We start from the raw sequence: 111,543 nt of genomic DNA, 5'->3' as shown, positions 1-111,543 counted from the left end.
ACGGCCGTTAGTGAATGCCTTGATCTTCCAGTGCTTTGCGCAACGCATGGACGCCCACCGCAACGATTAATCCAGTCATTACGATGCCAGCCATTCCGATCACAACAGCCAGGCTACGAGCCAACCCATCTTTAGGTACCAAGTCACCATACCCAATCGTCAAACCTGTCACGAAGGAAAAATACAGGCCATCTCCCAAGGGCCAGCCTTCCCGCATCCCAACAACCCAGCCGAGCAGGGCCATGAATATCAGTAACAGCGAGACGATTGGCCAGACGATGGCCAGTCCGCGCCAGAACTCATGGACGAAGTTGCGCCTAAGGTCCTTCATTGCTCGCATGGCATAAGTTCCTTGGAGAGTGCAGGCGGATGCTTGACAGGGAGTTTGGCACAACTTTCATCGCGCACTGGAGCAAACAGGTCGGGCAGGCGCTTTACAATCCTCCCTCAGCCCCTTTTTATAACTACACTAAATGAATATTTAGTGTAGTTATAACTTTAAAGAATATTCGTAAAGGGTAGGCGACGTGCAAATCAGGCCTGGCCACCACCTGATTAAGGTCAATCAGTTGGGCGATCTACTCCGACTATGCAATGATTGATGGTTATCACACACCCAAGGTAATTGAAACAACGCCCATTAGGTAAATGGAAGTTGATGGCCCGGGAAAGCGGCCACCTTATGGAGATCAAGGAATGAGCACCACCGCACATCGATTAACACACCTCGGGCAGCGTTGCCTGCTGGTGGCCGCAGGGATAGCTATCTGGTTGCCGCTCGGTGTAGCCAGCTTATTTACTATTTTGCTGGGCCACGAAAAATCGTTATCAGCGGGTATGGCGTTTGCGAATGTATGGTTCATGACTGCGCAAGCTGAACTGATCGCGATCGTCCTTTTGCTGGTTTATGCCGGATGGGCCAGGCCGTGGAAATCCAAGGGGCCTACATACGACACCTTCATTGTGCATAGCTGCGCTGCGGGGCTGATTGTGTTGGGCGGATCTACGTTCTTTCTATCATTGATTGGTGGTGGTAGATAACGCCGTGACGTGCACGATCAGTTGAAGCGATTCATGCCGTGCCGCACGGATGTTGCAAACATTGGTCGTGGATTTCGTCCAGGTTTACGGGAATTTGGTTACCAGCGGCGAGCCGGGGCCGTGCACCTGGCTACAATTCTGGCCACCACGGGCCCGGAAGCTCCATACGAAGATGCGCATAATGCATATTATGTTAAATTGTGTACTGTTTGGCGGTCTCGACCTGCGCATTTCGCTTGCCCCCTAAACCCGGACGTTACGATGTGACCCCCCACTGATTAATATGCGCACCAGCCAGTTCGAAGTTGACCAAGCTCTCGCCCTGTTGTGGCCTAGACGGCTAATCGACAAGCTTGGCAAGTGAGTGAGCCTGCTGATCTAGCCTGCTCAGTATCATACTGGAGCCCCTCGCGTATGCAGCACTGCATTTCCCGGCTGTCCGTCGGCTAGTGGAAATAAAAAAAGGCCGACAATTCCTTGCAGGCCTTACCGCCAATGATTAGCGGTCACTCCTCGCACATGACTAGGACGTCTAGAACAATGGCAGCGTGTACGTCAGGATCAATCTGTTCTCATCGATATCGCGCTGGTAATTGGAGCGCAGCGAGGCGTTGCGCCAGAGCATGCTGACATTTTTGAGTGGGCCAGACTGAATGGTGTAGCCCAGATCGGTGTCACGTTCCCACTCTCGCCCTTCCCCTACATAGGTAGCCGGATTGGCATGGTCGCCTCGGTTGTAGCGTGTGGAGAAGGTTAACCCCGGAATACCTAGCGCAACGAAGTCGTAGGCATACCGCAGCTGCCAAGTGCGCTCTTCGGCCTCCATGAAGTCAGCGGCCATCATGTAGTTAGTAAGGTAGGCATCAGTGCCTATGAGATAAGGCATGGCAGTCGAACCAGACAACCCTTGGTAAGCGACGCCAATGCTGTGGCCATCCAGGCTGTAAGTAAGCATCACGTTGACGGTGCGATTATCGACCTTGCCCGCCCGTGCCTGCCCCGTGTCGTTACTGACGAAATAGCGTCCGTCCAAGGCTAATTTTCCTGGGCCCATGGCGGTACTGCCGTTCACACCGAAATAGTGCTGGCCATAGATGCCGTCGAGCACGCCGTATTGATAGCTCAGGCTTAGGTTGGGATTGAACACGTAGTCGAGACCGCCCATGCGAAAGTCGTCGGTTTGCGGCGTGCCGCTGAAGCGTCGATTCTTGTTGACTAGACTCATTGCCTCGCTGTGGGAGTAATCGCGTTTCGTGGTGCGATCTATTTGGGCATAGGTAATTGTTAGACGGTCTAGCTCTTTAGAGGTCAGTACGCCGCCTTGGAAGGTCTGGGGCAGAATCCGCCCGGTGCTGGATGCGATAGTCGGATATTTGAGCAATTGCGTACCGATCTTGAACTCTGTCTTGGACAGTCGCGCTTTAGCAGTGAGACCGAATTTACTGTATTCGTCGGGGGCACGACCCTCTGTACCTACGGGGAGCAGGCCAGTACCACTGCGATCGGGTGAGGAGTCGAGCTTGATGCCAAGCATGCCGAGGGCATCAACGCCCAAGCCAACTACTCCCTGGGTGTAACCCGAGCGAAAGTCGAGGACGAAGCCCTGGGCCCACTCCTCGCGCTTTGACACACCTGGGTCTTCACGAAAGTCCCGGTTCAAATAGAAATTCTGGGCTTTCAGGGAGGCTTGGCTGTCCTCGAAAAAGCCTTCGGCCTGCGCCGGCAAGGTGAAGGACAGCAGGACTGCAGTCGGAAGCATTTTGTTTTTTTTGTGCATGACTGATCCATACGGCCCGCTGAGCACGAGCCGGTTTTCTTGATGTTAATGGGTGAAGCGCGTTGGACAGAGGCGTCTCTACCCAAAGGCGACTAACGCGGGATCAACTCACGCAAGGACGCCAATCTGCCATGGGCAGAACTCATCCTCACCCAAGCCATTCTCTTCGCTCTTGGTCGGCTCCCCCGAGGCATGGGCGAGCAGCCGCTCGAAGATCTCCTCGCCCATTTCGGCGATGGTCTTGTCACCATCAATGATTTGGCCGCAGTTGATGTCCATGTCGTCTGTCATGCGGTTGTACATCGGTGAGTTGCTAGCGAGTTTGAAAGTAGGCGCCGGCACTGAGCCAAAGCACGAGCCACGGCCTGTGGTGAACGCAATCATATTCGCGCCGCCAGCGATCTGGCCTGTGGCTGAAACCGGGTCATAGCCTGGGGTGTCCATGAACACCAAGCCACGGGTTTTGACCGGGTGTGCATATTCATACACATCCATCAGAGGTGCATTACCGCCCTTCTTGGCACCGCCCAGCGACTTCTCCAGGACGTTGGCCAGACCACCTGCATTGTTGCCAGGGCTGACACGCCCATTAATCTGGGTGTCTCGGCCACGGTTGTACTCTAGCCACCACTCGATGCGATCAATCAGCTTGCGCCCTACTTCAGGCGTAGCTGCGCGCGCCGTTAGTGTATGTTCAACGCCGAAAATCTCCGAGGTTTCCGAAAGGATCGCGGTACCGCCATGACGCACAAGGATGTCCACCGCGGCACCCAAGGCCGGGTTGGCCGAGAGACCTGAGAAACCGTCTGAACCACCACATTGCATACCGATCTTGAGATGCTCAGCCGATACGGGTTGGCGCCGAACGTCGTTGGCCTTTGGCAGCATGCTCTCGATCAGTGCGATGCCTTGATCAGTGGCGCTTTTCACACCACCGACGTCCTGGATCACCAGCTTTTTCAACATGTCACCTTCGACCAAACCTTCCTGCTCGAAGAACCCATGAATGTTGTTTCGCTCGCAACCCAAAGCAATCACCACTGCGCCGACAGTGTTGGGATGCTTGATGAAGCCGCCGATGGTGCGACGCAACAAATCCATCGGCTCACCGGTCATTTCCATCCCGCAGCCAATCTCATGAACGAAAGGCACCACGCCATCAACGTTCGGGAAACCAGCCAACCGGCGTTCGTCGTAGTGGTTGGCAATCTTTCGCGCCACCGTGGCGCCACAGTTACCTACTACAAACACCCCCAGATAATTACGCGTGGCGACCCGACCATCCTCGCGAACAATGCCTTGGAAAGTAGCACGCTGCTCAGGCGGAAGTAGATCAGTCGGAACGTAATCCAAACCGTAGCGGTAGTCGCGATCGGTCTCTCCAAAAACGATATTGTGACTGTGCATCCACGTACCTGGTTGCAGGTCTTCGGAGGCATAACCGATCACCGTGTTGTACTTGAGCACCGGCTCACCTTTGGCGATCAGCCGAGCGGCAACCTTATGCCCCAGTGGAACAGGCTGCTGGGTGGTGACGCCTTCACCAGGGATGGAGGTGCCAGCGGGAATCTCGATGCGAGCGACTACAACATTGTCGGCTGCATCCAGGCGAATGACAGGGCTGACTTCACGGTGACTCATAATGTTTTCCTATTATGGCAATAGACATGGCAGCGGTGGCATAAGCACCACCGCCGCGATTACTCAGGGACGCTTACCGCACTCGCGGCTGTGTTCAGTCCACGCCAGATTCATGATCTGCAAGAACGGCGTGATGCCGCCAACCCGAGGTGCATCAGGCTGAATGAAGTCGATGTAAACGTTGCTTTCGATCATGAGTAAATTCTCGTTATCACTGAGCGTCGGAACGTTTGCCGGTCAGGTCGGACAGCTGCAGACGCTGGATGCGACCAACAATGACCAGGTAGGAGAAAGCAGCGAGCAGACCGTGGGCGCCGACGTAGATCAGTGCGCTATTGAACGAGCCGCTGGAGTGCAGCAGGTAACCAATTACCACGGGCGTGACGATGCCGGCAGTGTTGCCCAGAGCGTTGAACACGCCGCCAGTCATGCCGATCATTTCCCGCGGGGCGGTGTCAGCCACCACGCTGAAGCCGAGATTGCCGAAGCCTTTACCGAAGAAGGCTAGGCTCATCACAGCGATAACCAGCCATTGGGCATCCACGTAGTTGCAGAGCATCATGGTCGAGCTCAGCAGTACGCCGGTGATTATCGGCGTCTTACGGGCGATGCTCAGAGACTTGGTGCGGCGTAGCAGGTAATCGGAGAAGAAGCCTGAAGACACGGCACCAATCAAGCCGCACAAGGCTGGGATCGATGCCACGAGGCCAGCCTGGAGAATGTCAAAGCCTCGCTCCTTCACGAGGTAGATCGGGAACCAGGTGACGTAGAACCAGGTGACCGCACTGACGCAGTACTGGCTGATGAACATGCCCAGCAGCATGCGGCTCTTGAACAGCAAGCCTACTTCGGCCAGCGAGCTGCGGCGATTTTCCTTGGGCAGTGCGGCCTGGGCTTCAAGGTCGACCAGGGCCTCGCCTTTGCGCAGATAGTCGAGCTCTTCGCTGTTCATCTGCGGGTGATTGACTGGCAGGTAATAGTTCTTCCACCAGATCGCAGCAATGCCGAAGCCTACAACTCCCATGACGATGAACACGTATTCCCAGCCAAAGGCGTAGCAGAGCCAGCCCATGAACGGCGTAAAGAAGGCCAGCGAGATGTACTGCGCACTGTTGAAGATGGCACCGGCCATGCCCCGCTCTGCCGACGGGAACCAAGACGCGATCACACGGGTGGATGCAGGCCCCACCGGAGCCTCGGCTACGCCGAGCAGAAAACGCAGGCCCAGCAGCAGCGGCAAGATCATTCCGACAAAATGAACCAGGCCCATGCACACGGTGAAAGCCGACCAGATGCAGATTGCAAGGGCCATAGTTTTCTTCGAGCCGAAGCGGTCGGCCAGCCAACCCGACGGGATCAGGAAGATCACGTAGGCCCAGCTGAAGATGGAGAACAGGTAGCCCATTTCTACCGAACTAATGCCCAGCTCTTTGCTCATGTCCGATCCTGCTACCGACAGGGCCGCGCGATCACCACTGCTCAGGGCCAAGACCATGGTGATCAGGGCCAGTATCAAATAGCGGTAACGGGTGGCCGCAGAGGACGCGGCTACGGCGCCAGTGGCAGGCCCGGCGGCGTAGGTGTCGTGGTTATGCATCGGGGTTGCCTCATTGTTTTTATATTGGTGTCGTGCAGAGTCTCGTACGGGCACCTGCTTCGAATTCTGGCATTTCGCAGCCAATCTCCGGGCCGCTTCTGGCCAATGACAGCGCTAGCAAATGACAGCGCTGTCATTCATCCTAAGCCCGATCAAATAAGCTTTGCAAATCGTCTAAAGGTAGTTATTCCCATGGATTGGGAATGCGGAAGATGTGCGAAAAAAAGGGCCAATCCGGTACACTCTCCATCACGCTTAACGCTCCAGTTCAGAGGCCCCCGATGCTGGAAACGCCCGCTACCGAAGCCGACCCGAAGCCACTCCTCGCCGCGCCTGCCACCCTGGACGATGTGGCCAAAATGGCCAAGGTATCCCCAATCACTGTTTCGCGAGTCATCAACCGACCGGAGCTAGTTTCGGAGAAAACTCAGAAGAAGGTACGCAGTGCTATCCGCAAGACCGGTTACGTACCCAACATGCTTGCCGGCGCCCTCGTCTCGCAGCGCAGCCGTCTGGTCATCGTGGTCGTACCCAACCTGTCGAACCGCGCTTTCGTCGACACCGTTACCGAACTGGGCAAGCGCTTGGCAACTGCGCGCTACCAACTGCTGCTAAGCCAGTCCGACCTCAACGAAAGCCACGAGTCCGAGCTGATTGATGCCATTCTTGCCCGGCGTCCCGATGGCATCGTGCTCACTCGCCGACTGCGAAGCGAGGCCGCGCGGGAGAAGCTAATGATTCGAGGTGTACCAGTGGTCGAAACCTGGGAGCTGAGCGAACAGCCGATTGATACCGTGGTGGGTTTTTCGCATGAGGCGGTTGGCACAGCCATGGCCGAGCACATCGTTGGCCGTGGCTACCGCCGAGTCGGCCTGATCTGGAGCGATGACGACCGTGCCAGCCGACGTCGCCAGGCCTGTATAGCTGCATTGCAACACGCAGCAGTCGAGATTGTTGCTTCGGAAATGGAGTCCGCGCCGGTGAACATGGGTCATGGCCGTCAGGCCATGGCACGACTGCTTGCCGCTAATGTGAAAATGGATGCTGTGATCTGCAGCATCGACCTGCTGGCCCAAGGGGTCATGGCCGAGGCACAGGCTCAAGGCCTGCGCATTCCCACCGATATTGCGGTGATGGGTTTTGGTGACCTGGAATTTGCGGCCCACACTCACCCGCGTCTTAGCACAGTTAACATAGACGGCGGGCGGATCGGTTTGCGTACAGCGCAATTGCTGCTCCAACGTATAGACGGCAGCCTGGCGCGTGGCGAATGTATAGAAGATGTAGGCTTTAACCTTGTAGTGCGCGAGAGCACCTGAAAGCTGCTCTCATCAATCGACCCAGCGCTGTAACTGCGCAGCCATGCGTTCCCAAGCCTGCTCAACCTCTGCTACCCCGAACGCGCGTAAGCTCGAATGCACCATGCCCTCCCCCACCCACACTTCGGCGGGCACGCCGCTCGCCCTCAGTGCAGCGGCATAGGCGATTCCGTGGTCGCACAGTGGGTCTACCCGCGCGACGATCACTAGCGCCGGTGCCAGCCCCCCAAAGTCATCGCCCTCCAGTGGCATCGCCTGTGGGTCGCTTCGTTCGGACTCATCGGGAAGAAAGCCTTGCAGTGATTGCATCAAGCCCGCCACGGTCATCATCGGGGCCTTGGCATGTTCCCGCATCGACGCGAGATCCTGGCGTGCAGTAAGTACCGGGTAGACTAGCAATTGGCCCAACGGTTGCGGCTGGCCAGCCTCAAGCAGCGCTCTACACAGCCCGGCTGCCAAGGTGCCCCCAGCGCTGTCGCCGGCAACTATCAACGCACTCTGGCTGAGGTTGGCATCTACTTCGCCGTTGCGCAGTGCCGTCCAAGCTTTGATGCAGTCATGTAGTGGTGCGGGGAAAGGATGTTCGGGTGCAAGTCGATACTCCACGGCCACGATGGCCAGTTGTGCCCTCTGAGCCAGGGCGTATGCGAACCAGTCGTGAGTGTCGAGGTTACCCAAGTCCCAGCCACCACCGTGCAGGTATAACAGGGTTGGCCAGCCACCTTCAGGCACCTCGCCAGCGGGTTGATAGCAACGCAAGCGCAGGCCTTCAACATCGATATCGTCAATGCGCCAGCCCACAGGTACCGGGGGAGTGCAGTGTCGGCAAGCCTGCAAAAATGCCGCACGGCGAGCTGCCAATGTGTTTACCTCGGAGGCAAAACGTTGGCTGCTGTCGATGTAGGCTTGCATAGCCGGATCAAATTGGGGTGGCATCGTTGGGTTCCTCGTCATCAACTCGTGGTGATAAGTTGCCGGGGTGCATTGCATCCCGGCGTGGTGCTCAGAACAACGGCAAGGTATAGGCAACGATTACCCGGTTCTCATCCCGTCGCCCGGTTACATCGCCGCGTAACTCGACGTTGCGCCAGCGCAGCACCAGGTTTTTCAGCGGCCCGCTCTGGATTACATACGAGATATCAAGGTTGCGCTCCCATTCACTCCCATCCTCCCCGCCCACCTTGAAATTGTCTCCGCGCACATAGCGGGCGAACGCCGTTAAGCCCGGCATGCCAAACGCTGCGAAGTCCACATCGTAACGTGCCTGCCAGGAGCGTTCCTGGGCGCGGTCGAAACGCAATACCTGCACGGCGTTGGCTACCCCTGGCAGATCGGTGTCGTGAATGAACGGCAATGCACTGTCGCCGGCGTTGTACTGGTAACCCAGGCGGAAGGTATGGGCTCGAAGGTTGGCACTGAGCATCGCCGAGGTCATGCGGCTGTCTAGCTTACCGGCCTCTTCGCTTCCGGACTCGCCGGTGTCGAGATAATTGAGGGTGCCGGACAGTTTCCAGTTACCTGCCTGGAGGCTTTGGGTACCGGTATACAGTGTCTGTTGATAGACATCCTGCAGGCGGCCCGTCCACAATCCCAGAGAGGTTTGCGCAGTGGCGCGCCAGGTTCCACCCAGGTAGTCGAAGCCATCACTGAAAACACTGTAATAATTGCCGACCTGAATGTCGCGAGCGCCGGCGAACTCGCGTTGGTTCACCTTGCGCAATTGGCCCACACCGAGATCTAAATTGGCGAATTCGCGGATATCCAGCATGGCGCCTTCGAAGAATTGGGGCAGCAAGCGCGCATCGCCAGAGCTCACCAGAGGAATCTTCGGAAAAAGACCGCCCACTTTCAGTTCACTCTTTGAATACTTGAGCTTTAGTGCTGCCGTGGCTTCAGAGTACTCGTCCACCGAGCGCGGGTCGGCATTACGCGCCCCCCCTGCCCGGTCGTAGGCTCCGGGTAGCAATGCGGTGCCGCTGCGCGAAGGAGACGAATCGAGCTTCAAGCCAAGCCCTGCGTAGATGTCCACCCCTACTCCAACGGTGGTGTCGGTGTAACCCGACTCTCCCTTGAGAATGAAGCCTTGTGCCCACTCCTCCAGCTTGGACTGTGCAGGCTTGGTGGAATCGCGCAAGTCATGGTTGTAGTAGAAATTGCGAAACGTGAGGTTCGCCTTGCTATCGTCCAAAAAGGCCGCTTGAGCACACAAAGGCCCGAGGCCCAACAGCAGCGACAAGGGTTTAGCAGCGCGAGCGAAGCCCGCTCCAGTCAAGGAGTCTTTCATTATTGTTGTTCTCTGTTGTGGGTTGTATCGGATGCGGCGGCCGAGTCGCGACTCAGCGTTCTTGCCAGGTAAAATCGAGGGAGGCTTGCAGGCGCTGCCCGGGCGCGAGCTCTAGGGTTCCAGTCTGCGCCCAGCGATCGGGCGGTTGGTTGAACGCATCGGCCAGATGTGACACCGGCTCAAGACACAGGTACGGGCTATCGGCGGGAGCGAAGGCCACGAAGTGGCTCAAGGGCTCGCTTGCCTTAAGGGAGAGAATGCCGCTGGGGTAGTCGAGCAGCAGTTGGCCATCCCAGGCTGACTGGTAATGCGCCATCGCCTGGCCCTCATCGGCATCAATCAACTGCGCCTGTATCACTTCGCCGCAGACACCTGTCGCAAGATACTGGTCATCGATCAGCCATTCTCGGCCAACCTGATAGCGCACCTTTAATCCTGGTTGGCGCAGGAAGTACGGATGCAATCCCAGACCGGCAGGCATTGGCGAATCGCCCAGGTTGATCAGCACCAGTTCGATGCTCAGGCGTTGCCCATCAAGCAGGTAGTGCTGCTCTGCACGGAACGCCCAAGGCCAGTGCTCGCCTTGGTATTTGCAGGCTATCGTTAACTGCTGGTCGCTTTGATCCACTACTTGCCATGGCACCGTGTGGGTCACGCCGTGCAAGGTATGCGGCTTTGCGGCAGGGTGAGCCGACAATGGGTAATCGCGCCCGGCAAAATGCAGATGAGCATTGCGGATGCGGTTGGAATAAGGAATCAGCGGATAAGCGCCGGCTCGCGGCCAGTCCAGCGGGTCGAATGCTTCGGCGCTGATCGGCAATAGCACGTCGAGTCCGTCGGCGCGCAGGTGCGCGATTCGTCCGCCCCACGCAGGCAGCAATCCAATTGACCAAGTGGCATTGTTCAGCAGCAACGGTTGCATGAAACCTCCTGTGCCCTGACTCGGGCACGGCTTGGCCCAGCCGCCGCACCTGAGCACGGCAGAGGGAAACAGAACGGGAACGGCGCGTGGCTTAGCGGCGGAAGCGCTCGACCACAGTGAGGTCGATGTCCAGGCCCAGCCCTGCGCCACGCGGGACCTGTAACTGATTACCCTGGCGCAATTGCTCCTGCGGGTACAGCCAGCCTGCAGGCTCGACGAACAGGTACTCCACCTGCGACACCCGTGGCTGCACCGCTGCCAGGTGCAAGGTGGCGATCAGGCCTGGGCCGAAATACGGGCAATGTGGGAGTACCACTGCATCGTGCTGATCAGCCAGTGCAGCGATTCGCAGGCACTCGGAAATACCGCCGACCTTGGTCACGCTGGGTTGGATCGAGTCCACCGCGCCGGCCAGCAGTGCTTGTTCAAACTGCACTGCTGTACACCAGTTCTCCCCCCCAGACAGCGGCACGCCCTGCCCTCGCAAGCTGGCCAGGGTAGCGAAGTCTTCGGGCGGGAAAATCGGCTCCTCAAGCCAGGCCAGTTGCAGGTCAGCCAAGGCCGGCAGCCATTCACGGGTATCGGCCACAGTCCAGGCGCAGTTCACATCGGTAGCCAGCGGCACATCGAGGCCAATCGCGCGGCGGCAGGCAGCAATTTCCGGCAGGGTTACTTCATGCAATTTGATATCGCGGAAACCCATCGCCAGTGCCTTCTCGCAGATTGCCGGCGCCACTACATCGTCGGCATAGCGCACCAGGCTGGCATAGGCTGCCACTTCCTCGCGCCGGGCTTGGCCCAGCAACGCGTGCAGCGGCACGCCCTGGCGACGGGCAGCCAGATCCCATAGCGCGATGTCGACACCCGAAATGGCAAACATCGTCACCCCGTACCGGCCAAACAGGTGCAGGCGCAGCTGTAGTTCCCGGTTGAACGCAGCAATGTCCTCGACTTGCCGATCGAGCAGTAACGGTGCGATAAGGCGGTCGATCATGGCCTTGGTGGCATCAGCGACGAAGTAACCGAAGGCTTCGCCCCAACCCACGTTACCGTGTTCGTCTTCAAGGCGGATCAGCACGTTTTCCAGGCTGTGCCAGGTAGTCGGGGTAATGCCCTGCCCTTTGCCGCCGTCCTGGAACGGGATTTCGACGATTTGGGTATCGATACGGACGATTTTCATACTTGCTCCAGCACGCTGGCCAAAGGAACACCGGCGTACGCGCCGCCCACGTGGTCGCGGCCAGAACCGACCGGCGCCATTGCATCATAGGCAAGGAAGTTCTCCGCCAAGTGATCGGCAGCGTTGTCCTGAGGGCAATAGCCCAGCTCGCGCGCTCGGCGGTTGTGGAAGAACGCGTCCGGGCATTCCGACACGCCATAGACGATTTCGTGGCGCACCTCTGGATGCTCCAGCCCGATCAGTACCAGTTGCGCCAGGTCTCGGGCGCTCGTCCACAAGCGCAGGCGGCGGGCATCAGCGACTTTAGGGTCGGCGTTACCGATGCGAACGACGAAGGTGGCCAGCTCGCTGCGCTGCGAGAAGGTGGCGCAAGCAGCCTCACCAAACACCTTGCTCAAGGCGTAGTAGCTGTCGGGTGCTACGGGGCTGTCATCGAAGTGGGTAGCCGACTGGCTGTGGTACTGGCCCAGCACATGATGGCTACTGGCGAATACGAAGCGTTTGGCACCTGCGCGCTGGGCAGCCTCTAGCAGGTACAAGGTGGCGTGGTAGTTGGGCTCAACCGTGCTCTGGAACTGGATATCCGTGCCGTGAGCACAGGCCAGGTGAAGCACTGCGTCCACCCCCTCGGCCGCCTGGAGGACGAAGTTCGGATCGGTCAGGTCGCCGACGAGCGCCGTTTCCCCGTTCACCAGGTCAGTGACAGGTCGGCGATCCAATAGGCGCAGGTTGAAGCGTTCGCGCAGATAAGGACGCAGCGCGGTTCCGACGATACCGGCAGCGCCGGTGACAAGAAGCGTAGGCATGGCGAATTCCCAAAATCATGTGTGGTGCAAAGGCCTGGCGGTGCTGGGTCGCCAGGCGGGGCAAATCAGGCAGTGGCGGCTGCGGTAGCGTGCTTCAGCGGTTTTTTGCCGACGAACAAGGCAACGATCAACGCCCCCAGAATACCCAGGCCCGCCGCCAGGCCGAAGCCGCTGGCGTAGGTACCGGTAGACTGGATGATGAAGCCAGTCACGGTTGGCGCAACGATCCCACTGAGGTTGGCCAGGCCATGCATGAAGCCACCGGCAGTGCCGACCTGGTGATCCGGCACGGCATCCTGGATCAGCGACCAGTAGGCCGGGGCCGTCAGCATCAGGAAGCCGATGGCAACCGTCATTACCACCACCGTGCTGGTAACGCTCTCGACCTGGCCAGTGAGGCCGATGCATACGGCAGCGATCAGCAGACAGGTCACCAGCACCACCTTGCGCGAGAACAGTTGCTTGCCGGTGCGCTTGAACACCCAGTCGATCAGCAGGCCGCCGCAGACGAAACCGACCGTGCCCACGAGCCAGGGCAGCGCGGTGACGATGCTCATCGCCTTCAGGTCGATGCCTTTGGCGTCGATCAGGTAGCTGGGGAACCATGTCATGAAGAAGTAGAGGATGTAGTTGTAGCAGAACAGCGAAACACCGGTGACTAGCACCGAGCGCTGCAAGATAATCTGCAACACCGGCGTGCGCGGCGCGTCTTCTGCTGTGGTTACCGGTGCCTCGCGGCCCTCATTGATTAGCGCCAGCTCTTCAGCAGACACCAGAGGGTGCTCTTTGGGTGTAGAAGCCGACATACGCCACCAGGCGATGGCCCACAGCACCCCGACCACAGCGATGATTACGAAGGCTACACGCCAGCCTAGCCACAAAGCGAGAAAACCCACGATCGGACCGGCCAGGGCGCCACCCAGGGGGCCACCAGCCTGGTTGATGCCGATGGCGCGGGCGCGCTCCTTGACCGGGAACCAGCTGTTTACTGTCTTGTTGGCGGTGGTCGACACCGGGCCTTCACCCACACCAAACAGCGCCCGCACGATCAGTAGCGACCAGAAATTGAAGGCCAGAGCGGTTGCACCGCACAGCACCGACCAGAAACTCATCGACCAGGTCAGCACACGCTTGGGGCCGAAGCGGTCGGCAAGGTAGCCACCGACGAAGCAGAACAGGGCATAACCGAAGAAGAAGCTGCTGAAGATCATGCCTTTTTCGGCAGGCGTAAGGTGATATTCCTGAGTAATGAAGGGCATAGCGATCGACAAGGCAGCGCGATCGACATAGTTGATGATCATGGCGACGAACAGCATCGTCAGGATCGTCCAGCGGTAGTTCTTTTTCTTGTTCATGTGCGACTCCGCCCGGCACCTGTGATGCCGGATCTTTTTTGTTATAGCGCCTGCCCGCAGCCAGCAGGTCAGGCACTGATCAGGGGTCTAGACGCTGTAATCCACTGCCACCCATTCGAAGTATTGCTTGAGGTCGGCGACCAGAGCCTGGTGTGCAGGGTGTGGCAGGTAACGTGCCACTGCATCGGCGTCGTCGAAGCTGGACTCGAGGATGTAGTCCCAGCAAATTGGCCGATCCAGTTCGTTTGCAGCGACTCTCCAATCGCGGATGAAGTCGATTCTCTCCCTGAGGTCGCGCATCTTCGCTACCAGCCCTGCTTCCAATTCAGGCTGTGGCTCGACGCCGGGCAGGCGTCGGAACATGACGATATGTCTCATCATCACACTGCCCTCCTCAGCCCAACACCCAGGTCGGAACATCCTGCAAAGCCACCGGGCGAAGGAAGCGTTCGATGGCGGCGTAGCCGACCGAGGTGGTCTGCGGCGCAGTGGATGCCGGCCATGGTCCACCATGCTGCTGGGCATGACACACGGCAACGCCGGTCGGCACGCCGCTGAACAGCACCCGCCCCGAGACCCGTTGGGCCGCGCGCAGCAACAAGCGGTTGTCCTCGCTGTCAGCCTCCAGCCCCCACAGCGTAGTGGTCAGGGTGCCGCCCACCGCGTCTAGCACTTCAGCCACCTGAGCAACTGACTGCGCGGTGACGATCAACGCGGCGGGGCCGAACATCTCTTCACGCAGGTGAGCGTTGGCGATGAAAGATGCGGCATCGGTGGCGAACAAACGCGGGGCCGGGCCAGCTCCGTCGGCCTGCGGGGCAAACACAGGAGTGGCATTGGCGGCTACCACGGCAGCGGCAGTCTCGAAGCCCTGCTGCATGCCCCGGGTCAGCATGCGGTGCGTTGCGATCGGCGCAATTGCCTCGCCCAGTTGAGCGACGAAGCGCTGGCTGTGCGGTGAATCCAGCAGCACGACCACCCCAGGGCTGGTGCAGAACTGGCCGCAGCCGAGGGTGATCGACGCAGCCAACGTCTTGGCCAGGTTTTCACTATCCTTTTCCAGTGCCCCGGGCAAGGCGACCAACGGGTTGATCGAGCCCAGCTCGCCAAAGAATGGTATCGGACGAGCACGATCGTTGGCTGCCTGCCACAAGGCCTTTCCGCCCTGGTAAGAACCGGTGAACGCCACAGCGGCAATGCACGGGTGCTGCACCAGATAAGTGCCAGCGGCGCGATTGGGGGCTTCGGCCAGGGTTAGCAGGCCATCCGGCAGGCCCTGGGCTCGCACCACGCCTGCAGCCAGAGAGTACACCGCACGGGAAAGCTCCGGGTGGCCTGAGTGTGGTTTGATTACGACCGGGCAACCCGCAGCCAGTGCAGAGGCGGTGTCACCGCCCAGTACCGAAAAGGCGAACGGAAAGTTGCTGGCCGAGAACATGGCCACCGGGCCAAGCGGGCGCTGGATGCGGGTCAACCGTGGGCGGCCTGCAGGTGGCGCGCCCGTGATGGCCATGTCATCGACCAGGCGGTACGGCACGCCGGCCTCCACTTCACTGGCAAAGCCGCGTAGCTGGAAGGCGGTCCGTGCCACTTCGCCATTCAGGCGCCCTTCGCCCAAACCGCTTTCGCGGTCGGCGATGGCGACCAGTTCGGCTTGCTGCTGTTCGAGGGCGCTGGCCAGGCCGCGCAGCAAAGTGGCGCGCATTGCGGCGCTGGAGTCGGCCCAGAAATCGGCAGCGGCAGCCGATTTGGCAACGACTGCATCGATAGCAGCGAAATCGTGGTTGTGCGAGGTGCTCATCTTAACTCCTTGATCAGTACGAGGTGGCGCTCCCGGGCAAGCTCGTCTCAGTAGAGGCGGTCTTACCCGCTAATCAGCCAAAGGCGCTAACGCCCTTTTGGCTCCAGGTGATACCCCCGGCCCACGTAGTCGAAATCAACCAGTTCGTTGATGGACACCTCTTGGTCAGCAGGTGATGCGTAGTAGGCGCGAATTTCCTTGATCAACCCGCTCTGCTCATCGAACACATACCACTCGTCCCCGCGCAGCGCGGTGCCGAGTTTGTTTTTCCAATGCGTCCACTCGATGACTGCTTCGTTGCTGTCGTGGCTGACCAGGATCTTCTCGATAGTCCACTGCGACCCCAGGTTTTCCACGCACCAAACCCACTTGCGAGCAATGGTGTCGGCGGTGCGCCATGGCACCTCGGGCAGGCCAGCCGGGAAGTAATGCACTGCATCTGGGGTAAAGCACGACACCAGCTTCTCGTAGTCGCCTTCATTACAGGCGTCGAAATAGCGGCGGATCAGTTGCGCATGCTTGTGCTCGGCCATGGTTCAGCCCTCCTTCTTGTCGATGATCGATGGGATCGGCGGACGACCGGCAGCAACCCAGGCGTGGTAGTCGCAAACCGATGCCGGGCTCGGTGGGTAAACGCCCCATAGGGCTTCGCCCGAAGCGATGCGCATAGCCAAATAGTTTTCGATATCGTCCTGCACGCAGCAGACTTCGGCCAACTCTTGCGCCAAGTGGGCAGGCACGATAGTCAGGCCATCGGCGTCACCTACGATGATGTCACCTGGGTAGACAGCCACCCCGGCGCAGCCGATCGGCACCTGCAGGTCGGCCACGTGGTGGTAGGAGATACGGGTAGTAGCGGTGATTTCACGGGCGTAGGCCGGCAGGCTCATCGCCGCGATCTCGCTGCCGTCGCGCAGCGCGCCGTCGGTAACGATGGCTTTGGCGCCGCGGGCGAGCAAACGAGTAACCAGGATGTTGCCAGCCGAAGCGGCTGCCGGGTCGTTGCGGCTGTCGATCACCAGCACGTCGCCCGGCTTGATCTGCTCAACGCCGACCCACTGTAAATTGTCGTCGTTGGGCTTGGTGGTCATGGTCGAATAGGTGTCGATGTCTTCACGCGCGGGAATGAAGCGCATGGTGAAGGCACGCCCCGCGAACGGCTTGACGTCACGGGTCATGCTGCGCAGGCCGACAAGCGCTGGCTGGCGGAATCCACGCTTGAACAATTGAGTGGTCAGCGAGCCGCTGCTGCACGTGGCTAACTTGGCCAGTACATCGTCGCTGACTTCGACCTGTTTACCCGAAACGCTCTCATGAGCGTCGGCGTAATTGTGGATGACGGACATTGTTGTAGTTTCTCCTCGCGGGTTCATCCGATGGGGGGTCAAGGCAAAGTCCCATAATGTGGGAAACATATTCGTGCTAGACCCTGCTGGCATCGATCTTATTAGAGAAAATGGACCGAAAAAGAGCCAGAATGAGCTCCTGTACCCCTGAGTTCCAGATGGTGGGAAAACGATGAAGACAGGTGAAGGAACAGCCGCCTTGGAGAAGGCGCTGGATGTATTGCAGGCCATTGGCGCCAGCGCCAGCGGTATCAGCCAAGCCCAGCTGGGCGAACAGGTACCTCTACCCCGCACGACGCTGTACCGCATCATTGCCACACTCATTGATCGCGGCATGATCCGCCGCGATCCGACCCGAAAGGTGTACCGGCTGGGCTTCAAGTACCTGGAAATGGTGCGCAACGCTTATCTGGAACCTGACCTGGTTTCCTCAGCCAGTGAAGAACTTCGCGCCCTGCGCGACTTGACCGGCGAAACGTCCTACCTAGCCGTGCTCGATGGCAATCAAGTCCTCTCTCTGGAGCGGTGCGACGGCGCCCACACCCAGCGCTCAGCGGCCAGCCTCGGCCAGGGCAAGCCCATCTATTGCACGGGGCAAGGCAAGGCGATCCTTTCGGCGCTGCCCCCTGCGGCGCGCGACGAAATTCTTAAAGGCTTGGTGCTGACTCCGCTGACGCCTTTGACCATAACCGACCGTCGACGACTGTTGGCCGAGTTGCAGATCACCCAAACCCGCGGCTATGCGCTCGACGATGAAGAAATCCGCTTGGGCGTGCGCTGTGTTGCCGCTCCGATCATTGACAAGCAAGGCCATGTGCGTGGCGCACTGAGCGTAGCCGGCCCCGCCTACCGCCTGACATTGGAGCGTTTGAGCCTTCTCGGCCCGGAACTGGCTGAAGCGGCGCGCAGGGTGGGCGAACAGCTGCGGCCCGATCAGGCGCCGCAAGCCGCCACCGAGCTTGGCGTGGTGGCCGCGCCCTGGGCTTTCCATGGTGCCTTCCCGCGCTGGCATGCCGGACAGAAACGTTTGTACTGGGCCGACACCCTCGCTCCGGCGATCCACTGCTGGGACGGGCACACCAGCCGCCTGGTGGCCCGCCTGGACCTTCCGATACGCGGCATGGAGCTGCACCCAGATGGTTTGCTGGTGGCACAAGTCGGTGGCTGGTCATTGATTGATTGGAATGGCCAGGAACATCCTCGACAAGACCTGTTGGGCAGTCGCCTGCTAGCGTTGGCTAGCCACCCTTGCGGTGCACTCTGGGCCTGCGCCAAAACGGGCAATGGCTGCCTGATTGGCGAACTGAGCGCTGAGGGCGAGTTGCGCCATGGTTGGACCGTTGCGGAGCAGGTCAGTGCATTCAGTTGGGACGCTTCAGGGCGTGCTGTGTATGCCTTGGCGCCTGGGTCGGGGAATATCTTGATGCTCAATACCGGGAGTATCAACGTGCGCAGGTTGGCCTCCCTTCCCCGAGGTGGGGGCCGGCTTGGCGGGTTAGCGGTAGACAGTGCGGGCGGGGTCTGGACAACCCAGCTGGATGGCTGGAGCCTTGCCCACTTCGATGCAGACGGTAACCTGGATCGCATGGTTGGGTTAACGGTGCCCACTCCTACAGATCTGTGCATAGGTGGTACTGACGGAAAAACGCTCTACATCACCAGTGCCCGGCACTCGCTGCAGTTGGAGGCATTGGCCAGCGCGCCAGATGCTGGTTGCCTGCTACAGATGCAGCTCTGAACCGCCTGCTGCCCAGCACTACTTCAGCCTGCGCAGGTTTCATATCGATGAAGAAGACTTCGCCTGCCCCTCCTCTTCACTGCACAGCCAACTCCTTGAACAGCCATTGCTTGAACTGAGTCACTGCATGCGGTTGTCGATGCCGCCGAGGGTGCACGAGATAGTGGCCAACGTAGCGGACGCTGTTGCTGACATGACGAAGCGGGCTGACCAGCTGACCGCTGGCCAGCTCCTGCTCAGCTAACAAGTCAGATTCGAGCACCACCCCCAGGCCGCCAGCCGCCGCTGAAATACTCATGGAGCTTCGATCGAACGCCAAGCCGTAGCTTTTCGGTGGCTGCATGCCGTTGGCCGCGAACCAGCCTTTCCATTGCACTGACTGCCCGTCGCTCTGGATCAGGAACAGCGAATACAAGTCCTGCGGTGAACGAAGATGCCTGGCAACCTCAGGGCTGCACAGCGGCGTCAGCTCTTCGATCCGCAGTGGGGTCTTTTCGTGTGACGAAGGCCTGGGCTCGCCGTAAACGATGTCCAGGTCGAAATCATCGTTGTCGAACCGCGCGTAGTCAGTACTGGCGGAGATGCGCAGGTCGATGCCGGGATGACCGTGCAGGAAGCCCGCCAGGCGAGGCACCAACCACTGACTGGCGAACGTCGGGGCAACGTGAAGGCGCAGCGGCACTGCGGGCTCATTGGTCGCAATCGCCAACCCACGGCTCATCTCCTCGAAACCCCGTTGAACATGATCCAGCAGCATGGAGCCCTCAGACGTCAGCGCCGTGTGACGCGTACTGCGGGTGAACAGCGATACCCCTGCTGCAACTTCCAGTTTGCGTATTGCATGGCTGACTGCGCTTGAGGAGAGATCCAGCTCTTTCGCTGCCTCCACGAAAGAGCAGGTACGCCCCGCCGCTTCGAAAACCCTCAGGGCTGAGAGAGGTACCTTTTTAAAGATCTTCATTGATGAATCCAATTCATTGACTGGCGAATTTAAACCTTTTGTCGAGCCTGTATTTTTACATGATCATCTCGGGGTAACTCAATTCGGCTGGTTACTGATGAATTCGCTGCGTCAGTAGCCCCGGATCGCTGGTCACCAATGGAGAATAATATGACCGAGAGTCGCAATGAGCACTTTGCCCGGATGTCGACCCATGCCTGGCGAATCCGACGTTTCGCCCTGCGCATGGGTGAAGTACAGGGCCAAGGCTATGTTGGCCAGGCGCTGGGCTGGGCCGACGTACTGGCTGTTGCCTACTGCCACGCCATGAACATCCGCGCGGACCAACCTGAATGGGAAGGTCGTGACCGTTTCCTGCTTTCCCATGGGCACTACGCGATCGCGCTGTATGCCGCCCTGCTGGAAGCCGGGGTTCTGCCGGAAGATGAGCTGGAAACCTATGGCTGCGACGACAGCCGCTTGCCGATGTCCGGCATGGCCACCTACACACCCGGCATGGAAATTTCTGGCGGCTCCCTCGGCCAGGGGTTGGCCATTGCCGTCGGCCAGGCGCTGGGCCTGCGCTTAAAGGGCAACGCTGCGTTCGTCTACAACTCGATGTCCGATGGCGAACTGGATGAGGGTGCGGTATGGGAGGCGGCCATGTCGGCCTCGCATCACAAGCTGGGCAACCTCATCAACCTGGTGGACATCAACCGCCAGCAAGCGGACGGCCCGTCCCACGACATCCTCCAGTTCGAGCCGCTTATCGACAAATGGGCGGCGTTCGGTTGGCACGTGCAACGTGTCGACGGTAATGACTTGCGGGCCGTGATCTCTGCCTTCGATATCGCACGGGCGGTACCCGGTGATAAACCTCGGGTGATTCTCTTCGACACCCTGATGGGTAAGGGCGTGCCCTTCCTGGAGCAGCGTGACAAGAACCACTTCATCCGGGTCGAGCCCGAAGAGTGGCAGCAAGCACTTGCCAACCTCGACGAGATCTACGCGACCCGGAGCCCACAATGACCAACGCTTGCGCTGCAAAACCGAAACTCACCACCTCGTCCATGATCGCCTCCATCGCCACTGAAGGGCAGCGTACTACCCCTGCCCCGTTCGGCCATGCTTTGGTGAAGGCAGGCCAGAAGAATCCACGCGTCGTGGGCATGACAGCAGATCTTGCCAAATACACTGACATGCATATCTTTGCACAGCGCTACGCGGAGCGCTTCCTGCAGATGGGTATGGCTGAACAGTTGCTCATGGCTGCTGCGGGCGGTATGGCCAAGGAGGGCTTTGTACCCTTCGCCACCACTTATGCGGTGTTTGCCACCCGTCGCGCCTATGACTTCATCCACCAGGTGATCGCAGAAGAAAATCTGAACGTGAAGATCTGCGCGGCCCTGCCGGGGCTCACGACTGGTTATGGCCCAAGTCACCAGGCCACGGAAGACCTGGCGATGATGCGAGCCATTCCTCAGATGATGGTTATTGACCCATGTGATGCGCTGGAAACTGAACAGTGCGTTGCCGCAATAGCCGAGCACGATGGCCCTGTCTACATGCGCCTCCCCCGCGGGCGCGTACCGCTGATCCTCGACGAATACGACTACAAATTTGAGCTCGGCAAAGCCCGCTTGCTACGAGACGGCAATGATGTGCTGATCATTTCCTCGGGCCTTATGACCATGCGTGCCCTTGAAGTCGCTGATGAACTGGTCAAGAGCAAGATCGGCACAGCTGTCCTGCACGTGCCGACAATCAAGCCACTCGATGTCCAGGCCATCATTGAACAATGCCGTCGTGAAGGCAGGTTGGTGGTGATTGCGGAAAACCACACGCAGATTGGCGGCCTGGGTGAAGCCATCGCCATGACCTTGCTGCAAGCCCGGGTGCAACCGGAAGTTCGCCATGTGGCGCTGCCAGATCAGTTCCTAGATGCCGGGGCGTTGCCGACGCTGCATGACCGCTACGGCATCTCCAAAGACGTCATGGTTGCAAACATTCAGCGTTGGCTGGCCTGACGGCACGCTCGTGTAGTGCGACCCCCGCTCACTTCGCGATAGACGCTGCCCGAGTGAAGTGAGTGGCCCTTCGAGCTGGAAACCACTCTTTTCTTCCCTGGATCGTCCCAATAACTACAAGGTGATGGCGATGCAAAAAGACAACCATTTTCTTAAGAAAAAACGCGTATGGATCTACGCGTTTCTCTTCACTTTGACATTGATCAACTATGTCGACCGCGTTTCGCTCTCGGTGGCGTCCAAAGTTCTCAAGGAAGAATTCGATATCTCGCCGGTCGCGATGGGCTATCTGTTCTCGTCCTTCGTCTGGCTGTACTTTCTTGCACTCATTCCCATGGGGTATCTCGTAGGCAGGTTCGGCCCGAAAAAGGTCAATGGCTACGGCATCGGCGTCTGGTCGGTGGCCACAGCCTGCACGGCATTGTCGACGGGTTTCATCTCGTTGCTCAGTTGCCGGCTCATCATGGGTATGGGCGAAGCGACTACCTACCCCGCTGGCGCCCGGGTCATTCGTGAATGGATGCCGCTCAATGAACGTGGTTTGGCCACCGCTGTATTCCATAGCGGTAGCCTGGTCGGCCCTGCCATCGGCGCCATCGGTTTTGGCTGGTTGATCAGTGCCTTCGGATGGCGCATCGCCTTCGTCGTTGCCGGTGCATTGGGCTTCATCTGGTTGGCGGCTTGGTTGAAATGGTACAGCCACCCGTCAAAAGCGCCTTGGTTGGACGATGTCGAGCGCGCTGAAATCGCCGAGGGTGGCACGCGATCCGCTGATGGTCCGGAAAAATCGGTATCGCTGGGCCTCAAGGGCTTAGCCCGTTCGAGCAGCATGTGGGCAATCGCGCTCTCGCACGGCTGTGCCGTCTACGCGACCTACTTCTTTCTCACCTGGCTGCCGAGCTACCTGCAGGCCGAGAAAGGCCTGACGGTTATGTCGAGTGGCCTTTATACCGCCATCCCATACCTGGGCGCGGCCATCCTTGCCATCGTCATTGGCCGCCTGAGTGACAAGGCCATGCGCCCCGGCGCTGCCGAGACGGGCCAACGCCGCCTGGTAGTGGCCAGCGTGTTGCTCGCATCCTCGGTGATCTTCCTGGCACCGGCAATCGACAGCACCTGGGCCATTCTTTTTGTGATCACGCTGTCATTGGCGACGTGCGCATCGGCGATCTCGTTGAACCTCTCACTGGTGAACGATCTGGTGCGCTCGGAAGACGATGTTGGCACCGCCGCGGGCTTCATCACTGCCGTCGGCAATCTTTTTGGCCTGCTGGCTCCGATCGTGACCGGCTACGTGGTGGCGGGTTCGGGGAGCTTTGCCCTGGCTTTCGTAGTGGTAGGCGCGCTGTTGGTTGTTGGCGCCGTCTTGTCGATGTTCTGTACCCGTCGCCCGATCGGGATAGCCACGCCTGGTCGACAGGCCATGGCTTGAATTACTTGTAAATGAAGGAAGCAGTAGCGTCATGAATCAACGTAGTAGCGTGTCCCCCAGCAAGCTCCAGGCGCAGCCTGACTTACGTACCGGCAGTAAATGGCGCCTGGCAATTGCTCTGCTGGCGTTGACCCTTGGAGTATTTGGCCTGGCTCTGTTCGGGGGTGGGGTCTGGCTGATCGCGCTAGGTGGCAGCTGGTATTACGGCCTGACAGGTGCAGGTTGTGTACTGAGCGCCATCCTTATATGGCGTCAACGCCGCAGCGCCCTTTACCTGTTTGCTCTCATATGGGTATTGACGGTGATCTGGGCGCTTTGGGAAGTCGGCCTCAACTGGTGGGGCCTGGTGCCACGCCTGGTGGCCATGACCGTCATCCTGTTTTTGATCCTGATCGTATCTCCGGCGCTACGCCGCACTACCCGCACTGCTGCGTAACGAGGTTAGTAATGTTCACATCCGTCAAATACGGGGGCGCCCTCGCCCTCGCGATTTCTTGCGCGCTCCAGATGCAGTTCGCGAAGGCTCAGGAAATTCCCCAGGTCGGAAGCGACTGGCCATTCTACGGGGGCGATCATAACGCCCAGCGCTTCAGCCCCCTCAAGCAGATCACTCCAGAGAACGTCGGTCGCCTGGAGCGTGCGTTCGTGTACCACACCCGGGATCTACCGAATCCTGGGAGCCGTTATTCTCCTGAAACTACGCCAGTTAAGATCGGCAACGATCTGCTGATGTGCTCTGCCAAAAACATCCTGATTTCGATCAATGCGGCAACCGGCAAAGAGAATTGGCGTCACGATCCGGGCGTACCGGATCAGGCCATTCCTCACGCGGCAGCCTGCCGGGGCGTGGCGGTGTATACCGCACCGCAGCTACCCGAAACAGCGCAGTGCCGCAGCCGAGTGGTTGAAGCCACCCTGGATGCCCGGCTGGTAGCAGTCGACCTCGGCACCGGTGAGCCCTGCAAGGACTTTGGCCAGAACGGCACTGTCGATCTCTGGGAAGGTTTGGGCAAAAAGGTTCCTGGCTGGTACGCGGTGACCGCGCCGCCGACCATCGTGAACGGTGTTGTGGTCACCGGCGCGCAGATCCGTGATGGTCAGGATGAGGATGCTCCATCGGGCGTGATTCGTGGCTACGATGCGGTCACCGGCAAAATGGCTTGGGCGTGGGACCTGGGTAACCCGGACAATGTCCATGGCCCTGCCGAAGGCAGCACTTACACCCGCGGCACGCCGAACATGTGGACGGCGGCGGTGGGCGATGAGCAGCTCGGTTATGTCTATCTGCCGATCAGCAACTCCTCGATCGATTATTACGGCTCCAACCGCAGTGAGGCCGAGAACAAATATTCGACCTCGCTGGTGGCCGTGGACGTGAAGACCGGCAAGGACGTCTGGCACTTCCAGACCATCCGGCACGATGTGTGGGATTACGATCTGGGCAGCCAGCCGACGATGCTTGATTACCCGGGCAAAGACGGTAAGCCGGTACCCGCAGTGTTGCTGCCGACCAAGCAAGGTGACATCTACATCCTGGATCGTGCCACCGGCGAGCCGCTGATTCCGATCGGTGAGGTCAAGGCGCCTAAAGGGGGATCGGTGGAGCCGGCGTTTTTGGCTGATACCCAGCCTACCTCCGAATGGCACACCCTGCGCAAGGCACCGAAAACAGAAGCGGACATGTGGGGCTTCTCGCCGCTTGACCAACTGATGTGCCGTATCCAGTTCCGCCAGGCCAACTACGAGGGCTACCTGACCCCACCGTCAGTGGATCGTCCCTGGATTCAGTACCCCGGCTACAACGGGGGGTCGGATTGGGGGTCGGTAGCCATTGACCCGGTACGCCGACTGCTGATTGCCAACTACAACGACATTCCTAACCTGAACCAGCTGATACCGCGCGAGCAGGCCGACAAGATGGGGCTCAAACCCATCTACGCGCCGAAGCCCGATGAAACCGCCTTGAACAAAGCAGGCAGCAAGTCGGGCAAAGGTGAAGGCGGTGCTTCGACCTACCCGCAAGTCAACGCCCCATACGCGATCAGCGTGAATGCGGGTTGGCGCAACTGGGGTACCGGCGTCCCATGCTCGGCACCGCCCTATGGTGGAATCCGCGCAATCAGCCTCGACACAGGCAAGACCGTTTGGGACGAGCCGCTGGGTACCGCGCGCCGCAACGGGCCATTCGGCATCCCATCGCATTTGCCGCTGAACATCGGCTTGCCGAACAACGGCGGAACTGTGGTGACTGCGGGTGGATTGACGTTCGTCGGGGCGGCAACCGATAACCTGTTCCGTGCCATTGATACTACGACCGGTGAGGTGCTGTGGGAGGACGTGCTGACGGTGGGTGCCCAGGCAAACCCGATTTCCTATGAAGTCGACGGTGAGCAGTATGTCCTTGTCTCTGCTTCCGGGCATGCCTTCATGGAAACCGGAACCAGCGACGAAATCATCGCATACAAGCTGCGCAAGTAATCGCCATGGCGGGGCCTGTTCAGGCCCCGCTTCGCCAAAATCGTTAAAGGAGATTGAACATGGATTTAGGCTTGCTGGGTAAGCGGGTGCTGGTCAGCGGCGCCTCCCGAGGCATTGGCCGAGCTATCGTGAAGTTGTTTCTCGAGGAAGGCGCCCAAGTGGCATTCTGTGCTCGGGGGCAAACAGGCGTTCAGAGCGCGCAGCTCGAGTTTAGCGAGCGCGCTTGGGGCACTGCGGTGGATGTTACCCAGCCCGAGCATGTTCGGGCCTGGGTCAATGAAGCAGCGCAGCATATGGGCGGGCTGGATATCGTCGTGCCCAACGTCAGTGCTTTGGCTGGGGGTGATGACCTGGTGACCTGGCGGCGAGCCTTCGACACCGACCTGTTGGGCAGTGCAACGATGGTCAAAGCCGCCCTGCCCGCTCTTCGTCAATCACAAGCGGCAGCGGTCGTACTGATCTCGAGCGTCTCGGGCCGCGAGGTCGATATGTTCGCAGAACCCTATGGCGTTCTGAAGGCAGCCTTGCTTCACTACGGCAAGACCCTCTCGGTGCGCCATGCCCATGAGGGCATCCGCGTTAACTCCGTTTCTCCAGGCAATGTGTATTTCCCGGAAGGCGTGTGGGGAGATATCGAACGAGAACAACCCGATACCTTCGCCAAATGCCTGGCCGAAAACCCGATGGGGCGTATGGCTACTCCGGAAGAGGTCGCTAAAGCGGTGGTGTTCCTGGCCAGTCCCGCGGCAAGTTTCACAACCGGTACCAACCTTCTGGTCGATGGCGGCCTGACGCGCTCAGTGCAGTTCTGAGTGCCCGCCTCGGTATTGGCTCTAGGAGCGAGGATCGACGTGATGAAACTTTATATCTACGAACACTGCCCCTTCTGTACGCGCGCCCGCATGATCGTTGGGTTCAAGCGTCTTCCGGTAAGGCTTGAAGTCATCATGGAGGGTGATGCTCAGACACCTACCCGCCTGATCGGCAAGAAAGCCGTGCCGATCCTGCAGAAGGAGGATGGCAGTCACATCGGCGAGAGCCTGGACATTGTTCGGTATCTGGACGGCATCGGCCCACCCGCCCTGGTCGCACCCCAAGATCGCGCACTCGACGCATGGGTCAAGGAAGCTTGGCCGACAGCGCTCAAACTTTTTATTCCACGGTTCGTAAACGGGCAGTTTGCGGAGATCGCCACGCCAACCGCGAGGGAAGCTTACCGCCGGCGGGAAGAGCAAGCCTTCGGTGACTTGGAGGTGCTACGGGAGCAAACGCCGAAACTGGCCGCTGAAATGCAACCCCTGCTTGATGCCCTGGCGCCATTGGTAGCAGATAGAGCGACACTTGGAATCAACGATATTACCCTCTGGCCAGTGTTGCGATCGCTGTCCATCGTCCAACAGATAGCATTTCCGGCACAGGTGCTCGGTTACATGCAGCGGCTGAGTGCGTCATGTAATGTTCCCCTGCTGTTCGGGCAAGAAGCGTGATTTGCCGATGGTCTGCCAATCTTTACGGCGCCAGCTAAGATGCTGACGGTGGACGTCAGCCGCCGTGTGGTGAGCTTCAATCAGCTTCACTTCCCCGTCAAAGCTACGCCCAGCCGGATTTTGACATTGCTCTTGCGCAACCAAGGGCATGTCGTGAGCAGACCGACGATTTACAGAGAAATCTGGGGGTACCAGTTCGATCCTGGTACCAAGATCATCGACGTACAGATTTGCTATCTGAGAAAGCTGCTGAAGACATTGGACGCGCCGGTCGAGATCAAAACCCTTCGGGGCAAAGGCCTTTGCCTGCAGGTGACTGTAAGAAGAGCAGCGTGACAGTGGTGTTTGGCGTGCCGGATGAGGTTTTCAGTGATTTGGTCGCCTCATCTTCAGCTGCCCTGTAAACCGAGCCGTTGTTTATCGGGCATCACATTGCGGGGACTTTTCTTTCACTTAAATTTCACGGGGCTCGAGCGAACCTAAAGCTACCCCTATGTGTGATAGACCTTGCCCGCCTAGCAGCGGGCTTTCTTTTGTGCGCAAATTACCATCCGCTCAAGCCATTCTTCCACTGAACTGCCTGCATCTTACGATGGCCGTCTTGAGTAGCTCTAAGCGCTCGGCAGTTTCTACCCAGCGGGTAGTGAAATGCGAGTGCACTTCGTTACGTGAAAAATCGAAGTACCTGGATGAGTTTGGAATGCTTGGTGCTATCCCTTGCTGTGTTCAGGTGAGGATGGCCCCGTACCGCGCTTGATGCCCCGCGGCCCAAGTACACCCCAGATAGCCAGGCCGATAATTGGCAGCGCCAGCAGCAGCAACGCCCACATTGCCTTCGTCACATCGGGCTTGTCGCTACGAAACACGCTGACGATCGCCCATAGATCAACCAGCAGGATGATCGCCGCCACAGCAATCCAGAAATATGTCACAGGCTCAGTCATGATCGCCTCTCCTCTGCTTGGGGAACAGGCCGCACCGTCTTCGCGTACATCACAGCCCTTACTCAAAAGAAGCCATCGCGTGTGGCAAAGTTCAGACGATGTTGAGCGGTCGGGATAAGCGGAGGCCATCGGCAATGAACCAACATCGCATCCAGCACGTCCACCGAAAAACAGCAACGAGAGCTGCGCAATGGCTACCGCTCCCCTGTCCGAAACGCTTGAATACCTCAAGTCGCACAAATTGCTGCTGACTACCGCCGAATCCTGTACGGCTGGCACGATGATCGCCCTGCTGGCCACGTTACCGGGGACCGGAGAGGTGCTGGAAAGCGGCTATGTAGTCTACTCACCCAGTGCCAAGCAGCGCCTGCTCGGCGTGAGCCCGAAAACCATCGAGCGCTACGGATTGACCAGCGAAGCGGTCGCTCGGGAAATGGCCTTGGGCGCGCTCGGGCACAGCGACGCGACCGTTGCTATCGCCACCACCGGCATCAGCGGGCCGGAACCTCATGACGGTATCGCGCCTGGCACCCTTTGTTTCGCCTGGGCATTTGCGGGTGAGCCATTGGCGGTGTTCACCCGCAGCCAACGGTTTTTTGGTGAGCGCGCCGATGTCATGCGTGAGGGGGCGCTCTACGGGTTGACGCGTCTGGCGCATTATCACCAGCGCTGGCTTCGCGGTGAGCGCGCGTGAGGGCACCACCATGAACGACGATGAGCGCGTTTCCAGGCGTCATCCCGTCGAGGAAGACATGCCTATGCAGCAACGCGTGTGGCGCTTCGAACGGGTCGGCTGGTATGCGCTGGTGTTGATCGTGCTGATGGCGCTTGCGGGGCTGTTCGGCAATGGCCCGCTCAGTGATGCCCAACTCGTGAGTACAGATGGGCGAGTGGCAGTGGCGTATCAGCGGCTCAGCCGCAGCGGTACATCTGAAAACGTGCGCATCACTGTTCACGGGATTGCCGGGCAGCCGGTGATGATACTGCTCGGGGGCGACTTGCTGCGCGAAGCGAGTATCGAAATGCTGCAACCACAACCGCAGAAGTCGCTCTCGCACGGCGAGTCGCTGCTGCTGCAGTTGGGCACCAGCAAGGATGGAGTGGCCACGCTCTAGCTCACCTTGCGCAGCGAACACGTCGGCCCCCTTGAAGGGATCGTCAGCGCCGGCCCGCAAAGCGCGGTGCATTTCTCTACCTTCCTTTATCCGTAGGAGCGACCATGGACTCCATTCTTCGCGCGGCAGGCATGTACCTCGCTCTGATGTTGCTGTTTCGCGTGGCGGGCCGGCGTTCACTGGCGGACTTGACCACATTTGACTTCGTGTTGCTGCTGATAATTGGCGAAGCGACTCAGCAGGCTTTACTGGGCGATGACTTCTCCTTCACCAACGCCATGCTGGTCATCGCCACCTTGATCGCGCTAGATGTCGGCTTGTCGCTGGCCAAGCTCAATTCCAAACGGCTGGCGCGACTGCTAGACGGGCACGCTACGCTGGTGGTCGAACAAGGACGCTTTCTTCATCACCGCATGCGCAAAGCGCGGCTGACAGAAGACGACATACTTGAGTCTGCTCGCGACAGCCAGGGTATATAAACTGTAGCCAAGATCAAATTTGCCATCGTCGAACGCAACGGCAAGATTTCGATAATCCCTCAGGACTGACCGGGCCGCAGCAGATACTCCAGCAGGCGTGCTGGTGCACGCGCTGATGCCTGGGCCTGCTGCGGGAAGCTGGTTCGGTTCAAGGCTGTTGGTAATGGCCCGGCGACGTGCCGGGCTCATGGTCATGCTCCAGGCGCTGTACCTGCACATCAGAGAACGAAGACGCTTCGTTGCGATGAAGCCCCTGCAGGTACTCACGGGCGGCCTCCCTGCTCAGGTCTTCTTCGTCGCTGCGACACTCGCAAGTGCCAGGCTGGTTGTCGAGGATATAGCTGATCAAATAAAGGTACTTGGCCATCGCTTCAATTCTCCGAGGTTACGGGTGAAGAAGGAGTGGGTATCTAAGCATTTGATTGACTTGCAACCATGAGCCGCACCAGCACTTCGTGGTCGACCGGTCTGCTGAGCAAGAAACCTTGCACTTCATGGCACCGGTCATCACTGAGCAGCGCCAGTTGCTCAGCGGTCTCAACGCCCTCGGCGGTGACCGTCATGCCCATCGCATTGCCCAGGTTGATGATCGCCTGAACCACACTGCGGTCACTTGCGCTCTTGCCCAAAGATTGAACGAAACGTTTGTCTATCTTGATGCTGTCGAACGGATAAGTTCGCAGGTAGCCCAAGGAAGAATAACCGGTACCAAAGTCATCCATGTTCAAGCGAACCCCCAGTTCCTTTAACGCGTTCATGGTCTGCAGGGCACCTTCGACGTCATTGAGCATCACATTTTCGGTGATCTCCAATTCCAGGCGATGGGCAGGTAACCCTGTATGTCGCAACGCCTCGGCAACATCACGCACTACGTCACTGCGGCTGAACTGGGCCGGCGACATGTTGACCGAGACCATGATCTCCATTGGCCACGTCTTGGCCTTGGCACATGCTTCGTGGAGGACCCAGTTACCCAACTGCACGATCAGATCGGATTCCTCGGCCAAGGCAATGAATCGATCCGGGCGCAGCAAGCCCTTGCGCGGATGCTGCCAACGCACCAGCGCTTCCGCCGAGGCAACCGTCGTACCGTCGACCTTGTAGCGCGGCTGGAAATGCAGCACGAGCTCGTCACGGCCGATGCCTTCGCGCAGCTCCCGTTCGAGCATGCGTTTCTCCAGCAGCGCTTCGTTCATCTGCGCAGAAAAGTAGCGCCAGGTATGCTTGCCAGCAGACTTTGCGCCGTATAGCGCGATGTCTGCATATCGGATCAAGTCACTTGCAGTGCCAGGATAGTCAGCTGAAAGAGCTACGCCGAGGCTGACACCGACCTGAACGCAATGGCCCTCCGCCAGAATAGGTCGTTGCAGTGACTCCACCACTCGGGCACAGAAGCCATCCACTTCTGTTCGCTGTCCGGGACGTGAGAGCACGATGATGAATTCGTCCCCTCCAAGACGGGCCACCAGGTCACTTTCGCGCGTTATTTCATCAAGGCGCCTCGCCACCTCAATGAGCACCGCGTCGCCGGTCGGGTGGCCAAGGCTGTCATTGATGGGCTTGAAGTTATCAAGGTCCAGCAAAATCAGCGCTACGGCCTGTGGCGAAGCGCCCTGTGCAGCCTGTTCCAGAAATCGGAAAAGTTTGTTGCGGTTGGGCAGCCCTGTAAGGGCGTCGTGCAGCGACAGGTGCTGGATCTGGGCATGAGCGGCGACTTCGTCGGTGATATCGCTGCAGGTTCCACGAAACCCTTTACAGTGGCCATGATCGATACTTGCCCGTGCCGCAATGCGACAAATACGCTGCTGCCCGAGGTGGTCATGGTATTGGCAGCGCAAGCTGCCCGTAGCGTGGCTGGCGGCCAAGCCGTGCAGCCAATGTTCCAGGTGCGCGGTATCGCAATCGAGCAGTTCGGTAATCGGTCGATGCAGCCAAGCGCCTGCCGGGTGCCCGGTTAGCTCGGCAAATCGAGCCGACAGGTAGATCAGATGCAAATCGGCATCGGTCTCCCATATCCAGTCGGATGAAGCTTCGGCCACAGCCCTGAACCGCTCCTCGCTGGTTTCCAGCGCCGCTTTGGAGGCGGCAAGCTGCTGGTGGCTGCGGTCGATGCCCGTGCTGGCGCGCATGGCATAACGGGCGAACAGCGTCACCAATACGCCAATGAGCACGACTGCTAACGCTAGCGCTGGCACCACCGTAGAAATCAGCTCACTGCCCGGCCGTACGATGTTCCACGTCAGAATATGAGCGCTGCCTTCCAGTGGCAGGGCTCCCCTCGCCTCGTCACCGGTGTTCAGATCGGTGACGGCGAGGCCAGACAGACCAGCAGCACGGCCCAAAGGTTCGAGCACGCTGGCATCGAGCACCCTGACAAACACCATAACTGCGCTGGGAGCGGGTAGATGATGCGGCATAGAAGGCGGCTGAATGACCGCAGCGGCGAAAATCGCTGGTTGCTCACCGAACCGGAAGTAACCTGAGGCGGCTTGTTGCTTGGCAGCAACCTGCCGCGCCTGGTTGATGATCCTGTCTGCCTGAAGGCTGTAGCGAGCGAAGCCTTCACCGCTCAATTGGCCATTGACCATGGCATAAGAGGTGCCATTGCCATCTAATACGAACACGCCCGTATAACCATCTGCGGTATACAGCGTGGGGCCCACGTTGTCCTCATCAAAAGCCCACTGCACATCGGCTTCGCGACCCAGGTGATCAAATGCCGATTGCCAGATCGCATGGGTAAGTACATAGCTGCGCTCATTTTTTTGTAGCTGGTTCATTGCAGATTCAGCATGAAAACGGCTTTGCGCCCTTTCGCGATGATCCAGTGACCCCGCGATTCGATAGAGGGACACCAACCCTACGATCAGCACCAGCATCAGCAGCCCGGAAAACACCAATATCAACTGTCGAACCACATGGCTGCGCGTCGACAGATCATTGCTATTGCTATTGATTGCGTCCATTCAGTCACCGAATGCCTGGGATTTTTACGATTGACTGAACGGACACCGGAAATGATCGCTAAAAGTGACAACCGGTGGCCTGCGCGTCGTTGGCCCTGGATCTGCCGGCAATCAAATGGAACAGGCCTGGGGTATCGCTGCCTAACCAGAGGCAACCCCACCGCACAGGAGCCACGACATGGCAGCTTCCAACCAACCCGACCCGTATGTCGATGAAGTCCCTCAGAACCCGGGGGAGCCAGCTCCCAAGCCTGGCCCGGACGATGAGGCGCCTGATTGGCCTGATGATCAGGTACCACCTGAAGAGCAGTCTGATGGCTGATCACCTGTCCCCTGGGAAATGTTCCATGCGCGCACTCAGAGCCTTTTACGCTGTGTTACCGGTTGCTTGCGGCCTTGGTTTATGGGGCTGCAGCGCTGCCACTACCAAATCCCCCGTAGAGGCACCTGGTAGGCCTGCAACGACTGGCACTCAATTGCTCGAAGCAGGCGCTGCGGTGCTTCAGGCCAAGCCCCCGATTGATGCGCTCAATGCCTACCTCAACGGGTTTCATTTTTATAACGGTCAGCCGGACGCCCAAATGGAGGCTCATCACTACTGCGCGATTCTCAACGAAGACGTCATTCAATGCGTGATTTACGACGGCAATACCCAGGCTGCCAAGATCATGGGCGTCGAATACATCATTGACGCCAGCCTGTTCGCCAAACTGCCTGCCGCTGAAAAGCCCATGTGGCACAGCCATGGCTATGAGGTCTCCTCCGGCCAGTTGAGCGCACCGGCGATACCCGCGAGCGCCGAGCATGCCTTGATGAAGCGCTTGGCCCATACCTATGGCAAGACGTGGCATACCTGGCACACCGATCAGGGCAAGCGGCTGCCCCTTGGTGTGCCGCAGTTGATGATGGGGTTCACTGCAGATGGGCAGGCCGACCCCGCCATGGTTCGCCAACGCAATCAACGATTGCAGCTGGATATGCGCACAAGCAAGGCCCTACGCGCCGACATCCCCATCCCTCCAGCCGATCCCGCAGCCGATGGCTGGCAGCATGGCAATATCATCCAGATCACCGACCCGACCGGCCAGCACGATCATGCCCCGGCTGCCCTCCCGACAGCCAACGATTCGAACAGTCGTTCAAGCCCATGAATCGGGTCAGGCGATCAATGCCGGAAGCTGGCGTGCGAGCAGTTCGGCAGCTGAAGGCTTGAGGCGGGACGGTGCCAACTTGTCGCGCGGCACCCACTTGCACGCCACGATTTCGTTTCCCGGCACAGGGTGGTCTTGTTCATCGATCTGCAATGTGAAGATGTGATGGACAATACGACCCGCACGGACAGTGCACAGTGCTACCAGACGCCGGCGGCGAATACCTGTTTCCTCCTGGAGTTCGCGTATGGCCGCATTGTGGGGAAGCTCGTGCGGTTTGACGCCGCCCCCCGGGAAATTCCATTTGCGCGATTTGCGGCGCACCAGCAATAGCCTGCCGCTGCGAAAGCAAAGCACTGTAGCTCTTGCTCGAAGCTCGCCTTGTTTAGGCATGGTCACCTCCTTTACCCATTCTTGAGTAACGGTGGACTACCTGAATATTCGGCAAGTTCAAGCCATGGCATGTCGGCCTCGCCAACACGCCTGGTGCAAGAGACTCCGGCCCGTAGGCGCCGATCAGAATCCGTCGAGGACAAACTCTGTCCGTCTCAGGGCCGGTACTACAGTCAGACCTGAAAAAATGAAATCGCGCGTCAGCAATTGAATCGACAATCCCGCGCGTGGATTGGCAGCAGGTAGTTCATCGTCCACTCGCCGAAGCTGACTCAGGTTTGAGGAGCGATGGTTCGCAAGCAAATTTGCGGGCACGTCCCACACCCCAGGCCAATGCCCGGGTCATCGACTCTCCAGGCCGAGAGTCGAAAGCTTCTTCGTGCAGCGCGGCCCCAGAGGGTGCGTAGACGCCTATGAACATCTGCGTGTTTCCGGTGCGGGATAACCGGACTTGCACGTCGATGTGAGTTCCATCGTCAAGAATTTCGTCATGGCTGCGATTGTGAAGACTAGGGTCTGCCCAGTCCCAGTACACATGTCCTCGAGTTCTCATAAAGCCTCCCTCGGTATTCGGCCTGTCCTTCTTACTAGATACTTAAAATAGCGAACCTGTTCAGGCAGACAATCGAAAGTCCGTGAATTGAGAACTGAATCTGACTATCGGCAGAAAAACTATACAATCTCAATACTTTGTATAGTTTTCCGAAAGTTCTACAGTTCTTCGCTGGAACCCCGGTGGGGATCTTGATCCTCATTGAAGTGTCTCAGGTAGGGATGGGTGATGATGCCCTTACCGTAAACCTTTGACCCACCAGCCTGCAGGAAAGGAACTCGAATGGTACCGTTCGACCTTCAACGGATGCTCCTCGGCGAGCTGCCTCTCGCCTTTCTTCTCGAAGTCGCCTTCAGGGTCTTGGCGGCTTTTACGGCCGTATTCTTCTTTCTCAAATTCAGTGGCCGACGCGGGATCAAACAGCTCTCCCGCTTCGAGCTGGTCGTCATTCTGACCCTTGGCTCCGCTGCCGGCGATGTGACCTTCTACGAGGACGTCCCCCTGCTCCCGGTGGCACTGGTGTTCCTGACGCTCCTGCTGCTGTATCGGGGTATCGTCTACCTCATGAAACGAAGCAAGGCTTGCGAAGCCTGGATCGATGGATTGCCGATTACAGTAGTGAAGGACGGCATTTACGAAATCCACTCGCTGCGCAATATGAACATTTCGTCGAATGAGCTCTTCATGGAGCTACGCCAGCGAGGTGTCGAGCACTTGGGCCAGGTACGTTTAGGCTTGTTGGAAACCGACGGTGAACTCAGCGTGTATTTCTATGGGCCGGAGGACACCAGGGCGGGCCTGTCAGTCCTTCCATTCGAGCATCGGCCGGAATACACATCGCCGCCCCAGGCTGGCCTCTATTGCTGCGTGGGCTGTGGCTCCCCTAGCTACCATGATTCGCACGATTCGATCGCATGTGAACGCTGCGGCCATGCTGTCTGGTCTCCAGCACTGCATACGGTGCGCAACCGTTAGCTGATACCGCCTGCCCTCTCCTCTGAACTTTGCTGCATCTCCAGCATTCAGCTGCTTAGGCACACAGCATATTGCAGGCATTCATGCGAAGGGGTTTGTACCATGATCGATCAAGCGACAGGCATGAAACCAGGCGAACGTTACTGCGTGGAGAACGTCGAACGCGCTCATCAGTTCCCTGGTTTTTTTCAGGACGGCAAGTATTACCTTGGCCCCGAGCTGCTCACGGCAGTCGGCTGGCTCGAAGGGACGAAGTTCATCTATGACAGTCTGGATGCGCAAGGTGAACCGGTCTTCCCGGAGCGGGTGGCGGGCACCATTGAGGGCATGAAGCTGGTGCTGGTCGACGGCACTGCACTGCAGCTCTCGAAGATAGCAGCCAGTGATACCCTCCTACCTAAGGCTGGCAACATCGAGCAAGCCTCACAACCTGACGAACCTGAAGCTCCAGCACCGGTAAAGGGCCCGTTGCGCGGCAAGGTCGTGGTCATCACTGGCGCATCGAGTGGTATAGGCAGGGCTGCCGCGCATGCCTTCGCTTGCAAAGGCGCACGGCTGGTGCTCGCCGCACGCGATGAGCAAGCGTTGTTCGATGTGCTGGACGAATGCACCGACTGTGGAACAGACGCGGTGGCAATTATCACCGACGTCACCCGTAGCGACCAGGTGCAAGCGCTGGCCACCCAGGCGGCCGAATTTGGCCATGGCCGGATCGATATCTGGGTCAACAACGCAGGCGTTGGCGCGGTGGGCAACTTCGAGCAAACGCCCCTGGAGGCACATGAACAGGTCATTCAGACCGACCTGATCGGTTACCTGCGCGGCGCCCACGTGGCCCTGCCCTATTTCAAGGCCCAACGCAGCGGCATCCTCATCAACACACTGTCACTGGGAAGCTGGGTTGCCCAGCCCTACGCGGCCGCCTATTCGGCGAGCAAGTTCGGCCTGCGCGGCCTGACCGAGGCGCTGCGCGGAGAACTGACGGAGTTCCCCGACATCCACGTCTGCGACATTTATCCAGCGGTCATGGACACCCCGGGCTTCAGGGATGGCGGCAATTACACTGGCCATGCGCTCACACCACCCGGGCCGATCTACGATCCGGAGCGGGTAGCCAAGGCCATGGTAGCCAGCGCTATTTCCCCACGCGCCAACACCACGGTGGGCGCTGCCGCTCGCCTTGCCCACCTGGCAAGCTACGTCGTCCCGCGCCTGGCGCTGGTTTCAGGGTGGCTCACACGCAAGGCCTTGAGCCGCAGCCCCAACGCAGAGATTTCTTCCGGCAACCTGTTCGAGCCACCGAGTGGCCGACGCAGCGTGGACGGTGGCTGGAAATCCAGCAAAGACCACATGCCGTGGTGGGTCGTGGCGGCAGCCCTCGGGGTCATCGCCGGGCTGGCCGTCACCCGCTCGCAACGCAGGCGCCGTTAAGCGCACCACCGAGCAACGAGCAGGAACTTTGCTCGCCATTGCGGGCCCCTATTAAAGGTCTATCGGTAAAGGAGATGAATGATGAGTGCACAACTGAACGGTAAGCGCGTGGCCTTTCTGGTCACCGACGGCTTCGAGCAGGTGGAACTGACCGGCCCTCGTGAGGCGTTGGAAAACAGCGGTGCGGTGGTCGACATCCTGGGGGATAAGGAAGGTACGGTCCGTGGCTGGAACCATGACAAGCCCGCCGACGAATTCGCCGTGGACGCGACTTTCGAGGGTGCCCATCTCGATCTTTACGATGCCTTGGTGCTGCCCGGCGGCGTTCAGAACTCCGACACGATTCGCTTGATTCCCGGCGCGCAAAAGCTGGTTAAAAGCCACGACGCAGCAGGCAGACCGCTGGCTGTCATCTGCCACGGTGCCTGGCTGCTGGTATCGAGCGGGTTGGCCAAAGGCAAGCGGATGACCAGCTACAAGACCTTGCAGGATGATATTCGCAACGCCGGCGGCACGTGGGTGGATGAACAGGTAGTGGTGGATGGCAACCTGATCAGCAGCCGCCAGCCGGACGATATCCCCGCCTTCAATGAACAGTTGATCAAAGCGTTGGCAGGCTGAGTTTCGCGTACCTGCGCAGAGTGTGAACAGCAGCGAAACGATTGGGATTGTGCCTGATGGAAGACTGGATCGATTTGTTGGAATGGCCTGCCATGGCTGTCACGGTATTGGCAGCTTGGTGTATAGGCTCGCGCCGTCCCGGCCGGCGTAAAGTGGGGTTCTGCTGCTTCATTGCCAGCAACCTGCTGTGGTCGGTCTGGGGCTTGCACGCTCAAGCGTGGGCTTTGATCGTGCTGCAGGTCGTGCTGTGCCTCATGAACCTTAGGGGCTGGCGGAAGAACAAAATTGCGTCAAAGAGGACGCAGGGAGCCCACTCTCGGCCTGCTTGATCAGCTGACAGGGTTTACCCAATGCACATGCCGTCTGCCGGGGGGCGTCTCACTGGCTTGTGCCATTGGGTATACGGCTTGTACCAGGCAACGCTCGATTAGTAACAGCACTTAGCGCGGTTGCCGCCAGCAAAAATACACCGCTGGCCAGGAATGTGGCTTGATGGCCGAATCCGTCGTACAGCACCCCGCCCGCAGTTGCGCCCGCCGTGATGGCCAACTGAATCACGGCGACCATCAAGCCACCTCCAGCCTCTGCCTGGTGCGGCAATGCCTTGGCCAACCAGGTGAACCAGCCCACGGGAGCGCAGGTCGAGACCAGTCCCCAGATACCGAGCAAAACAGCGACTGGAACGACCCAGCTACCGACCGTGATCACGGCGAAAGCGATGGCAGTCATGATCAACGGTACTCCCAGAAGAACGCGGTTCAGGTGTCGACCAACGAGCGTGCCAACTACCATCGTACCGACCAGCCCTGCGGCGCCGATTATCAGCAGCAGAAGCGAGAGCGTGGGCACGTCCACATGCGTGACCGTTTCCAGGAAGGGCCGCAGATAGGTGAACAGTGTGAACTGCCCCATGAACAGGAATGCAACTGCCGCCATGCCGAGGGCGACCCTAGAGTCTGCCAGCAAACGCAGGGATCCGGTTGCTGAGGCGGCCTTGCGCTCGCTCGGCATCGCTGGCAGCGTGAAGGCTTGCCACATCAACGCCAATGCGGCCAACGGCAGGACGCAAAAGAACGCCCCTCTCCAGCCAATCATGCCGCCCAGGTAGCTTCCGACCGGCGCCGCGATTGCCGTAGCCAACGCGGTACCGCCCTGCATTACGGCAACAGCCTTGGGAACGAGCCGTTCGGGTGCGATACGCATCATCACCGCTGTGGACATCGACCAGTACCCACCGATCGCGATTCCTAGTACGGCGCGCCCCACCATCAATGTCAGGTAGTTCGGGGCGAATGCCACCATCCCCCCGGAAATCAGCATCAGGGCGGTCGTGGCCAACAGGACAGGCTTACGGTCGATCCCCTGGGTCATGGACGCCAGCATCAGGCTAGTGACGACGGCAAAGAACCCCGAGATGGAAATGGCCTGCCCAGCCTGGCCTTCGGTCAGTGACAAATCGGACGCTATCGGAGTGAGCAAGCTCACTGGCAGGAACTCCGAAGCCACCAGGGCGAAGGCACAGAGCGACATCGCCAGGACAGCGCTCCAGACCTGACGGCTTGTATGTTGAAGGTGTATTGCAGGGCTGCTCATAACGAATCTCGGTTTAACAATTTCAAAGACGCAGGTGCCCAGGCCCAGGGCAGAGGCTGGGCCTGGCGATGGCGTCAGTTACTTGAGGTGTTCGCCAAAGAACGACGTCAGCTTGCCGAAGGGAATCAATGCGACGCGGTCATAGAGATCGACGTGGCCAGCGCCCGGTACGATCACCAGTTCCTTGGGTTCGCCGGCAAGGCGATACGCCTCTTCACTGAACTCACGGGAGTGTGCGTTCTCTCCCGCGATGAACAGCATTGGGCGTGGCGAGATCGTCTCGATGTCATTGAACGGGTAGAAGTTCATGAACCGGACATTACTGGTCAGCGTGGGATGCGTCGTCAGAAGCGGCGACAACCCTTTGGGGGTGAACTCACCCCGGGGCGTGCGGTAGAAGTCGTAAAACTCGCGTTCGATGGCATTGGCGTGCTCGGTCAGCTTGTCGACCGTGCCACTGGTGTACAGGGTGTCACCGCCGGCAAACTCGACATCCCGCTGAGCTGCTGCTTCAGCAATGGCCTTCTTGCGTTGCTCGACCGTGACCGCGTGCTTGAGGCCGTTGCGATTGGCGGCGCCCATGTCGTACATGCTGACCGTGGCAATGGCTTTCATTCGCGGGTCAATCTTCGCCGCACTGATGGCAAAGCTGCCACTGCCGCAGATGCCCAGCACGCCGATCCGGTTGCGATCAACGAAACCCTGAGCGCCGAGATAGTCGACCGCCGCACTGAAGTCTTCGGCGTAAATATCGGGCGATACCAAGTTGCGCGGACGCCCCTCACTTTCACCCCAGAACGATAGATCGATGGCCAGGGTGACGAAGCCCTGCTCTGCCAGCTTCTGGGCATAGAGATTCGCGCTTTGTTCCTTAACCGCCCCCATCGGATGGCCGACGATGATGGCAGGGTAACGGGTATTGGGTTTCAGGTTTTCAGGAACGAACAGGTTGCCAACCGTATTCATCTGAAACTGGTTTTTGAAGGAAACCCGTTCGAGTGATACCTGGTCACTCTTATAGAAATTGTCGGCTCCATGGGACATATCGGCGGCTCCTGCAGTGAGTGAACAGGCCATCAAGGCAAACGCTACGAACAAAGACTTCATGCACTCATTCCTGTCTGCTCGAAATGGAAATGGTGCGAGGGGCAGGCTCTGCTGAGCACCCTGGCCACCTCGCCTATAGCCATCTTCGTCGCACAAACCGCTTCATCAGTAGAGCAAACGGGTAGTTTTATTGCCTAAATCTCCAGCTCGTACCGGCTGGGCATGGACAGATGACGCAACGCGACCGTAATGTTTTCCACAAGATGATCGGAAGCTTCCTATGCCTGCCACCACACAACCGCGCCCCCCTGCGAACCCGCTGGCCACGCTGTGCGAGGTAATAGGCGCACACGCGCCCACAGCTGGCGACTTCACGACACACATCGCAGATCTCAGCGTCTACCGACGTAACGCACCGGCCCCACCGATTACCTGTATCGTCGAGCCGAGTGTCGTGCTGGTGGTGCAGGGCGCGAAGGAAATGGTCATCGGTAGCGAGGTCTTCCCCTACGACACGAGCCGCTTTCTGGTCACCTCGCTGAACATCCCCGCTAACTCGGCGGTGACGATGGCCAGCGAGCAAGCCCCTTGCCTCGGCTTGGTGTTCAAGCTCGACCTGCGCACACTGGCGGAATTGATCGCACAAGATGGTCGTCTTGCGGTGAGTGGTCAGACCTTTCACACCAGCGCTGGGGTGGGTGAATTGAGCCCGAAGTTACTGGAGAGCTTCAGCCGCCTGATCGAGCTGCTCGAGGAGCCCGACGCGATACCTGTGCTCTGGCCGCTCATTCAGCGGGAAATCCACTACCGTTTGCTGCTGAGTGACCAGGCCCCCCTCCTGCGCTACATCGCCTCCGTGGGCAGCAAGGGCCACCGGATCGCCAAGGCCATCGACTGGATGAAGCTGAACTACGCCGCGCCGCTGCGGGTGGACGAGCTGGCTTCCCAGGTGCAGATGGGACTCTCGACCTTCCACCAGCATTTTCGTCAGCTGACCGCTATGAGCCCCCTGCAGTACCAGAAGTGGCTGAGGTTGAACGAAGCGAAACGGTTGATGCTAAACGAGCATCTGGATGCCGCCACCGCGGCCTTCAAGGTCGGCTATGAAAGCCCCTCGCAGTTCAGCCGCGAGTACGGGCGCCAGTTCGGCACGCCGCCAAAGCGCGATATCGCAGAACTGCGCCTGAGCGCGGAAAGATCAGCTGCCGCCACACCCAGCGTGCCCTGAGCCCAGCGCTCAGGAAACCGGCCACTACGCGATGCAAACAACCGCTCGTAGATCGCACAATAGTTCGATAATCGCACACCATCCGCTTCCCCCCTCTCTACTTGTGCCCGATCTTGCGGCACGCTTAGCACAGTCAGCAAACATTTCCCAAGCGCTGACTGGCCCCCATGTCAAAGGGCGCGCCAGGCAGGCCCACAACCCATACTCCAGGAACAACCAGGAGCTCGCTTTGATCAATAAAACCTATGAGTCCATCGCCAGCGCGGTGGAAGGCATCACCGACGGGTCGACCATCATGGTCGGTGGTTTTGGCACTGCCGGCATGCCGTCCGAGCTGATCGATGCTCTGATCGATACCGGTACCCGCGACCTGACCATCATCAGCAACAACGCCGGCAATGGCGAGATTGGCCTGGCCGCCCTGCTCAAGGCAGGCAGCGTGCGCAAGGTGGTCTGCTCCTTCCCGCGCCAGTCCGACTCCTACGTCTTCGACGAACTGTACCGGGCCGGCAAGATCGAGCTGGAAGTGGTGCCGCAAGGCAACCTGGCCGAACGCATCCGCGCAGCGGGCTCGGGTATCGGTGCATTCTTCTCGCCGACCGGCTACGGCACTCTGCTCTCCGAAGGCAAGGAAACCCGCGAGATCGATGGCCGCCAGTACGTGCTGGAAATGCCGCTGCATGCCGACTTCGCGCTGATCAAGGCGTACAAGGGTGACCGCTGGGGCAACCTGATCTACCGCAAGGCCGCCCGTAACTTCGGCCCGATCATGGCCATGGCCGCCAAGACCGCCATCGCTCAGGTCGACCAGATCGTCGAACTCGGCGAACTGGACCCGGAACACATCATCACCCCGGGCATTTTCGTGCAGCGCGTGGTCGCCGTTACCGGCGCTGCTGCTTCTTCGATCGCCAACGCTGTCTGAGGCCTGCCATGACCATTACCACAAAACTTTCCCGCACCCAGATGGCCCAGCGCGTGGCCGCAGACATCCAGGAAGGCGCATACGTGAACCTGGGCATCGGCGCGCCTACGTTGGTGGCCAATTTCCTGGGTGACAAGGAAGTGTTTCTGCACAGCGAAAACGGCTTGCTGGGCATGGGCCCGAGCCCAGCGCCGGGCGAGGAAGACGATGACCTGATCAACGCCGGCAAGCAGCACGTGACCCTGCTCACCGGTGGTGCTTTCTTCCACCACGCCGACTCCTTCTCGATGATGCGTGGCGGCCACCTGGACATCGCCGTACTGGGCGCCTTCCAGGTGTCGGTCAAGGGCGACCTCGCCAACTGGCACACCGGCGCCGAAGGTTCGATCCCGGCCGTAGGCGGCGCGATGGACCTGGCCACCGGCGCGCGCCAGGTGTTCGTGATGATGGACCACCTGACCAAGTCAGGCGAAAGCAAGATCGTGCCTGAGTGCACTTACCCGCTGACCGGCATCGGTTGCGTCAGCCGCATCTACACCGACCTGGCCGTGCTGGAAGTGACGTCCGACGGCCTGAAAGTGGTAGAGATCTGCGCTGACATCGACTTCGACGAGTTGCAAAAGCTCAGTGGTGTGCCGCTGATCAAGTAAGCCACGCAAACTGTCTGCATCCGCCTGGCGGCGAAGGGGCCGAAAATGCCCATTGCCGCCAGGGCGGCTTTCTACCAGGCTATTCCAGCGATCCTTTCAAACCTCTTTTAGCCCTTGCCGGGCGTTGGTCTCATCCCGCTTGGTGAGGCCGCCCTCAATCACTGCCACGTCCAGTCACAGCCGCTCGGAAATCTCGATGAGGTTGAGATCCGGGTCGCGCACGTACACGGAACGGATAGGCCCGGTGGCACCGGTTCGCTGAATCGGCCCCTCAATGATTGGCCAGTGCTGACCTTCAAGCTGCGCGATCACCTCTTCCAGGCTAGCACTGGCGATGAAGCACAAATCCAATGCACCCGGAACAGGCAGATGGGCTTTTGGCTCGAACTCATGCCCCCGCACATGAACATTGATCTTCTGATTGCCGTAGCAGAATGCCAAACGTCCTTGGCCGAAAGTCTCCAGGCGCATGCCCAGCACGCGGATATAGAAGTCTTTACAAGCGTCGACATCGACAGTGGTCAGCACCAGGTGGTCCAGATGGTCAATCACTTCGCGATCTCCGATTCTGTTGGGGGTTTAGGGACGTGCAGGGCGTCCGCTGGCAACTTTTGAAGGCGCCGCCCTGTTTTAGTTGCCCCCGGAATGAACGTTTTACCCACTTGACCACTCCATGTACCGCGCCATCATTGCCGGTCGATTCAAAGGCGCGATGAAGGATCCTGCGCGTGTTCCATGGAGAGGAAGATCATGAGTGTCACCCTGAAATGCCTCAAGTGCGATGGGCAAGATTTGGTAAAGCCGGGCAGGCTCCACAGAAAATCGATCGTCACCTGTCGGGAGTGCAATGCCATCGCTCAGTATGGTGATCTGTTGGAAGCAGCGGGTCGACGGTTGCTGGCCGAGCTTCAGCAGCAGCTGGCCGGGTTGAAGGCAGGCTGAGCACCCTGCTCTCCCGTAACCCGCTCACAGGGCCTACTCGCCAGGATGTACTTCGACCCGGGTAATCTCAAGCGATCTGGCCTGCTGCAGAATCTCCGTCGGGGAGGCGTCTGCTGCAGGCATTACCAGGCTGTTCTCGCCATCCCCGTAGTGCAACACGATCAAGTGCAACGCTGCTTCATGAAGCGAGAGCCCGGGCTGCTTGAGCTCGAACCGGTGGTCACGCGGTTCGCCCTTGAACAGGTACGTCAGGTTGTAAGTGTGCATGCTGACCTCAATGATGCTGGATAGGTAAGTATCCTGACCAATGGGTCAGCATATGGTTCGACTCAGGCCGACATCATTGCGCAGTAGTCACAGCCGAAACCGCTTCATCATCCCGTTCAAGCCAATCGACAAGCTGGCCAGCTCCTGGCTCGCCGTGCTGATCTGGCCCGCACCCTCGGAGGTCTGCACCGCAAGATCCCGAATATTCAACAGGTTACGATCGACTTCTCGAGCCACTTGTGCCTGTTCTTCAGTGGCACTGGCCACCACCAGGTTGCGCTCGTGAATCGTTGTCGCACCATCGGTGATCTCATCCAGTGCCTGCCCGGCCAACTCAGCCACCTGCAGGGTATGCCCCACCTGCTGGCTATTGCTGTGCATCGACTCCACCACCCGCGCCGTGCCGCTGCGAATGGCGTTGATCATTTCCTCGATCTCCAGCGTCGAGCTCTGGGTACGCGCCGCCAGCGCGCGGACTTCATCCGCCACCACAGCAAAGCCGCGGCCCGCTTCACCTGCCCTCGCCGCCTCGATCGCTGCGTTGAGCGCCAGCAGGTTGGTCTGCCCGGCAATTGCACCGATCACATCCAGCACCTTACCCACTTCCTGTGACTGCACCGACAGCGCTTCGATCTGCCGCGACGCCTCATGCACATCCTGGCTCATCTTGCCGATCGAACTGATCGCCTCACCCACCCGCTGACGGCCGCGACGCGCCGCGTCTTCGGACTGACGCGAGATTTCGGAGGTGCTGACGGTGTTGCGCGCCACCTCTTCCACCGCGACGCTCATCTGCGTGACGGCGGTAGCGGCTTGCTGGATCTCGTCGTTCTGGCGGTTGAGGTCGCGGGAGGTTTGCTGGGTAATCGCCGACATCTGCTCGCTGGCCGCGGCCAGCTGATGAGAAGAATCGCCGATCAGCCGCAGGGCATCCTTCAGGCTGGCCTGCATGGCCGCCAGGGCATGCATCAACTGGGTCGCCTCGTCGCGGCCAGTGGCATTTACGGTATGGGATAGATCGCCGTCGGCAATGTTCTGCGCCACACCAATGGCTTCACGCAGCGGGCTGACGATGCTGCGGGTCAGCAACCAGGCAAGGCCGATGGTCAGCACCAGCACCAGGCCGATCACACTGAAGGTCAGGTACAGGGCACGCTGGTACTCGGCGCGGGCATGGGCGGTGTGCTGTTCGGCGGTGTCGCTGCTGAACTTGACCAGGTTGTCGTACAGCTCGCCGATGCGGTTGGAAATGTCCTGCATGGCGCCGCTGAGCATCGCCTGCATCTGCGGTACCTGGTTTTGCTCGGACAACCCCTTGTACTGATCGAGCAGCACACGGTACTGGTCGATCAACCGCTGCATCTCGGCAAAGGCCGGCTTGCCCGCCGCCGGCACTACCGCACCGTAGCCCTCGACGCCCTTGTCGAGCAGGCCTTTGAGCACCTCCAGGCGCGCCAGGGTCGGCGTCAGCTGTGCGGGCTCGCGGGCAATGGCCATGCGCAGGGTGATGATGCGCAGGCCCAGCATGTGGCTGCGGACTTCACCCAGGTAGCGGGTGCCGACGTTGGTCACCTGTTCGGTGTACACCACGGCTTCGCGCATGCTGGAGATCTTGTTGATGGAAAACAGCCCGAGCACCACGACCAGGGCGGCGATCAGGCTGAAACTCAGGTAAGAGCGGGTAGCGATGTTGAGATGGCGCAAGCGCATGAGGACATATCCGGGTGGCAGTGGGATGTACTACCCATTACGTTCGGCATGCAGAGGCCAATGTTGAGTGCTCGAAGGGAGTTAGCGCCCGATAATCGAACATTATTGGTTTTGCGGTGGCAGGCATCGAGCGCCGCACGGACGACGCTCGATCTTCATATCCTATAAAAACAGGGAGATACGGTAACGTTCTGATGTAATTGCTTAGAAATGCGCCTTGACCAATACACTCACCGCATTCTGATCTGTCGGGAATCCGTGGCTATCCTCGATCCCGTACTTGTCCGACCAATAATCCCACTCCAGCCCCGCATAAAGCCGCTTCGGCGTGTGCCCGAGGGCCTTGCCCACGTCGTACTTGAACTGCGGATTGAAGTGGAAACTCTTGGCCACGTAATCCGACGTGCCCTTGCTGCCAACGTCATTCACATACCACTCCAGGTATCCGTCAAACAGGATGTCCGATCGCCCTAGCGGTAGGGTCATTGCCCAGGTCGGGTTGATCTGCCATTGCCCCGATGCCTTGCCGGTAATTCCGTCAGGCTTGCGGTAATAGGTATTGAGCGAGAAGCGATCGAACCCCGGGATAGTCAAGTCCACGGCAGGCCCCAACAGGTATCTGCGAGTGCGCCCCTCGCCGCGCTCGTAGGTAGCGGCAATCAGTACATCCTTGACGATGCCAAAGCGCAGGTTCTGTCCGCTGACCTTACCCAGCGACAATCGCGGGGAGAACTCACCGTAGTAGCTGTGCCCGTCATTGCCCGACAGACCGTTGGACCACTTGTTGTCGACGAACAGGAATACATCCCCCCAAGTCCAGCCGCTGGCGTGTTCGAAGGTGACGGTTTGCTGAATGTCGTTGCCGGTGCCGTCGACTTTGTAGTTGTGGCCGTACAGATAGCTCAGGCTGTTGTCGTACCACATCAGCGGGCCGGCCTGCGCGCCGGAACTGGCCAGGGCGCAGAGGGGCAGGAAGCAGTAGCTTAGGCAGGCAAGAGGGTTGAGTTTCATGTGCATCCCTTGGGTCGAGGTCGGTGAGGTTCACCAGCAAGGGATTCAGCGGACAGACCTCTCCTCTGGCCACGTTGCAAACCGTGGCGCCACCCTTGCCGGGTGTGCGGCGTGATGCCGCCAGAGCAATGTCCCATGCCATTTCGGCACTGACCGCTTCTACTCGACTGTGCCCTAGCAGGGGGCGTGCCAACTGATCGAATACAGTCTAGCTCAGTGATTGTGGCCAATTTAATGAATTAGTGAGCACCAAGCCGGCTCAGCATTGCGCACTTTAATGGCGCCGAGCGCTCCTGCCTTGCACCTTCCCGGATCACTGCTCTGCCCTTGCAATACCCCCCCGGCCCTGAACAGCCCGGCTTTGGCGGTTTGCGCACATTGGCACGCTTCTCGCTAGATCTGCCTTCGAGTAGAAGCGGTCAGTGCCAGAAATGGCATGGGGCATTGCTCTTGCGCCTTGAATTGGGCGTACATCCGAGCGGATGATTTGCACTCGGCCTCACGGCCTCGCGCAAGTAGAGAAATGTCGGCCGTGGCTGCTGCATGCTATGTGCACCCTCCTCCTGCTGCGTTCTCTCTCCGCTCGGTTTTCGCTGGCGTGTTCCCCAACACCTGGCGCATTTCGAATCGAGGTGGAGAACAATCATGAAAAACCGCTTTGCTTTGACTTACCCGCTTCGCTCGCTGCTTGGCGCAGCAGTGCTGAGCAGCGCCTCCCTGGCCATGGCCAACGATAAGGTCGTGTTGCTCACCTCCTGGTACGCCCAGGCAGAACAGGGCGGCTTTTACCAGGCCGTGGCCGATGGCTTGTATGAGAAAGAAGGCCTGGATGTGTCCATCCGCATGGGCGGCCCGCAGGTCAATGGCATGCAGTTGCTGGTCAGCAAGCAAGCCGACTTCATCGTCAACTACGACCTGCAGATCCTCAAGAGCGTGGAGCAAGGGCTGCCGGTGGTCGCGGTGGCTGCGCCCTTCCAGGGCGACCCGCAGGGCTTGATGACGCACGCCGATGTCAACGGCCTGGACGGCCTGCAAAACAAGCAGGTGCTGGTGTCCACGTCCGGCCAGCAAACCTGGTGGCCCTGGCTCAAAGGCAAGTACCAGCTTCAGGACAGCCAGGCACGGCCTTACACCTTCAACCTGCAGCCCTTCCTCGCCGGCGCCGACACCACCCAGCAGGCCTACGCCAGTTCGGAACTGTTCCAGGCCATCAAGGCAGGCCAGAAACCCAACTTCTTCCTGTTCGCCGATGCAGGTTACCCGCCCTACGGTTCCACCGTGGTCACCCGCCAGGACGTCATCGACCAGCATCCCGAGCGCGTCGCCGGGTTTGTCCGCGCCTCGCTCGAGGGCTGGAAACGCTATCTGGACAACCCCGCTGCGGGCAATGCGCTGATCAAGCGCGACAACCCCAACATGAGCGATGAGCTGCTGGCGTGGGGCGTCTCGACGCTCAAGCAATACCAGCTGGTCACAGGGGGCGACGCTGCCAGCCACGGCATCGGCACGATGAACGACGCCCGCTGGCAGGCCACCCGCGACTTCATGGTCCAGGCCGGCCTGCTCGGCGCCGCCGCCCCTTGGCAAAAGGCCTATACCACCCGCTTCGTGCAAGGCCTGAACGTGCAGCCCGACACCGTCCAGGCCGCCAGCCGCTGAGCCTTATAACAACACTTAATACCGTGAGGAAACTGGATCATGCTGGTCACCAAACAACCTGTATTGCGACGCTTCTGGTACGCCCTGCTGCCCATGACAGCCCTGGACGACGGGCCAAAACCCTTCACCTTGCTCGGTGAAGCCCTGGTCCTTTGGAAGCGCCCCGATGGCACCCCGGTAGCGATGCGCGACCGTTGCTGCCACCGCACCGCCAAATTGTCCAAGGGCTTTGTCAGCGAAGACGGCAATATCGCCTGCGGCTACCACGGCTGGGAATACGACTGCAGCGGCACCTGCGTGAAGATCCCGCAGAACCCGACTGGGGCGATACCGCCGGGCGCGGCCGTCAAGGCCTACCATTGCCAGGAAAAGTATGGCTATGCCTGGGTCGCGCTGGACGATCCGCTGCAGCCGATCCCCGACTTCCCGGAAGACGGCGCCCCCGGCTACCGGCGCATCTTCCAGTTCTACGAAGAGTGGAAAACCAGCCCGCTGCGGGTGATGGAAAACTCTTTCGACAACTCGCATTTCTCCTTCGTGCACAAGGCCAACTTCGGCCTGTTCGACCAGCCGCAACCGGCCAGCTATGAGTTTCGCGAAACCGATTATGGCTTTGAAGCCGAAACCCGCGTGCCTATCCGCAACCCTGAAGAAAGCTTCGCCATTACCGGCACCCGCGCGCCGATCACCGAGCGTCACCTGGTCAATCGCTACTACCTGCCGTTCGCCCGACGCTTTGGCTGCATGTACCCGGACAGCGGCATCCACCACATCATCTACAACTGCGCCACACCGATCGATGACGGCCGACTGATGCTGGTGCAGTGGCTCTATCGCAACGACAGCGAGGCTGACTGCCCGACCCAGGCGCTGATCGACTGGGACGCGGCGATCACCGCCGAAGACCGTGACATCCTCGAAGCCACCGACCCGGACGCCTGCGTCGATACCCGGCGGCGTGTCGAGCTGCACATGCCCTCGGACAAGCCAGGCCTGGTGATCCGCCGGCAACTGTTGGGCCTGCTCGAAGCCCATGGCGAAAGCGAAGTGTTCGCCAGCCACTGACCGCCTGTTCGGCGCCCCGGTGTACCGGGGCATACACAACCGCTCATGACCTTTGGGGAGAGCGCCATGTTGATGCAGACCCTGTCCGAAACCTGCGCCCAGCTGCAGGCACCACCCAACGCCGACGCCTTGGGTAGCGACACGCCGCTGTTCGCCAACCAGGTCGAGAAGACCTACAGCAACGGCACCGTCGCCTTGCACCGCGTCAAGCTGGCGATCCAGCGCGGCGAGTTCGTGTCGTTGCTGGGCCCCTCCGGCTGCGGCAAAAGCACCTTGTTGAAAATGTTCGCCGGCCTCGAACAACCCTCGGCCGGCCATGTGCGCTGGTGGGGCAAGGATGCCCCAGGCAGCGATCCACAGGCCAGCGGTGCTGGCCGCAGCCTGGCGATGGTGTTCCAGGAGGCGACCTTGATGCCCTGGGCCAGGGTGCAGGACAACGTGCGCCTGCCGCTGGACCTGGCGGGCACGCCCAAAGCCCACAGCCAGCCCAAGGTACAGGCTGCGCTGGAACTGGTAGGCCTGGGCGCGTTCGGCCAGGCCTACCCGCGCGAGTTGTCTGGCGGCATGCAGATGCGCGCATCGATCGCCCGGGCGCTGGCCACCGAACCTAACCTGCTGCTGATGGACGAGCCGTTCGGTGCCCTGGACGAGTTCACCCGCAACAAGCTCGACAGCGACCTGCGCCAGCTCTGGGCCCAACGCGACCTGACCGTGGTGTTCGTCACCCACAGTATCTTCGAGGCGGTGTATCTGTCGTCGCGGGTGGTGGTGATGGGCGCGCGGCCCGGGCGGGTGATCGCCGATGTGCCCATCGACGGCCCGCTGGAGCGGGACGAGGCCTACCGCACCTCCCCGGCCTTCATCGCGCAGTGCGCCCACCTGTCCCGGCTGCTGGCCCAGGCCAACGGCGAACCTGCTTGAGCGCCCAACTTCAGAGCACAACCTGAGAGCCCTGACATGAGTCGACCTTCTACCCCCTGGCTACACAACCCCACGGTACTGCGCATCGCTTCGCCGCTGCTGGTCGGCGCGGTGCTGCTGGGCCTCTGGCAGCTGGCCTGCATCGCCTGGCAAGTACCGGTCTACCTGGTGCCGTCACCCGCCGACATTGGCCGCACGCTGATCAGCGACGGCCCCATGTTGCTCGGTGCGCTGTGGATGACCCTGAAGATCACCTTCCTCTCGTTCGCCCTCGCAGTCGTCATCGGCACACTGGCCGCATTCGTGTTCGTGCAGAGCCGGCTGGTGGAAGCCAGCCTGTTCCCCTACGCGATATTGCTGCAGGTGACGCCCGTGGTGGCGATCGCACCGCTGATCATCATCTGGTGCAGCGACACCACCCTGGCGCTGGTGATCTGCGCCACCCTGGTCGCGATATTTCCGATCATCGCCAACACCGTGCTGGGCCTGCGCAGCGTCAACCCGGGGCTGCTCAACCTGTTCCGCCTCAATCGCGCAAGCCGCTGGCAGGTGCTGCTGCGCCTGCGTATTCCCAGTGCCTTGCCGTGCTTCTTCGCCGGCCTGCGGATCGCCAGTGGCCTGGCCTTGATCGGCGCCGTGGTGGCCGAGTTCGTGGCCGGCACCGGGGGCACCGGCGCCGGTCTGGCGTACCAGATCCTGCAAGCGGGCTTTCAGCTCAACATTCCGCGGCTGTTCGCCGCCCTGGTGCTGATCGCCCTGACCGGCGTCGCATTGTTCAGCCTGATGGCCCTGCTGGCTCGCTTGAGCCTGCGCCACTGGCACGAAAGTGAACTGGGTTAAGCCCTTGGAGCCCCCTATGAAGCATTCCGACAGCTGGCTGATCCGCAACGCCAGTGCCATCCTCACCGGCCTGCGCGGGGCAGCCGCCCGCCACGCCGGGCCGGACATCCGTATCAGCCAAGGGCGCATCGCTGCCCTCGGTGCCCTGCAACCGCTGGCGGGTGAGCAGGTGCTCGATGCCACCGACTGCGTGGTCTACCCAGGCTGGGTGAATACTCACCACCACCTGTTCCAGTCGCTGCTCAAGGGGATCCCGGCGGGCATCGATCAAAGCCTTGGGGCGTGGTTGGGCGCGGTACCCTATCGCTACCGTGGCCTGTTCGATGAGCACAGTTTCCGCCTGGCCGCGCGTATCGGCCTGGTAGAGCTTGCCCGCTCCGGCTGCAGCACGGTCGCCGACCACCATTACCTGTACCTGCCAGGCATGGCCTTCGACAGTGCGCAGATTCTGTTCGAGGAGGCAGAACGGCTGGGCCTGCGCTTCGTGCTGTGCCGGGGCGGCGCAACCCAGGTGCGCCAGGCCGAAGGCGCCGCCAGTGCCGGCCCAGAAACCCTCGAACAATACCTTGATGACGTCGGGCGGCTGGTGCGCAGTTACCACGACCCCGCCCCCGACGCCTGGCGCCGGGTGGTGATGGCGCCCACCAGCCCGCCTTACTCGATGCCGCCAGAGCACCTGCGCGAAACCGCCCGCGCCGCACGCAAGCTGGGCATCCGCCTGCACAGCCACCTGAGCGAAACGGTGGAGTACCAGAACGAAATCCAGCGCCGCTACAACCTGTCACCCGTGGCGTTCTGCGCGGAGCACGAGTGGCTCGGCGCAGACGTGTGGTTCGCCCATCTGGTCAAGCTCAGCCCCGAGGAAATCCGGCTACTGGGCGCCACCGGCACCGGCATTGCCCACTGCCCGCAGAGCAACGGGCGCTTGGGCAGCGGCATTGCCGATATCCTGGCCATGGAAGCGGCAGGCATGCCGATCTCGATCGGTGTGGACGGCGCAGCCTCCAACGAAGCCTGCGACATGATCAGCGAAACCCACGCCGCCTGGCTGATGCAACGGGCCAAGGCCGGCGAGCGGGCTTTGCCCGACTATGCAGGCGGCGAACTGGAAGGCGGCGCCCATGCCGCCAGCGTGGAAGACGTGGTGCGTTGGGGAACCGCCGGTGGCGCGCAGGTGCTGGGGCTGAACGCGCTTGGCACGCTGGAGGTTGGCATGGCAGCGGACCTGGCAGTGTACCGCCTGGACCAGCCCCGCTACTTCGGCTTGCACGACCCGGGAATTGCGCCCGTCGTGGGCGGTGGCCGGCCGACCTTGCGCGCGTTGTTGGTAGGTGGGCGCCTGAGCGTCGACAACGACACGATCCCCGGTCTGGACCTCGCCGAACTGGGTAGCCAAGCCCGTGAGGCCGTGCTGCGCCTGCAGCGGGCTGCGGGGGTGCGCGCATGAGCTGGACCTCGTTGCAGGTACGCGCCTTGCGCCTGGAAGCTGACGACGTGCTGGGTGTCGAACTCGGCACTCCGGGCGGCGCACCGCTGCCGCTGAGCTGGGCGGCCGGCGCCCATGTCGACCTGCGCCTGGGCAACGGCCTGGTCCGCCAATACTCCGTGGTCAGCCTGCCCGAAGAGGGCCATCTGTACCTGGGCATCAAGCGTGAGCCTGCCTCGCGCGGCGGTTCACAGTGGTTGCACGAGCACCTGCGTCTGGGCGCACGGATCGAGGTCGGCACCCCGCGCAACCTGTTTGCCCTGCAACCGGGGGCGGGCCCAGTGACATTGTTGGCTGCCGGGATCGGCATCACGCCCCTGCTGCCGATGTACCGCCAATGCCTGGCGCAAGGGCGCGCGGTGCGCCTGCTGTATTTCACCAAGGACGCGCGACAGCTGCCGCTGGTCCAGCGCCAGGACCTGCCCATCGAAGTCTTCAGCGGTTTGCGCGCTGTGCAGATCAAGCAAGCCTTGAGCGAACTGTTGCCCGTTTGGCAGCCCCACGCCAGCTTGTATTGCTGCGGGCCCGCAGGGTTCATGGACAGTGTGGAACAGGCCGCTCTGACCCATGGCTGGCCAGCATCGGCCCTGTACCGTGAGCACTTCAAGCCTGCCGAACCCGCAGCCCAGGCCGACTCCAGCTGCACACTGGTGTTGCAGCGCAGCGGGCGGGAAGTCCAGGTACAAGCGGGCGAAAGCCTGCTGCAGGCCGCTGCGCGGGTCGGGGTGGACCTGCCCATCTCGTGCGGCATGGGCATTTGCGGTGCGTGCATGTGCCGGGTTATCGAGGGCGAGCCAGAGCACCGTGACGAGTGTCTGACTGAAGTTCAACGCAGCAGCGGCGAATGGATCACGCCGTGCGTCTCGGCGTCGCGCAGTGCGCGCCTGGTGCTGGACGCCTGAAAGCAGGCACGCTCTAAGGGCATCGAAGCACGCGGTGAATCGCTGAAACCACCTGCAGCGTAGCGTCTTCGATCGTTCCTTCATTGCGGCACAACAGCCAGCCGTTCTCTGCGACGGCTCGCTCGAAGGCCTGGGTACAGGCCACATGCTCTTCGAACCTGTGCATCACCGTGCTGCTCAACCCGCGCGTGCGTGCCGTCGCCCTCGCCCATGAAATATCAGGGGCGGTGACCACCCCCACACTCAGGTCGGGTACACGCACATTACTGGCGATGTTCAGGCGCAGGATCTCAGGGAAGGGGATCAGCCGGCGAAACGCGGCTTCCGACGGGTACCAGCGGTCGATCAGGATGATGCTGCCCGGCGGTTGTCTGGGCAGCACGTGCCGGGATATCCAGGCACGGCTCTGGGCAAAGCGCTCACAAACCGCCAGCTCAAGGTCCGGGCTGGGGTTTCTGACGAACTGGTTGACCAGGGCCATGGTTTGCGCCCTGAAGGGGTCACTCTTGCGCTCACAGATACGGATGACCTTCAGGCCGTCAGCCCGTAGTGCTTGGGTGACGGCCTCCAACAGTGTGGTCTTCCCGGTGCCCTTGGGACCGTCCATGGAAATGAACAGCGAACGGCTCATGCTGTAAACGACGATTTACAATAGGTTTTTCCGAGGTACATCCCGGACCCTTCATCAAAGATATGGACGAATATTCTATCTCGAGGTGGCTCCTTAAAGGGGGCATTATTCAACCCATGCCATATGCGGGGTACGCTGCCGGCATTGGCGCCTGACAACCCCGCAAAGGCAAAATGGCGCAGCGCGACAGCAGGCAACAAATCACTGGGCCTTGGCTTTCATCTGCATATAGTACTGATGGACGTCGGATGCCCAGCTGTCCAGCACTTTCTTGGCATCCGAGGCTTGCATGACCTGGCTGCTATTGTCCAGTTGCTGCCCAGCCCCCTTGCGCACCCCTTGGGCGATGACCTTGTTGGTCTGAGCGTCAATGAAAGCCACCTCCGTGGCAATCGTCGTGTCCTGGTCGCGAATACCGGTAGCGGCGCTGACCCCCGCCGCCACAAGGGCGATCGGAATCACTTCGTAAGGCCGCAAACCCTTGGTCTTGCTGCTCACCCCGGTGATGGCCGGGCGCACGACAATGGTCCCCGGACCAGGTGAAGTGGCCAGCGGCAATGATTTGCCCAGTTCACGTTTGAGCGCCGTGTCGTAGTAGTTGGTGATGCCTTGCAGCGTACTCTGTGGAATTTTTTCGGTCGGTTGCGGCTTGGGGTACAGCTGGCTAGGTTCCACATAGAACGAGGTGTACTTGTTGATATCAATCTGAGGATCGACCCAGCGCATCACCGGTGCGCCTGTAGGTGATTCCGCTTCCTTCAAGCGACTGTAGTCCTTGAGAAAACCGGAATATTCATCCGGCTGGGTCAAGTTGCTGGAACACCCCACAAGCGTAAGCGAAGCGATACACAGCGTACTTGCCAAAAACGCTAATCTCATTCTCGAAACTCCTGTATCGCTGCGCGAGCGCAAGCTGTGACAGACATGAAAATGTAACGTGGCAGTGGCCACTTCCTACCACTGATGCAGTGCAATCTAGCAAGGATAGTTATAGACCTAGCTGAATGAACTGGCCGACAGATTTACCGATTGTTCGCTGGGCATTTGCCTAATAGCGGAGCGCTTCTATATTCACAAAGGCCTGACTTCCAGTTGACCAGAGCGTCATGATGCCCCCACCAGAGCAATTGATCATCTGCGAGCACTGCGACTGTGTGTATGAGAAAGCGTTGCTCGCCAAGCATCAGAAGACCTTGTGTTCGCGCTGTGGCGGTGTGCTGCAGCGGCACAACGGCCTGACGGTGGAGCAACGCCTGGCGCTCACGCTCACGGCTGCGGTGCTGTGGCTGTTCGCCAACTTCTACCCGGTGATGAGCATCAGCCTGAAGGGGCTGAAGAACAGCGCCACGTTGTGGGATTCGGTATTGGCACTGAGCCAGGGGCCGATCACGTTCATGGCAATGGTCGCGGCCATCTCGATCATCATCGCCCCGGCATTCCAACTGCTTTTGCTCATCTGGGTCCTGGGTTACGCGCTCACGGCCCGCCGCTCACCGGCCTTCAAGCTGTGCATGCGCTGGCTGGAAACGCTGCGCCCATGGAGCATGCTCGAAGTATGCCTGCTGGGCGCGATGGTGGCCGTGTTCAAGCTCGCCGGCATGCTCGATGTGCTGCCGGGCATCGGCCTGCTTGCACTGGCCGTACTGAGCCTGCTGATGATCCGCATTGCCGGGCGTGACATTCGCGACCTGTGGGACACGCCATGAACCGGCCGCCAACCGCCACCGAGCTCAACCTGTGCCTGTGCCACAGTTGCGGCCTGGCCTGCGACATGCGCGACGAACCGCATCAGTGCCCACGCTGCGATGCCCCGTTGCATCGGCGCAAGACCAACTCGCTGGGCCGTACCTGGGCCTACCTGTTCGCAGCGCTGGCCTTCTACATACCGGCCAACGTACTGCCAGTGATGAACACCACGATGCTCGGCAGCGGCGCCGACAGCACCATCATGAGTGGTGTAATCGAGTTCTGGGGGCATGGCGCCTGGGACATCGCGCTGATCATTTTCATTGCCAGCATCGCCGTGCCAGGGGTGAAGTTCATGGCATTGACGATGTTGTTGATCACGGTCCAGCGTGGCAGCACCTGGGCGCAACAGCAGCGCTCGAAGCTCTACCGGTTCGTTGAACTGATCGGCTATTGGTCGATGCTCGATGTGCTGGTGGTGGCGCTGGTTGCGGCACTGGTGAAATTCCAGGCTTTGGGCGATATCGAGCCGCGCCCCGGCATTCTGTTCTTTGGCATGGTTGTGGTGTTCACCATGCTTTCAGCGATGAGTTTCGACCCCCGCCTGATCTGGGACACGCCACCTGAAAAGGAGCTCATGGATGAATCCATCCAGCAATGACAGCCCAGCCGTGCCGGGCAAGGCACCCGTTAAAACCCGTCGGTTCAGCTTCTCACTGGTGTGGATCGTGCCGATCGTGGCGGTGCTTGTCGGCCTCTCGCTGGTGGTGCACAACGTCATGCAGGAAGGCCCGACCATCACCCTCACCTTCAAGACCGGCGCCGGACTGGCGGCCAATAAAACCGAGGTCCGCTACCGCAATGTGGTGATCGGCCATGTTACCGAGGTGGCCCTGAGCAGTGACCAGAAGAACGTCAATGCTACCGTCAAGCTCGATAAAGAGGCTGAGGGTTTCACCCGTGAGGACTCCAAGTTCTGGGTGGTCCGCCCACGCATCGGTGCAGGTGGCGTGTCGGGCATAGACACCTTGCTCTCAGGCGACTATATCGGGGCCGATATCGGTCAGTCGCACACCCGCGTAAAGCACTTTATCGGCCTTGAAAACCCACCGCCCATCACCTACGGCGAGCCCGGCAAGCATTTCACCCTGCATACCCAAGACCTGGGCTCACTGGACATCGGCTCCCCTGTGTATTTCCGCAAGATCCCGGTCGGCCAGGTGGTCGCCTACGCCCTGGACAATGACGGAAAAGGGGTTGACGTAGAGGTCTTCATCCACGCACCCAACGACGCCTTCGTGACCGCCAATACCCGCTTCTGGAACGCCAGTGGGATTGACGTAGAGGTCGGCGCCAACGGCTTCGCACTCAAGACCGAATCGCTGTCTTCCATTCTGGTCGGCGGCATCGCCTTCCGTGCACCGGACTTCAACCCCAACGACACCGTCGCCAGCGAAGACCAGCGCTTCGAGCTGTTCGCCGACCAGAGCAGTGCGCTGGCACCGCCTGCTGGCAAGGCGCAGTACCTGGCACTGCGTTTCGACCAGGCGATGCGCGGCCTTAAAGTGGGGGCACCGGTAGAGTTTCTGGGCATAGAGATTGGCCGCGTCGTATCGGTGAACCTGGACTTCGATGCGAAGCAGCGCAGCTTCCCGGTCAATGTCGGCATCGTGATCTACCCCCAGCGCCTGGGCCGGGCGCACGAGAAGATGCTTAAGGCCCTGCAGCACGATCCCAATGACGAAGCGTCCGCCGCCAAACTGATGGGGACGTTCATCGACAACGGCCTGCGCGCCCAGGCACGCAGTGGCAACCTGCTCACGGGCCAGCTGTACATCGCCCTGGACTTCTTCCCCAAAGCGGAGAAAGTGGCCTTCGACCCGACTGCCCGACCTGTGATGATCCCTACCGTTCCAGGCAGCCTGGAGCTGCTGCAGGAGCAGTTGCAGACCATGGTCGACAAGGTCAACCGGCTGCCACTGGAACGTATCGCCAGCAACCTGGACGCCAACCTGGTCGAGCTGCGCAAGAGCCTGACACAGTTCAATGGCAAGACATTGCCGGGGGTACAGAGCACCTTGGCCGAAGTCAGCACTACCCTCAAATCGGCCAACTCGACCCTGGCCGAAGATTCGCCGCAACGGGAGCAACTGACGCAAACCCTCGACGAGCTCGGCCGTATGTCGCGCTCGCTGCGCGAACTCGCCGACTACCTGGGCCGCAACCCCGAGTCGCTGATCCGTGGCCGCCCGGACAACGCCGCGCCAATGGACCTGCAAGGGCCGCCACGCAAATGACCACAGGAGTGTTGAGCATGACCCCGTTGCCAAGGATTACCCTGCTGGTCGCGCTGATGGCGCTGGGCGCCTGCCGCAGTGACCCTATCCAGTTCCACACCCTCACGCCGGCGATGCCTGCGCCGCCCTCCCACACCACCGCAGACGAAATCCTGATTGAAAGTGTCAGCGTGCCGCCGCAGGTCGACCGGCCCCAACTGGTGATTCGCCAGGGTGACAGCAGCCTGGCCATTCTCGAGACGCAGTGGTGGGGCGCCACCCTGGTGGATGAGTTGCGCAGCGCCCTGATCGATCAACTGAGCAACACCCGCCCTGCGCGCAAGCTGTCACTACGGGTGGATGTGCAACGTTTCGATTCGGTGCCCGGGCAGTATGCCCTGCTGGACGCACGATGGCGCTTGCGAGCGCGCGATGCCAATACCCAGCTGACTTGCCGCAGCACCCTGCAGACTGTGGCCGGCAGTAGCATTGATGACGTGGTGATTGCCCAGCAAGCCAACGTCAAGCGCCTGGTAGCACTGATCAGCCAGGCGGCTTCGACGACGAATAGCACTTGCCCTGTCGAGCGCTGATCATCGGCATTGCAACAGCATCGTCCAGCAGTTATCGGCTTGAGTGTCCAAGCAGCGTATTCACGTTCAGTGTCAGCGCGTCGAGGGCGAAGGGTTTTGTGAGCACCGCCGTATTCGCCTCCATCGGCGTGTCGCTCAGCACATGCGGCTGCGCATAGCCGGTCATGAACAACACCGGCAACCCTGGCCTGCAAAGGCGCGCCGTCTGCGCCATTTGCCGGCCGTCGATGCCGCCTGGCAGGCCGATGTCCGTCACCAGCAGATCGATGCGGATATCCGAGCGCAGCAGTTGCAGGCCCGCCAAGCTGTCAGCGGCTTCGATCACGACGTAACCACAGCTGCCCAGGGTTTCGCTGACAAACATCCGTACCGAGTGCTCATCGTCGACCACCAATACTGTCGCACCGGATAGCGCAGGCGGTACCTTGACCGGTGTTTGCACAGGCACATCCCGGTCGGCTCGGGCGGCCTGGCTTGGCAACTGCAGGTGAACGCGGGTGCCTGCGCCCTCCTGCGACTCTATCTTCACCTGCCCACCTGACTGTTTGGCGAACCCGTAGATCATCGACAAGCCCAGCCCGGTGCCTGCACCAACCGGCTTGGTCGTGAAAAAGGGCTCGAATGCGCGGCTGAGTGTCTCGGCATTCATGCCGATGCCATTGTCGGCCACGCAAACTGTCAGATAAGTTCCGGGGGGCAGCTCCGGGTCCAGGCCCGGGCCCGGCTCGAGCACCTGGTTGAACGTACTGACAGATATCTCACCGCCACCCGCGTCACGGGCGTTGATACATAAATTGAGCAGCGCATTTTCGACTTGCGTCGGGTCGACCAGGCAGGTACTGGCCTGAGCATCGAGCTGCACCTGCAGCTGGATCGAGGGGCCGACCGTTCGACGAATCAGCTCTTCCATGTCGCTGATCAAGGTATTCACGTCGGTATGCTCAGGCAGCAAGGTCTGGCGACGGGAGAATGCCAGCAGGCGGTGTGTCAGTGAGGCAGCCCGTTGGGCAGCCCCCTGAGCCACCGACAAGTAGCGCTCCACGTCCGCGACATGCCCCTGCTTCAGGCGCAGCTTGATCAGGTCCAGGCTGCCGGTGATACCCGCCAACAGGTTGTTGAAGTCGTGAGCGATGCCGCCGGTAAGTTGCCCGACTGCTTCCATCTTCTGCGATTGACGAAGCGCCGCCTGGGCCGCTTCACGCTCGGCAACAGCTTCGTTGACCCGTGCTTCCAGCGTGCGGTTCAGCTCGAGCAGCTTGGCTTCTGCGTTTTTCCGGGCAGTTACATCGATCGACGACCCGATCAGTCCGATGACCTCACCAGCATCATTGAACAGGGGGGCCTTGATGGAAAGCCAGTACGTGGCCGAGCCATCCGGCATGTCGACCCGCTCCTCGATCTGCTCGGCTAAAGCGCCGCGCATGATGCGCTGATCGGTCTCCATCACCTGGCGCGCCTGTGCTTTGTCTTCCAGGAACTCAAGATCGGTCTTGCCCAGATAGAACCCCGGCGGCTTGCCGATCAATCGCGTGGCACCATCGTTGGCCACCAGCATGCGGCCTGCCAGGTCCTTTGCATAGACAACCCCTGGCACCGCTGCCGCGAATGTCCGCAGCAAGGCCGACATCCTGTCGCGTTCAGCTTCTGCCGAGCGGCGTGACTCGATGTCCATGAGTATGCCAGGGAACCGCACAGCCACGCCTTGCGGGTCGAGCTGTGCACGGCCGTTGGCCTCGACCCATCGATAACCGCCATCATCGTGGCGAACCCGGTATTCGCACCTGAATGCACCACCGCGGCCCACCGCTTGCTGGATGTCGGCCCAGACACGCTCACGGTCGTGCGGGTGAATCGAGGCAAAGGCTTCCTTGATCGGTATGCCCGCGATGCACCGGTCTGCCGCCAGCCCGAAGGTTCGTGAGAAGCGTTCATCCGCTGTGACCTGGTCACTGGGGATGTCCCATACCCAGGTGCCGATGATCGCGCCTGCATCGAGCGCCAGCTGCAAACGCTCTGCAGCATTGGTTGGAAACGCATGTTCCTGGCCCTGCATTGCAGGTGCGCCAGTACGGCAGGAAATACCAGGACTCTCGCGATCCATACCCTGTCTCTTGATGGCAATGTGGGCCATGGTCGCATATCTGCGTCAGGCGCCGGAAGGCGCCACCATGCTCAGGTTCAAGATTAAGCTGCGATTAAGTCTGGCACCTTAACCTGTCTCCAGCAAAGGCGCTTTCGCCCGCCTTTTTGGGCTTACACGGAGTTCTGCCATGACCCATGCACTGGATAGGAAATGGAAATGCCTGGCCAAAACGATCACATACGTCGGTTGGTCACTGTTCTGGTTATTGCTATGGGACGTGGTCGTCACCCTGGACGCCATGCTGGTCACAGGCTACGAGCTCGAGCTTCCCCTGATGCCCCTGACGCTCTTGTGCTCCGCGCTGGTGGTGCTCATCAGCTTTCGCAACTCCAGTGCGTACAATCGCTGGTGGGAGGCCAGGACACTGTGGGGTTCGATGGTCAACAGCTCCCGCAGCCTGGGCCGGCAGGTGCTTACCCTCATCGACGATACCCATGGCCTGAACCCGGTAAAAGCCCAACTCATGCGGCGGCATGTGGCCTACCTGCATGCCCTGCGCATGCACCTTGGCGGCGACAGGAACCCTGAAGCGCTGGCCGCTTTGCTCACTGAAAGTGAACGGGCCCGCCTGGCGGGAACCAGCAATATGCCCAACGACATTCTCAGCGGTTCGGCAGAACTGATCACGCGCGAATTCAACGAAGGCCGCCTGGACAGCATCAGGCTCGCGCGCATCGAGTCGACGCTGGTGGACCTTTCGAACTGGCAAGGTGGCATGGAGCGTATCGCCAATACACCGCTGCCCTACCCTTATGTGTATTTCCCAAGGCTGTTCGGCACGCTGTTCTGCATCATCATGCCGCTGAGCCTCGTCCCCTCCCTGGGCTGGTTCACACCGGTGGTGTCGACGGTCGTGGGCTGCATGCTGCTGGCCATGGAGCGCATCGGCACGGACCTTCAGGCGCCTTTCGGCAACAGCCAGCACCGCATCCGCACCGAAGACTTTTGCCGCAATATCGAAAGCAACCTCAAGTCGATGTTCAACTCGCCAGAACGGGGGGTGCTGTCACTCTGCGGTGAGCCAACGCCGGCACTGCAGAGGCTTTGATCCGCGCCGAGCGAAACATGCGGGGCCCGCCTGACTTTCACTGCAAAAGTGAAAGTCTTATCCAATTCCCCCTGTTTTTGACTCAACACAATGCAGATAGCCTGACCAGCACTCCTTCCACTATCGAGGTAATGGCAATGAAGGCCATTGTTTTCACCCAACCCGGTTTGCCGATTCAAGACCCGCAATCGCTGTATGAGGCAGACCTGCCCAACCCAACTCCGGGTGCCCGTGATCTGTTGGTCGAAATCAAGGCCATTGCGGTAAACCCGGTCGATACCAAAGTGCGCGCGTCACGCAGCGCCGACCAACCCCAGGTGCTGGGCTGGGATGCGGTAGGTGTCGTGCGCGAGGTGGGCAACGCCGTGACACTGTTCCAGCCCGGTGACGAGGTGTTCTATGCCGGTGCCATCGACCGCCCTGGCAGCTACAGCGAGTTCCACCTGGTGGATGAACGCATCGTCGGGCGCAAACCCCGCAGCCTGGACAATGCCAGCGCTGCAGCCTTGCCGCTGACGTCCATCACCGCCTGGGAGTTGCTGTTCGACCGGCTGAGCGTCGAGCAGCACGGTGGCAAGGGGCAAAGCCTGCTGATCATTGGCGCCGCTGGCGGCGTCGGCTCGATCCTGGTGCAACTGGCCAGGCAGCTCACCCAACTGACCGTGATCGGCACAGCCTCCCGCCCGCAAACCCAGCAATGGGTCAGCGAACTGGGCGCCCACCACGTCATCGATCACACGGTTTCGATTCCACAACAACTGGCGGCACTCAAGCTGGAGCCAGTGGATTACGTGATCAGCCTGACGCACACCGACACTTACCTGGCGCAATTGGTGGAAGTGCTGCGGCCGCAAGGCAAGCTTGCGCTGATCGATGACCCCGTACAGCTTGACGTCGTGCCGCTCAAACGCAAGTCACTGTCCCTGCACTGGGAGCTGATGTTCACGCGTTCGCTTTACACGACTGAAGACATGATCAAGCAGCATCAGTTGCTTGAGCGCGTATCGGCCCTGGTCGACGAGGGTGTGCTCAAAACCACCGTAGGCGAGCACTTCGGCGCGATCAACGCTGACAACCTCAGGCGCGCCCATGCCCTGCTCGAAAGCGGTAAGGCCCGCGGAAAGATCGTGCTGGAAGGTTTCTGAACCAAAGGTTCATGGCAAAACTGCAGCACCCGGTGATGATGTGCATCGGCGTGTTGGCCACCCGGATACCGGATCACATGGGAGCATCACTGCTGTGCCCCGAAGGCGCTTGTTCTGCCAAAGCAGGCGCAAGGAGTGCCACAGCAGCCAGGCCAGGCTGCATCCTTGATGCCTTGGGCGCTATGGTACGGGGCATTGCGCAACCCAACTGCCAAGGAGGTGGCCATGGCGCTGTTCTGTAGGTTGAGTTTGTTGACCCTGCTCGCTGGCATGCTGCTGGGTGACATAGTGATCGCCACGGTAGGCCTGGTCGGCGTGTGCGCAGCTGCCGTATATCTCGACATCCGCCAGGATGCACACAATGATGCGCCCTACGAACCGCACTTTCTGGCATAAGTAGGCCCGCCCCGGCGTGCTTGGCTCAAGCCTGCACATCCACGCCAATGCACCGGTGCCCACTGATGGCCATTTGGGCAAAAGCCCGCGAAACCTCTGCGACGCCAAGGTGACTAAGCCATAGGCGCAGGCTAGACTCGCCCATGAATACGGCTGTAGCCACTGCGTTTGCTTGAACATGCTCGGCGGTCACACAGGCAGCCGGCCTTTGCACTGCCGGCGGGAACCCATGACCTTGCAACCTCACGTCAACTTGACCAATTGTGATCGCGAACCGATCCAGATACCGGGCAGCATTCAGCCACACGGCTGCCTGCTCGCTTGCGACGCCTCAGCCAGCCTGGTCCTGCGCCACTCCGCAAATACGCCCCACATGCTCGGCGTGGCAGGCGGCGTCAATGGTCAACGACTGGAGGCGATCATCGGTATCGAGGCAGCCCACACGGTTCGCAACTCCCTGGCACGTGTGAAGGAAGCTTCCAGGCCAGCGCTGTCGTTCGGCGTGCCGCTGGCTTCAGGCCAGGCGTTCGATGTGTCTGCCCACCTGTTCAAGGGCACTGTCATCCTCGAGTTCGAGCCCGCCAGCCAGAGCATCGCCGAACCGATCGAACTGGTGCGCACGGTCATCGCCCAGTTGCGCGAGATCGACCGCTCCGACAGGCTAGTGGCCGATACCGCCAAGCGTGTTCGTGCACTGCTGGGTTACGACCGCGTGATGATCTATCAGCTCGGCGCCGACGGCGCGGGCAAGGTTGTAGCCGAAGCCCGGCGTAGCGGGCTTGAAAGCTTTCTGGGGCAGTACTTTCCGGCATCGGATATTCCCCAGCAGGCCCGTGCGCTGTATTTGCGCAACCCTGTAAGGGTGATTGCCGACGCCAACTTCAAGACCGTGCCGCTCGAGCCGGTGCTGGATTTGTCTGGCGAGCCGCTCGACCTGTCCTACGCGCACCTGCGCAGCGTTTCGCCGATTCACTGCGAATACCTGAACAACATGGGCGTGGGCGCATCCATGTCCATTTCAGTGATCGTCGACGGTGCCCTTTGGGGGCTGATCGCCTGCCACCATTACGCACCACGCACGCTGAGCATGGGCCAACGGGTGGCCGCAGAAATGTTCGGCGAGTTCTTTTCCCTGCATATCCAGACACTGCAGGCCAGGCAAACCCTGGAGGCCGCTGCCCACGCCCGGCAGGTGCTGGACAACCTGCTGCACGATGCTCACCGCACAACGGCCATCGATGAACTGCTGCGCGCTCGCCTGAGCGACTTCCAGGCCCTCATCCCCTGCGATGGCATTGGCATGTCGTTGCAAGGCCAATGGACCGTAGCCGGGCTGACGCCGCCAAGGCAGGCGGTGCCCGGGCTGCTCAGCTTCGCCGAGGGTGTCGCCGAAGGCCGCACTTGGGCGTCGAACTGCCTGTCGCTGGCGCACCCTGCAGCCCAGGACTATGCCACGGAGGTCTCGGGGGTACTGATCATCCCGATGTCGCAGCACCCACGGGACTACCTCATGCTGTTTCGCAAGGAGGTGATCGAAACCCTGGATTGGGCCGGCGACCCCAACAAGACCTACGAGAACGGCCCCCTGGGTGACCGCCTCACCCCCCGCAAGAGCTTCGCCGTGTGGAAGCAGACAGTCCACCACCACTGCCTGCCCTGGTCCGAGCAAGACCGCCAGTTTGGCGAAGCCATCCGTGCGGCGGTGGTCGAGGTCGCGCTGCATAACAGTGAGCTGCTGGCCGATGAGCGTTCCAGGGCGGATGTTCGCCAGCGGATGCTCAACGAGGAGCTCAACCACCGGGTGAAGAACATTCTTGCGCTCATCGGTGCGCTGGTGGCCCACCCCACCTCGGAAAACCAGACGCTCAGTGGTTATGTGGCGACGCTCAAGGGGCGTATCCAGGCGTTGTCCCTGGCACATGATCAGGTGGTCCGGGGTGACGGTGGCGGCCGTTTTGCCAGCTTGCTGGAGGCTGAGCTGTCGCCGTACCGCACCAGCGCCGATGCACTGGTGATCAAGGGCCCGGGGCTGCTGCTCGATACCCGCGCCTATTCGGTGATGGCTCTGGTGCTTCATGAGCTGGCGACCAATGCGGCAAAGTACGGCGCCCTGTCCAGGGCGGGCGGCAAGTTGACCGTCAACTGGGTTGTCGATACGGGCGGGGCCTGCGACATCACGTGGCGCGAGAACGGCGGGCCAACCGTACGGGCACCGACGCGCAGCGGCTTCGGCTCGGTTCTGATCGAACGAAGCATCCCGTTCGACCTCGGTGGCAGCAGCACCCTTGAATACCGACCAGAGGGCCTGCAAGGGTTCTTCCGGATTCCGGCAAAGCACCTGACGCTGGTCGAAGAGCTCGCCAGCGATACCCCGGCGGTTGCACAGCAGCCACAGGTAGACTGCAGCAGCCTGGTCAATGCGCGTGTGCTCATACTCGAAGACCAGTTGGTGATTGCGGTTGGCCTTGAGCAGATTCTGGCTGATGCGCAGGTGCAGGATGTGCTCACCGCAAGCTCCGAAGCCGAAGCCCTGAAGCTGCTTGCCAGCCACACGCCGGATGTCGCAGTGCTGGACATCAACCTGGGCACCGGCACCTCCATTGCCGTGGCCGAAGCGCTCACAAGCCTGGGCATCCCCTTCCTGTTCGCCACCGGCTATGGCGACAGCATGAACATCCCCGACCATTTGAAGCATGTGCCGGTGGTGCGCAAGCCCTACGACGCAGCCTCGATCCTGCACAACCTGGAAAGCCTGCTGGCCTAGCGCGTCATCTGCGTGTGGGGACCGTACAGGCTCCCCCCAAAGGGTGATTTCGGGTGCGCCGCGAGTGTGGGAGCATTCCCACGTCCCACCTCAAGCTCTGCCCCTGATCCAACGCCATCAACAGTATCGAGCCTGCTCGCATATTGCGGCGTCCTGCATCCAGAACCAGGAGTCAGCAATGCGTACAACAACAAATACAGCCCATCCGCCCCACCCTGCGTCGCACCCCACCGCTTCAGGCCGCTTCAGAAAATCCATGGGCATGACCGCGCTGGTGCTGTTCGGCCTCGCCTACATGGTCCCCCTGGCCGTGTTCACCACCTACGGGCTGGTCACCCAGATGACCAAAGGGCACCTGCCCACCGCCTACCTGCTGACCCTCGCCGCCATGTTGCTCACCGCCTACAGTTACGGCCGCATGGTCCAGGCCCACCCCTACTCCGGCTCGGTCTACACCTACACCCGCAAGGCTTTCGGCAGCCACTTCGGTTTCATCGCCGGCTGGACCCTGCTGCTCGACTACATCTTCCTGCCCTTGCTCAGCTACCTGCTGATCGGCATCTACATGTCCGAGTACTTCCCTGCGGTGCCTGCCTGGGTGTGGGTGCTCGGCTCAATCGCCCTGGTCACCTTCCTCAACCTGATAGGCATCGAATCGATCACACGGGTCAACTGGATACTGGTGGTAGCGCAACTGGTGTTCATCGTCGTCTTCGTCGCGCTGTCGGTGCGCAACCTCAGCGACCAGAGCGCGCCGGTGTCATTGCTGGCACCGTTCCACCATGAGGGCTTCAGCGTTGCGCTGGTCATGGCCGGCGCTGCGGTGCTGTGCCTGTCGTTTCTGGGTTTCGACGCAGTGTCGACCATGGCCGAGGAAACCAGCGACCCGACCCGGCGTATCCCGCAAGCCATCATGGCAGTGTCGGTGATCGGTGGCCTGCTGTTTCTGCTGGTGTCGTACTGCGCCCAGATGGTCTTCCCCGATTGGACATCTTTCGCTGACCCGGACTCCGCCTCGGTGGATGTGATGCGCCATGTCGGTGGCGAACTGCTGGTGACCGGCTTTACCGCCACCTACGTGGCCGGCTGCTTCGCCTCGGCCATGGTGTCCCAGGCCAGCGTGTCCCGCGTGCTGTTCGCCATGGGCCGCGACGGTGCATTGCCGCGGGCCTTTGGCCGCCTGGTGACGAAAAAGCGCGTGCCGGCCACGGCAATCATGCTGGTCAGCACCTTGTCGCTGGTCGCCCTGTTCATCACCCTGGACACCGTCGCCAACATGATCAGCTTCGGCGCGCTGTTCGCCTTCTCTGCAGTCAACCTGGCGGTGGTCAAGCATTACCTGGTCGACCAGAAGCTGCGTGGCACACGCAACTGCCTGCTATATGGCGCGCTGCCGGCGCTGGGCTTTTTGAGCACACTGTGGCTGTGGAGCAGCCTGTCGAGCATGTCGTTCACCATCGGCCTGTGCTGGATGGCCGCAGGCTTCGTCTGCCTGCTAGGGCTGACCCGCGCCTTCCGGGTGAAGCTGCCCGACCTGCAGATGACAGACTGATCCGGCAAGCCGTCATCCTCGACGCTCAGGGCGCGAATTGACTATGATCCCGACTTGAACGTTTCAGCATGTTTCAATAGGGTCCCTAATGTCAGTTCAGGAAATACCGCCGCTCGCCCTCTCCAAAGGCGAAATCGGCAAGATGGAAGCCGCCATGGCCTTGGGCAGTTTTGCCATTGGCACCGGCGAATTCGCGATCATGGGGCTGATGCCGGACATCGCCGGCAACCTGCAACTGAGCGAACCGCAGGTAGGCCATGCGATCAGCGCCTACGCGCTGGGCGTGGTGGTGGGTGCACCGGCGCTGGCCATTCTCGGCGCCAAGCTGCTGCGCAAGCACATGCTGCTTTTGTTGATGGCGCTGTATGCCGTCGGCAACCTGGCTACCGCCTTCGCCCCGTCGTTCGCAGGCCTGGTGGCCTTCCGCTTTATCAGCGGCTTGCCCCATGGGGCGTACTTCGGCATCGCCGCGGTGGTTGCCTCGAGCATGGTGCCGAGCAACCAGCGCGCCGGTGCCGTGGCCCGGGTCATGATGGGCCTCACGCTGGCCATGTTGCTGGGCAACCCTGTGGCGACCTTGCTGGGGCAGTACTTCGGCTGGCGCTCGGCGTTTTTGCTGGTGGGCCTGATCGCTGTGTGCACCCTCGCGCTGGTCTGGCAGTACGTGCCGCAGCGGCGCGATGAAGCACGCAGCGACCCACGCAAGGAGCTGCAAGCGTTCACCCTGCCGCAGGTGTGGATGGCGCTGGCCATCGCCTCGATCGGTTTTGCCGGCATGTTCTGTGTGTTCAGCTACCTGGCGCCGACCATGCTGGAGGTGACTCAGGTCGCTCCCCAGTGGATCCCCTTCGGCCTGGCCGCCTTCGGTATTGGCGGCATCATCGGCAACATTGCCGGCGGCAAGCTGTTCGACCGGCTGCAGTTCCGCGCCGTGGGCATCGTGCTGGTGTGGTCGACCGCCGTGCTGTTGTTCTTCACCATCGCTGCCCATTCGCTGTGGACACTGCTGCTGGGCATCGGCCTGGTCGGCACCATGATCGCCCTGGCCGCCCCCTTGCAGATCCGCCTGATGGACATTGCCCACGAAGCGCCGAGCCTGGCAGCGGCTTCCAACCATGCAGCCTTCAACCTGGCCAATGCCCTGGGGCCTTGGTTTGGCGGCATGGCCATCAGTGCCGGGCTGGGCTGGACCAGCACCGGCTATATCGGCGCCGCTGCGGCGCTGGTCGGGCTAGGGATATATGCGGTGGCACGGCGGATGAAGGGCGGCCAGTAGGAGCCTACCGCCTATCGAGCGCCGCACGGGCGGCGCTCGTTTTCACCGACGCTGAAAAAATCAGGCGTTACCCCCCCATAACCACCTCATTCACCAGGTTCGCCGGCCGCTCGCCCGCCAACGCGCTCAACAGATTCTCTACCGCACAGCGCGCCATGGCCTCACGGGTTTCGTGGGTCGCCGAGCCGATGTGCGGCGTGGCCACCACGTTGTCCAGTTGCAACAGCGGCGAATGGGCCGGCAGTGGTTCCTGTACGAACACATCCAGCCCGGCGCCGCGGATGCGCTTGGCCTGCAACGCCGCAAGCAGTGCCTGTTCATCCACCACACGCCCGCGGGCAATGTTCACCAGGATCGCCTCGGGCTTCATCAGCGAAAGCTCCCGTGCACCGATCAGGCCTTCGGTGCTGGCGCTCAAGGGCACCGTCAAACAGACAAAATCCGCCTCGCTCAGCAGCTCGTCCAGGGTGCGATACCGGGCACCATGGCGGGCCTCCACCTCTGGCTTGGCCCGCGAACTGTGGTACAGCACGCGCATGCCGAACCCGGCCGCACCGCGCCTTGCCAAAGCCTCACCAATGCGCCCCATGCCGACGATGCCCAAGGTCTTGCCATGCACATCACTGCCAAAATGCGCCGGCCCAAGGTTGGCCTGCCAGTGGCCGTTACGTACCCAGCCGGCCAGCTCCACCACCCGCCGGGCAGTGGCCAGGATCAAGGCAAAGCCGGTGTCGGCGGTGGTCTCGGTCAATACATCAGGGGTGTTGGTCAGCATCACGCCACGGCGGGTCAGCTCGGCAATGTCGTAGTTGTCGACGCCAACCGACACACTGGCCACCACTTCAAGCTGTGGCGCCAGGTCCAGCAGGCTGCTGTCCAGCCGCAAACTGGCGCCCAGCAGGCCATGGGCACCGGGCAAGGCATCGCGCAGCCGGGCCAGGCCATCACTGCCGGAGGTATCCACCCAGGTCACCTCGACCTGCTGTTGCAGGCGCGCCAGCAGGGCCTCGGGCAGGCGCTTGTAAAGGACGATTCGCTTTTTCATAGCCGTTTCCTATTGGCTCATTGCCAGGCGCTGGCTGCGGGGCTTGGCCTGGCCGGAGGTTTGTGATGTTTTCAGCGCAGCCGTGAGCGCCACTGCCGTCAGCAGCGCACCGCACATGAACAGGTAAGAAGCGCCAGGGCCACCGGTGGCCCCGTTGAGATAGCCGACCAGCCACGAGCCGCCGAACGAACCCAGCGCGCCCATGCTGTTGATCAGGGCCATGGCCCCACCGGCCACGTTGCTGGGCAGGATCTCCGGCACGATGGCGAAGAACGGGCCATAGGGGGCGTACATGCAAGCCCCGGCAAGCACCAGCAGCGCATAGGACGCCCAGAAATGCTCGGTGCCCAAGGCGTAGGAGCCATAGAAGGCCAACGCGGCGATCAGCAAGGGTGGCCAGACGAAACGCTTGCGCTTCTGCAGTTTGTCAGAGGCCCACGACACCCCGACCATGGCCACGACCGCCGCCAGGTAGGGCACCGAGGCCAGCCAACCGGCCTCGACGATGTCGACGTTCGCCGCCTGCTTGAGGATCGAGGGCAGCCACAGCACGAAGCCGTACACCCCGATGCTCCAGCAGAAGTACTGCAGTGACAGCACGATGACCTGCGGCGAGCGAAACGCCTCGCGGTAGTTCTTCACCGGTTTGATACCTTGCTGCTCAGCGGCCAGGGCCTGTTCGAGCGCCGCTTTTTCCTGCTCGCTCAGCCAGCCCACCTGGGCTGGCCGGTCGTCCACCAGGCGCCACCAGATGAACGCCCAGAGCACCGCTGGCAGGCCCTCGATGATGAACATCCAGCGCCAGTCGAAATGCTTGATCAGGTACCCCGAGACCACCGACATCCACAGGATGGTCACCGGGTTGCCCAGCATCAGGAAGGTATTGGCGCGCGAGCGTTCGGCGCGGGTGAACCAGTGGCACAGGTACACCAGCATCGCCGGCATCACCGCCGCCTCGACCACCCCGAGCAGGAAGCGGATGCCGATCAGCAGGTAGACATTGCTGACCATGCCGGTCAGGGTCGCCAGGCTGCCCCAGAGGATCAGGCTGACGAAAATCAGCTTTTTGACGCTGCGTTTTTGCGCGTAGATGGCGCCAGGCACCTGGAAGAAGAAGTACCCGAGGAAAAACAGCGCCCCCAGCAGGGACGACAGCGCCGGGGTGATCTTCAGGTCATCGGCCATGCCCGAGGCGGCGGCGAAGCCGTAGTTGGCACGGTCGAGGTAGGCCAGGCTGTAAGTGACGAAGACGATCGGGATGATGTACCACCAACGGCGTGGGGCGAGGCTTGTCGATTGCATGATGCGGCTCCTGAGCTTGTTGTTTTTGTAGCAACCGGCCGGCGTACCGGCGATCAAAGTTTCAGGCACTTTTGGGTAATGCGTACGCTTCCAGCTCCCGGCGCAGTGGCAAGCCTTCCATGTCGCCGCGCGATTGCACGGCGCGGCTGCCGCACCAGTTGCCGCGAGCCACCGCCTCGGCAAGCGGGCGGCCTTCGAGCAGGCCGCTGACCACGCCAACGGCAAAGGCGTCGCCGGCACCGACGGTGTCCACCACCTTGGCCACCGGCACAGGGGCGACCTGCCCTTGGCACTGGGCATTGCGGTAGTAGGCACCCTCACCGCCCAACTTGATGACTACGTGCTCGACACCACGGTCGAGGTAGAACGCGGCGATGTCCGCCGGGGTTTGCAGGCCGGTCAACAACCGCCCTTCCTCGAGCCCTGGCAGCAGCCAGTGCGCCTTTATCGCCAGCGCGTTGACTTCACGGACCATGCTGGCGCGGTCAGGCCACAGCGACGGGCGCAGGTTGGGGTCGAAGGAAATGCTGCGCCCCTCGCTGCGCATGCGCTCGACCAGCTCATGGGCCAGCGCCCTGCAGCCGGCCGACAGCGCCAGCGGAATACCGGTGGCGTGCAGGTGGCGGGCCTGCAGCAACGCCGGGCTGAACTGCGCCAGCGATAGGTGGCTGGCCGCGGAGTTGCGGCGAAAATACTCCACCACAGGGTCGCTGCCATCGTCGCAACGGCCCTTGAGCTGGAAGCCTGTCGGGTGGTGGTCATCGACCTCCACGTGGCTGCAGTCCAGGCCCTCCTGCTGCAGGGTGTCGAGCACGAAGCGGCCCAGCGAGTCGTTGCCCACCCGGCTCAGCCAGCGCACCCGAAAACCCAGCCGGGCCAGACCGATGGCCACATTGCTGTCGGCGCCGGCAATACGCTTGGTAAACGCCCCCACAGCCGCCAGGTCACCGGCCTGCTCGGCAACGAACATGGCCATGGTTTCGCCAAAACACAGCACGTCATGCTCAGGCATGGCTCACCTCCTCGCTCATGCCGATGCGGGCCAGGTTGTTGACCTGGGCGCGGGTCAAAGCCAGTAAGTCAGCGCCGGCCAGCGGGTACTCCACGGCGCGCATCAGCCCGGGGGTGAACTCGGCGAACATTGCCTCCCAGGCCATCAAGTCCCGGGCCTGCGGCACAACGGCCACCAGGCGCCCGCTGGCCTCGCGCTGCACTGCCTTGCAATGCACGTAACGCACCCAGCGGCCGAGCAACCGCGCTGCCTGCGCGGCGGATTCGCCCTGCCATTGCCAGTTACCGATATCGAAGGTCATGCCCAGCGCCAGCCCCTGGGCCTCGCAGCGCTCAAAGAACTGCAGCAGCGGCGCGATGCGCCCGCCCTGCGTGGTCTGGTCATTCTCCACCAGCAACAGTGGGTCACCAGGGCGCAGTTGCGCTTGCAAGGCCGCCAGGTCGCATGCGCAAGCGTAATACCCCAACGACACCTTCAGCGCCACGGCGCCGAGTGCGCGGGCCAGCGCCAGCTTGGCAGGCAAGCGCGCGTCCAGCTGCCCTTCAGGGGTCCACAGCTCCAGTGGCGAGGAATATAGGCACTGCAACTGCAGCGCGTTGATTGCCGCCGACAGCGCGGCGGCATCCGGGGCCTCGTCGAACAACTCTTCGCGCAGTTCGACACGTGTCACGCCGGCAGTGGCCAGCAGTTCAAGGAAACTCTCCTGCCCACGCTCCCGGACCAAGCTGGCACCGTAGCTGGAGAGGCTGATGGAAACGGGGTTCTCGTGCATTGTTCTTGTCCTTATGAAACCGGTTTCATTTTTTGGCTGCAGCAATGGCCGGCGTCGTTGCCGGCCGTTTCTTCATTCGCGTAGTTGAGTGGAACCTCGGACGATCAACTCTGCCTTGAAGTCCAGGCGCCGTGGCGCCCCGCTCTCGCCGCGCAGGCGGTCGTGCAGGCAGTCGAAGGCGGCCACACCGATGCGTTCGGTGGGTTGGGCGAGCGCGGTAATGCCGCTACCGACCAGCGGGTACCAGTCCAGTTCGTCCAGCGCAATCAGGCCGACGTCCTGGAACAGGTTGCAACCCGCGTCGTGCAATACACGGGTCACCGTCAGGGTGGCCACGCCGTTGAAGGTGAAAATAGCCTGGGGCCCGTGCCCATTACTGCCGAGGAAAGCATCAAGCCGGGCGTGCAGGTTGCTGTCGATCTCCACCAGTTGCTGACGCATGCCGGCGCGACGGCTGATCGAGGCGGTGAACGCCAGCGTGCGTTCGAGCCGGGAGCTGGTGCCGTCCAGTGGTTCGGTGACCGCCAGGATGTCGCGGTAGCCACGCGCCTGCAGGTGGTCCAGGGCCTGCTCGATGGCCTGGGCGTTATCCAGCCCTACCAGCTCCACGTTCAGCTCCGGCAGTTGCCGGTCTACCAGGACCATGGGCATGTCGCGCTGCAGGTTGAGCAGTTCGCCGGGGTGATGGCCAAGGGTATTCACGATCAGGCCCTCGACGTTGTAAGACTGCAGGGCCGCCAGGTGATGGCGCTCCTGCTCGTCGTCGCGGTTGGTGTTGCACACCACCAGGCTGTAGCCGTGCTGACGGCACGCGGTTTCAACGCCGTGCATCACTGCGACTGAATAGGGGTTGAGGATGTCTGCTACCAGCATGCCGATCAGCCGCGTCTGGCCACGCTTGAGGCCGCGGGCCATCTGGTTGGGCCGGTAGCCCAGGCGCTCGATGACCTCTTCAAGGCGCTTGGCGGTAGCTTCGGCCAGCAGCTGGCGATCGCCGCCAATGTAGCGCGACACAGTGGCCTTGGAGACGCCGGCAACGCGTGCGACCTCACTGATGGTCACGCGTTCGCGGGAATGGGCAGGCAAGTCGGTCATTTCGGTCCCTTATGATTATTGTCGGTGACGGTGACTGAAACCGGTTTCAATACATCAAAACCGCGCGGTTTCGTCACCTACCGTTCGTCGGGATTCTACCTTTCCTGGCTCACTGCCCACTCAATTTCTTCAGCCGACGCCAACCCTGTAGGAGCCGGCTTGCCGGCGATCACCGGCAAAGCCGGTGCCCTACACCGCAGCGCCTGCATCGCCGGCAAGCCCCTCAAGGTATGACGCCAGGCGCCGGCGTTATCGGATGGCTTTCACATCACTGGCCGAAACAGCACTGCCTTGGTTACCCCAACTGGTCCGGATGAAATTCACCACCTCAGCCACTTCCTGGTCGCTCAAGCGCCAGCCGAACGCTGGCATGGTGAGGTTCGACGGCGCGGTATGCGTCGCCGGCACCGTGCCGCCATCCAGCACCACATGGATCAACGAGGTGGCATCGGCCGTCTGCACCACCGGGTTGCCGGCAAGCGCCGGGAACACGCGGGTATACCCCTGGCCGTCGGTACGGTGGCAGGCAGCGCAGTTGTCGATGTACACCGCCGCACCCGGCTTGCTGTCATCACCGTTCCACAAAGCCTGTGCCACGTGCTTGTCGTACACATGCGGCTGGTCGTGCGGGTTGCTTGCCGGCAGCGTCTTGAGGTAGCGGGCAATGGCCGTCAGGTCGGCATCGCTCAAGTGCTGCATGCTGTGTTCGACCACATCGCTCATGCCGCCGAACACGGCACTGCGGTCACTGCGGCCGGTTTTCAGGAACTGCACCAGCTGCTCCTCGCTCCAGCTGCCCAGGCCGTCCTTGTGGTCACCGCGCAGGTTCTTGGCGATCCAGCCTTCCAACGGCGCACTGCCGGCCAGGAACTGCTTGCCATCAGCGGGGCTCAGGGCCTCTTCCTGCATGGTCAGGGCGCGCGGGGTATGGCACGCGCCACAATGGCCCAAACCCTCCACCAGGTAGGCGCCGCGGCTGACCACCGGGTCGGCACCGGCCGGCGCTTGCCAGGCTTTCACCTCTGGTGCGAACACGCCACGCCAGATCGCCAGCGGCCAACGCATGCTCAGCGGCCAAGGGATGTCGGTGGCCTTGTTCGGCTGCGTCACCGGTTGCACGCCTTGCATGAAGTAGGCGTACAAGGCGCGCATGTCCTCGTCCTTGACCCGCGCATAGGACGGGTACGGCATGGCCGGGTACAGCGTGCTGCCGTCCTTGGCCACACCTTTGCGCACGGTCAGGTCGAAGTCTTCGAAACTGTACTGGCCGATGCCGGTGGCATCCGGGGTGATGTTGGTGGAATACACGGTGCCGATGGGCGTTTCCATCGGCAGCCCACCGGCAAAGGGCTTGCCGCCCTTGGCGGTATGGCAGGCCACGCAGTCACCGGCGCGGGCCAGGTACTCGCCCTTCTTCACCAGCGTATCGGTAGCTTCATCAGCCTGGGCAGCCAGGCCCGTGCCCAGCAGCAGGGTCGCGATCAACAGTTTTTTCATGCCATCGCTCCTCAAGCCTGAACCAGCGGGCCGGGGTTTTTCAGGTACTGCTCGCGGATGGCCCGCGCCGACCAGTAGGTCAGCGCAGCCACCAGGCCGGTGGGGTTGTAACCCAGGCCCTGGGGGAACGCCGATGCGCCCGGCACGAACACGTTGTGCACGTCCCAGCTTTGCAGGTAGCGGTTCAAGGCACTGGTTTTGGGGTCGGTGCCCATGATCGCGCCGCCGTTGAGGTGGGTGGTCTGGTAGCTGGCGGTGTTGAAGTGCTCCTGGACCTTCTTGCCTAGCACGGCGATGGCCTTGGGGTTCATCGCCTGGGCGATCTTGCTCAGCTTGTCGACCATGAACTGGTTCATCTTGATGTCGTTTTCCTGCCAGTCGAAGGTCATGCGCAGCAACGGTTGGCCGTAGGCATCCCGGTAGGTCGGGTCGAGGTCCAGGTAGTTGCCGCGGTACGACTGGTGCGCGCCGTGGGCGTCCATCGACAGCTGGTGGGTGTAGTAATCGGCGGTGGCCTTCTTCCAGGCACTGCCCCAGGCGGGCGTGCCGGGCGGGTTGGCAATACCGGCAATCGGCCGGCTGCCAGCCTGGTTGACCCACATCGGCGAGCCGCCGACGAAACCGTGCGGCCCATGGTCGAAGTTGTCGGCGTTGAAGTCGTCGATCGCCACCCCGTTGCCGCCGGCGCCGATGAAGTTGTTGGTGCAGGTGTCCTTGTCGAAGAACGCTTTCACCGTGCCCATGTTCTGGTAGGCGAAGTTGCGCCCCACAACCCCTTCATTCTTGATCGGGTCATAGGGTTTGCCGATGCCCGACAGCAGCATCAGGCGCACGTTATTGAACTGGAACGCGGCAAGGATGACGATGTCTGCCGGCTGCTCCACTTCCCGCCCCTGGGCATCGATGTAGGTCACGCCGGTAGCCTTGCGCTTGCTGTCGTCCAGGTTCACCCGCAGCACATGGGCATTGGCCCGCAGCTCGAAATGGGGCACCTGGCGCAGCGCCGGCAGGATGTTCACGTTGGGCGACGCCTTGGAGTACATGTAGCACACGTACCCGCTGCAGAAGCCACAGAAGTTGCACGGCCCCATCTGCGCCCCATAGGGGTTGGTGTAGGGCCCCGATGTGTTGGCCGAAGGCAGGTTGTAGGGCTTGTAGCCCAGGCTGGCGGTTGCCTTCTGGAACAGCTGCGCCGACACCACGTTCTTCTGCGACACCAGCGGGAAGGGGTTGGAGCGGTCCGGTGCATAAGGGTTGCCACCCTTCCCTTCGCCGACCACCTTGCCGTTCACGGTCCAGGCCTGGCCCGAGGTGCCGAAGACCTTTTCGGCGAAGTCGAAGCAGGGTTCTAGCTCCTCGTAGCTCACGCCAAAGTCCTGGATCGTCATGTCTTCAGGGATGAAGCGTTTGCCGTAGCGCTCTTCGTAGTGGCTGCGCATGCGCAGCTCCATCGGGTCTACACGAAAATGCACGCCGGACCAGTGCAGGCCTGCGCCGCCCACGCCCTTGCCGGGCAGGAAGGCACCGAGCTGGCGGTTGGGCAGCGCGACATCGTTGACGCTGTGGCGGATGGTGACGGTTTCTTTGGAGACATCCACGAACAGCTTCTTGCGCACGCTGTAGGTCAGCTCATCGATGACCTGCGGGTAGCTGCCCTCGGGGTAGGTGTCCTGCATCGGCCCGCGCTCCAGCGCGACCACCTGCAACCCGGCCTCGGTCAGCTCCTTGGCCATGATGGCGCCCGCCCAGCCGAAACCGACGATCACCGCATCGACCTTCTTCATTGCATTGGCCATGCCTTACGCCCTCTCGCCACGAATCGATACTGCCGGGAACGGGTAAGGCTCGTTGCGCTCGACCCAGTCCATGAAGTCTGCACGGGCGCCGGGGAAGCCGATTTGCGTCCAGCCGACCATACCCTTGTTGCCACCGTGAATCGGGTCGCAGAAGAACCCCTCGCGGGTGTTCTGCACCAGCAGGCTGAAAAACACCTTGGCAGGCAGCTGTTCGAAAACGATCTCACCGGCTTCGATCTTGCCGAGAACCTTGTCTCGGGTAGCGCTATCTTGCTCGGCAAAGGTTTTACCGCTGGCGTTTTTGCACCATGCATCCGCAGCGGCGATGCCCAGGCGGTAGATCTGCTGGGGGCTCAGTTGCAGCTGGTAGCCAAGCTCTGGCGCAGCGTCGGCCTTGAACGGGCCCTGCATGTACCACTGGGCACCTGTGGCATAGGGGGTGTTCATCTGGCGATCGATAAACTCGGCGGCGCCTGCTTCGAGTGCGCCGGGGCCCAGTTCGTCAGCGGGGATGATGCGCGACACCGCCGCCTGCACGAAGGCCCATTCTTCGGCGGTGAAGAAAGTCGGCTGGTAATGGCCAGCGGGCGGTGTAGCGGGCACCTCGGGTTCGCGGGCCGGCTGGGCCAGCAGCTGGCCGGCACCCAGGCCTGTGCTGGTAGCCACGGTGACCACGGGAATAAGGGTCAACGTTTTGCGCAGGAAGTCCCGGCGCGGGTTGTCGGGGGCATGCTCAGGCATTGCAAGTCCTCATCAGCATTGGGGCGGCCTTGGGTTGCGCCGTCTGGGTTTGGATCAGGGAGAGGCCCTGAGAAAGCCGCGTAATCTAGCTGGTTCGGAAACATTTTGAAACCGGTTTCATAGAGGGCGTTAGGCCCTCCCAATGCCGTTAACTTGATGACATGCGCCCAGAACTGCCCCTTCCAGCACACCCGATATCAACCTAAGAGCACATTTGTACTCCACCACTCAAAACTCGACCGTGTACCCAACGATCACCCGATTTTCATCCGCCGCATCGGCAAAATTGGAGCGCATGGTCGCATTTCGCCAACGCAGCGACAGGTTCCTGAACACCCCCGACTGCACGACATAGCTGATGTCGGTGGTCCGCTCCCACTCCTCACCTTCGCCACCTCGCGCGGCCAGCGCCCGGCCTTTGCTGCTGGCAATCCGCTGTGGGTCGACCTGGTCACCCTTGACGTAGCGCACATTGAACGTCAGCCCCGGGATGCCCAATGCTGCAAAGTTGTAGTCGTAACGCAGCATCCATGCCCGCTCGTTGGCCAGGGCAAACGTGCTCACCTGCTGCTCGCTGAACAGGTAGGTATCGGTCCCGCCAACATACGCATAGGCGGTATTTCCACTGGCCTTCTGGTAACCACCGCTGAAGGTATGCCCGTGCAGGCCATAGCCGATGTTGGTGCTCAAGGTCCGGTTATCCACCTCGCCCAGCAACGCCCTGCCTTGGTCGTGCGCGTTGAACCAGCGCCATTCGGTGAATGCCTCCCCCGGCCCAAGGCCGGCCCTGTACTTGAACCCCGCAAATTCCCGCTGGAACAGGTCTTCAAGCTGACTGGTGTGCACGCTGAGGGTCAGGCTCTTCGCCGGCTGATAATCGACACCCGCGTAGTACAGGCGGTCGCTGGTCACCGTTGCCGAATAGGCGCCCTGTTGCGCCATGGCGGTCAGGCTTTCAAAGTCGGTGGAGTCGCGCAGCTTGGTGGCATCGACCTGCAGCAAGGTAAAGGTGAAACGGTCCAAGTCCTTGCTGACCAACTGCGTACCCTTGAACCACTGCGGGAACAACCGGCTGTAGTTCGACACCAGCAATGGCAACTGGGGGCTCAAACCACCCAGCTGCAGGTGGGTCTGCGAAAGCTTCGCCTTGACGGTGGCAACTGCCTTGCCATAGCCATCCACCGCGCGCCTGTCGCTGCCGCGGGGCAACAGCCCGCTGCCGCTGCGGTCCGGGGATGAATCGAGCTTGACGCCGAGCATCCCTGCCGCGTCCAGGCCAAAACCGACGACACCTTCGGTGTAGCCCGATTGCCACTTGAGCATAGAGCCCTGGGCCCACTCACCGCGCCTGGACTGGCTGGCAGCAGCACCGTGAAAGTCGCGATCAAAGTAAAAATTGCGCAGCTCCAGGCTGCCTTTGCCGTCAGCGACAAAGGCCGCCTGGGCCGATTGCCACGCACAGCACAACACCGCGAGCATCAGTGATGCCCGCCGTGAGACGGAAGTGTTCATGGGTTATGCCTTGTTATTGTTCTTGTTGTTCAGCGTCAAGGGCGAGCCAGGTTCAGACCTTGGGGTTTCTGACGTAGCGCATCACCACCAGGCAGGCAAGCAGGATGAGCGGTGCAATCGAGAGCATGCCCATGTACGTGCTGCCTGTGATGTCGTTGATCTGCCCCACCATCACCGGTGCCACGATGCCGCTGAGCTGGCCCACGGAGTTGATTGCTGCGGTGCCGGTTGCAATCGCCAACCCGGAGAAGGTCGACTGCGGGATGGTCCAGAAGATCGGGATGGCAATGAACGTACCCGCTGTCGCCATTACCAGCGCCGCCATCATCGCCCACGACGAGCCCGAGAACAGGCACGCGAGCAAGTAACCAACGGCGGCGGCCAGCAGGCAGTACACCAGGTAGCGCTTGCGCTCGCCGGTGCGGTCCGAGCGCCGGGTGAGCAGCACCATGCCGACGCACGCCACCGCATAAGGCAGCGCAGACAACACACCGACCCACAGCATGTCCTGTACCCCTGATGACTTGATCAGGTGCGGCATCCAGAAATTCAGGCCATAGGACGCGCTTTTGATCACGTAGTAGATGAACGCCATGATCGCCACTTCTCGGGTCAGCAGCACCCGCCACAGCGAGCCCAGCACCGGTTTGTCCGCGCGTTTGTCCTGGGCAAGGTTTTCCTGCAACAGGGCTTTCTCTTCAAGGGTCAGCCACTTGGCCGACGCAATGTCGCGATCGAGCTTGCACAGCACCAGCACGCCCAGCACCACGCACGGCAGGCCCGACATCAGAAACAGCCAGTGCCAGCCGGCAAGGCCCAGCACACCGTCCATGGTCCCTAGCAAAAAGCCCGCCGCAGGGCCGCCAACCGCGCCAGCCAAGGGCACGGCCAGAAACCACAGCCCGTTCATCTTCGCCAGGTGCTTGCGGGGGAACCAGCAGGCCAGATAGAACAGGATGGCCGGCCCGAAACCGGCTTCCATCACACCGATCAGAAAACGCAGGAAGTACAGGGTGTAATGGGTATAGGCAAATACCAGAGCCGCAGTGGCCAGCCCCCAGGACACCATGATCCGGCAGATCCACGCCGGCGCGCCGTAGCGTTTCAGGCCCAGGCTGCTCGGCACCTCGAACAGCACGTAGCCAATGAAGAACATGCTCGCGGCCAGCCCGTAGGCCGCGTCGCTCAGGCCAAGCTCGGCCTGCATCTGGGTCTTGGCGAAGCTGATGTTGATGCGGTCGAAATAGGAGAACAGGAAACAGATGATGGCCAGTGGCATGATGCGCCAGGCCACCCGCCGGTACAGCAGCAGTTCATTGATGTGACGCTCATTGCGCTCACGCGCCAGAACACCGGTCAAGGCAACCATGGTGGATCTCCGTTCTTGTAATTATTGGAGAGCGGCGGCGCCCTTCAGGGCGCCACTGAAGGGGTTTAGCCGATACGCACGAGCTTTTCCTTGCAGGCTTGGCCTTTGCGCACGTAGTCGGCGGCATTGGCGTGCATGTGCGCGATGGCCTCAGGCGATAGCTCACGCACCACTTTGGCAGGTGCACCGAGGATCAGTGAATTGTCGGGGAAGACCTTGCCTTCGGTGACGATGGCACCCGCCCCCACCAGGCAATTGCGGCCGATGACCGCGCCGTTGAGTACCACCGCCTGTATACCGATCAGTGCACCATCGCCAATCGTGCAGCCATGCAGCATCGCCTGGTGGCCGATGGTCACGCCACTGCCCACGGTCAGGGCGAAACCAGGGTCGGCATGCAGCACCGCGCCCTCCTGCACATTGCTGTGCTGGCCAATGTGGATCGGTTCATTGTCGCCACGCAGCACCGCCTGCGGCCACACACTAACGCCTTGCGCCAGCGTGACATCGCCGATCACCGTAGCTTGCTCGGCAACGAAGGTTTCCGGGTGCAGGTTCGGGACAAGCGTGTCGTATCGGTAGATGGCCATTTTCAGCGCTCCTGCTCGTCAGTCTTGAGCACGCCTGCGGCGCACAGCTCGGCAATGTGCGCATCGCTGTAACCAAGCTCGCGCATGACTTTCTGGGTGTGCTCGCCGATACGCGGGATCGGCCGGCGCGGTTGCAGGCGCTGGCCATCGAGCGCCAGCGGCAGCAGTGGCATCGGCGTGCTGCTGCCGTCCTCCAGGGTGAGGTCAGCCATGCCCCCGCTTTGCATCAGGTGGGGGTCATCGAACAGCTCCTCCGGGCGACGGATCGGCGCGAACGGGATGCCATTGGCCTCAAGCTCGACCGCCAGTTGCTGCGCATCGAGTGTGGCGAACACCTCGGCCAGGTGCGCCAGCAAACGCGGGCGCTGCAACACCCGGTCGTTGTTGCTGGCCAGGGTGGGGTCGTCGCGCAATGCCGCCTGGCCAAGCACGGTGCACAGCGCCTGCCACTGCCCCTCCCCTGTGGCGGCGACAAACATCTGCTCCCCCCCGGCAAAGGTGAACACGTCATAAATGGCCCAGGCACTGATGCGGTTGGGCATTGGCGCTGCCGCCTCCCCCGTGACCACAAACTGCTGCATGTGCTGGGCGGCCAGCAGCACGCAGTTCTCGTACAGTGCGCTCTGCACCTCGCGGCCAACGCCGGTGCTGTTACGCTCGTTGAGCGCGGCCAGCACACCAATGGCCCCGAACATGCCGCCCATGATGTCGTTCACCGAACTGCCCGCACGCAGCGGCCGCCCCACCGGCCCGGTCATGTAGGCCAGGCCCGCCATCATCTGCACCACTTCATCCAGTGCCAGCCGATTGTCGTAAGGGCCGTTGAGAAAGCCCTTGTGCGAGGCGTAAATCAACCGCCGGTTGCGCTCGCGCAGCGCGGCGTAGTCAAAGCCGAGCGTATGCATGCGCCCTGGCTTGAAGTTCTCGATGAACACATCGGCCGTGTCGATCAGCGCGAGCACGGCATCCCGGCCCTGGGGCGTTTGCACATCCACGGCGATGCATTGCTTGTTGCGGTTGAAGGTGCGGAAAAACCCGGCGCCTGCGCCGAGCAAGCGCCGTGTGCCATCGCCACGGGTGGGCTCGATCTTGATCACTTCAGCGCCAAGATCACCGAGGATCATGCCGCAGGTGGGGCCCATGACCATGTGCGAAATCTCAACGACACGAATGCCGTCCAAGGGGAGTCTGGACATGCGGGTAGCCCTTAGTAGTTGAGCGGCAGGCCGGCGCGGGCGAGCGCGCCGTACAGGGGTTCATCGGGCAAGGCATCACGCAGCACCTGGCGTGAGTCGATCAATGCCTGCAGGTCGATGCCGGTGTCGTAGCCCATGCTTTGCAGCATGAACACCAGGTCTTCGGTCACGGTATTGCCGGAGGCACCTGGCGCGAACGGGCAACCGCCAAGGCCGGCCAGCGAGGCGTCCAGCTCGCGGATACCTTGCTGCACGGCGACCAGGCTGTTGGCCAGCGCCAGGCCACGGGTGTCGTGGAAGTGCGCGGCGCGCAGGCGCTCCCCGGCAATGGCCCGCACCGCCGGGATCACCATGGCTACCTGCCCGGGGTTGGCGTAGCCGGTGGTGTCGGCCAGCGACACCAGGTCGCAACCCGCCTCGATCACCTGGCGTGTCAATGCGCACAGGTCACCCAGCGGCACATCACCCTGACGCGTGCAGCCGAAGGCCACTGACATGCCGGCGATCATCTGCACGTCATGCCGGCCCATCTCGCTGCGCAGCTGGCACATGCGCCCCAGCTCCTCAACCATTTCCTGCGGCGTGCGGCGTACGTTGGCCATGCTGTGCGCGTTGCTCACCGACACCGGGGCGATGACGCGTTGCGCACCAGACTCCAGTGCATCCTGGGCACCGCGCAGGTTAGGGGCCAGTACCGTAACCAGCAGGCCTGGGTAGGTCAGTGCGTGGGCGACCACCTGTTTGGCGTCGGCCATCTGCGGCAACAGCCTGGCCGGCACGAACGAGGCAACTTCCATGTGGCGCACGCCAGCGGCATACGCGCTGTCGATCCAGCGCAGCTTGGCGGCAGTCGGCATGACCGTCTGCAGGCTCTGCAGGCCATCGCGAAGGCCGACTTCATTGATTGTTATTGTTGTCATCAGGGGGCTCTCTGTCTGAAGCGTGTGGCCAGACTAAGAGCCGCATGGCGGGCAGAAAAGACGTCTTTCACGGGCTGATCCATCGTCAGCCGCGATGGATATCAGGGCATAACCTGCCAGGCCGGCGCGCGCAGCAGCAAGTGGTCCAGCAGGCGCCGCGCCGACAGCGACAGCGCGTGCCGGTCACGCATGCAGATGACGAACTCACCCAACGCCCAGTCATCGGTCAGCGGGATCACCCGCAAGTCGAACAGTGGCGCATAACGCGCCACCGCCTCCTGCGGGAACACCGCCAGGCCCAGGCCGAACTGCAGCAGCCGGTAGGCCGCATCGAACGACGACACGTACGAGCGAAAACGCAGTTCCTTGCCAACTGCCTCGGCGCTCTTGCACATGAAACTGTTCAACGTGGCGAACGCCGACAGCCCGAGGTGCTCGTAGCCAAGCGTTTCGGCAAAGGTAATGCTGGTGCGCGCTGCCAGCGGGTGGCTGGCACCGACCACCACCGCCAGGTGGTCTTGCCGATAAGGCACGAACTCAAGGCCGCCGACTGCGGTGGGCTTCCTGCAGATACCCAGGTCGGCATTGCCCTCCGCCACGCCACGGACCACATCGGGGCTGAAGCGCTCTTCGATATCGGCCTGGATCAACGGGTTTTCCAGCATGAAGGCCGACAGTTCCTCGGGCAGGAACTCCATGATCGACGAGACATTGGCCAGCACCCGCACATGCCCCCGTGCGCCCTCGGCGTATTCGCTCAGCTCACTGTCGAGGCGCTCCATGGCCCGGGTCAGGCCGCGGGCATGGCGCAACAGGCAAACCCTGCCGGGGTGGGTTCGACCCCGCGCTTGCTGCGCTTGAACAGCGTGGTGCCAAAGCGCGCTTCGATGTCCGAGATACGTTTGCTGACAGCCGAAGGCGCCATGAACGCCCGCTCACCGGCGCGGGCGATGGTGCCCTCTTCGCAGACCACGATGAACAGGTGCAAGGACAGGTGGTCGAGGGGCTGCATGGCGGTATCCGGGTAAGGAGAGGCAGCCATCCTAGCATCAGTTATTTGTGTTGCCCCATCGCCGGCAAGCCGGCCCTGGCAGCGATGGCGGTGCTTTTGAAATTGACGCGAAACGTGTGTGCCGGCGTTGGGGCCGGTTCAGGTCGTGGGAATCGCCAGGAGGCTTTATCATGGCCCTCCACCACAGAGGCCCGCCATGTTCGATTGGGAAGACCTGCGCCATTTCTGCGCCTTCATCAGCACCGGCTCCCTGTCGGCCGCAGCCAGGCAGCTGGGCGTCGACCACGCCACCGTGGCCCGGCGCATCGCCGCACTGGAAGCTGCGCTCAACCTCAAGCTGGTCGACCGCCGCCCCAGGGCTTACGTGCTGACCGAGCAAGGCCGCCGGGTGGGCGATTACGCCGAGCAGATGACCCAGGCCTCCTTCGCCCTGGAACACTTCGCCAGCGCAGGCCAGCAGCAGGTTGAAGGCCAGGTGGTACTGGCCGCCCCGCCCGCCTTGCTCGGCAGCCTCATTGCGCGGCGCCTGGCCACGCTGTGCAACCGCTACCCGCAGCTGCACCTGAAACTGGTCGGCAGCAAGTCGCGCGCCTCGCTGGCGCGCCGCGAGGCCGATATCAGCGTGGCCCTGGCCAGGCCCAGCGAGCCCACCCTGGTGGCCAGCCTGCTGGGCTACCTGGATTACCGCCTGTACGCCGCCCCCGGCTACCTGCGCAGCACCAGCACGCCGCGCTATATCGGCTACGACCAGTCCCAGGCCAAGTCGGCGCAGCAACAGTGGCTGCTCGCCCAGACCCACCACCAGCCCTTTGTAGTGCAAAGCAACGATTTGCGCATCCAGGCCCAGGCCGCTGCAGGCGGCATAGGCATTGCCTGCCTGCCGGCATTCATGGCCCAGGAGCATGGCCTGCAGGCCATCGGGGACGAAACACAGACCATGAGCATCGAACTATGGCTGGCCGTGCATGAAGACGTGCGCAACACTCCGCGCATCAAGGCTGTAACCGATTTTTTGCAGCAACAGGTCAAGCCACTGCTGCGCTTGTGAATTTCTGCAGAGCTCGCCTGCACCGATACGGGATTTCCGCACGCCCACAGCCCCGCTAAGCTTCCCCCATCGCAAACGACCACCGAGGAGAAGCAGATGCAGTACGTCAAGTTGGGCAACACCGGCCTGGATGTTTCGAAACTGTGCCTGGGCTGCATGACCTTCGGCGAGCCGGGCGCCGGCACCCACCCCTGGACCCTCGGCGAAGCCGACAGCCGCCCGATCATCCGCCACGCCGTGGAGCAAGGCATCAACTTCTTCGACACCGCCAACAGCTACTCGGCCGGTACCTCGGAGCTGATCCTGGGCAAGCTGCTGAAGGCGTTCACCCGCCGCGAAGAAACCGTGATCGCCACCAAGGTGTTCTTCCCGGCCAACATGTGGGAAGGCAGCACCCGGCCCAACGAACAGGGCCTGTCACGCAAGGCGATCATGGCCAACATCGACGCCAGCCTCACCCGCCTTGGGACCGACTATGTCGACCTGTACCAGATCCACCGCTGGGACTACCACACCCCGATCGAGGAGACCATGGAGGCGCTGCACGATGTGGTCAAAGCCGGCAAGGCGCGCTACATCGGCGCATCCTCGATGTATGCCTGGCAGTTCGCCAAAGCCCAGCAGGTGGCGGCCAGCAACGGCTGGAGCCGCTTCGTGTCGATGCAGAACTACCTCAACCTGATCTACCGCGAGGAAGAGCGCGAAATGATCCCGCTGTGCCTGGACCAGGGCGTGGGCCTGATGCCCTGGAGCCCAATGGCCCGCGGCCGGCTGACCCGCCCGCATGGCCAGCAGACTGAACGTACCCGTACCGACATTTCCGGCCAGTCGTTCTATGAAAAAACCGAAGTGGAAGACGGCCGGGTGATCGATGTGGTCGAACAGATAGCCCGCGAGCGTGGCGTGCCCATGGCCCAGGTGGCGCTGGCCTGGGTACTGGGCAAGCAAGGGGTTTCGGCGCCGATCGTGGGCGCGTCGAAGGTGGCGCAGCTCGATGATGCGATTGGCGCGTTGCAGTTCGAGCTCAGCGCCGAAGAAGTGGAGCGCCTGCAAGCGCCCTACGTGCCGCATGCAGTGACGGGCTTCAAGTAGGCCTGCCCGGGCCTCACCAGCGGCAAAACGATGCCCGCACAGGTACTGCACCCAGGCAGGTGCAGTACCTCAATAGCCCGTCATTTCCAGATACCCACGCCCCTCCTTACCCACACGCACCGGGCCCTCCCAGTAAGGGAAGCGTGTGCCCATCCAGGCCTTGGGCTCCAGCGCATCCACCTCTACATCCACCTGCACCGCTGGCACCTTCACCCGCCAACGGGTGGGCACCTTTTTGCCACTGTCCTGCCGCGTCCAGGCCAGCGGTGTCAGCTCGATCTGCCCGCCCTGCAGCGCACGCGCCTGCCCTTGGGCATCGACCCAGGTGCCCGCGCGGTAAGGCGGCCCCTGATCCTCGCGCACCTGGAACAGCATCAGCTTGGCGCCCGTGCCCAGGTGCAGCGAAAACCAGTCCCAGCCACTTTGCCCGGCGGCCAACGGCTGGCTGCTCCATTCCCGGTCAAGCCAGGCCTGCCCTGTGACGGCGACCCGCTGCCCCTCTCGCTCGACCTCGCCACTGACCCTATAGAACGGCTGGCTGTAGTAGTACGACGCCTGGCCCTTGCCGGATTTTTCGCTGTAACCCTGAACACCGTGCAGCAGCAGCGGCTGATCGCTGGTGAGGGCCAGGTCATAGCCAAACCCTTGGCCCCTGGCCCGCATCTGCAGGCGGTCGACTCCGGGTTTGCCCTGCAACGACCAGTCGTTGATCCACGCCCGGAACGGTTGTGCCTCGACGCCCGCCTGGCCAACTCCGCCGCGCGCCAGCGTTTCACTGACCTGGTGGCCGCCCGGGCCGGTCAGCGCGGCGTGGCCCATCCACAGGTTGGGGCTGTTCCAGTTCCAGGTCTCAGGCCCAGGCCGCAAGGCGGAGCGGAACAACGTCCATTGCACACCCCAGTCACGGCCCTGGGCATCGCGCAGGTTGGCGGTGACGTACCACCATTCGATACGAAAGCCCCCATGCGCGCCATGGTCCCGTGGGAATACCAGCGCATGCCCCGGTATCACCTGCCTGAACGCCGCCGCATCGTCGCCCAGGCCCGCATAACTCTTGGGTTCTGGCGCAGGCGGGTCGCACCCTGCCAGCAGCAGGCAGGCCATCAATCGCAAGGTTTCAGCTTTCATCGGCAAATTGCCTCAACAGCGCGCCTGGCTGGCTGCGTGCCAGCTGCCACAACGGCCAGGCACTGGCCAGCAGGCTGGTCAACAGGCCCAGCACGGCCAGTTGCACCAGTTGCCCGGTAAATACATGCCAAGGCAGACGCCAGCCGAACGCCTGCACATTCACCACCGCCACCAGGCACCAGGCCAGCAGCAGGCCCAAGGGGATCGCCAGCAGCACGGTGAAGCAGCTGAGCATCAACGTTTGCCCCAGGCTCAGCCAGGCCAGCCAGCGCCGTGGTACACCCAAGGCCCACAACGGCGCCAACTGCCCCAGGCGGCGCTGGCTCAAGGTCAGCTGGCTGATGAACAACGCCACGCCGGCAACCCCCAGGGTCAGGCTGTTCAATGCCGCCGTGACCGCAAAGGTGCGGCTGAACACCTCGCTGGACCAGGCTTTGAGGCGGGCCTGCTCCACCACCTGATTGTCATCCAGGGCATAGCGCCGTTGCAGTTCATCCTTCAGCGCAGCCACCCGTTCAGGCCGCACCAGCAGGCTGAAACCCGCGAGGCTGGCCGCTGGTGCATGGCTACCCAACCAACCGGCGTTGACCAGCACATGGCCCTTGGGGTTGCCATAGTCGGCATAAACGCCCACCACGGTCATGGCCTGGGGCGGCTCGCCAGGCAACTGCAGCGTCTGCCCTACAGCCAGGCCAAGGCGCCGGGCAAGTTGCTCGCTGAGCATTGCACCACGGCCGGCGGCCAGCGCCTGCCAGGCGCCCGGTGCCTGCTGCAGCAGTGGCCAGTGCTGGCGGTAGAACGGGTGATCATCCACCCCCTGGACCTGCACCGGCCACTGCTGCAGGCGCCAGTCCACCCGCCAGCTGGGCAGCACCGCGCTGACGGTACGGTCTGCCAGCAAGCGCGCGTAGATCTGCTGCGCCTGCGCGCTGTCGCGGGGCGTGACGTACACATCGGCGGCCAGGCGCTGGTCCAGCCAGCCGATGAAGGTGCGGCGAAAGCCTTCGGTCATGCCGCCAACCCCGACACTGGCGGCCAAGGCCAGCAACAGCGCCATCAACGCCAGGCTCAAGGCCGGCAGTTGCTGGCGGCTGTCGGCAACGAACCACTGCGCCAGCGGGCGCTTGCACACCCGCGCCAGGCCGCCGAGCAAGAGCGCCAGCAACCCCGGCAACACCAGCGCCGCCGCCAGCAGCAAAGCCGCCAGCATGCCGAATGCACTGGGCAGCCCATTGCCCAGGTAGCCGCAGCCTGCCGCCACCATCAGCAGCACGGCGCCGGCGCCACCCTGGCGCCGCAACCACGGCACTTGCGCCAGGCGCCAGGCCTGGGGCTGCGCCAAGGCCAGCAATGGCAGGCGCGCGGCACGCAGCAGGCTGTCGAGCCCCGCCAGCAGCGCGCCCAACAGGCTGACGGCAATGCCTGCCAGCCACCACGTGGCCGGCAAGTGCAACTCCCCCGCCACCTGGGCGCCATAAAGCCCGCGCAAGCTGGAGGCGAAATCAGGCAGCATCAGTGCGGCCAGCAGGTAACCTGCAGCCACGCCTGCCACGCCGCCCAGCACGGCAAACAACCCTAGCTCCAGGGCAAGGGCTGCCAGCAGCACCTGCAAGCTCACGCCGCAAGCGCGCAAGGTGCGGATCAACCCGCGCCGCTGTTCCAGCGCCAGGCCAATGGCCGCATGGGCAATGAACAGCCCCACCACGAAGGCCAGCAGGCCGAGGGCGGTGAGGTTCAGGTGAAAGCTGGCGGTCAGCCGCTGCAGGTCGGCATCATCGCCGGGCGGCTGCAGCTTCAGGCTCGCCGCAATGTCGCGCGGCAGTGGCTGGTCACTGTCGCTGAGCAGCCACGACAATTGCCCGGGGGCATTGAGCAAGGCCTGCGCCTGGCCGATGTCGACCACCACCACACCCGGTGCCAGCTGCGTATGCAGGGTAAGCGGCGGCAATACCTGCCCGTCCACCGTGGTCAGCTGCTCACCGGGCTGGCGCCCCAGCTGGCGCAGCGTGTCCGGGCCCACCCACGCTTGCCCCGGCGTGCCCACGAACGCCTGCAGGTCAAAACCCTGCACATCGGCACCGGCAACGGCCATGCCCGGCAACAGGCCAAGCGGCTCGATCCCTACCAGGCGCAGCGCAACCTGCGGCGCTGCAGCCAGGCGCAAGCGCCCTTCCAGCACCGGTGTTACCGGCCAGCCCAGCCTGCGCAATTGCACATACAGCGCCTGGTCGAAGCGCTGCCCCGAGCGTGCCACCAGTTGCGGGCGGGCAGGCCCGGCGAGCACCGCACTGGCTTGTGCGTAGTCGTTGCGCGCCTGGGTGTTGAGCGCCTGAACGCCGGCCCACAGGGCCGTGGCCAGCCACAAACCGGTGAAGATGCTGATGCACTGCAGCCGGTGGCGCCACCAATGGCTGCACAGGGCCTGCACGGTGATCCATAAGCTGTTCATCACCCCTGCACCCGACCCATCTGCAGCACGCAGCGGCGCTGCAGCATGGCGGCCAGGCGCTGGCTATGGGTCACCATCAGCACGCTGCTGCCCGCCTCGTGCACCAGCTGCAGCAGCAGCGCCAACACCTCGTCGCTGCTGGCCTCGTCAAGGCTGCCGGTGGGTTCGTCGGCCAGCAGCAGCAAGGGCCTGCTGGCCAGCGCGCGGCCGATGGCAACGCGCTGCTGCTGCCCGCCAGACAGTTGCTCCGGGTAGCGTTGCAGCAACGGGGCCAGCCCCAACCGGGTGGCCAGGTGCGTCACCCAGGCCGGGTCATGGCGCCCCGCCAGGCGCGCCTGAAAGGCCAGGTTGGCGGCCACGTCCAGGCTGCTGATGAGGTTGTACTGCTGGAACACCAGCCCGATGCCCTCGCGCCGCCAACGTGCCAAGGCAGCTTCGCCGCGGTTGTCCAGGGGTTGGCCATCGATCAGGATGCGCCCGCTGTCAGCGCGGTCCAGGCCCGCCAGCAGGTGCAGCAACGTGCTCTTGCCGCTGCCGGATTCGCCCATCAGGGCCAGGCTGCTGCCACGTGCCAGCGTCAGGTCCACCCCGCGCAGCACCTCCAGCGGGCCTTGGGCGGTGGCGAACGACTTGCACAGGTTTTCGACGACCAACATTTGGCGGGCCTTATTTGCCGGGTCAGACTGTAGGCATAGCTGCAAACGCCGCTTTGGGGCAAATGGCTTGTGCTGTTTTCACTGGCCTCAGTTCACCAACGCGTGCTGCACGTGCCCCACCGTCGCCGCCAAACTGTTCAGGTGCAAGCTCAGCACCCGCTCCACCGGTGCCTGGTCCAGCGGCCAGTGCAGCGCAATGCTGCCCGCCAGCCGCCCCTCCACCCGCACCGGTAAGGCAATCGCGCGGATCAGGAACGGCAAGCGCACGGGGTATTCCCAAAACCCTTCGGTGCGCTGGCCAAAGCCTTTGTGCCCATCGGCCTCAATATCGCGCAACAGCGCTTCATCGCCCACCCGCTGATGCGTCGCCAGGCGCTGCACCTCAGCCGGCGCCAGCTCCTTCAGGCACGCCCGGCCCATGGCCGAATGAAACAAGCTGGCATGCTGCCCGACGAGCTGGCAGTTGTGCGGGTAGCGCTTGCGCAGCACCTGCGGGATGGCGCTTTCCATCACCTCCAGCCGCTCGCCGTCGAAAGAAGAAAGGTCCGCCACCAACCCGGTGCGCTCGCAAAGCTCGAGCAGCAGCGGCGCGGCGCGTTCCACCAGTTGGCGCTTCAAGCGCAGCTGGCGGTCGCCAAACAGGCGCCGGGCACACAAGCGGTAACGGCGGTCGCTCAGGCCACGGTAGACCCAACCCTGTTCCTGCAAGGTGGCAAGCATGCGCGATACCGTGGCCTTGGGCAGTGCCGTCAGGTAGTGCAGCTCTTCGAGCCCCAGCGCCTGGTGCTCGCCAAGCAGTTCAACGATCGCCAGTGCCCGCTCCACCGAGCGCACGCCACCGCTGTCTGCGGTAATACCCATGGGTTCGACCTCCCTGTCTGTGCGTGGTTGGTCATCATGCCCAGCAAGATACGGGCCTGCCCAGGGCTTTCAGCGCGCCTGCAAACACCCGGGCGGCTGCCGCGCTACCCAGCGCGTCAGTTGTTCATGGGCATAGGCCAGTTGCAGCACGGCGTGATCGGCCTGGGCCGGGCCTATGATCTGCAGGCCCATCGGCAGGCCGGCGGCGTTGAAACCCACCGGCACGCTCATGCTCGGCAGGCCGGCCAAGGTCGGGCCAATCACCACCTCCATCCAGCGGTGGTAGGTGTCCATGGCCTGCCCGCCAACCACCTTCGGCCAAGGCTCGGCTGCGTCGAAAGGGAACACCTGGGCAGCCGGCAACAGCAAATAATCGTAACGCTCGAACAATTTACCCAGCGCCTGGTACCACGCGCTGCGGTCCAGCGAGGCCTGGTAAACGTCCGCTGCGGTCAGGCGCAGGCCGCCCTCCACCTCCCACTGCGCCTCCGGCTTGAGCTGGGCGCGTTTGCCCGGGTCGGCATACGCCGCGCCCAGGTTGCCGTGCGCCAGGAAGTGGCGATGGGTGAGCCAGCATTGCCATAAACGCCCCAGGTCGAACCCAGGCTGGCACGCCTCGACCTCACAGCCCAGCTCGGCGAAGTCTGCCAACGCCGCCTGGCACAGGCCCATCACCCCCTCGTCCATCGGCAGGTAGCCGTCAAAGTTGCCCAGCCAGCCAACCCGTACACCCTTGAAATCGCGCTGCAACCCGGCGGCAAAGTCACGTGGGCCGTCACTGAGCGACAGGGGCGCGCGCGGGTCGTGCCCGGCCTGCACCGACAGCAACCGCGCCACGTCCGTCACCGTGCGCCCCATCGGCCCCTCGGTGGCCAGCTGCTGCACGAACAGCTCCGGCGTTGGCCCGTACGGCACCCGCCCTTGCGAGGGGCGCAGGCCGAACACGTTGTTGAACGCTGCCGGGTTACGCAGCGAGCCCATCATGTCGCTGCCATCGGCCACCGGCAGCAGGCGCATGGCCAGCGCCGCTGCGGCGCCGCCACTGCTGCCGCCTGCCACACGGCTGTGGTCGTAGGCATTGGTGGTGGTGCCGAACAGCGTGTTGTAGCTCTGCGAGCCCAAGCCGAATTCCGGCACATTGCTTTTGCCGACAATGATCGCCCCGCTCGCCCGCACCCGCGCCACGCTGATGGCGTCATGCGCCGGCACCTGCTCGGCAAACAGCGGCGAGCCCAGCGTCGTGCGCAGCCCCGCCGTGGCCGCCAGGTCTTTGACTGCCTGCGGCATGCCATGCATCCAGCCACGCGACTGGCCGGCGGCCAGCTCGCGGTCGCGCACCTCAGCCTCGGCCAGCAGCACCGCGCCCTCGCGCAGCGACACCAGCGCATTGACCTGCGGGTTGAAGCGCTCGATATGGCCCAGGTAGGCCTGCATCACTTCACGGCACGACAACTGGCGCACGTGGATCGCCTCGGACAGCGCCTGGGCATCGAGGGCGACGATCGGGTCGATGGCTAACGGGTTCACGGTTTCACTCCAAGGTTGAAAGCGACAGCCTTGCCAGCGCGGGGTGCTTCTTTCAGGCAATAGGTGCCCAGCAGCGTCAACAGGCAGGCGAACAGCACATAGAACGACGGCGCCACCGGGGTGCCGAGCACCTTGCTCAGCCAAGTGACAATCAACGGGGCAAAGCCGCCGAACACCATCACCGCCACGTTATAAGCCACCGACACCCCGGTGGAACGCACCTCGATCGGGAACTGCTCGGCCAAGGCGGTTGGCGCCGGGCCGAAGAAGCCGCCAATGGCGGTGCACAGCAGCAGTTGCATCACCAGCAGGCGCTCGATCGACGGCGCTGCGGCCACCCACACATACAGCGGGTACACCATCACGAAAAATGCCAGGGTAAAGGCCATCAGCACCGGCCGCCGGCCAAGCCGGTCCGACAGCGCTCCGGCCAGGGGGATGACCACGGTCATCAGGCCCACGGCCAGCATCTGCACCAGCAGCACCTGGTCCAGTGGCAGGCCAAGGTTTTTGTGGGCGAAGGTGGGCATGTTCACCAGCACTACGTAAAACGACACCGTCGCACCACAGGCCAGGCCCATCGAGACCAAAAGGCTGCGCCGATGCTCCCGCAGCACCTGCCACAGGCCGGGCGCCTGGCCCTTGGCCTGCTTGCGCGCCTCCAGGAATTCCTCGGGTTCTTCCATGTGTTTGCGAATCCACAGCCCCACCGGGCCGATCAGCAAACCGATCACGAACGGAATCCGCCAGCCCCAGCTGTCCAGCGCCTCGGGCGTGCACAGGTGGGTCACCAGCGCGACCATCCCCGCCCCGCTGAACACCGCCAGGCACTGCCCCACCAGCTGCCACGAGCCGTATAGCCCCTTGCGGTGGGCCGGTGCGCTTTCCACCAGAAACGCCGTTGCACTGGCGTACTCACCGCCCGTGGCAAAGCCCTGCAGCATGCGCGCCACCACGATCAACAGCGGCGCGCCCATGCCAATGGCCAGGTAGCTGGGGGCAAAGGCGATCATGGCGATGGACACCGTCATCAGGCGGATGATCAGTTGCATCGCCGCCTTGCGCCCCTTGCGATCGGAATAGATGCCCAGCAGCACGCCGCCCACCGGCCGCATGAAAAAGCCCACGCCGAAGGTGGCCAAGGCCATCAGCAGCGAGGCGTACTCGTCGTCGGAGGGGAAGAACTGGCGGGCGATGATGCTGGCCAGAAAGCCGTACACGATAAAGTCATACCACTCCAGGGCATTACCGATGACCGCCGCGACCACTTGCCGGGTACGCGACGCGCCTGTGTGTGAAGTCTGCATGCGGAACACTCCATCAATCTGTTGGCCAGAAACGGCGGCGGGCTGCAGCTTGAAGCTTCCCTAGTTGAGCCAGCGCTCGGTCAGGGCGCCCCAGTAGGCGGCGCCGGTCAGCAGGATGTCGTCGTTGAAGTCGTAGGCAGGGTTGTGCACCATCGGCCGCTGCACGCCGTTGCCGATGAACAGGTAGGCGCCGGGGCAGCGCTGTAGCATCCAGGCGAAGTCTTCGCTGCCCATCAGCTTGCGGGTGTTGCCGTCCACCGCCTCGGCGCCGAGCAGCTCGACGCCGACCTGGTGGGCAAAGGCGTTTTCGTCGGCGTGGTTGACCAGCACCGGGTACGCCGGGCGGTGTTCGATGCTGGCGGTGCAGCCGTAGCTTTGGGCCTGGCTAAGGATGATGGCCTGCACCCGCTCCAGGGTCTGCGCGCGCACCTCGGCGTTCAGCGCACGCAAGCTCAAACGCAGCAACGCCTGCTGCGGGATCACGTTGGCCGCCTCGCCTGCCTGCAGTGCGCCCACGGTGACCACGGCCGCCTCCTGGGCATCGATATTGCGCGCCACCACGGTTTGCAGGGCCATCACCACACTGGCTGCGGCCACCAACGGGTCGATCGTCAGGTGGGGCATGGAGCCATGCCCGCCGACGCCTTCGATGGTCACGGTGAGCAGGTCCTGCGAAGCCATCATCGGCCCTTCTCGAAAGCCCAGGTGCCCCGCCGGCAACCCCGGCATGTTGTGCATGCCGAACAGGGCGTCACACGGGAAGCGCTCCAGCAGCCCATCGGCCAGCATCGCCTCGGCGCCGCCCTGGCCTTCCTCGGCCGGCTGGAAGATCAGCGTCAGCGTGCCATCGAACTGGCGCGTGGCCGCCAGGTAGCGTGCCGCGCCCAGCAGCATGGTGGTGTGTCCGTCGTGGCCGCAGGCGTGCATGCAGCCCTGGTGGCGGCTGGTGTATTCAGCGCCGGTGGCTTCTACGATGGGCAGTGCGTCCATGTCGGCACGCAGGCCCAGTTTGCGTGGGCTGCTGCCATTGCGCAGCACGCCGACCACACCGGTTTTGCCGATGCCGGTGTGCACTTCGTAGCCCCAGTCTTTGAGCAGTTGCGCGACCAGGGCCGCGGTGCGGCTTTCTTCGAAACCGAGTTCGGGGTGGGCATGGATATCGTGGCGGATGGCGTGCAGGTCGCTGGCCACGTCGTTGAGCCAGGCCAGGATGTGCTGGTGTTGCTGCATGTGGAATCTCCTCGCGCGGGTGGGTCCCGTTCTTGTTGTTCGCTTTGAGATCACGACGGTTGAGGCAGGTCGTGGTTGCGGACAGCTAAGCGCGAGTGGGGCGGGAGCACAATTGAATGTGGTTTCACGTGGTGGAACATCACATGGGCGGGGATGTTTTCCTACAGAAAACGGCTGAAAAAATCAGATTAATTCCCTTTCTTGTAGTCCGTTTCCCAAAGATACTGCCGACGCCTGTTTTTCGTTGCACGCGCTAAACGTGGGCCATAGTCTCGGCCGGTCGCTGCCAATTCAGCGACCGGCTTTGACAGGCCGTCGATTGTTGTCCGTGTGCATACGCTTATGGCGGCTGTACGTGCGGGCACCTTCGTGTGCGCCGAGTGCCAACAATCTCGGTCTGTCAACCCGCGTACAGCTGCCTCCCTCTTGTTTGACAGCAAGGCGGCTTGCAGCTCAACCATTGTTGGAGCGTAAGCATGCTGAAGATAGTCCCCGATCCACCCTACACTTCCCACTCCCTGGAAGACACACTCATGATGGCTGCTGACTACGCACTTTGCGCAGAAGCCGTTGCCCAGCAGGCGATGATGATGCAACCCAAATCGCCCTCCTCCTTGTTGATCATGACCTCCATGCACGAGCTCGAAACCTTGCGCAAATTGCTTGAGGTGGCCTTGGCGCAAGTGCAAATGCCGACAGAGCCGAGAACGCTGCACTAAGTCGCATCACGTCAGGCCTGGCCTGGCTCTTTCAAAGGCTAACCACTCGCACGGCGCCGCCCCTGAGGTTGTAGACGACCCTTAGGCGCTCGGTGAACCCGTGTGGGCCCGGCTTGCCAGCGAAAGGGCCAGCCCAGGCACCCGCATTTTCAGGGAGCCAACCAATGCCAAAAGACGGCACAAACGAATACACCACACCCGGCAAAACCATGTTCTACCAGGCAGAGGGCCAAACCCAACCCCTGTTCTGCATCGCCCCAGGCATCCCCTGCCAAGACGCCCGGGAGCAAGCCTCGGAGCTGATGGGGTGTGTGCGCGACCTGACCATCACCGGGCTGATGGAAGACAACCCGCAACTGATCTGGGCGTCCTATTACCTGAGCGCGCTGGCCAAGGCGCTGCTGGATGATGCCGAATTGGGGATGCGTCGTTAGGTATCCAATCTTCAGTCTGGCCTCTCGTGTGACAGGTTGTGCTGGGCCAGCTCTGTGTGTGTTCAGGTGCAATGGCATAAGTGATGAAAGGTGAGGCCGAGGGCGCTCCAGGCAGCGTACCGGGTTTGTTCACTTTCTAGGCGGTTGCGTTGCTTGAGTATGTTGCAGGGTACTTGAGCGGATGCTTTGCCATCACGCCGTCGGCTGAGCTGAAGCTGCGCACGGTGTCGCCGTTGCGGTTGATCACCGTGCTGAGCTGGCCGTGTTCGTCGTAGCGGTATTGAGTCAGGGTTTCGACCGCTTCGTTGTTCACCACCCGCTTGATGTCGGTCAGCCGGCCCAGCGGATGTTAGTAATGCAGGTGCACGCGGGTGCCACCGGTGGCGCTGATGTCGGTCAGCGTGCCTTCGGCGGTGCGGGTGAAGTGCAGGAAGTGGCCGAGGGCGTTTTCGATGCGTTGCAGCGGCACGTCTCAAAATGAGATTCCAGTGACTGGCTATTACACCTGAGCCCTAACAAAATAAACAAAAAAGGAGCCATTAGAGCCCCTTCTAATTTCAATAACCCCATTTATTAAAAATCATATCGCAACACCACACCATTTGATCAAGAACTTTTCGACACCTAAGCCAGCCATATCGGAGGCACAGACCACGGCCGATCAGCCATAAACATTTTCCTCTTGTGCTTTGTCAATGAAAATATCTTGCAAATCACCTTGAATCTCTTCGCTGTCGCAACTTAATACAAAATCCCCCAACAGCTTATCTGGATAATGAACCCCATCTAAGGTTCCGAGAATGACGGAGGCGCTATCTGCAATGACCAGCTTGAGAAAACCAATAACATCTTGCTTTTGAGTGCTGTCAAGTAGTGACAAAGCATTTCGTGCACGCGCATATGCATCATCATCATTGTTGACTGGCTTTAGGAGCGCCTCTTTGTATTGTTCAAAGTTTTTGTAAAAAAGCTCGCCAAACACTGCCTCTACAAACTGTTTGTCTTTCATGCCACACAACCCTTTATTTACGCACCCCAGGATACATTAATTTATTTAGAGCTATCAGCTCATGAAATTCTGAATTCGTGACATCCGAATAAACGCGCCATAGCGCCTAAGACCCTGCACCACAAAATCTATCCTCGTTGTGCTAATTTTCAGCATTAAGCGCCAGAAAAAAACAACGCTGACCCTGCCACTGGCTAGGCCGCACCAACGCAGCTGCATATTTTTAAGGATCTGGCGTAACGAACAACAATAGAAAATACCTTACTCCTTGCAAAACACACTCAAAACCTTCAAATATCTCTCAACTCAGTCCATGCATCATACGAGTAAGTATCATCAACTATTTCAAACGAAACGCCCTTCAAGCTAGTTGCCGCTGACTTAAAGCTCTCACTACAAAATAGTTCTAAGGTTTCCTGGCATCTAAAAATTTCCGACTGCAGCTCCGGGGAAACTACAAACTTACTTATAGCATTAATATTCACAGCCCCAGGATATATATGACTTTCAATTTCGAGGCCGGTTTCCAGGTCCTTGGATGCCTCGAACAACGACTCAGCCTTATCCAGAGCCGCCAAACTTTCACCAGGAAGGAAAATAAAAAAATCTCCTTTTCTAGACTGTTCCTTATAGGTTATTTCCAAAGGAATAGCCTTGTACTTTCCCCCGACCTTATCGCAAGCCTCTAAAAACCTTTTAGAAACATAGGTATCACCTATGCTATAGTAATCAAACTCCAACTCAGATAACTCCATTTCCAATCCGGACAGCTTTAAAACATATTTCTTTTCTACACTCAACCCCATAGGGTTTGGTTCAAGTGGATCCCATTCAAATTCAGTACAATTAAAGAAGCCCGACAGCACGACTGGACAGCCACTATCTTTCGGATTATAGCGCAAAACGTAATAATTGGAACTACTCACAAAAGCCTCTCAGTGATCGCATCCACTACAAATGTATTATTTGTAAGGTTTTCTCTCGCGAAACTTTGAATTTTACCTATACCTAAGACCAATTGCGTATCAGAAATCTTACCAGCCCTAAAGGCGTCATTCAAAGCAGAAACCTTAGTCTCCACGATCTTAGTATATTTAGCATGATTTGACCAATGCCCAGGCAAATCTATATTTTGCGTTAACTTCTTACTACCCGGTAAAAATACACTATTGGAAGCACCATCATCATTAAAACCCATTGATCGAAGTTTGCTAAACATTTTCGCGCAACGAGGCTTTTTCATGATTTCTTCGGGGGATTAAATGATGATTAGCCATTCCATCGCCACCACCCCAGGGGATCGATTTCTTGAATAGGATTTTCAGCGTACGAATATATATTCAAGCCGCCTGCCAAACTTATAGGAACCTGCGTCAAAAATCGGCCAACATTAGGATCATAGAACGTGAAAGTGTTGTAATTTGGCTCTTTTCATCGCAGCAGAGCACCAACGCCTTATCCGGTGGCGCAAGGTACAGTCCGATGACGTCCCAGAATTTCTCTTCGAACTGAGGATCATTGGACAGCTTGAAGGTACGTGTGAGGTGCGGCTTGATGTCGTAGGCAGCCCAGATCCGCTGAACGCTGGCCGGAGAAATACCCGCGACACGCGCCATGCTACGGCAGCTCCAACGAGGCTGACCGATACGCGGTTGGGTGACTTGCTCAAGTGTTCGCTTCAAGGCTTCGGCAGGTAATGATGGCTTGCGACCTCGTCCCGGCAGATCCACCAGTCCTTCTAGACGGTAGTGCCTGGAAACGCTTGCACCAGCGAGTAACGGAAACAAGGGAGAGCCCCGTCAGTTCGGCGATTTCTTTACGTGAATGACCTTGAGCGGCCAACAGAATCACGCGTGCTCGGCGACCGTCGCGTTGGCTAATGGTGGCCGAGCGAACCCGCCGGCTCAGCTCGACCTGCTCATCATCACTGAGCACGATGTCTTGAGAGTTCATGGCTTCACCCAATATCCCGGTTGACGATGGAAGTTTAGCTCAAATGGAATATTTATTTTTGAGACAGGACACTAGGCCGCCAAAAAGCACCAGGAACGCTGGAGTAAACAGGTAGGCATACTTCACCCAAAAGTCGAGCTCTAAAAGGTGCTCATGGACTTCACCGCCGGGGTGCTGTGCTTTTTTGTACGTTTGCTCGTCCTTGCAGGCATCTGAAATCTCCTTTTTCACTTATTGCGGCTTGGCACGCACAGATAGCCTTGCCTGGAACAAGCCCAGTTATGCTGCTACTTCGGGATCCTGGTGACACGATACGTCTGTTTAAATGCGAACTCCCTCAAGGCAGAGATAGCAGCCTCATCATCAGGATCCTGATAATTCAATCCTTGCACCGCATTGAATGCATCAATCCAACATTTATCAAAGGGTGGCTGATCTCGCTTCCCGAGAATAACCTCCCAACTCTCGACACCCGCGACAACTGATTCAAAATAACCATTGCTTTGAATCATATGCCTAAGCGCAATCAGGCCTTCCATATAACCAACTCCGTTTAGCAACACGCTTTTGACATTAAAACTCAAGACGACAACATAATCGTGTACAGGTGCACTATTTATTTGGCGCGAAGCAATGAAAGCTACCACGCGAATTGGGGTATGACCCCATAAGTACAAAGCCATTCAAAGCCTCGACCAATTTTGAGTGGATCAGTACCTCTTCATCTTTCCTGTTACGAATGAGAGTAAATACGCCTTTGCTTGCAGAAAGAACTTCCACCACATCCCCGTTGCAGTTCGTGACTTCAATAAACCCACTTACTACACCGCTGAGATTATCTATCTCAGCCAGCAGAGCAGGATACTTCATCAATACACCAGCCTCATCAACACCAGTCTCCGTGAATGGATTATCAAAATACACCTTGATTTTAGGGCATACATTCCGATCCCAGCGAAAGATGGGGATCATTCGTTGAATCATTTCTTTAAACTCCGCTTCAGATTCAGCGCCTGAAAACTCGCACCTATGCATCGGAATACAAAGGTATAGATTCCCTCTCTTGCTTTCCAAGCGACCTTTTAAACTACCGTGATAGGTATTAGGTACGACTAACGCATGAGAAAACCCATATTTATTGGGCGAAATCGCAAATACGACAGTCTTACCCTGACTCAAGCAATCTGGTGCTTGATCAGCAACTGCTACAGAAAAATCCCTATCACTTATATTTTCAGATATAACGAGTAAATCTTGTCCATCTGCGTTTTTCAAACAATATTCATAAGTTGACCTAGGCAGCTTGTGCTGAAAAAAATAGCAACCAGCATACTCATCCACGCTAGCGAACGATTGCAGTAGATCATCCTTAGAAAGCATACCAACCTCACTCAGAATCGGGGCCTACGTCCTGCCGATACCTTACACCATCAGCAGCCATTTTAGCACCACAGGAACTATTAGGAGAACGCAATCGAACAGTCATATTATTTGTTTCGTTTATAGAAATCATTTCGCGCAGCATGAATAGAATCATAGCCCTGTTCATTCCTGCGTTAATAACCGGGTTATTATACTCATGTGACCTCGAAAAACCTCCGCATAAAGGCCTGCAACGTCAAAGCCACATTTAGCGCTGAGGGCGCTGAATGCCGGGGAACAAAAACTCTTTAGATGGATCCCAATTGATTCCCGTTTCCCGATAATTCTTAATGCGCAAAACAATCTTCTCAGGATCTCCAACCATACCACATAGTTCGTATCGGTGAATCAACTTCAAGTCATCATCTGGAGAAAGAGCCTCCTTGATTACTTGCGCACCAATATTAGAATAACCTTCTGATAGCTCTATGAGTTTTGCGCCAGTGTTTCCTGGAGTACCAAATATCGCCGATAGCATACGCTTTTCCACAGGTCTTTCGTTTGGTACAGCATACTCACAAGAAACTAGAGTCGAAAATATTTTTTTAATATTCTTTATCGAAACAAAAATCGTGAACAGCACATTAGTTTTATTTAAGTTCACCCCACTCCAATCATCATCACTCACAAAAATATCAAAAACCTCCAAGAGATAATTACCCCTCATTTGTGAAATAGCATACAGATCTTCTTTCACCTTGATGCTTAAAATCAAACCGTCTTGCCACTTTAAAGATTTCAACATGCCGTCGCCCTTTTAATTTTCCGCCAGCTTTTTCCTCACCACTCGGCGCTCTATGTTTATCAGCAGCCGCGAGATAACGATCTCTATTTGGATTATTCACACCCACAGGATTTTGTTTGATGCACCTTTCAAACCATCTCTATCCTCAAACACCCCCTGCTCCAAACCCCTCGCAATATTTTTTCCTGCTTGACCATCACCTACTAAGAACGGCTCAGGCGACACATCAAAATGCGCAGTGCTTGAGTATCTGTAATTCAGCACCTCTTGGGCTGAATGACCTAAACCAGGCTTGCTTGCATAGCCACTGTAAGGTTTGCCTTCTTTTATACCTTCGTACGTAATGTGTGCCGCATTAGCAGGAGCCCCAGCCCAACCTAGTGGATCTAACCAAGTAAGTGGATTGACTGCATATTGATAAAGATTAATACCGCCAAGAAGAGCAACCGAGTCTTGCATGACAAAACGCCCCAGCTCAGAATCGTAATACCTGAAACTGCATCTCCAGCTCGCGGCCGAGTACGTCCGTGGCCCAGATGATGCGCTGGGCGAAGTCGTAGCGGAAATGGAAGTGTTCGCCGTCGCTGGTCCAGTGCTCGACCACGCGGGGTTGGCCGTCGAAGGTTTCCCAGCAGTAATGGCAGGTCAGGCCCAGGGCGTTGCTGTGGCTTGCCATCACACCGTCAGCGTAGCTGAAGCAGCGCACGGTGAAAAAGGGCCGCTCAGCACCTCAATCATTCTCTCCTATTGTTAAAGAGCCTATAATTTCCCCTTATTACCTGGATACTAGGTTGCCCAATACTTAATATTACGATGCGACCTTAGTCAAGAAAATCATCATTTTCTCGATAAAAAATAACAGCAGCAATATAATCATTCAAGCCTTGATGATTCGGCCTTTTATTCAGAAGCGACACAACATCCACAAGCGTTGGGCATTCAATGAAAGTCCTTTTCGTCTTCTCAAAGTCAATCTGCTCCAGCTCAGTTTCAGCAATAAGATATCTCGCGACCTCGATTGAATATTCAGATTCAATATCAACCCCACGATCAACGAAAACCCACCCAGTAATCGGAAGCTTATCAAGCTCACGTAGGAGCTGGGCAAAACCATTATAAACCTTCATAATATCTCCATTATCTACAGGCAGTACCACCGCCCCATTTATTCCGACCACCCGTACCATCAGGGTGGTAGATTTTGTGATATGTTTTATGATCAAGCCTATCTATCACCTGCAAAGAGCCAGGGCTATCACCGTGGTGCCATGTCAGCTTCGGAGGTGAGTCGCCGGAGAAGCCACCATCGACACGATAGTTGTACATGCTTAGTAATGCCTGGATATTTGGCCTCAATAGAGGCTTTGAAGTCAGCATCAGGATCAGCGTTCATGCGTTCATGCGTTCATGCGTTCATGAACGGACTGATTTGCGAGGCTAAAGTGCGCAGCATCGTTTAGCTTGAGTTCAGGCGGCGCTAGTATTTTCTCATGAAACACATCATACACCCCGAGCTGACGCACTCCTTCTCCGTTATACCAGCCCAGCGGGTCTATCCATTTTATTGGATTTGGTGCGTATAAATATAAATTCAGCCTCCCAGGTCCTGAGTATTAAAATGCCTCGCAACAGCGGTCATAATATCTGAAGTTGTTGTAGTGCAGCGTCGTTTCGCTATCGAAATATTGCCCTTGAAAGCGCAGATTCTGCTCAACCTCATTAATCGTCAGTTGCTCAATCGCCCCCCCACGGAGCATATACAAATCCCTCATCAATTTTCTCAAAATAGAGCCCGATGAAACTATTTCTTAGGTATGCCTCTCTAAACACAGAAGAACAGACCATTTGCTTCAATTCCTCACAGTAGAATAAATCATACTCTACATCTGATCTCGGGAAAAACTTATCTATTCGAGCATACAATGGCGACATATGTTGGCGCTCGCTTTCTGGGCACAAAACTCCGTCATCCACCAATTCAAAAGTAGATCGATCAACATCTAGCAATGAACATCTACTAAGGACGCAGAAAAATCTATAATCCTTTTTAGGCTTCGCAGAACCGCGAAGCGAAATCATCACAGGAATGGTCAGAGAATTACAATGAAAATTTTCGCACATTCGAATGAATTCCGATGACGCGAGATACTGCTCAAATATCACATCGACGTGAAGCTTATTCAAGTCAGCTTTCATTTCATAGGAGCTTGAAAAATCCAATACATCAGGGTTTGCAATTACTTGATTGAACTCCGGCAATTCCGGGACCCACATCTCATCAAAGAAAAGCGGAACATCGTCGCCTTCCGCAGCACTGAGCACATAAAATTCTTTCATAAGAACTCACAGCAACCTAAAAGTAGATGGACCGGTCTTAAACAGCCCGTTTTGAAGCCCGGAGCTCGCCGAGCTTTGAATATTTTTAACACCCAAAACCAGGGGCCGTCGAGGGTTTCCCAACGGTAATGGCAGGTCAGGCCCAGGGCATTGCTGTGGCTTGCCATTACGCCGTCTGCGTAGCTGAAGCTGCGTACGGTGTCGCCGTTGCGGTTGATCACCGTGCTGAGCTGGCCGTGTTCGTCGTAGCGGTATTGAGCCAGGGTTTCGACCGCTTCGTTGTTCACCACCCGGTTGATGTCGGTCAGCCGGCCCAGCGGATGTTAGTAATGCAGGTGCACGCGGGTGCAGCCGCCCTCGGTGCACACCAGGTACACCTGCTCGTGCGGGTTGTAGATGCGTTCGCCCGGCTGCAGGGTCACGAACGGCACCACGGCCCTGTTTGTCGATGGGAGATGAGGTCGGTGGCTTAACATCGCGAGCACTCACTAAAGTGCCATTTCTCAGAAACTATTAGACGTAAAAGTTGCTGCCCATATATGACAGCAACCTAATTCCGATCCATACTTTTAAGAAATAACAGTATCCTCACGCAGATCAAACAGCTCCATGAGAAGCAAATACTAAGCTTGATCCAAAAATCCTACCATCAATTCCCCTCAAAAAGCCCTATATATACCAACCCGTTATAACTTTCCTTTAAGGGCTCAGATACTACAATCCCACCATCTGAGTACCAAAAAATAGCGTTTGCGTTATTAATACCTTTGCTAAGGCAGATAGCCTTCAGCCTGTCTAGTTCACTAGGATCAACCGAAGAGTCCTTGATTATCTCATCCAAACCAACTTCCTGAGGACTCCTCGGAATTATTCCGATAAAGTCCTCATCATACCATCGGATACCGACATCCTTGCAAAAACCGCACACTTTGTATGAAGGATCATCTATACCTACGGAATAATCCAACTCGAAATACTTCAAGTAATCAGCTTCCGACTCAAAATTACTGCCAACCCATACATGGATTTTTTCATATCTCTCGATATCATAAATATTCACTTAGCAAGCTCCCAATCTCATATGATTACGATGATGAACGCCAATTACGCTTAGCGCCTCAACTTTACTCTGCGTTTTAACCAAATCTTTAATCAGCTTACTATGAAACTTCCTTCCTGCACTACTTCCATGGTGCGGGCCATCCGGTACAAGATTCCCGTGCCTATTAGTAATAGCCTATGAAAGTGATATTTTTTGTAGGCACAGTCATCTCTTTAGCTCTTGAGCAGTGATTCCAAGTTCCTTCGCTTTCGAGGCAATTGAGACAGGAAACATCTCATGCTTACTACCAGGTTTTCGAAGTACATCCTCTACCCCCGTCCGGCTTGCGTTCCAGCGTGGTGGTCTGGTGGTCTGGTGCGCCGCATCCGTCACGGCCACCAGGTGCTGGCGGTCGTCGTAGCGGTAATAGGTGTTTTAACCCGAACAGTCCTGATAGCGTTCGACCTGGGCCAGGGTGTTCCACCACAGGTACTTGTACTTGTAGCTTGCATCGATGATGGTATGCGGCAAACCATCTTCGCCATTGAGGTACTCGGTCAGGTGGCCCAGGGCATCGGTTTCGGCGAGCAGGTTGCCCTTGTCGTCGTAGCGCGCCTGCCAGGTGCTGCCGTCCGGGTAGGTGACCTTGGTTACCAGGGTGGTCAGGTGGTGGTATTCGTAGGCGATGGTGCGGCCCAGCGGGTCGGTCTCTTCGAGCAGGCGGGCGTATTCGTCGTCCTTGAAGTGCAACTGGTTGCCGTCCGGCAGGGTCAGGCCGACCATGTTGCCGTAGTCGTCCAGCGCGATGGCGTAGCGCTCGCCGCCGTAGTCGCGGCTGGCGACCACGCGGAGGTCGCCGTTGTACTTGCACCTCCAGCTCGCGGCCGAGTACGTCCGTGGCCCAGCTGATGCGCTGGGCGAAGTCGTAGCGGAAATGGAAGTGTTCGCCGTCGCTGGTCCAGTGCTCGACCACGCGGGGCTGGCCGTCAAAGGTTTCCCAGCGGGAATGGTAGGTCACGTCCAAGGGCGTTGCCGTGACTTGCCATCCCACCGGCGACATTGACGCGATCCCCACTTGAGAAAGCCTGCTAGTGTACACACGCAAAATCTGAACCATCCAGAGCAAGCATCGACAAACAAAAATACCAGGCTTAGAGTTTGGCTACATTTAAAACCGACTAAGCAAGAAGCTTGACCAACAGCCCGACATCGCCATCTTTAGCGGGAAGTTAATGTTCAATGAAGCTTGGCAATCAACTCATCGCGAGACTTAGTATCTTCCAAAAACATTGCCATCCAGGCATCCATCACCTGAAAAATGTCAATCCCTTTTTCTGGTGCCATAGGATCTTCATGCCACCATATCAAACCTTCCGTATCATCCTGCTGGTTAGCATCTACCGCAATAAAGTCCCCGCCGCCGTTTGAAAACACCGCAATCCAGTTTTCAGCAAAAGAGTCGTCCTCCTCATCAACTAAATTCGAAACACGTAATTGGTCACTTAGGCTTAGCGGACCCATTGAGCGCGCGGGGAAGAACGTGTACCCATCGTGCACATCGCGATAAAAGTCTTGGAGTCTGCTAGGAAGATTCATGAATTCTCCACTCTCAACCCCCCCTCAACAGGCATCCCACCTACGTAATAATAGAATCCGCTGGCATCATGAAAGATATACAGCAATTCAACTTTATCCCCTAGCAGCAACGCCGTGCCCAGCAAACTGTCGTTGAACAGTGCAATTACGGATGGAAATTCATTTGAAAACGCACTCCAACCCTGAGGATAAACAGGTGAAACCTCGAAGTTCAGCCCAAATTGCTCCCAGCTTTTAGGCAAGGCAATATCTGGAGGGACGTCCTTGGGATCAAAGCATATTATGCGATCAGAGAAAACACCCTTAACATCTTGAAAAATATCATTAAGCGTAATCATTTCACTTTACCCGCAAAAAACCAGAGATCATTTCCTGTAATTCAACCTCTAATTTGGCCGCTCGCTCCATCATACTACTTCTGAAGCCAGGTTCAACGTCCATCCCACCCTTTTTATAACGTGTCCATTCTGCATAGATTTTCGCACCTCGTCAGGTCTTAGCAGTCTCTCTCAGGCCATGGAAATCATGGCTTGTGATTAAAAACCTCAACTTGCTGCTCAAAGGCCTCACACTTCCTCATCAATTTAAAAGCAAGGCGGCGGCAAAAACTGAGCAAGCCTATGAGACCCTTAAAGTCACTGACAGCCAACCATATCAGTCGCGCCTAGCAACAGCTAACTAGCACAACGCCGACGGCACACCTGGACTCATTACAAGAGACCCGCCACCTACAGCAACCAAGGTCCGATTACTTTACCACTATAGCTCTTTTATTGCCTGCCTGATCATATCGCTAAAAAACTCTTGAAAATCTTGATAAATTACTTTCTTATCCTTTGTCCTTTTGAATGAAAGCCCAGTCTCTACTATTACCGGGTCACCAGCAGCCCCAATAATAGAGGTATCAATTGAATATATAGGGCCATATCCCGAGGCCTTAACTACGATCATCGAAGCGTCCGCATCTCCATCTTTCCGAGCGCTTCTAGTAGCAAAGGCCACACTGGGGATAGCAACAGCGTCAACGCTACTCTTGGTAATTCCGTAATAAGTATCGCCTGCAAACGACAAAGCGCCATATTTTTTGAGGAATTCTTTGTACGAGCTAGGAAATTTAACTCCTAACGCATTCTCAAAATCAATTATAACCTCATCTGTCGCCCCACCAGTAAACGCGGGGTCCTCGCCGCTAGAGTTAATCTCCAACTCCAAAAGATCAATGTAGCTCATAGTAAACCTCTTAAACACCCAATGTCTGCAGCTTCCAAAAACTGCTTATAAATATTTCTAGGCAACATAAATCCTCCTATATCACTCAGCCACAACAGATTTTTCCTTTGGCACCATCTAGTTTCCTTTCCGCCCAAGTGCTCCTCCAACCCATATATCGCGGCCACCCTTACCAGTTGGATGATAGAGTGCATGATTGGATTTATGGTTCACTCTTTCGACTAAAGACCTCTGATCGAATCAGACTCATGCAAATGATTTCGCCCCAATGATAAAGCCTTTCAGCACGTAGGGACTTCTACCCCACTGTCGCCGAGAACAAGTACGTTTCCAATAAAATTCAACTCATCACTGCGATGATTTTTACCAACCACCCAACTCAAAGCTTACATCATCTACAGAGGCATCTTCCGAAACACCGGACAAGCTGTCCACGGTTTGAAGTCCCAAGCCATAGCCGCAGTTGGACAATGGCTTACGAAGCCCTACATACCCGTTGATTGTTAAGTTGTAAACACCTGATTCAACTTCAAGGAAGTCATTACTCGGAAGCCGGGAATCATAATTTGCTTTGTAGTTCAAAAAAAAGTCATCATCCCACTCAAAAAGAGCATTCAAATCAGAAACAATTAAAACACCCGATTCGACTTTTAGTGGGAAGCCAGAGTAAGAGAATTTTGGCACTGGCGACTCATACTCAGCACCATTCACACACTCAATGAAAATTGAGTAATCTTGCTCTGATATTTGATAAAGTGGGCATACCACACCTTGTTCAATGGCTGACCTGCCTAAGCTCTCGCTTTGAATGAACCGCTCAAAAACGTTTGCGTCTGTCACACCGTTATACTTTATAAAACTTGACAGAACCGTCGGATCAAAAAATACAATCTCCGGCAAAACAATTCAATCTGTGCATTTTGCTTCATTACCCACATCCTCCTGAGGAATTAATATTTGGAGTCTTGCCTAAAGACTTGGTAAGCACCTCACCGATTGTTACGTTTTTCGCAAGCACCTCGCCGGTGCGCGGGATTTTTAGTGTTCCTTTATGAGGAAAACCTTCATATGCCTTATCTTAGTCCCCAGTTCTGGAAATCCGTGAACGCTCGCATGAGCGCGCGGAAAAGGATGATGCCCCATACCGTCTGGTTTCAGAGGCTTCCAAAATGCCATCCAGCCCCATGGAGCCAGCCACGATGATGGATTTGGTGCATAGCGATAAAGGTTAAGTTGGGCCTGTCCCGTGACAACGGACACCAAGAAGCCGATTCTGCGTCCCAATACTGTCCTTGGAACCTCAGATTCTGCTCGACATCATTGACCGTCATCTGCTCGATCGCGCCCCATGACCGATACGTCGCCTGCCAGACAATCTCGCCCTGGCTATCGGTCAACTCCAGCGGCTTTCCGATCTGGTCGGTATGGAAATAATAGACCTTCTGCTCTTGCCCTTCCGCCTGGTCAACCCGCGCCAACGGCGCATAGCTACCCGGCTCGTAGAGATGCAGAATGCTCTGCCCCGGCGTCTGCTCACGCAACATTCGCAGGCCTTGCCAGAGGAAGTGCTTCTGCTCCGTCGCGCCTTCGATTTCAGCGGTTTTGGCAATCCGCCGCCCAGGCTGTCATAGCGGTACGTCCCGACACTCCGCAGCTGCCCATTCACGATCATTTCAGCACGCACCAGACGACTCTCGCAGTCATAGGCAAAGCTCTGCAGCTAGCTGTGCCCCGAGCGCTGCTCGATCTGATTGACCCACGGATTGCAGCGGTACTCCTGATCGCGCCAACGCTTGATACGGTTGGCCTTCACCTTCTCCAACTGCCGCGCATTGAAGTCCGGGCGGTTGGCAGCCGGGTCGTAGCCGAACTCTTCGCTGTCGACCAAATAGCCGGTATCGCGGCCGTGCAACTGGCCGTTGGCTTCGTACTCGTACTTGATCTCGCCGCGCAGCTTGTCCAGCGTGCGTACCGGTTCACCCGCTAGGTCGTACTGGTAGCGACGGTGAATCGGATTGTAGGCGTGCTCCGCCAGCAGTGAGGTGTTGATGCCGCGGTTCTGCACTTGCGACAGCTTTTCTGCAGGCAACGTCGAAGCAAACTGCCAGGCCTTGCGTCACATCGCGTCGTAGCCAAAGCAACTGGTGAGCTTGCCATGCGTGCGGTACACCTCGCGGTACAGGTCATCGCGTTCCATGCAGGTGCAGATGGCCGCTGCCGTAGTACAGGTGGTTGGCCTTGCGCCCGTCCGGCAAGGTCAGCGTGGTCAGGTTGCTCAGTAGGTAGTATTCGTAGCCGAGTACGCCTTGCGGTGTGATTTCCTGAGTCAGTCGGCCCAGCAGGT

General features: G+C 60.0%; 112 protein-coding genes and 8 pseudogenes. 45 read left to right on the top strand and 75 right to left on the bottom strand.

All coding sequences use genetic code 11. From position 1 onward, the window contains the following. Positions 1-7: 7 nt before the first annotated feature. Entirely contained in the window at positions 8-340 is a 333-nt protein-coding gene (locus tag ACEWE8_RS17490) for a potassium channel family protein (RefSeq protein WP_046786218.1), read from the bottom strand. Positions 341-696: 356 nt separating this feature from the next. Between ACEWE8_RS17490 and ACEWE8_RS17485 the strand changes: the two genes are divergently transcribed. Continuing rightward, positions 697-1,041 carry a hypothetical protein gene (locus tag ACEWE8_RS17485; RefSeq protein WP_046786219.1) on the top strand — a complete coding sequence of 115 codons (345 nt, stop codon included), beginning with the start codon at positions 697-699 and terminating at the stop codon, positions 1,039-1,041. 532 nt (positions 1,042-1,573) lie between these two features. Here the strand turns inward: ACEWE8_RS17485 and ACEWE8_RS17480 are convergent. From ACEWE8_RS17480 to ACEWE8_RS17465, 4 genes are all read right to left on the bottom strand, one after another. Further along, entirely contained in the window at positions 1,574-2,818 is a 1,245-nt protein-coding gene (locus tag ACEWE8_RS17480; RefSeq protein WP_046786289.1) for an OprD family porin, read from the bottom strand. A gap of 108 nt (positions 2,819-2,926) precedes the next feature. Then, positions 2,927-4,459 carry a UxaA family hydrolase gene (locus ACEWE8_RS17475; RefSeq protein WP_046786290.1) on the bottom strand — a complete coding sequence of 511 codons (1,533 nt, stop codon included), beginning with the start codon at positions 4,457-4,459 and terminating at the stop codon, positions 2,927-2,929. 63 nt (positions 4,460-4,522) lie between these two features. Further along, entirely contained in the window at positions 4,523-4,654 is a 132-nt protein-coding gene (locus ACEWE8_RS17470) for a hypothetical protein (RefSeq protein ID WP_262982428.1), read from the bottom strand. Positions 4,655-4,670: 16 nt separating this feature from the next. Next, a complete protein-coding gene (locus tag ACEWE8_RS17465; RefSeq protein WP_046786291.1) occupies positions 4,671-6,056 on the bottom strand; it encodes an MFS transporter in 1,386 nt (461 codons plus the stop codon). A 281-nt stretch (positions 6,057-6,337) separates the two neighbouring features. Between ACEWE8_RS17465 and ACEWE8_RS17460 the strand changes: the two genes are divergently transcribed. Further along, positions 6,338-7,375 (top strand): LacI family DNA-binding transcriptional regulator, encoded by a 1,038-nt coding sequence (locus ACEWE8_RS17460; RefSeq protein WP_046786292.1) that lies wholly within the window; start codon positions 6,338-6,340, stop codon positions 7,373-7,375. A gap of 12 nt (positions 7,376-7,387) precedes the next feature. Here ACEWE8_RS17460 and ACEWE8_RS17455 read toward each other — a convergent pair whose 3' ends face one another. From ACEWE8_RS17455 to ACEWE8_RS17410, 10 genes are all read right to left on the bottom strand, one after another. Further along, positions 7,388-8,311, bottom strand: coding sequence for an alpha/beta hydrolase (locus ACEWE8_RS17455; RefSeq protein WP_046786293.1), 924 nt, complete (start codon positions 8,309-8,311; stop codon positions 7,388-7,390). Between the two features lie 67 nt (positions 8,312-8,378). After that, positions 8,379-9,659 carry an OprD family porin gene (locus ACEWE8_RS17450; protein WP_046786294.1) on the bottom strand — a complete coding sequence of 427 codons (1,281 nt, stop codon included), beginning with the start codon at positions 9,657-9,659 and terminating at the stop codon, positions 8,379-8,381. A gap of 52 nt (positions 9,660-9,711) precedes the next feature. After that, on the bottom strand, positions 9,712-10,581 hold the full coding sequence (locus ACEWE8_RS17445; RefSeq protein ID WP_395589336.1) for an aldose 1-epimerase: 870 nt from the start codon (positions 10,579-10,581) through the stop codon (positions 9,712-9,714). A gap of 91 nt (positions 10,582-10,672) precedes the next feature. Continuing rightward, positions 10,673-11,761 (bottom strand): mandelate racemase/muconate lactonizing enzyme family protein, encoded by a 1,089-nt coding sequence (locus tag ACEWE8_RS17440; protein WP_046786296.1) that lies wholly within the window; start codon positions 11,759-11,761, stop codon positions 10,673-10,675. Then, positions 11,758-12,567, bottom strand: a complete 810-nt coding sequence (locus ACEWE8_RS17435; protein WP_046786297.1) for an NAD(P)-dependent oxidoreductase — start codon at positions 12,565-12,567, stop codon at positions 11,758-11,760. Before ACEWE8_RS17435 ends, ACEWE8_RS17440 begins: the two co-directional genes overlap by 4 nt. 65 nt (positions 12,568-12,632) lie before the next feature. Then, entirely contained in the window at positions 12,633-13,922 is a 1,290-nt protein-coding gene (locus tag ACEWE8_RS17430; protein ID WP_046786298.1) for an MFS transporter, read from the bottom strand. An 87-nt stretch (positions 13,923-14,009) separates the two neighbouring features. Beyond that, positions 14,010-14,303 carry a Dabb family protein gene (locus tag ACEWE8_RS17425; protein WP_046786299.1) on the bottom strand — a complete coding sequence of 98 codons (294 nt, stop codon included), beginning with the start codon at positions 14,301-14,303 and terminating at the stop codon, positions 14,010-14,012. A gap of 13 nt (positions 14,304-14,316) precedes the next feature. After that, positions 14,317-15,723 carry an aldehyde dehydrogenase (NADP(+)) gene (locus ACEWE8_RS17420; RefSeq protein WP_046786300.1) on the bottom strand — a complete coding sequence of 469 codons (1,407 nt, stop codon included), beginning with the start codon at positions 15,721-15,723 and terminating at the stop codon, positions 14,317-14,319. An 86-nt stretch (positions 15,724-15,809) separates the two neighbouring features. Next, positions 15,810-16,256, bottom strand: coding sequence for a nuclear transport factor 2 family protein (locus ACEWE8_RS17415; protein ID WP_046786301.1), 447 nt, complete (start codon positions 16,254-16,256; stop codon positions 15,810-15,812). A gap of 3 nt (positions 16,257-16,259) precedes the next feature. Continuing rightward, positions 16,260-17,069, bottom strand: coding sequence for a dimethylmenaquinone methyltransferase (locus ACEWE8_RS17410; RefSeq protein ID WP_046786302.1), 810 nt, complete (start codon positions 17,067-17,069; stop codon positions 16,260-16,262). A 172-nt stretch (positions 17,070-17,241) separates the two neighbouring features. On the opposite strand from ACEWE8_RS17410, the gene ACEWE8_RS17405 reads away from it, so the two are divergent. Next, positions 17,242-18,807, top strand: coding sequence for an IclR family transcriptional regulator C-terminal domain-containing protein (locus ACEWE8_RS17405; RefSeq protein ID WP_046786303.1), 1,566 nt, complete (start codon positions 17,242-17,244; stop codon positions 18,805-18,807). Positions 18,808-18,883: 76 nt separating this feature from the next. On the opposite strand, the gene ACEWE8_RS17400 is transcribed toward ACEWE8_RS17405, so the two are convergent. Further along, on the bottom strand, positions 18,884-19,780 hold the full coding sequence (locus tag ACEWE8_RS17400) for a LysR substrate-binding domain-containing protein (RefSeq protein WP_223255112.1): 897 nt from the start codon (positions 19,778-19,780) through the stop codon (positions 18,884-18,886). 138 nt (positions 19,781-19,918) lie between these two features. Here ACEWE8_RS17400 and ACEWE8_RS17395 point away from each other — a divergent pair, with 138 nt between their 5' ends. The 8 genes from ACEWE8_RS17395 to ACEWE8_RS17360 are packed head-to-tail and all read left to right on the top strand — an operon-like array spanning position 19,919 to position 27,507. After that, positions 19,919-20,776, top strand: a complete 858-nt coding sequence (locus ACEWE8_RS17395; RefSeq protein ID WP_046786304.1) for a transketolase — start codon at positions 19,919-19,921, stop codon at positions 20,774-20,776. Next, positions 20,773-21,774, top strand: a complete 1,002-nt coding sequence (locus tag ACEWE8_RS17390) for a transketolase family protein (protein WP_046786305.1) — start codon at positions 20,773-20,775, stop codon at positions 21,772-21,774. Before ACEWE8_RS17395 ends, ACEWE8_RS17390 begins: the two co-directional genes overlap by 4 nt. A gap of 58 nt (positions 21,775-21,832) precedes the next feature. Then, positions 21,833-23,206, top strand: coding sequence for an MFS transporter (locus ACEWE8_RS17385; protein WP_223255113.1), 1,374 nt, complete (start codon positions 21,833-21,835; stop codon positions 23,204-23,206). 31 nt (positions 23,207-23,237) lie between these two features. Then, positions 23,238-23,642 carry a glucose dehydrogenase gene (locus ACEWE8_RS17380; RefSeq protein ID WP_052750433.1) on the top strand — a complete coding sequence of 135 codons (405 nt, stop codon included), beginning with the start codon at positions 23,238-23,240 and terminating at the stop codon, positions 23,640-23,642. Between the two features lie 11 nt (positions 23,643-23,653). After that, entirely contained in the window at positions 23,654-25,684 is a 2,031-nt protein-coding gene (locus ACEWE8_RS17375; RefSeq protein WP_046786307.1) for a pyrroloquinoline quinone-dependent dehydrogenase, read from the top strand. Between the two features lie 59 nt (positions 25,685-25,743). Beyond that, entirely contained in the window at positions 25,744-26,496 is a 753-nt protein-coding gene (locus ACEWE8_RS17370) for an SDR family NAD(P)-dependent oxidoreductase (protein WP_046786308.1), read from the top strand. Between the two features lie 42 nt (positions 26,497-26,538). Continuing rightward, positions 26,539-27,171, top strand: coding sequence for a glutaredoxin 2 (grxB, locus tag ACEWE8_RS17365; RefSeq protein ID WP_046786309.1), 633 nt, complete (start codon positions 26,539-26,541; stop codon positions 27,169-27,171). 39 nt (positions 27,172-27,210) lie between these two features. Further along, positions 27,211-27,507 carry a winged helix-turn-helix domain-containing protein gene (locus ACEWE8_RS17360; RefSeq protein WP_052750434.1) on the top strand — a complete coding sequence of 99 codons (297 nt, stop codon included), beginning with the start codon at positions 27,211-27,213 and terminating at the stop codon, positions 27,505-27,507. A gap of 374 nt (positions 27,508-27,881) precedes the next feature. On the opposite strand, the gene ACEWE8_RS17355 is transcribed toward ACEWE8_RS17360, so the two are convergent. Further along, complete coding sequence (locus ACEWE8_RS17355; protein WP_046786310.1) at positions 27,882-28,115, bottom strand: PLDc N-terminal domain-containing protein; 234 nt, start codon at positions 28,113-28,115, stop codon at positions 27,882-27,884. Positions 28,116-28,305: 190 nt separating this feature from the next. Between ACEWE8_RS17355 and ACEWE8_RS17350 the strand changes: the two genes are divergently transcribed. The 3 genes and pseudogenes from ACEWE8_RS17350 to ACEWE8_RS17340 all read left to right on the top strand — a co-directional run bounded on the left by ACEWE8_RS17350 (position 28,306) and on the right by ACEWE8_RS17340 (position 29,778). Beyond that, positions 28,306-28,809: a CinA family protein gene (locus ACEWE8_RS17350; protein ID WP_046786311.1), complete on the top strand. Its 504-nt coding sequence runs from the start codon at positions 28,306-28,308 to the stop codon at positions 28,807-28,809. 10 nt (positions 28,810-28,819) lie between these two features. Then, positions 28,820-29,326, top strand: a pseudogene (locus ACEWE8_RS17345) (hypothetical protein). An 8-nt stretch (positions 29,327-29,334) separates the two neighbouring features. Continuing rightward, positions 29,335-29,778, top strand: a pseudogene (locus ACEWE8_RS17340) (DUF421 domain-containing protein). Between the two features lie 79 nt (positions 29,779-29,857). Here ACEWE8_RS17340 and ACEWE8_RS17335 read toward each other — a convergent pair. Together ACEWE8_RS17335 and ACEWE8_RS17330 are read right to left on the bottom strand one after the other, a co-directional pair. Then, a complete protein-coding gene (locus ACEWE8_RS17335; protein WP_046786312.1) occupies positions 29,858-30,076 on the bottom strand; it encodes a hypothetical protein in 219 nt (72 codons plus the stop codon). A 43-nt stretch (positions 30,077-30,119) separates the two neighbouring features. Beyond that, a complete protein-coding gene (locus tag ACEWE8_RS17330; RefSeq protein ID WP_046786313.1) occupies positions 30,120-32,675 on the bottom strand; it encodes an EAL domain-containing protein in 2,556 nt (851 codons plus the stop codon). 178 nt (positions 32,676-32,853) lie between these two features. On the opposite strand from ACEWE8_RS17330, the gene ACEWE8_RS17325 reads away from it, so the two are divergent. Further along, positions 32,854-32,997, top strand: coding sequence for a hypothetical protein (locus ACEWE8_RS17325; protein ID WP_158621126.1), 144 nt, complete (start codon positions 32,854-32,856; stop codon positions 32,995-32,997). Positions 32,998-33,151: 154 nt separating this feature from the next. Then, positions 33,152-33,826, top strand: a complete 675-nt coding sequence (locus ACEWE8_RS17320; RefSeq protein WP_196996298.1) for an OBAP family protein — start codon at positions 33,152-33,154, stop codon at positions 33,824-33,826. Positions 33,827-33,832: 6 nt separating this feature from the next. On the opposite strand, the gene ACEWE8_RS17315 is transcribed toward ACEWE8_RS17320, so the two are convergent. Both ACEWE8_RS17315 and ACEWE8_RS17310 read right to left on the bottom strand, forming a co-directional pair. Then, positions 33,833-34,219 carry an NUDIX domain-containing protein gene (locus tag ACEWE8_RS17315; protein ID WP_046786314.1) on the bottom strand — a complete coding sequence of 129 codons (387 nt, stop codon included), beginning with the start codon at positions 34,217-34,219 and terminating at the stop codon, positions 33,833-33,835. 247 nt (positions 34,220-34,466) lie between these two features. Then, positions 34,467-34,772 (bottom strand): hypothetical protein, encoded by a 306-nt coding sequence (locus tag ACEWE8_RS17310; RefSeq protein WP_080952115.1) that lies wholly within the window; start codon positions 34,770-34,772, stop codon positions 34,467-34,469. A gap of 282 nt (positions 34,773-35,054) precedes the next feature. Here ACEWE8_RS17310 and ACEWE8_RS17305 point away from each other — a divergent pair, with 282 nt between their 5' ends. The 4 genes from ACEWE8_RS17305 to ACEWE8_RS17290 all read left to right on the top strand — a co-directional run bounded on the left by ACEWE8_RS17305 (position 35,055) and on the right by ACEWE8_RS17290 (position 38,128). Continuing rightward, positions 35,055-35,747: a DUF421 domain-containing protein gene (locus ACEWE8_RS17305; protein WP_046786315.1), complete on the top strand. Its 693-nt coding sequence runs from the start codon at positions 35,055-35,057 to the stop codon at positions 35,745-35,747. Between the two features lie 102 nt (positions 35,748-35,849). Beyond that, positions 35,850-37,178, top strand: a complete 1,329-nt coding sequence (locus ACEWE8_RS17300; protein WP_046786316.1) for an SDR family oxidoreductase — start codon at positions 35,850-35,852, stop codon at positions 37,176-37,178. An 81-nt stretch (positions 37,179-37,259) separates the two neighbouring features. Beyond that, a complete protein-coding gene (locus tag ACEWE8_RS17295) occupies positions 37,260-37,799 on the top strand; it encodes a type 1 glutamine amidotransferase domain-containing protein (protein ID WP_046786317.1) in 540 nt (179 codons plus the stop codon). A 56-nt stretch (positions 37,800-37,855) separates the two neighbouring features. Beyond that, on the top strand, positions 37,856-38,128 hold the full coding sequence (locus ACEWE8_RS17290; RefSeq protein ID WP_046786318.1) for a hypothetical protein: 273 nt from the start codon (positions 37,856-37,858) through the stop codon (positions 38,126-38,128). A 49-nt stretch (positions 38,129-38,177) separates the two neighbouring features. Here the strand turns inward: ACEWE8_RS17290 and ACEWE8_RS17285 are convergent, their stop codons facing one another. After that, positions 38,178-39,392 (bottom strand): MFS transporter, encoded by a 1,215-nt coding sequence (locus ACEWE8_RS17285; RefSeq protein ID WP_046786319.1) that lies wholly within the window; start codon positions 39,390-39,392, stop codon positions 38,178-38,180. Positions 39,393-39,470: 78 nt separating this feature from the next. Then, a complete protein-coding gene (locus tag ACEWE8_RS17280) occupies positions 39,471-40,499 on the bottom strand; it encodes an alpha/beta hydrolase (protein WP_046786320.1) in 1,029 nt (342 codons plus the stop codon). A 220-nt stretch (positions 40,500-40,719) separates the two neighbouring features. Between ACEWE8_RS17280 and ACEWE8_RS17275 the strand changes: the two genes are divergently transcribed. From ACEWE8_RS17275 to ACEWE8_RS17265, 3 genes are all read left to right on the top strand, one after another. Beyond that, positions 40,720-41,667 (top strand): AraC family transcriptional regulator, encoded by a 948-nt coding sequence (locus tag ACEWE8_RS17275; RefSeq protein ID WP_052750435.1) that lies wholly within the window; start codon positions 40,720-40,722, stop codon positions 41,665-41,667. A gap of 229 nt (positions 41,668-41,896) precedes the next feature. Next, a complete protein-coding gene (locus ACEWE8_RS17270; protein WP_039601534.1) occupies positions 41,897-42,592 on the top strand; it encodes a 3-oxoacid CoA-transferase subunit A in 696 nt (231 codons plus the stop codon). Positions 42,593-42,600: 8 nt separating this feature from the next. Continuing rightward, complete coding sequence (locus tag ACEWE8_RS17265) at positions 42,601-43,242, top strand: 3-oxoacid CoA-transferase subunit B (RefSeq protein WP_012314450.1); 642 nt, start codon at positions 42,601-42,603, stop codon at positions 43,240-43,242. A gap of 174 nt (positions 43,243-43,416) precedes the next feature. On the opposite strand, the gene ACEWE8_RS17260 is transcribed toward ACEWE8_RS17265, so the two are convergent. After that, positions 43,417-43,794, bottom strand: a complete 378-nt coding sequence (locus ACEWE8_RS17260; RefSeq protein ID WP_046786321.1) for a VOC family protein — start codon at positions 43,792-43,794, stop codon at positions 43,417-43,419. A 198-nt stretch (positions 43,795-43,992) separates the two neighbouring features. On the opposite strand from ACEWE8_RS17260, the gene ACEWE8_RS17255 reads away from it, so the two are divergent. After that, on the top strand, positions 43,993-44,184 hold the full coding sequence (locus ACEWE8_RS17255; protein ID WP_046786431.1) for a hypothetical protein: 192 nt from the start codon (positions 43,993-43,995) through the stop codon (positions 44,182-44,184). A gap of 33 nt (positions 44,185-44,217) precedes the next feature. Here ACEWE8_RS17255 and ACEWE8_RS17250 read toward each other — a convergent pair whose 3' ends face one another. The 3 genes from ACEWE8_RS17250 to ACEWE8_RS17240 all read right to left on the bottom strand — a co-directional run bounded on the left by ACEWE8_RS17250 (position 44,218) and on the right by ACEWE8_RS17240 (position 47,172). Continuing rightward, positions 44,218-44,451 (bottom strand): hypothetical protein, encoded by a 234-nt coding sequence (locus ACEWE8_RS17250; protein WP_046786322.1) that lies wholly within the window; start codon positions 44,449-44,451, stop codon positions 44,218-44,220. 87 nt (positions 44,452-44,538) lie between these two features. Next, on the bottom strand, positions 44,539-46,161 hold the full coding sequence (locus ACEWE8_RS17245) for a methyl-accepting chemotaxis protein (RefSeq protein ID WP_046786323.1): 1,623 nt from the start codon (positions 46,159-46,161) through the stop codon (positions 44,539-44,541). Between the two features lie 204 nt (positions 46,162-46,365). Then, positions 46,366-47,172, bottom strand: coding sequence for an outer membrane protein OmpK (locus ACEWE8_RS17240; protein ID WP_080952116.1), 807 nt, complete (start codon positions 47,170-47,172; stop codon positions 46,366-46,368). A 645-nt stretch (positions 47,173-47,817) separates the two neighbouring features. Between ACEWE8_RS17240 and ACEWE8_RS17235 the strand changes: the two genes are divergently transcribed. From ACEWE8_RS17235 to ACEWE8_RS17210, 6 genes are all read left to right on the top strand, one after another. Next, positions 47,818-48,831, top strand: a complete 1,014-nt coding sequence (locus ACEWE8_RS17235; RefSeq protein WP_046786325.1) for an ABC transporter substrate-binding protein — start codon at positions 47,818-47,820, stop codon at positions 48,829-48,831. A 39-nt stretch (positions 48,832-48,870) separates the two neighbouring features. Beyond that, a complete protein-coding gene (locus ACEWE8_RS17230) occupies positions 48,871-49,896 on the top strand; it encodes an aromatic ring-hydroxylating dioxygenase subunit alpha (RefSeq protein ID WP_046786326.1) in 1,026 nt (341 codons plus the stop codon). 66 nt (positions 49,897-49,962) lie between these two features. Next, entirely contained in the window at positions 49,963-50,817 is an 855-nt protein-coding gene (locus ACEWE8_RS17225; protein ID WP_119689011.1) for an ABC transporter ATP-binding protein, read from the top strand. A 111-nt stretch (positions 50,818-50,928) separates the two neighbouring features. Further along, positions 50,929-51,657 carry an ABC transporter permease gene (locus tag ACEWE8_RS17220; RefSeq protein ID WP_189339960.1) on the top strand — a complete coding sequence of 243 codons (729 nt, stop codon included), beginning with the start codon at positions 50,929-50,931 and terminating at the stop codon, positions 51,655-51,657. Between the two features lie 16 nt (positions 51,658-51,673). Next, positions 51,674-53,104, top strand: coding sequence for an amidohydrolase family protein (locus ACEWE8_RS17215; protein WP_046786328.1), 1,431 nt, complete (start codon positions 51,674-51,676; stop codon positions 53,102-53,104). Continuing rightward, positions 53,101-54,045, top strand: coding sequence for a PDR/VanB family oxidoreductase (locus tag ACEWE8_RS17210; protein WP_046786329.1), 945 nt, complete (start codon positions 53,101-53,103; stop codon positions 54,043-54,045). The genes ACEWE8_RS17215 and ACEWE8_RS17210 overlap by 4 nt, the downstream gene beginning before the upstream one ends. A 13-nt stretch (positions 54,046-54,058) precedes the next feature. Here the strand turns inward: ACEWE8_RS17210 and ACEWE8_RS17205 are convergent, their stop codons facing one another. Continuing rightward, positions 54,059-54,676, bottom strand: a complete 618-nt coding sequence (locus ACEWE8_RS17205; protein ID WP_046786330.1) for a dTMP kinase — start codon at positions 54,674-54,676, stop codon at positions 54,059-54,061. Between the two features lie 201 nt (positions 54,677-54,877). Beyond that, positions 54,878-55,555, bottom strand: coding sequence for a DUF3313 domain-containing protein (locus ACEWE8_RS17200; protein WP_046786331.1), 678 nt, complete (start codon positions 55,553-55,555; stop codon positions 54,878-54,880). Between the two features lie 230 nt (positions 55,556-55,785). Here ACEWE8_RS17200 and ACEWE8_RS17195 point away from each other — a divergent pair, with 230 nt between their 5' ends. Genes ACEWE8_RS17195 through ACEWE8_RS17180 form a run of 4 tightly spaced genes read left to right on the top strand, consistent with a single transcriptional unit; the run spans position 55,786 to position 59,231 of the window. Continuing rightward, entirely contained in the window at positions 55,786-56,382 is a 597-nt protein-coding gene (locus ACEWE8_RS17195) for a paraquat-inducible protein A (protein ID WP_046786433.1), read from the top strand. Continuing rightward, positions 56,379-57,023 (top strand): paraquat-inducible protein A, encoded by a 645-nt coding sequence (locus ACEWE8_RS17190; RefSeq protein WP_046786332.1) that lies wholly within the window; start codon positions 56,379-56,381, stop codon positions 57,021-57,023. Before ACEWE8_RS17195 ends, ACEWE8_RS17190 begins: the two co-directional genes overlap by 4 nt. Continuing rightward, entirely contained in the window at positions 57,004-58,659 is a 1,656-nt protein-coding gene (locus tag ACEWE8_RS17185) for an intermembrane transport protein PqiB (RefSeq protein WP_046786333.1), read from the top strand. The genes ACEWE8_RS17190 and ACEWE8_RS17185 overlap by 20 nt, the downstream gene beginning before the upstream one ends. A gap of 17 nt (positions 58,660-58,676) precedes the next feature. Beyond that, positions 58,677-59,231 carry a membrane integrity-associated transporter subunit PqiC gene (locus ACEWE8_RS17180; RefSeq protein ID WP_046786334.1) on the top strand — a complete coding sequence of 185 codons (555 nt, stop codon included), beginning with the start codon at positions 58,677-58,679 and terminating at the stop codon, positions 59,229-59,231. A gap of 31 nt (positions 59,232-59,262) precedes the next feature. Here the strand turns inward: ACEWE8_RS17180 and ACEWE8_RS17175 are convergent, their stop codons facing one another. Beyond that, positions 59,263-61,284 (bottom strand): PAS domain-containing sensor histidine kinase, encoded by a 2,022-nt coding sequence (locus ACEWE8_RS17175; RefSeq protein WP_046786335.1) that lies wholly within the window; start codon positions 61,282-61,284, stop codon positions 59,263-59,265. Positions 61,285-61,501: 217 nt separating this feature from the next. On the opposite strand from ACEWE8_RS17175, the gene ACEWE8_RS17170 reads away from it, so the two are divergent. The 6 genes from ACEWE8_RS17170 to ACEWE8_RS17145 all read left to right on the top strand — a co-directional run bounded on the left by ACEWE8_RS17170 (position 61,502) and on the right by ACEWE8_RS17145 (position 69,555). Then, a complete protein-coding gene (locus ACEWE8_RS17170) occupies positions 61,502-62,422 on the top strand; it encodes a bestrophin family protein (protein ID WP_046786336.1) in 921 nt (306 codons plus the stop codon). A 137-nt stretch (positions 62,423-62,559) separates the two neighbouring features. Continuing rightward, complete coding sequence (locus ACEWE8_RS17165) at positions 62,560-63,567, top strand: zinc-binding alcohol dehydrogenase family protein (RefSeq protein WP_046786337.1); 1,008 nt, start codon at positions 62,560-62,562, stop codon at positions 63,565-63,567. Between the two features lie 225 nt (positions 63,568-63,792). Further along, positions 63,793-63,963, top strand: coding sequence for a hypothetical protein (locus ACEWE8_RS17160; RefSeq protein WP_189339957.1), 171 nt, complete (start codon positions 63,793-63,795; stop codon positions 63,961-63,963). 229 nt (positions 63,964-64,192) lie between these two features. Further along, the gene (locus ACEWE8_RS17155; RefSeq protein WP_395589335.1) at positions 64,193-66,727 is read left to right on the top strand and encodes an HWE histidine kinase domain-containing protein; all 2,535 of its coding nucleotides are present in this window, start codon (positions 64,193-64,195) and stop codon (positions 66,725-66,727) included. 178 nt (positions 66,728-66,905) lie between these two features. Continuing rightward, a complete protein-coding gene (locus ACEWE8_RS17150) occupies positions 66,906-68,279 on the top strand; it encodes an APC family permease (protein ID WP_046786339.1) in 1,374 nt (457 codons plus the stop codon). An 88-nt stretch (positions 68,280-68,367) separates the two neighbouring features. After that, positions 68,368-69,555, top strand: a complete 1,188-nt coding sequence (locus ACEWE8_RS17145; protein ID WP_046786340.1) for an MFS transporter — start codon at positions 68,368-68,370, stop codon at positions 69,553-69,555. Positions 69,556-69,622: 67 nt separating this feature from the next. Here the strand turns inward: ACEWE8_RS17145 and ACEWE8_RS17140 are convergent, their stop codons facing one another. The 5 genes from ACEWE8_RS17140 to ACEWE8_RS17120 form a co-directional block, all read right to left on the bottom strand. Further along, on the bottom strand, positions 69,623-70,600 hold the full coding sequence (locus tag ACEWE8_RS17140) for a D-glycerate dehydrogenase (protein WP_046786341.1): 978 nt from the start codon (positions 70,598-70,600) through the stop codon (positions 69,623-69,625). Between the two features lie 9 nt (positions 70,601-70,609). Continuing rightward, a complete protein-coding gene (locus ACEWE8_RS17135; RefSeq protein WP_046786434.1) occupies positions 70,610-71,902 on the bottom strand; it encodes an MFS transporter in 1,293 nt (430 codons plus the stop codon). A gap of 61 nt (positions 71,903-71,963) precedes the next feature. Further along, positions 71,964-72,914, bottom strand: a complete 951-nt coding sequence (locus ACEWE8_RS17130) for a sugar kinase (RefSeq protein WP_046786342.1) — start codon at positions 72,912-72,914, stop codon at positions 71,964-71,966. After that, positions 72,907-73,686, bottom strand: a complete 780-nt coding sequence (locus ACEWE8_RS17125; protein ID WP_046786343.1) for a sugar phosphate isomerase/epimerase — start codon at positions 73,684-73,686, stop codon at positions 72,907-72,909. Before ACEWE8_RS17125 ends, ACEWE8_RS17130 begins: the two co-directional genes overlap by 8 nt. A gap of 72 nt (positions 73,687-73,758) precedes the next feature. Next, complete coding sequence (locus ACEWE8_RS17120) at positions 73,759-74,781, bottom strand: LacI family DNA-binding transcriptional regulator (protein ID WP_395589334.1); 1,023 nt, start codon at positions 74,779-74,781, stop codon at positions 73,759-73,761. 24 nt (positions 74,782-74,805) lie between these two features. Between ACEWE8_RS17120 and ACEWE8_RS17115 the strand changes: the two genes are divergently transcribed. Then, positions 74,806-75,015 (top strand): hypothetical protein, encoded by a 210-nt coding sequence (locus ACEWE8_RS17115; RefSeq protein WP_144415462.1) that lies wholly within the window; start codon positions 74,806-74,808, stop codon positions 75,013-75,015. A gap of 15 nt (positions 75,016-75,030) precedes the next feature. On the opposite strand, the gene ACEWE8_RS17110 is transcribed toward ACEWE8_RS17115, so the two are convergent. The 10 genes from ACEWE8_RS17110 to ACEWE8_RS17065 all read right to left on the bottom strand — a co-directional run bounded on the left by ACEWE8_RS17110 (position 75,031) and on the right by ACEWE8_RS17065 (position 85,414). Continuing rightward, a complete protein-coding gene (locus tag ACEWE8_RS17110; protein ID WP_046786345.1) occupies positions 75,031-76,278 on the bottom strand; it encodes a cytochrome c in 1,248 nt (415 codons plus the stop codon). Positions 76,279-76,289: 11 nt separating this feature from the next. Continuing rightward, a complete protein-coding gene (locus ACEWE8_RS17105) occupies positions 76,290-78,074 on the bottom strand; it encodes a GMC family oxidoreductase (RefSeq protein WP_046786346.1) in 1,785 nt (594 codons plus the stop codon). A gap of 3 nt (positions 78,075-78,077) precedes the next feature. After that, entirely contained in the window at positions 78,078-78,815 is a 738-nt protein-coding gene (locus ACEWE8_RS17100; RefSeq protein WP_046786347.1) for a gluconate 2-dehydrogenase subunit 3 family protein, read from the bottom strand. A gap of 228 nt (positions 78,816-79,043) precedes the next feature. Beyond that, positions 79,044-80,327 carry an OprD family porin gene (locus ACEWE8_RS17095; RefSeq protein WP_046786348.1) on the bottom strand — a complete coding sequence of 428 codons (1,284 nt, stop codon included), beginning with the start codon at positions 80,325-80,327 and terminating at the stop codon, positions 79,044-79,046. Positions 80,328-80,379: 52 nt separating this feature from the next. Further along, positions 80,380-81,696 carry an MFS transporter gene (locus ACEWE8_RS17090; protein WP_046786349.1) on the bottom strand — a complete coding sequence of 439 codons (1,317 nt, stop codon included), beginning with the start codon at positions 81,694-81,696 and terminating at the stop codon, positions 80,380-80,382. Between the two features lie 65 nt (positions 81,697-81,761). Further along, positions 81,762-82,286, bottom strand: a complete 525-nt coding sequence (locus tag ACEWE8_RS17085) for a gamma carbonic anhydrase family protein (RefSeq protein ID WP_046786350.1) — start codon at positions 82,284-82,286, stop codon at positions 81,762-81,764. Between the two features lie 2 nt (positions 82,287-82,288). Then, positions 82,289-83,482: a CaiB/BaiF CoA-transferase family protein gene (locus ACEWE8_RS17080; protein WP_046786351.1), complete on the bottom strand. Its 1,194-nt coding sequence runs from the start codon at positions 83,480-83,482 to the stop codon at positions 82,289-82,291. 11 nt (positions 83,483-83,493) lie between these two features. Then, positions 83,494-84,402, bottom strand: coding sequence for a hydroxymethylglutaryl-CoA lyase (locus ACEWE8_RS17075; protein WP_046786352.1), 909 nt, complete (start codon positions 84,400-84,402; stop codon positions 83,494-83,496). Between the two features lie 101 nt (positions 84,403-84,503). Beyond that, positions 84,504-85,214, bottom strand: coding sequence for a LysR substrate-binding domain-containing protein (locus ACEWE8_RS17070; RefSeq protein ID WP_223255114.1), 711 nt, complete (start codon positions 85,212-85,214; stop codon positions 84,504-84,506). Beyond that, positions 85,193-85,414 (bottom strand): LysR family transcriptional regulator, encoded by a 222-nt coding sequence (locus ACEWE8_RS17065; RefSeq protein ID WP_367904047.1) that lies wholly within the window; start codon positions 85,412-85,414, stop codon positions 85,193-85,195. The genes ACEWE8_RS17070 and ACEWE8_RS17065 overlap by 22 nt, the downstream gene beginning before the upstream one ends. A gap of 196 nt (positions 85,415-85,610) precedes the next feature. Here ACEWE8_RS17065 and ACEWE8_RS17060 point away from each other — a divergent pair, with 196 nt between their 5' ends. Together ACEWE8_RS17060 and ACEWE8_RS17055 are read left to right on the top strand one after the other, a co-directional pair. Then, positions 85,611-86,462 (top strand): LysR family transcriptional regulator, encoded by an 852-nt coding sequence (locus tag ACEWE8_RS17060; protein WP_046786353.1) that lies wholly within the window; start codon positions 85,611-85,613, stop codon positions 86,460-86,462. A gap of 96 nt (positions 86,463-86,558) precedes the next feature. Beyond that, entirely contained in the window at positions 86,559-87,554 is a 996-nt protein-coding gene (locus ACEWE8_RS17055; RefSeq protein WP_046786354.1) for an aldo/keto reductase, read from the top strand. Positions 87,555-87,623: 69 nt separating this feature from the next. Here the strand turns inward: ACEWE8_RS17055 and ACEWE8_RS17050 are convergent, their stop codons facing one another. From ACEWE8_RS17050 to ACEWE8_RS17020, 7 genes are all read right to left on the bottom strand, one after another. Beyond that, positions 87,624-88,682 (bottom strand): lipocalin-like domain-containing protein, encoded by a 1,059-nt coding sequence (locus tag ACEWE8_RS17050; protein ID WP_046786355.1) that lies wholly within the window; start codon positions 88,680-88,682, stop codon positions 87,624-87,626. Continuing rightward, positions 88,672-91,131 carry an ABC transporter permease gene (locus ACEWE8_RS17045; protein ID WP_046786356.1) on the bottom strand — a complete coding sequence of 820 codons (2,460 nt, stop codon included), beginning with the start codon at positions 91,129-91,131 and terminating at the stop codon, positions 88,672-88,674. Before ACEWE8_RS17045 ends, ACEWE8_RS17050 begins: the two co-directional genes overlap by 11 nt. Next, complete coding sequence (locus ACEWE8_RS17040; protein ID WP_039605093.1) at positions 91,131-91,787, bottom strand: ABC transporter ATP-binding protein; 657 nt, start codon at positions 91,785-91,787, stop codon at positions 91,131-91,133. The genes ACEWE8_RS17045 and ACEWE8_RS17040 overlap by 1 nt, the downstream gene beginning before the upstream one ends. Before the next feature lie 87 nt (positions 91,788-91,874). Next, entirely contained in the window at positions 91,875-92,648 is a 774-nt protein-coding gene (locus tag ACEWE8_RS17035; RefSeq protein WP_046786357.1) for an IclR family transcriptional regulator, read from the bottom strand. 69 nt (positions 92,649-92,717) lie between these two features. Further along, positions 92,718-94,175 carry an amidase gene (locus ACEWE8_RS17030; RefSeq protein ID WP_046786358.1) on the bottom strand — a complete coding sequence of 486 codons (1,458 nt, stop codon included), beginning with the start codon at positions 94,173-94,175 and terminating at the stop codon, positions 92,718-92,720. Continuing rightward, a complete protein-coding gene (locus ACEWE8_RS17025; protein WP_046786359.1) occupies positions 94,172-95,482 on the bottom strand; it encodes a citrate-proton symporter in 1,311 nt (436 codons plus the stop codon). Before ACEWE8_RS17025 ends, ACEWE8_RS17030 begins: the two co-directional genes overlap by 4 nt. Positions 95,483-95,542: 60 nt before the next feature. Further along, positions 95,543-96,712, bottom strand: a complete 1,170-nt coding sequence (locus tag ACEWE8_RS17020; RefSeq protein ID WP_046786360.1) for a M20 aminoacylase family protein — start codon at positions 96,710-96,712, stop codon at positions 95,543-95,545. 476 nt (positions 96,713-97,188) lie between these two features. On the opposite strand from ACEWE8_RS17020, the gene ACEWE8_RS17015 reads away from it, so the two are divergent. Both ACEWE8_RS17015 and ACEWE8_RS17010 read left to right on the top strand, forming a co-directional pair. Continuing rightward, positions 97,189-97,431, top strand: a complete 243-nt coding sequence (locus ACEWE8_RS17015) for a hypothetical protein (RefSeq protein WP_042111452.1) — start codon at positions 97,189-97,191, stop codon at positions 97,429-97,431. A gap of 164 nt (positions 97,432-97,595) precedes the next feature. Beyond that, entirely contained in the window at positions 97,596-97,865 is a 270-nt protein-coding gene (locus ACEWE8_RS17010; protein ID WP_046786361.1) for a DUF3077 domain-containing protein, read from the top strand. A 181-nt stretch (positions 97,866-98,046) separates the two neighbouring features. Here ACEWE8_RS17010 and ACEWE8_RS17005 read toward each other — a convergent pair. The 23 genes and pseudogenes from ACEWE8_RS17005 to ACEWE8_RS16895 all read right to left on the bottom strand — a co-directional run. Continuing rightward, positions 98,047-98,337: pseudogene (locus ACEWE8_RS17005) on the bottom strand (hypothetical protein); the annotation flags it as partial. Between the two features lie 189 nt (positions 98,338-98,526). Then, complete coding sequence (locus ACEWE8_RS17000) at positions 98,527-98,874, bottom strand: hypothetical protein (protein ID WP_046787606.1); 348 nt, start codon at positions 98,872-98,874, stop codon at positions 98,527-98,529. A gap of 290 nt (positions 98,875-99,164) precedes the next feature. Further along, positions 99,165-99,800, bottom strand: coding sequence for an imm11 family protein (locus ACEWE8_RS16995; RefSeq protein WP_046787607.1), 636 nt, complete (start codon positions 99,798-99,800; stop codon positions 99,165-99,167). Then, the gene (locus ACEWE8_RS16990) at positions 99,797-100,117 is read right to left on the bottom strand and encodes an AHH domain-containing protein (protein WP_223255156.1); all 321 of its coding nucleotides are present in this window, start codon (positions 100,115-100,117) and stop codon (positions 99,797-99,799) included. The genes ACEWE8_RS16995 and ACEWE8_RS16990 overlap by 4 nt, the downstream gene beginning before the upstream one ends. Positions 100,118-100,143: 26 nt before the next feature. Then, positions 100,144-100,251: a hypothetical protein gene (locus ACEWE8_RS16985; protein WP_080952175.1), complete on the bottom strand. Its 108-nt coding sequence runs from the start codon at positions 100,249-100,251 to the stop codon at positions 100,144-100,146. 23 nt (positions 100,252-100,274) lie between these two features. Continuing rightward, positions 100,275-100,827 (bottom strand): annotated as a pseudogene (locus ACEWE8_RS16980) (IS630 family transposase); the annotation flags it as partial. A gap of 39 nt (positions 100,828-100,866) precedes the next feature. Next, a complete protein-coding gene (locus tag ACEWE8_RS16975) occupies positions 100,867-101,058 on the bottom strand; it encodes a hypothetical protein (protein WP_046787608.1) in 192 nt (63 codons plus the stop codon). 56 nt (positions 101,059-101,114) lie between these two features. Continuing rightward, entirely contained in the window at positions 101,115-101,366 is a 252-nt protein-coding gene (locus ACEWE8_RS16970; RefSeq protein WP_052750479.1) for a hypothetical protein, read from the bottom strand. A 73-nt stretch (positions 101,367-101,439) separates the two neighbouring features. Next, on the bottom strand, positions 101,440-102,207 hold the full coding sequence (locus ACEWE8_RS16965; RefSeq protein ID WP_144415501.1) for a hypothetical protein: 768 nt from the start codon (positions 102,205-102,207) through the stop codon (positions 101,440-101,442). 250 nt (positions 102,208-102,457) lie between these two features. Continuing rightward, entirely contained in the window at positions 102,458-102,994 is a 537-nt protein-coding gene (locus ACEWE8_RS16960) for a hypothetical protein (RefSeq protein WP_046787610.1), read from the bottom strand. A 96-nt stretch (positions 102,995-103,090) separates the two neighbouring features. Continuing rightward, on the bottom strand, positions 103,091-103,453 hold the full coding sequence (locus tag ACEWE8_RS16955) for a hypothetical protein (RefSeq protein ID WP_262982438.1): 363 nt from the start codon (positions 103,451-103,453) through the stop codon (positions 103,091-103,093). Between the two features lie 34 nt (positions 103,454-103,487). Then, positions 103,488-103,703: pseudogene (locus ACEWE8_RS16950) on the bottom strand (hypothetical protein); the annotation flags it as partial. Positions 103,704-103,815: 112 nt separating this feature from the next. Beyond that, positions 103,816-104,217: a hypothetical protein gene (locus tag ACEWE8_RS16945; protein ID WP_189339976.1), complete on the bottom strand. Its 402-nt coding sequence runs from the start codon at positions 104,215-104,217 to the stop codon at positions 103,816-103,818. Positions 104,218-104,607: 390 nt separating this feature from the next. Then, the gene (locus ACEWE8_RS16940; protein ID WP_395589333.1) at positions 104,608-104,751 is read right to left on the bottom strand and encodes an RHS repeat-associated core domain-containing protein; all 144 of its coding nucleotides are present in this window, start codon (positions 104,749-104,751) and stop codon (positions 104,608-104,610) included. Continuing rightward, entirely contained in the window at positions 104,729-105,331 is a 603-nt protein-coding gene (locus ACEWE8_RS16935; protein ID WP_395589332.1) for a hypothetical protein, read from the bottom strand. Before ACEWE8_RS16935 ends, ACEWE8_RS16940 begins: the two co-directional genes overlap by 23 nt. Positions 105,332-105,441: 110 nt before the next feature. Beyond that, positions 105,442-105,762: pseudogene (locus tag ACEWE8_RS16930) on the bottom strand (hypothetical protein); the annotation flags it as partial. A gap of 218 nt (positions 105,763-105,980) precedes the next feature. Beyond that, on the bottom strand, positions 105,981-106,391 hold the full coding sequence (locus ACEWE8_RS16925; protein WP_046787613.1) for an immunity 22 family protein: 411 nt from the start codon (positions 106,389-106,391) through the stop codon (positions 105,981-105,983). A 316-nt stretch (positions 106,392-106,707) separates the two neighbouring features. Continuing rightward, a pseudogene (locus tag ACEWE8_RS16920) lies at positions 106,708-107,425 on the bottom strand (type IV secretion protein Rhs); the annotation flags it as partial. Between the two features lie 184 nt (positions 107,426-107,609). Continuing rightward, a complete protein-coding gene (locus ACEWE8_RS16915; RefSeq protein ID WP_052750480.1) occupies positions 107,610-107,969 on the bottom strand; it encodes an SMI1/KNR4 family protein in 360 nt (119 codons plus the stop codon). Further along, entirely contained in the window at positions 107,966-108,307 is a 342-nt protein-coding gene (locus tag ACEWE8_RS16910; RefSeq protein WP_052750481.1) for a hypothetical protein, read from the bottom strand. Before ACEWE8_RS16910 ends, ACEWE8_RS16915 begins: the two co-directional genes overlap by 4 nt. A gap of 421 nt (positions 108,308-108,728) precedes the next feature. Next, a complete protein-coding gene (locus tag ACEWE8_RS16905) occupies positions 108,729-109,199 on the bottom strand; it encodes an SMI1/KNR4 family protein (protein WP_046787614.1) in 471 nt (156 codons plus the stop codon). A 363-nt stretch (positions 109,200-109,562) separates the two neighbouring features. Next, positions 109,563-110,039, bottom strand: coding sequence for a hypothetical protein (locus ACEWE8_RS16900; RefSeq protein WP_144415503.1), 477 nt, complete (start codon positions 110,037-110,039; stop codon positions 109,563-109,565). A gap of 430 nt (positions 110,040-110,469) precedes the next feature. Continuing rightward, a pseudogene (locus ACEWE8_RS16895) lies at positions 110,470-111,543 on the bottom strand (RHS repeat domain-containing protein); the annotation flags it as partial.

Origin of the sequence: Pseudomonas sp. TR47, assembly GCF_044143025.1 — a bacterium.
GTDB lineage: Bacteria > Pseudomonadota > Gammaproteobacteria > Pseudomonadales > Pseudomonadaceae > Aquipseudomonas > Aquipseudomonas putida_E.
This window is presented reverse-complemented; position numbering and strand designations above follow the sequence as displayed.

Bases quoted from the DNA above. Each gene is read 5' to 3' on its own strand.
- ACEWE8_RS17245 (WP_046786323.1), bottom strand. From the start codon at position 46,161: ATGCGCTTGCGCCATCTCAACATCGCTACCCGCTCTTACCTGAGTTTC.
- ACEWE8_RS17490 (WP_046786218.1), bottom strand. From the start codon at position 340: ATGCGAGCAATGAAGGACCTTAGGCGCAACTTCGTCCATGAGTTCTGG.
- ACEWE8_RS16905 (WP_046787614.1), bottom strand. From the start codon at position 109,199: ATGAGCTACATTGATCTTTTGGAGTTGGAGATTAACTCTAGCGGCGAG.
- ACEWE8_RS17295 (WP_046786317.1), top strand. From the start codon at position 37,260: ATGAGTGCACAACTGAACGGTAAGCGCGTGGCCTTTCTGGTCACCGAC.
- ACEWE8_RS17175 (WP_046786335.1), bottom strand. From the start codon at position 61,284: ATGCAGGGCCAGGAACATGCGTTTCCAACCAATGCTGCAGAGCGTTTG.
- ACEWE8_RS17190 (WP_046786332.1), top strand. From the start codon at position 56,379: ATGAACCGGCCGCCAACCGCCACCGAGCTCAACCTGTGCCTGTGCCAC.
- ACEWE8_RS17410 (WP_046786302.1), bottom strand. From the start codon at position 17,069: ATGTCCGTCATCCACAATTACGCCGACGCTCATGAGAGCGTTTCGGGT.
- ACEWE8_RS17010 (WP_046786361.1), top strand. From the start codon at position 97,596: ATGCCAAAAGACGGCACAAACGAATACACCACACCCGGCAAAACCATG.
- ACEWE8_RS17090 (WP_046786349.1), bottom strand. From the start codon at position 81,696: ATGGTTGCCTTGACCGGTGTTCTGGCGCGTGAGCGCAATGAGCGTCAC.
- ACEWE8_RS17390 (WP_046786305.1), top strand. From the start codon at position 20,773: ATGACCAACGCTTGCGCTGCAAAACCGAAACTCACCACCTCGTCCATG.
- ACEWE8_RS17315 (WP_046786314.1), bottom strand. From the start codon at position 34,219: ATGCCTAAACAAGGCGAGCTTCGAGCAAGAGCTACAGTGCTTTGCTTT.
- ACEWE8_RS17350 (WP_046786311.1), top strand. From the start codon at position 28,306: ATGGCTACCGCTCCCCTGTCCGAAACGCTTGAATACCTCAAGTCGCAC.
- ACEWE8_RS17000 (WP_046787606.1), bottom strand. From the start codon at position 98,874: ATGAAAGACAAACAGTTTGTAGAGGCAGTGTTTGGCGAGCTTTTTTAC.
- ACEWE8_RS17440 (WP_046786296.1), bottom strand. From the start codon at position 11,761: ATGAAAATCGTCCGTATCGATACCCAAATCGTCGAAATCCCGTTCCAG.
- ACEWE8_RS17435 (WP_046786297.1), bottom strand. From the start codon at position 12,567: ATGCCTACGCTTCTTGTCACCGGCGCTGCCGGTATCGTCGGAACCGCG.
- ACEWE8_RS17455 (WP_046786293.1), bottom strand. From the start codon at position 8,311: ATGCCACCCCAATTTGATCCGGCTATGCAAGCCTACATCGACAGCAGC.
- ACEWE8_RS17055 (WP_046786354.1), top strand. From the start codon at position 86,559: ATGCAGTACGTCAAGTTGGGCAACACCGGCCTGGATGTTTCGAAACTG.
- ACEWE8_RS17160 (WP_189339957.1), top strand. From the start codon at position 63,793: ATGGCGCTGTTCTGTAGGTTGAGTTTGTTGACCCTGCTCGCTGGCATG.
- ACEWE8_RS17485 (WP_046786219.1), top strand. From the start codon at position 697: ATGAGCACCACCGCACATCGATTAACACACCTCGGGCAGCGTTGCCTG.
- ACEWE8_RS17025 (WP_046786359.1), bottom strand. From the start codon at position 95,482: ATGCAGACTTCACACACAGGCGCGTCGCGTACCCGGCAAGTGGTCGCG.
- ACEWE8_RS17155 (WP_395589335.1), top strand. From the start codon at position 64,193: ATGACCTTGCAACCTCACGTCAACTTGACCAATTGTGATCGCGAACCG.
- ACEWE8_RS17480 (WP_046786289.1), bottom strand. From the start codon at position 2,818: ATGCACAAAAAAAACAAAATGCTTCCGACTGCAGTCCTGCTGTCCTTC.
- ACEWE8_RS17465 (WP_046786291.1), bottom strand. From the start codon at position 6,056: ATGCATAACCACGACACCTACGCCGCCGGGCCTGCCACTGGCGCCGTA.
- ACEWE8_RS17050 (WP_046786355.1), bottom strand. From the start codon at position 88,682: ATGAAAGCTGAAACCTTGCGATTGATGGCCTGCCTGCTGCTGGCAGGG.
- ACEWE8_RS17125 (WP_046786343.1), bottom strand. From the start codon at position 73,686: ATGCACGAGAACCCCGTTTCCATCAGCCTCTCCAGCTACGGTGCCAGC.
- ACEWE8_RS17395 (WP_046786304.1), top strand. From the start codon at position 19,919: ATGACCGAGAGTCGCAATGAGCACTTTGCCCGGATGTCGACCCATGCC.
- ACEWE8_RS17250 (WP_046786322.1), bottom strand. From the start codon at position 44,451: ATGCACACTTACAACCTGACGTACCTGTTCAAGGGCGAACCGCGTGAC.
- ACEWE8_RS17265 (WP_012314450.1), top strand. From the start codon at position 42,601: ATGACCATTACCACAAAACTTTCCCGCACCCAGATGGCCCAGCGCGTG.
- ACEWE8_RS17105 (WP_046786346.1), bottom strand. From the start codon at position 78,074: ATGGCCAATGCAATGAAGAAGGTCGATGCGGTGATCGTCGGTTTCGGC.
- ACEWE8_RS17060 (WP_046786353.1), top strand. From the start codon at position 85,611: ATGTTCGATTGGGAAGACCTGCGCCATTTCTGCGCCTTCATCAGCACC.
- ACEWE8_RS16955 (WP_262982438.1), bottom strand. From the start codon at position 103,453: ATGCAAGACTCGGTTGCTCTTCTTGGCGGTATTAATCTTTATCAATAT.
- ACEWE8_RS17235 (WP_046786325.1), top strand. From the start codon at position 47,818: ATGAAAAACCGCTTTGCTTTGACTTACCCGCTTCGCTCGCTGCTTGGC.
- ACEWE8_RS17165 (WP_046786337.1), top strand. From the start codon at position 62,560: ATGAAGGCCATTGTTTTCACCCAACCCGGTTTGCCGATTCAAGACCCG.
- ACEWE8_RS16940 (WP_395589333.1), bottom strand. From the start codon at position 104,751: ATGCTCCGTGGGGGGGCGATTGAGCAACTGACGATTAATGAGGTTGAG.
- ACEWE8_RS17200 (WP_046786331.1), bottom strand. From the start codon at position 55,555: ATGAGATTAGCGTTTTTGGCAAGTACGCTGTGTATCGCTTCGCTTACG.
- ACEWE8_RS17290 (WP_046786318.1), top strand. From the start codon at position 37,856: ATGGAAGACTGGATCGATTTGTTGGAATGGCCTGCCATGGCTGTCACG.
- ACEWE8_RS17065 (WP_367904047.1), bottom strand. From the start codon at position 85,414: ATGCAGCCCCTCGACCACCTGTCCTTGCACCTGTTCATCGTGGTCTGC.
- ACEWE8_RS17130 (WP_046786342.1), bottom strand. From the start codon at position 72,914: ATGCCTGAGCATGACGTGCTGTGTTTTGGCGAAACCATGGCCATGTTC.
- ACEWE8_RS16960 (WP_046787610.1), bottom strand. From the start codon at position 102,994: ATGTTGAAATCTTTAAAGTGGCAAGACGGTTTGATTTTAAGCATCAAG.
- ACEWE8_RS17085 (WP_046786350.1), bottom strand. From the start codon at position 82,286: ATGGCCATCTACCGATACGACACGCTTGTCCCGAACCTGCACCCGGAA.
- ACEWE8_RS17310 (WP_080952115.1), bottom strand. From the start codon at position 34,772: ATGAGAACTCGAGGACATGTGTACTGGGACTGGGCAGACCCTAGTCTT.
- ACEWE8_RS17360 (WP_052750434.1), top strand. From the start codon at position 27,211: ATGCTGACGGTGGACGTCAGCCGCCGTGTGGTGAGCTTCAATCAGCTT.
- ACEWE8_RS17035 (WP_046786357.1), bottom strand. From the start codon at position 92,648: ATGGGTATTACCGCAGACAGCGGTGGCGTGCGCTCGGTGGAGCGGGCA.
- ACEWE8_RS16910 (WP_052750481.1), bottom strand. From the start codon at position 108,307: ATGATTACGCTTAATGATATTTTTCAAGATGTTAAGGGTGTTTTCTCT.
- ACEWE8_RS17225 (WP_119689011.1), top strand. From the start codon at position 49,963: ATGTTGATGCAGACCCTGTCCGAAACCTGCGCCCAGCTGCAGGCACCA.
- ACEWE8_RS17430 (WP_046786298.1), bottom strand. From the start codon at position 13,922: ATGAACAAGAAAAAGAACTACCGCTGGACGATCCTGACGATGCTGTTC.
- ACEWE8_RS17335 (WP_046786312.1), bottom strand. From the start codon at position 30,076: ATGGCCAAGTACCTTTATTTGATCAGCTATATCCTCGACAACCAGCCT.
- ACEWE8_RS17355 (WP_046786310.1), bottom strand. From the start codon at position 28,115: ATGACTGAGCCTGTGACATATTTCTGGATTGCTGTGGCGGCGATCATC.
- ACEWE8_RS17080 (WP_046786351.1), bottom strand. From the start codon at position 83,482: ATGTCCAGACTCCCCTTGGACGGCATTCGTGTCGTTGAGATTTCGCAC.
- ACEWE8_RS17450 (WP_046786294.1), bottom strand. From the start codon at position 9,659: ATGAAAGACTCCTTGACTGGAGCGGGCTTCGCTCGCGCTGCTAAACCC.
- ACEWE8_RS17205 (WP_046786330.1), bottom strand. From the start codon at position 54,676: ATGAGCCGTTCGCTGTTCATTTCCATGGACGGTCCCAAGGGCACCGGG.
- ACEWE8_RS17255 (WP_046786431.1), top strand. From the start codon at position 43,993: ATGAGTGTCACCCTGAAATGCCTCAAGTGCGATGGGCAAGATTTGGTA.
- ACEWE8_RS17020 (WP_046786360.1), bottom strand. From the start codon at position 96,712: ATGCAGCAACACCAGCACATCCTGGCCTGGCTCAACGACGTGGCCAGC.
- ACEWE8_RS17210 (WP_046786329.1), top strand. From the start codon at position 53,101: ATGAGCTGGACCTCGTTGCAGGTACGCGCCTTGCGCCTGGAAGCTGAC.
- ACEWE8_RS17305 (WP_046786315.1), top strand. From the start codon at position 35,055: ATGGTACCGTTCGACCTTCAACGGATGCTCCTCGGCGAGCTGCCTCTC.
- ACEWE8_RS17040 (WP_039605093.1), bottom strand. From the start codon at position 91,787: ATGTTGGTCGTCGAAAACCTGTGCAAGTCGTTCGCCACCGCCCAAGGC.
- ACEWE8_RS17140 (WP_046786341.1), bottom strand. From the start codon at position 70,600: ATGAAAAAGCGAATCGTCCTTTACAAGCGCCTGCCCGAGGCCCTGCTG.
- ACEWE8_RS17100 (WP_046786347.1), bottom strand. From the start codon at position 78,815: ATGCCTGAGCATGCCCCCGACAACCCGCGCCGGGACTTCCTGCGCAAA.
- ACEWE8_RS17150 (WP_046786339.1), top strand. From the start codon at position 66,906: ATGCGTACAACAACAAATACAGCCCATCCGCCCCACCCTGCGTCGCAC.
- ACEWE8_RS16970 (WP_052750479.1), bottom strand. From the start codon at position 101,366: ATGGAAGGCCTGATTGCGCTTAGGCATATGATTCAAAGCAATGGTTAT.
- ACEWE8_RS16915 (WP_052750480.1), bottom strand. From the start codon at position 107,969: ATGAATCTTCCTAGCAGACTCCAAGACTTTTATCGCGATGTGCACGAT.
- ACEWE8_RS17185 (WP_046786333.1), top strand. From the start codon at position 57,004: ATGAATCCATCCAGCAATGACAGCCCAGCCGTGCCGGGCAAGGCACCC.
- ACEWE8_RS17095 (WP_046786348.1), bottom strand. From the start codon at position 80,327: ATGAACACTTCCGTCTCACGGCGGGCATCACTGATGCTCGCGGTGTTG.
- ACEWE8_RS17275 (WP_052750435.1), top strand. From the start codon at position 40,720: ATGCCTGCCACCACACAACCGCGCCCCCCTGCGAACCCGCTGGCCACG.
- ACEWE8_RS17330 (WP_046786313.1), bottom strand. From the start codon at position 32,675: ATGGACGCAATCAATAGCAATAGCAATGATCTGTCGACGCGCAGCCAT.
- ACEWE8_RS17045 (WP_046786356.1), bottom strand. From the start codon at position 91,131: ATGAACAGCTTATGGATCACCGTGCAGGCCCTGTGCAGCCATTGGTGG.
- ACEWE8_RS17475 (WP_046786290.1), bottom strand. From the start codon at position 4,459: ATGAGTCACCGTGAAGTCAGCCCTGTCATTCGCCTGGATGCAGCCGAC.
- grxB (WP_046786309.1), top strand. From the start codon at position 26,539: ATGAAACTTTATATCTACGAACACTGCCCCTTCTGTACGCGCGCCCGC.
- ACEWE8_RS17075 (WP_046786352.1), bottom strand. From the start codon at position 84,402: ATGACAACAATAACAATCAATGAAGTCGGCCTTCGCGATGGCCTGCAG.
- ACEWE8_RS17135 (WP_046786434.1), bottom strand. From the start codon at position 71,902: ATGCAATCGACAAGCCTCGCCCCACGCCGTTGGTGGTACATCATCCCG.
- ACEWE8_RS17375 (WP_046786307.1), top strand. From the start codon at position 23,654: ATGTTCACATCCGTCAAATACGGGGGCGCCCTCGCCCTCGCGATTTCT.
- ACEWE8_RS17120 (WP_395589334.1), bottom strand. From the start codon at position 74,781: ATGACCGACTTGCCTGCCCATTCCCGCGAACGCGTGACCATCAGTGAG.
- ACEWE8_RS17195 (WP_046786433.1), top strand. From the start codon at position 55,786: ATGCCCCCACCAGAGCAATTGATCATCTGCGAGCACTGCGACTGTGTG.
- ACEWE8_RS17425 (WP_046786299.1), bottom strand. From the start codon at position 14,303: ATGATGAGACATATCGTCATGTTCCGACGCCTGCCCGGCGTCGAGCCA.
- ACEWE8_RS16965 (WP_144415501.1), bottom strand. From the start codon at position 102,207: ATGCTTTCTAAGGATGATCTACTGCAATCGTTCGCTAGCGTGGATGAG.
- ACEWE8_RS17445 (WP_395589336.1), bottom strand. From the start codon at position 10,581: ATGCAACCGTTGCTGCTGAACAATGCCACTTGGTCAATTGGATTGCTG.
- ACEWE8_RS16990 (WP_223255156.1), bottom strand. From the start codon at position 100,117: ATGAAAAAGCCTCGTTGCGCGAAAATGTTTAGCAAACTTCGATCAATG.
- ACEWE8_RS17215 (WP_046786328.1), top strand. From the start codon at position 51,674: ATGAAGCATTCCGACAGCTGGCTGATCCGCAACGCCAGTGCCATCCTC.
- ACEWE8_RS17470 (WP_262982428.1), bottom strand. From the start codon at position 4,654: ATGATCGAAAGCAACGTTTACATCGACTTCATTCAGCCTGATGCACCT.
- ACEWE8_RS17415 (WP_046786301.1), bottom strand. From the start codon at position 16,256: ATGGCCGAGCACAAGCATGCGCAACTGATCCGCCGCTATTTCGACGCC.
- ACEWE8_RS17325 (WP_158621126.1), top strand. From the start codon at position 32,854: ATGGCAGCTTCCAACCAACCCGACCCGTATGTCGATGAAGTCCCTCAG.
- ACEWE8_RS17460 (WP_046786292.1), top strand. From the start codon at position 6,338: ATGCTGGAAACGCCCGCTACCGAAGCCGACCCGAAGCCACTCCTCGCC.
- ACEWE8_RS17285 (WP_046786319.1), bottom strand. From the start codon at position 39,392: ATGAGCAGCCCTGCAATACACCTTCAACATACAAGCCGTCAGGTCTGG.
- ACEWE8_RS16935 (WP_395589332.1), bottom strand. From the start codon at position 105,331: ATGAAAGAATTTTATGTGCTCAGTGCTGCGGAAGGCGACGATGTTCCG.
- ACEWE8_RS17180 (WP_046786334.1), top strand. From the start codon at position 58,677: ATGACCCCGTTGCCAAGGATTACCCTGCTGGTCGCGCTGATGGCGCTG.
- ACEWE8_RS17370 (WP_046786308.1), top strand. From the start codon at position 25,744: ATGGATTTAGGCTTGCTGGGTAAGCGGGTGCTGGTCAGCGGCGCCTCC.
- ACEWE8_RS17405 (WP_046786303.1), top strand. From the start codon at position 17,242: ATGAAGACAGGTGAAGGAACAGCCGCCTTGGAGAAGGCGCTGGATGTA.
- ACEWE8_RS17230 (WP_046786326.1), top strand. From the start codon at position 48,871: ATGCTGGTCACCAAACAACCTGTATTGCGACGCTTCTGGTACGCCCTG.
- ACEWE8_RS17015 (WP_042111452.1), top strand. From the start codon at position 97,189: ATGCTGAAGATAGTCCCCGATCCACCCTACACTTCCCACTCCCTGGAA.
- ACEWE8_RS17300 (WP_046786316.1), top strand. From the start codon at position 35,850: ATGATCGATCAAGCGACAGGCATGAAACCAGGCGAACGTTACTGCGTG.
- ACEWE8_RS17110 (WP_046786345.1), bottom strand. From the start codon at position 76,278: ATGAAAAAACTGTTGATCGCGACCCTGCTGCTGGGCACGGGCCTGGCT.
- ACEWE8_RS17170 (WP_046786336.1), top strand. From the start codon at position 61,502: ATGACCCATGCACTGGATAGGAAATGGAAATGCCTGGCCAAAACGATC.
- ACEWE8_RS17240 (WP_080952116.1), bottom strand. From the start codon at position 47,172: ATGAAACTCAACCCTCTTGCCTGCCTAAGCTACTGCTTCCTGCCCCTC.
- ACEWE8_RS17420 (WP_046786300.1), bottom strand. From the start codon at position 15,723: ATGAGCACCTCGCACAACCACGATTTCGCTGCTATCGATGCAGTCGTT.
- ACEWE8_RS17145 (WP_046786340.1), top strand. From the start codon at position 68,368: ATGTCAGTTCAGGAAATACCGCCGCTCGCCCTCTCCAAAGGCGAAATC.
- ACEWE8_RS17280 (WP_046786320.1), bottom strand. From the start codon at position 40,499: ATGAAGTCTTTGTTCGTAGCGTTTGCCTTGATGGCCTGTTCACTCACT.
- ACEWE8_RS17380 (WP_052750433.1), top strand. From the start codon at position 23,238: ATGAATCAACGTAGTAGCGTGTCCCCCAGCAAGCTCCAGGCGCAGCCT.